Source organism: Listeria sp. MAN/IMW/UF464 (assembly GCF_058683955.1).
This window is the reverse complement of sequence record NZ_JBZWZP010000005.1, coordinates 1-109,608: the sequence shown is the minus strand read 5'-3', so window position 1 is coordinate 109,608 and position 109,608 is coordinate 1. Positions and strand designations below refer to the sequence as shown.

Annotated in this window: 101 protein-coding genes, 1 tRNA gene, 1 rRNA gene, 1 pseudogene and 1 other annotated feature; of the genes and pseudogenes, 22 read left to right on the top strand and 82 right to left on the bottom strand. The window is 37.0% G+C overall.

The features are described from left to right. Positions 1–388 precede the first annotated feature (388 nt). Positions 389–835, bottom strand: a complete 447-nt coding sequence (perR, locus tag AC4PG0_RS14220; RefSeq protein WP_010990957.1) for a peroxide-responsive transcriptional repressor PerR — start codon at positions 833–835, stop codon at positions 389–391. An 82-nt stretch (positions 836–917) separates the two neighbouring features. Further along, a complete protein-coding gene (locus tag AC4PG0_RS14215) occupies positions 918–1,859 on the bottom strand; it encodes an NAD(P)-dependent oxidoreductase (RefSeq protein ID WP_492167866.1) in 942 nt (313 codons plus the stop codon). Positions 1,860–2,001: 142 nt separating this feature from the next. Here AC4PG0_RS14215 and AC4PG0_RS14210 point away from each other — a divergent pair, with 142 nt between their 5' ends. Together AC4PG0_RS14210 and AC4PG0_RS14205 are read left to right on the top strand one after the other, a co-directional pair. Further along, complete coding sequence (locus AC4PG0_RS14210; RefSeq protein ID WP_492168009.1) at positions 2,002–3,300, top strand: glutamate-1-semialdehyde 2,1-aminomutase; 1,299 nt, start codon at positions 2,002–2,004, stop codon at positions 3,298–3,300. A 105-nt stretch (positions 3,301–3,405) separates the two neighbouring features. Beyond that, positions 3,406–4,494 carry an aromatic acid exporter family protein gene (locus AC4PG0_RS14205; RefSeq protein WP_003767254.1) on the top strand — a complete coding sequence of 363 codons (1,089 nt, stop codon included), beginning with the start codon at positions 3,406–3,408 and terminating at the stop codon, positions 4,492–4,494. A 40-nt stretch (positions 4,495–4,534) separates the two neighbouring features. On the opposite strand, the gene ntdP is transcribed toward AC4PG0_RS14205, so the two are convergent. From ntdP to mutY, 3 genes are all read right to left on the bottom strand, one after another. Next, positions 4,535–5,062, bottom strand: a complete 528-nt coding sequence (gene ntdP / locus AC4PG0_RS14200; RefSeq protein ID WP_003719986.1) for a nucleoside tri-diphosphate phosphatase — start codon at positions 5,060–5,062, stop codon at positions 4,535–4,537. A 154-nt stretch (positions 5,063–5,216) separates the two neighbouring features. Continuing rightward, on the bottom strand, positions 5,217–5,963 hold the full coding sequence (fabL, locus tag AC4PG0_RS14195) for an enoyl-[acyl-carrier-protein] reductase FabL (protein ID WP_045552632.1): 747 nt from the start codon (positions 5,961–5,963) through the stop codon (positions 5,217–5,219). Between the two features lie 3 nt (positions 5,964–5,966). After that, a complete protein-coding gene (gene mutY / locus AC4PG0_RS14190; RefSeq protein ID WP_003762607.1) occupies positions 5,967–7,064 on the bottom strand; it encodes an A/G-specific adenine glycosylase in 1,098 nt (365 codons plus the stop codon). A 200-nt stretch (positions 7,065–7,264) separates the two neighbouring features. Between mutY and AC4PG0_RS14185 the strand changes: the two genes are divergently transcribed. Further along, positions 7,265–8,245, top strand: coding sequence for a metal-dependent hydrolase (locus AC4PG0_RS14185; RefSeq protein WP_070023972.1), 981 nt, complete (start codon positions 7,265–7,267; stop codon positions 8,243–8,245). Between the two features lie 31 nt (positions 8,246–8,276). Here the strand turns inward: AC4PG0_RS14185 and AC4PG0_RS14180 are convergent, their stop codons facing one another. Genes AC4PG0_RS14180 through recX form a run of 3 tightly spaced genes read right to left on the bottom strand, consistent with a single transcriptional unit; the run spans position 8,277 to position 9,794 of the window. Beyond that, the gene (locus AC4PG0_RS14180) at positions 8,277–8,738 is read right to left on the bottom strand and encodes a dCTP deaminase/dUTPase family protein (RefSeq protein ID WP_010990960.1); all 462 of its coding nucleotides are present in this window, start codon (positions 8,736–8,738) and stop codon (positions 8,277–8,279) included. Positions 8,739–8,749: 11 nt separating this feature from the next. Beyond that, a complete protein-coding gene (locus tag AC4PG0_RS14175) occupies positions 8,750–8,983 on the bottom strand; it encodes a YfhJ family protein (protein ID WP_003730568.1) in 234 nt (77 codons plus the stop codon). Between the two features lies 1 nt (position 8,984). Then, the gene (recX, locus tag AC4PG0_RS14170; RefSeq protein WP_033533933.1) at positions 8,985–9,794 is read right to left on the bottom strand and encodes a recombination regulator RecX; all 810 of its coding nucleotides are present in this window, start codon (positions 9,792–9,794) and stop codon (positions 8,985–8,987) included. A 97-nt stretch (positions 9,795–9,891) separates the two neighbouring features. On the opposite strand from recX, the gene AC4PG0_RS14165 reads away from it, so the two are divergent. Continuing rightward, positions 9,892–10,794 (top strand): TIGR01777 family oxidoreductase, encoded by a 903-nt coding sequence (locus AC4PG0_RS14165; protein ID WP_033837568.1) that lies wholly within the window; start codon positions 9,892–9,894, stop codon positions 10,792–10,794. Between the two features lie 17 nt (positions 10,795–10,811). Here the strand turns inward: AC4PG0_RS14165 and mprF are convergent, their stop codons facing one another. Together mprF and AC4PG0_RS14155 are read right to left on the bottom strand one after the other, a co-directional pair. Beyond that, the gene (gene mprF / locus AC4PG0_RS14160; protein WP_045554454.1) at positions 10,812–13,409 is read right to left on the bottom strand and encodes a bifunctional lysylphosphatidylglycerol flippase/synthetase MprF; all 2,598 of its coding nucleotides are present in this window, start codon (positions 13,407–13,409) and stop codon (positions 10,812–10,814) included. A gap of 25 nt (positions 13,410–13,434) precedes the next feature. Next, on the bottom strand, positions 13,435–14,109 hold the full coding sequence (locus AC4PG0_RS14155) for a VanZ family protein (protein ID WP_003762618.1): 675 nt from the start codon (positions 14,107–14,109) through the stop codon (positions 13,435–13,437). 207 nt (positions 14,110–14,316) lie between these two features. Here AC4PG0_RS14155 and AC4PG0_RS14150 point away from each other — a divergent pair, with 207 nt between their 5' ends. After that, on the top strand, positions 14,317–15,282 hold the full coding sequence (locus tag AC4PG0_RS14150; protein WP_003762620.1) for a cation diffusion facilitator family transporter: 966 nt from the start codon (positions 14,317–14,319) through the stop codon (positions 15,280–15,282). A 44-nt stretch (positions 15,283–15,326) separates the two neighbouring features. Here AC4PG0_RS14150 and AC4PG0_RS14145 read toward each other — a convergent pair whose 3' ends face one another. Next, positions 15,327–15,869 (bottom strand): GNAT family N-acetyltransferase, encoded by a 543-nt coding sequence (locus AC4PG0_RS14145; protein ID WP_003768969.1) that lies wholly within the window; start codon positions 15,867–15,869, stop codon positions 15,327–15,329. 190 nt (positions 15,870–16,059) lie between these two features. On the opposite strand from AC4PG0_RS14145, the gene AC4PG0_RS14140 reads away from it, so the two are divergent. Further along, on the top strand, positions 16,060–16,962 hold the full coding sequence (locus tag AC4PG0_RS14140; protein ID WP_033837569.1) for a methyl-accepting chemotaxis protein: 903 nt from the start codon (positions 16,060–16,062) through the stop codon (positions 16,960–16,962). 27 nt (positions 16,963–16,989) lie between these two features. Continuing rightward, positions 16,990–17,196, top strand: a complete 207-nt coding sequence (locus AC4PG0_RS14135) for a hypothetical protein (RefSeq protein ID WP_003762628.1) — start codon at positions 16,990–16,992, stop codon at positions 17,194–17,196. Positions 17,197–17,230: 34 nt separating this feature from the next. Here AC4PG0_RS14135 and AC4PG0_RS14130 read toward each other — a convergent pair whose 3' ends face one another. The 7 genes from AC4PG0_RS14130 to AC4PG0_RS14100 all read right to left on the bottom strand — a co-directional run bounded on the left by AC4PG0_RS14130 (position 17,231) and on the right by AC4PG0_RS14100 (position 24,362). Then, on the bottom strand, positions 17,231–17,584 hold the full coding sequence (locus AC4PG0_RS14130) for a hypothetical protein (protein ID WP_045554455.1): 354 nt from the start codon (positions 17,582–17,584) through the stop codon (positions 17,231–17,233). A 20-nt stretch (positions 17,585–17,604) separates the two neighbouring features. Then, the gene (fosX, locus tag AC4PG0_RS14125) at positions 17,605–18,006 is read right to left on the bottom strand and encodes a fosfomycin resistance hydrolase FosX (protein ID WP_003762632.1); all 402 of its coding nucleotides are present in this window, start codon (positions 18,004–18,006) and stop codon (positions 17,605–17,607) included. A 70-nt stretch (positions 18,007–18,076) separates the two neighbouring features. Continuing rightward, a complete protein-coding gene (locus AC4PG0_RS14120; RefSeq protein ID WP_492167864.1) occupies positions 18,077–19,048 on the bottom strand; it encodes a serine hydrolase domain-containing protein in 972 nt (323 codons plus the stop codon). Further along, entirely contained in the window at positions 19,049–21,355 is a 2,307-nt protein-coding gene (locus AC4PG0_RS14115; protein WP_492167863.1) for an excinuclease ABC subunit UvrA, read from the bottom strand. 16 nt (positions 21,356–21,371) lie between these two features. Continuing rightward, on the bottom strand, positions 21,372–22,277 hold the full coding sequence (locus AC4PG0_RS14110; protein WP_492167862.1) for an AraC family transcriptional regulator: 906 nt from the start codon (positions 22,275–22,277) through the stop codon (positions 21,372–21,374). Positions 22,278–22,543: 266 nt separating this feature from the next. Next, positions 22,544–23,917 carry a 23S rRNA (uracil(1939)-C(5))-methyltransferase RlmD gene (gene rlmD / locus AC4PG0_RS14105; protein WP_185543868.1) on the bottom strand — a complete coding sequence of 458 codons (1,374 nt, stop codon included), beginning with the start codon at positions 23,915–23,917 and terminating at the stop codon, positions 22,544–22,546. 64 nt (positions 23,918–23,981) lie between these two features. Beyond that, positions 23,982–24,362, bottom strand: a complete 381-nt coding sequence (locus AC4PG0_RS14100) for an OsmC family protein (protein WP_045552641.1) — start codon at positions 24,360–24,362, stop codon at positions 23,982–23,984. A gap of 105 nt (positions 24,363–24,467) precedes the next feature. Between AC4PG0_RS14100 and AC4PG0_RS14095 the strand changes: the two genes are divergently transcribed. Continuing rightward, on the top strand, positions 24,468–25,112 hold the full coding sequence (locus tag AC4PG0_RS14095; RefSeq protein WP_003762732.1) for a deoxynucleoside kinase: 645 nt from the start codon (positions 24,468–24,470) through the stop codon (positions 25,110–25,112). Positions 25,113–25,139: 27 nt separating this feature from the next. On the opposite strand, the gene AC4PG0_RS14090 is transcribed toward AC4PG0_RS14095, so the two are convergent. Next, on the bottom strand, positions 25,140–26,009 hold the full coding sequence (locus AC4PG0_RS14090; protein WP_003762733.1) for a YihY/virulence factor BrkB family protein: 870 nt from the start codon (positions 26,007–26,009) through the stop codon (positions 25,140–25,142). 91 nt (positions 26,010–26,100) lie between these two features. Between AC4PG0_RS14090 and AC4PG0_RS14085 the strand changes: the two genes are divergently transcribed. Next, positions 26,101–26,322, top strand: coding sequence for a DUF1128 domain-containing protein (locus tag AC4PG0_RS14085; protein ID WP_003768985.1), 222 nt, complete (start codon positions 26,101–26,103; stop codon positions 26,320–26,322). 19 nt (positions 26,323–26,341) lie between these two features. Here the strand turns inward: AC4PG0_RS14085 and AC4PG0_RS14080 are convergent, their stop codons facing one another. After that, on the bottom strand, positions 26,342–27,148 hold the full coding sequence (locus tag AC4PG0_RS14080) for an AAC(3) family N-acetyltransferase (RefSeq protein ID WP_203574818.1): 807 nt from the start codon (positions 27,146–27,148) through the stop codon (positions 26,342–26,344). A 128-nt stretch (positions 27,149–27,276) separates the two neighbouring features. After that, positions 27,277–28,035 (bottom strand): type I methionyl aminopeptidase, encoded by a 759-nt coding sequence (gene map, locus AC4PG0_RS14075; RefSeq protein ID WP_003767285.1) that lies wholly within the window; start codon positions 28,033–28,035, stop codon positions 27,277–27,279. A 189-nt stretch (positions 28,036–28,224) separates the two neighbouring features. Between map and AC4PG0_RS14070 the strand changes: the two genes are divergently transcribed. The 5 genes from AC4PG0_RS14070 (at position 28,225) to AC4PG0_RS14050 (ending at position 32,797) form a co-directional block, all read left to right on the top strand. Beyond that, positions 28,225–28,671 (top strand): flavodoxin, encoded by a 447-nt coding sequence (locus AC4PG0_RS14070; RefSeq protein ID WP_003767289.1) that lies wholly within the window; start codon positions 28,225–28,227, stop codon positions 28,669–28,671. A 137-nt stretch (positions 28,672–28,808) separates the two neighbouring features. Continuing rightward, positions 28,809–30,041 (top strand): aminopeptidase, encoded by a 1,233-nt coding sequence (locus AC4PG0_RS14065; protein WP_003728252.1) that lies wholly within the window; start codon positions 28,809–28,811, stop codon positions 30,039–30,041. Positions 30,042–30,143: 102 nt separating this feature from the next. Continuing rightward, positions 30,144–31,403, top strand: a complete 1,260-nt coding sequence (locus tag AC4PG0_RS14060; RefSeq protein ID WP_492167860.1) for an MDR family MFS transporter — start codon at positions 30,144–30,146, stop codon at positions 31,401–31,403. Positions 31,404–31,622: 219 nt separating this feature from the next. Continuing rightward, the gene (gene mreBH, locus AC4PG0_RS14055) at positions 31,623–32,615 is read left to right on the top strand and encodes a rod-share determining protein MreBH (RefSeq protein WP_010990971.1); all 993 of its coding nucleotides are present in this window, start codon (positions 31,623–31,625) and stop codon (positions 32,613–32,615) included. A 108-nt stretch (positions 32,616–32,723) separates the two neighbouring features. Further along, positions 32,724–32,797 (top strand) — tRNA-Arg (locus tag AC4PG0_RS14050). Between the two features lie 292 nt (positions 32,798–33,089). Here AC4PG0_RS14050 and AC4PG0_RS14045 read toward each other — a convergent pair. Further along, positions 33,090–33,614, bottom strand: a complete 525-nt coding sequence (locus AC4PG0_RS14045) for an NAD(P)H-dependent oxidoreductase (protein WP_003767299.1) — start codon at positions 33,612–33,614, stop codon at positions 33,090–33,092. A gap of 121 nt (positions 33,615–33,735) precedes the next feature. Between AC4PG0_RS14045 and AC4PG0_RS14040 the strand changes: the two genes are divergently transcribed. Then, complete coding sequence (locus tag AC4PG0_RS14040; protein WP_031649410.1) at positions 33,736–34,068, top strand: winged helix-turn-helix transcriptional regulator; 333 nt, start codon at positions 33,736–33,738, stop codon at positions 34,066–34,068. A gap of 404 nt (positions 34,069–34,472) precedes the next feature. Here the strand turns inward: AC4PG0_RS14040 and AC4PG0_RS14035 are convergent, their stop codons facing one another. The 6 genes and pseudogenes from AC4PG0_RS14035 to AC4PG0_RS14010 form a co-directional block, all read right to left on the bottom strand. After that, entirely contained in the window at positions 34,473–35,030 is a 558-nt protein-coding gene (locus AC4PG0_RS14035) for an NAD(P)H-dependent oxidoreductase (RefSeq protein ID WP_003767303.1), read from the bottom strand. Between the two features lies 1 nt (position 35,031). Further along, positions 35,032–35,460 carry a MerR family transcriptional regulator gene (locus AC4PG0_RS14030; RefSeq protein WP_003767305.1) on the bottom strand — a complete coding sequence of 143 codons (429 nt, stop codon included), beginning with the start codon at positions 35,458–35,460 and terminating at the stop codon, positions 35,032–35,034. A 188-nt stretch (positions 35,461–35,648) separates the two neighbouring features. After that, complete coding sequence (locus AC4PG0_RS14025) at positions 35,649–37,904, bottom strand: ATP-binding cassette domain-containing protein (RefSeq protein WP_492167859.1); 2,256 nt, start codon at positions 37,902–37,904, stop codon at positions 35,649–35,651. Next, positions 37,897–38,328, bottom strand: a complete 432-nt coding sequence (locus tag AC4PG0_RS14020; protein ID WP_031649413.1) for a MarR family transcriptional regulator — start codon at positions 38,326–38,328, stop codon at positions 37,897–37,899. The genes AC4PG0_RS14025 and AC4PG0_RS14020 overlap by 8 nt, the downstream gene beginning before the upstream one ends. Positions 38,329–38,531: 203 nt before the next feature. Further along, positions 38,532–38,810, bottom strand: a pseudogene (locus AC4PG0_RS14015) (hypothetical protein); the annotation flags it as partial. 35 nt (positions 38,811–38,845) lie between these two features. After that, positions 38,846–39,514, bottom strand: a complete 669-nt coding sequence (locus tag AC4PG0_RS14010) for a class I SAM-dependent methyltransferase (RefSeq protein ID WP_492167867.1) — start codon at positions 39,512–39,514, stop codon at positions 38,846–38,848. A gap of 184 nt (positions 39,515–39,698) precedes the next feature. Between AC4PG0_RS14010 and AC4PG0_RS14005 the strand changes: the two genes are divergently transcribed. Next, the gene (locus tag AC4PG0_RS14005; protein WP_492167858.1) at positions 39,699–40,283 is read left to right on the top strand and encodes a TetR/AcrR family transcriptional regulator; all 585 of its coding nucleotides are present in this window, start codon (positions 39,699–39,701) and stop codon (positions 40,281–40,283) included. 91 nt (positions 40,284–40,374) lie between these two features. Here AC4PG0_RS14005 and AC4PG0_RS14000 read toward each other — a convergent pair whose 3' ends face one another. From AC4PG0_RS14000 to AC4PG0_RS13945, 12 genes are all read right to left on the bottom strand, one after another. Then, positions 40,375–41,463, bottom strand: coding sequence for a DUF871 domain-containing protein (locus AC4PG0_RS14000; protein ID WP_003768999.1), 1,089 nt, complete (start codon positions 41,461–41,463; stop codon positions 40,375–40,377). 21 nt (positions 41,464–41,484) lie between these two features. Then, entirely contained in the window at positions 41,485–41,787 is a 303-nt protein-coding gene (locus AC4PG0_RS13995) for a PTS sugar transporter subunit IIA (RefSeq protein WP_003722196.1), read from the bottom strand. Between the two features lie 68 nt (positions 41,788–41,855). Continuing rightward, positions 41,856–42,164, bottom strand: coding sequence for a PTS sugar transporter subunit IIB (locus AC4PG0_RS13990; RefSeq protein ID WP_003762761.1), 309 nt, complete (start codon positions 42,162–42,164; stop codon positions 41,856–41,858). Between the two features lie 157 nt (positions 42,165–42,321). Further along, positions 42,322–45,000 (bottom strand): sigma-54-dependent transcriptional regulator, encoded by a 2,679-nt coding sequence (locus AC4PG0_RS13985; RefSeq protein WP_185513307.1) that lies wholly within the window; start codon positions 44,998–45,000, stop codon positions 42,322–42,324. Positions 45,001–45,134: 134 nt separating this feature from the next. After that, a complete protein-coding gene (locus AC4PG0_RS13980) occupies positions 45,135–46,463 on the bottom strand; it encodes a DEAD/DEAH box helicase (protein ID WP_010990977.1) in 1,329 nt (442 codons plus the stop codon). A 42-nt stretch (positions 46,464–46,505) separates the two neighbouring features. Beyond that, entirely contained in the window at positions 46,506–47,279 is a 774-nt protein-coding gene (locus AC4PG0_RS13975; RefSeq protein ID WP_492167857.1) for a hypothetical protein, read from the bottom strand. Next, the gene (locus tag AC4PG0_RS13970) at positions 47,272–47,952 is read right to left on the bottom strand and encodes an ABC transporter ATP-binding protein (RefSeq protein WP_203576203.1); all 681 of its coding nucleotides are present in this window, start codon (positions 47,950–47,952) and stop codon (positions 47,272–47,274) included. Before AC4PG0_RS13970 ends, AC4PG0_RS13975 begins: the two co-directional genes overlap by 8 nt. After that, the gene (locus AC4PG0_RS13965) at positions 47,945–48,313 is read right to left on the bottom strand and encodes a GntR family transcriptional regulator (RefSeq protein ID WP_194317801.1); all 369 of its coding nucleotides are present in this window, start codon (positions 48,311–48,313) and stop codon (positions 47,945–47,947) included. Before AC4PG0_RS13965 ends, AC4PG0_RS13970 begins: the two co-directional genes overlap by 8 nt. A 120-nt stretch (positions 48,314–48,433) precedes the next feature. Continuing rightward, on the bottom strand, positions 48,434–49,417 hold the full coding sequence (locus tag AC4PG0_RS13960) for a Gfo/Idh/MocA family protein (protein ID WP_492167856.1): 984 nt from the start codon (positions 49,415–49,417) through the stop codon (positions 48,434–48,436). 59 nt (positions 49,418–49,476) lie between these two features. Next, complete coding sequence (locus tag AC4PG0_RS13955; RefSeq protein WP_003767321.1) at positions 49,477–50,442, bottom strand: LacI family DNA-binding transcriptional regulator; 966 nt, start codon at positions 50,440–50,442, stop codon at positions 49,477–49,479. Between the two features lie 47 nt (positions 50,443–50,489). Next, positions 50,490–53,750, bottom strand: a complete 3,261-nt coding sequence (locus AC4PG0_RS13950; RefSeq protein ID WP_492167855.1) for a 1,2-beta-oligoglucan phosphorylase — start codon at positions 53,748–53,750, stop codon at positions 50,490–50,492. Beyond that, complete coding sequence (locus AC4PG0_RS13945; RefSeq protein ID WP_492167854.1) at positions 53,747–55,918, bottom strand: glycoside hydrolase family 3 N-terminal domain-containing protein; 2,172 nt, start codon at positions 55,916–55,918, stop codon at positions 53,747–53,749. The genes AC4PG0_RS13950 and AC4PG0_RS13945 overlap by 4 nt, the downstream gene beginning before the upstream one ends. 428 nt (positions 55,919–56,346) lie before the next feature. Here AC4PG0_RS13945 and AC4PG0_RS13940 point away from each other — a divergent pair, with 428 nt between their 5' ends. Genes AC4PG0_RS13940 through AC4PG0_RS13930 form a run of 3 tightly spaced genes read left to right on the top strand, consistent with a single transcriptional unit; the run spans position 56,347 to position 59,393 of the window. After that, complete coding sequence (locus AC4PG0_RS13940; RefSeq protein ID WP_010990984.1) at positions 56,347–57,591, top strand: sugar ABC transporter substrate-binding protein; 1,245 nt, start codon at positions 56,347–56,349, stop codon at positions 57,589–57,591. Positions 57,592–57,651: 60 nt separating this feature from the next. Further along, positions 57,652–58,545 carry a carbohydrate ABC transporter permease gene (locus tag AC4PG0_RS13935; protein WP_003762776.1) on the top strand — a complete coding sequence of 298 codons (894 nt, stop codon included), beginning with the start codon at positions 57,652–57,654 and terminating at the stop codon, positions 58,543–58,545. Between the two features lie 17 nt (positions 58,546–58,562). Next, on the top strand, positions 58,563–59,393 hold the full coding sequence (locus tag AC4PG0_RS13930) for a carbohydrate ABC transporter permease (protein ID WP_003722209.1): 831 nt from the start codon (positions 58,563–58,565) through the stop codon (positions 59,391–59,393). Between the two features lie 45 nt (positions 59,394–59,438). On the opposite strand, the gene AC4PG0_RS13925 is transcribed toward AC4PG0_RS13930, so the two are convergent. Next, complete coding sequence (locus AC4PG0_RS13925) at positions 59,439–60,908, bottom strand: glutamate synthase subunit beta (RefSeq protein ID WP_003767332.1); 1,470 nt, start codon at positions 60,906–60,908, stop codon at positions 59,439–59,441. Positions 60,909–60,922: 14 nt separating this feature from the next. Further along, positions 60,923–65,515: a glutamate synthase large subunit gene (gene gltB, locus AC4PG0_RS13920; protein ID WP_492167853.1), complete on the bottom strand. Its 4,593-nt coding sequence runs from the start codon at positions 65,513–65,515 to the stop codon at positions 60,923–60,925. Between the two features lie 194 nt (positions 65,516–65,709). On the opposite strand from gltB, the gene gltC reads away from it, so the two are divergent. Further along, positions 65,710–66,597, top strand: a complete 888-nt coding sequence (gene gltC, locus AC4PG0_RS13915; protein WP_045554470.1) for a glutamate biosynthesis transcriptional regulator GltC — start codon at positions 65,710–65,712, stop codon at positions 66,595–66,597. Here the strand turns inward: gltC and AC4PG0_RS13910 are convergent. The 13 genes from AC4PG0_RS13910 to AC4PG0_RS13850 all read right to left on the bottom strand — a co-directional run bounded on the left by AC4PG0_RS13910 (position 66,594) and on the right by AC4PG0_RS13850 (position 79,191). After that, the gene (locus AC4PG0_RS13910) at positions 66,594–67,112 is read right to left on the bottom strand and encodes a GNAT family N-acetyltransferase (RefSeq protein WP_045552654.1); all 519 of its coding nucleotides are present in this window, start codon (positions 67,110–67,112) and stop codon (positions 66,594–66,596) included. The two genes, gltC and AC4PG0_RS13910, sit on opposite strands and share 4 nt — an antisense overlap. Positions 67,113–67,114: 2 nt before the next feature. Further along, positions 67,115–68,221, bottom strand: coding sequence for an iron-containing alcohol dehydrogenase family protein (locus AC4PG0_RS13905; protein WP_077916507.1), 1,107 nt, complete (start codon positions 68,219–68,221; stop codon positions 67,115–67,117). Positions 68,222–68,312: 91 nt separating this feature from the next. Then, entirely contained in the window at positions 68,313–69,128 is an 816-nt protein-coding gene (locus tag AC4PG0_RS13900) for an amino acid ABC transporter substrate-binding protein (RefSeq protein ID WP_010990988.1), read from the bottom strand. Between the two features lies 1 nt (position 69,129). Continuing rightward, the gene (locus AC4PG0_RS13895; RefSeq protein ID WP_010990989.1) at positions 69,130–69,777 is read right to left on the bottom strand and encodes an amino acid ABC transporter ATP-binding protein; all 648 of its coding nucleotides are present in this window, start codon (positions 69,775–69,777) and stop codon (positions 69,130–69,132) included. Between the two features lie 10 nt (positions 69,778–69,787). Continuing rightward, positions 69,788–70,429 (bottom strand): amino acid ABC transporter permease, encoded by a 642-nt coding sequence (locus tag AC4PG0_RS13890; RefSeq protein ID WP_003769032.1) that lies wholly within the window; start codon positions 70,427–70,429, stop codon positions 69,788–69,790. A 56-nt stretch (positions 70,430–70,485) separates the two neighbouring features. Continuing rightward, positions 70,486–70,726: a binding site (T-box leader), on the bottom strand. Positions 70,727–70,828: 102 nt separating this feature from the next. Further along, a complete protein-coding gene (locus AC4PG0_RS13885; protein WP_070751874.1) occupies positions 70,829–71,869 on the bottom strand; it encodes a sensor histidine kinase in 1,041 nt (346 codons plus the stop codon). 21 nt (positions 71,870–71,890) lie between these two features. Next, a complete protein-coding gene (gene ade / locus AC4PG0_RS13880) occupies positions 71,891–73,630 on the bottom strand; it encodes an adenine deaminase (RefSeq protein WP_492167852.1) in 1,740 nt (579 codons plus the stop codon). 20 nt (positions 73,631–73,650) lie between these two features. Continuing rightward, positions 73,651–74,109, bottom strand: a complete 459-nt coding sequence (locus tag AC4PG0_RS13875; RefSeq protein WP_003762800.1) for a hypothetical protein — start codon at positions 74,107–74,109, stop codon at positions 73,651–73,653. Positions 74,110–74,129: 20 nt separating this feature from the next. Continuing rightward, entirely contained in the window at positions 74,130–75,005 is an 876-nt protein-coding gene (locus AC4PG0_RS13870; RefSeq protein WP_492167851.1) for an SDR family oxidoreductase, read from the bottom strand. A 71-nt stretch (positions 75,006–75,076) separates the two neighbouring features. Beyond that, a complete protein-coding gene (gene virR / locus AC4PG0_RS13865; RefSeq protein WP_003762805.1) occupies positions 75,077–75,754 on the bottom strand; it encodes a two-component system response regulator VirR in 678 nt (225 codons plus the stop codon). A 61-nt stretch (positions 75,755–75,815) separates the two neighbouring features. Beyond that, entirely contained in the window at positions 75,816–77,795 is a 1,980-nt protein-coding gene (locus AC4PG0_RS13860) for an ABC transporter permease (protein WP_194317796.1), read from the bottom strand. Next, positions 77,785–78,552, bottom strand: coding sequence for an ABC transporter ATP-binding protein (locus AC4PG0_RS13855; RefSeq protein WP_003762808.1), 768 nt, complete (start codon positions 78,550–78,552; stop codon positions 77,785–77,787). The genes AC4PG0_RS13860 and AC4PG0_RS13855 overlap by 11 nt, the downstream gene beginning before the upstream one ends. A 129-nt stretch (positions 78,553–78,681) precedes the next feature. Beyond that, positions 78,682–79,191, bottom strand: a complete 510-nt coding sequence (locus AC4PG0_RS13850; RefSeq protein ID WP_033533905.1) for a hypothetical protein — start codon at positions 79,189–79,191, stop codon at positions 78,682–78,684. Between the two features lie 173 nt (positions 79,192–79,364). Between AC4PG0_RS13850 and AC4PG0_RS13845 the strand changes: the two genes are divergently transcribed. Beyond that, positions 79,365–79,886, top strand: coding sequence for a shikimate kinase (locus AC4PG0_RS13845; protein ID WP_112120426.1), 522 nt, complete (start codon positions 79,365–79,367; stop codon positions 79,884–79,886). Positions 79,887–79,918: 32 nt separating this feature from the next. On the opposite strand, the gene AC4PG0_RS13840 is transcribed toward AC4PG0_RS13845, so the two are convergent. From AC4PG0_RS13840 to pcrB, 11 genes are all read right to left on the bottom strand, one after another. Further along, the gene (locus AC4PG0_RS13840; protein ID WP_270908558.1) at positions 79,919–80,473 is read right to left on the bottom strand and encodes a molybdate metabolism regulator; all 555 of its coding nucleotides are present in this window, start codon (positions 80,471–80,473) and stop codon (positions 79,919–79,921) included. A 342-nt stretch (positions 80,474–80,815) separates the two neighbouring features. Beyond that, positions 80,816–82,177, bottom strand: a complete 1,362-nt coding sequence (gene rlmD / locus AC4PG0_RS13835; protein ID WP_194317795.1) for a 23S rRNA (uracil(1939)-C(5))-methyltransferase RlmD — start codon at positions 82,175–82,177, stop codon at positions 80,816–80,818. 23 nt (positions 82,178–82,200) lie between these two features. Beyond that, positions 82,201–82,956 carry a hypothetical protein gene (locus tag AC4PG0_RS13830; protein WP_492167850.1) on the bottom strand — a complete coding sequence of 252 codons (756 nt, stop codon included), beginning with the start codon at positions 82,954–82,956 and terminating at the stop codon, positions 82,201–82,203. 147 nt (positions 82,957–83,103) lie between these two features. Further along, positions 83,104–84,036, bottom strand: a complete 933-nt coding sequence (locus tag AC4PG0_RS13825) for a diacylglycerol kinase (protein ID WP_003762823.1) — start codon at positions 84,034–84,036, stop codon at positions 83,104–83,106. Positions 84,037–84,177: 141 nt separating this feature from the next. Further along, complete coding sequence (gene gatB / locus AC4PG0_RS13820; RefSeq protein WP_003762825.1) at positions 84,178–85,608, bottom strand: Asp-tRNA(Asn)/Glu-tRNA(Gln) amidotransferase subunit GatB; 1,431 nt, start codon at positions 85,606–85,608, stop codon at positions 84,178–84,180. An 11-nt stretch (positions 85,609–85,619) separates the two neighbouring features. Further along, positions 85,620–87,071: an Asp-tRNA(Asn)/Glu-tRNA(Gln) amidotransferase subunit GatA gene (gene gatA / locus AC4PG0_RS13815; protein WP_010990995.1), complete on the bottom strand. Its 1,452-nt coding sequence runs from the start codon at positions 87,069–87,071 to the stop codon at positions 85,620–85,622. 23 nt (positions 87,072–87,094) lie between these two features. After that, on the bottom strand, positions 87,095–87,388 hold the full coding sequence (gatC, locus tag AC4PG0_RS13810) for an Asp-tRNA(Asn)/Glu-tRNA(Gln) amidotransferase subunit GatC (RefSeq protein ID WP_003762830.1): 294 nt from the start codon (positions 87,386–87,388) through the stop codon (positions 87,095–87,097). Positions 87,389–87,511: 123 nt separating this feature from the next. Next, positions 87,512–88,627: a CamS family sex pheromone protein gene (locus AC4PG0_RS13805; RefSeq protein ID WP_003762831.1), complete on the bottom strand. Its 1,116-nt coding sequence runs from the start codon at positions 88,625–88,627 to the stop codon at positions 87,512–87,514. Continuing rightward, a complete protein-coding gene (gene ligA, locus AC4PG0_RS13800; RefSeq protein WP_033533936.1) occupies positions 88,624–90,639 on the bottom strand; it encodes an NAD-dependent DNA ligase LigA in 2,016 nt (671 codons plus the stop codon). Before ligA ends, AC4PG0_RS13805 begins: the two co-directional genes overlap by 4 nt. Positions 90,640–90,662: 23 nt before the next feature. Then, positions 90,663–92,858 (bottom strand): DNA helicase PcrA, encoded by a 2,196-nt coding sequence (pcrA, locus tag AC4PG0_RS13795; protein WP_010990997.1) that lies wholly within the window; start codon positions 92,856–92,858, stop codon positions 90,663–90,665. 64 nt (positions 92,859–92,922) lie between these two features. After that, entirely contained in the window at positions 92,923–93,600 is a 678-nt protein-coding gene (gene pcrB, locus AC4PG0_RS13790; protein ID WP_003762841.1) for a heptaprenylglyceryl phosphate synthase, read from the bottom strand. Positions 93,601–93,807: 207 nt separating this feature from the next. Between pcrB and AC4PG0_RS13785 the strand changes: the two genes are divergently transcribed. Beyond that, positions 93,808–95,163, top strand: a complete 1,356-nt coding sequence (locus AC4PG0_RS13785; protein ID WP_185485102.1) for a sodium-dependent transporter — start codon at positions 93,808–93,810, stop codon at positions 95,161–95,163. Between the two features lie 42 nt (positions 95,164–95,205). On the opposite strand, the gene AC4PG0_RS13780 is transcribed toward AC4PG0_RS13785, so the two are convergent. The 16 genes from AC4PG0_RS13780 to rrf all read right to left on the bottom strand — a co-directional run. Further along, positions 95,206–95,460, bottom strand: coding sequence for a hypothetical protein (locus AC4PG0_RS13780; protein ID WP_003722240.1), 255 nt, complete (start codon positions 95,458–95,460; stop codon positions 95,206–95,208). Positions 95,461–95,478: 18 nt separating this feature from the next. Beyond that, positions 95,479–95,775: a YerC/YecD family TrpR-related protein gene (locus tag AC4PG0_RS13775; RefSeq protein ID WP_003720075.1), complete on the bottom strand. Its 297-nt coding sequence runs from the start codon at positions 95,773–95,775 to the stop codon at positions 95,479–95,481. A 137-nt stretch (positions 95,776–95,912) separates the two neighbouring features. Beyond that, positions 95,913–97,175 (bottom strand): phosphoribosylamine--glycine ligase, encoded by a 1,263-nt coding sequence (gene purD, locus AC4PG0_RS13770; RefSeq protein ID WP_492167849.1) that lies wholly within the window; start codon positions 97,173–97,175, stop codon positions 95,913–95,915. A 26-nt stretch (positions 97,176–97,201) separates the two neighbouring features. Beyond that, positions 97,202–98,731 carry a bifunctional phosphoribosylaminoimidazolecarboxamide formyltransferase/IMP cyclohydrolase gene (gene purH / locus AC4PG0_RS13765; protein WP_492167848.1) on the bottom strand — a complete coding sequence of 510 codons (1,530 nt, stop codon included), beginning with the start codon at positions 98,729–98,731 and terminating at the stop codon, positions 97,202–97,204. 5 nt (positions 98,732–98,736) lie between these two features. Beyond that, positions 98,737–99,303, bottom strand: coding sequence for a phosphoribosylglycinamide formyltransferase (gene purN, locus AC4PG0_RS13760; RefSeq protein WP_003762851.1), 567 nt, complete (start codon positions 99,301–99,303; stop codon positions 98,737–98,739). Further along, entirely contained in the window at positions 99,300–100,346 is a 1,047-nt protein-coding gene (gene purM / locus AC4PG0_RS13755; protein WP_033533895.1) for a phosphoribosylformylglycinamidine cyclo-ligase, read from the bottom strand. The genes purN and purM overlap by 4 nt, the downstream gene beginning before the upstream one ends. 18 nt (positions 100,347–100,364) lie before the next feature. Continuing rightward, positions 100,365–101,792, bottom strand: coding sequence for an amidophosphoribosyltransferase (gene purF, locus AC4PG0_RS13750; protein WP_003762854.1), 1,428 nt, complete (start codon positions 101,790–101,792; stop codon positions 100,365–100,367). Next, positions 101,777–103,996, bottom strand: coding sequence for a phosphoribosylformylglycinamidine synthase subunit PurL (purL, locus tag AC4PG0_RS13745; protein ID WP_492167847.1), 2,220 nt, complete (start codon positions 103,994–103,996; stop codon positions 101,777–101,779). The genes purF and purL overlap by 16 nt, the downstream gene beginning before the upstream one ends. After that, positions 103,989–104,672 (bottom strand): phosphoribosylformylglycinamidine synthase subunit PurQ, encoded by a 684-nt coding sequence (gene purQ, locus AC4PG0_RS13740; RefSeq protein WP_185482703.1) that lies wholly within the window; start codon positions 104,670–104,672, stop codon positions 103,989–103,991. Before purQ ends, purL begins: the two co-directional genes overlap by 8 nt. Positions 104,673–104,675: 3 nt before the next feature. Then, positions 104,676–104,921 carry a phosphoribosylformylglycinamidine synthase subunit PurS gene (gene purS / locus AC4PG0_RS13735; protein ID WP_003722248.1) on the bottom strand — a complete coding sequence of 82 codons (246 nt, stop codon included), beginning with the start codon at positions 104,919–104,921 and terminating at the stop codon, positions 104,676–104,678. 11 nt (positions 104,922–104,932) lie between these two features. Next, complete coding sequence (gene purC, locus AC4PG0_RS13730; RefSeq protein ID WP_492167846.1) at positions 104,933–105,646, bottom strand: phosphoribosylaminoimidazolesuccinocarboxamide synthase; 714 nt, start codon at positions 105,644–105,646, stop codon at positions 104,933–104,935. A gap of 80 nt (positions 105,647–105,726) precedes the next feature. After that, positions 105,727–107,019 (bottom strand): adenylosuccinate lyase, encoded by a 1,293-nt coding sequence (purB, locus tag AC4PG0_RS13725; RefSeq protein WP_010991005.1) that lies wholly within the window; start codon positions 107,017–107,019, stop codon positions 105,727–105,729. Between the two features lie 18 nt (positions 107,020–107,037). Next, entirely contained in the window at positions 107,038–108,162 is a 1,125-nt protein-coding gene (gene purK, locus AC4PG0_RS13720; RefSeq protein ID WP_010991006.1) for a 5-(carboxyamino)imidazole ribonucleotide synthase, read from the bottom strand. Continuing rightward, positions 108,155–108,643, bottom strand: coding sequence for a 5-(carboxyamino)imidazole ribonucleotide mutase (gene purE, locus AC4PG0_RS13715; RefSeq protein WP_003762860.1), 489 nt, complete (start codon positions 108,641–108,643; stop codon positions 108,155–108,157). The genes purK and purE overlap by 8 nt, the downstream gene beginning before the upstream one ends. Before the next feature lie 212 nt (positions 108,644–108,855). After that, positions 108,856–109,380 (bottom strand): DUF2179 domain-containing protein, encoded by a 525-nt coding sequence (locus AC4PG0_RS13710; RefSeq protein WP_003762861.1) that lies wholly within the window; start codon positions 109,378–109,380, stop codon positions 108,856–108,858. A 139-nt stretch (positions 109,381–109,519) separates the two neighbouring features. Beyond that, positions 109,520–109,608: ribosomal RNA gene (gene rrf / locus AC4PG0_RS13705) — 5S ribosomal RNA — on the bottom strand; the annotation flags it as partial.

Sequence of the window (109,608 nt, the reverse complement as noted above, 5' to 3'; positions counted from 1 at the left end):
TAGCAATTAAATTACTAGTTTGTTTTTGTTGAAAACAGCTTTCTGTTTTCTGCCCTGCGATTACCAGTGAGACTTTACGTCTCATTGCTTTTCGTCTTCTTCTTTGTTCAGTTTTCAAAGGTCAGTTAGTCGCTTTCATCCTTGATGTGCGAATGTTTTCGTTTGTTTTTTGCGACTTTTAAATCATATCATTTAAGCAACTATCTGTCAACAACTTTTTAAATTTATTTTATGAATAAAATTCTTTTAAATCACTGCTATTGTAGCGCCGAAAACTAATATATCAAGTTTTGAGATATATGTCAACCGAATTATGCATAAAATTAAATAAAAATGAAAAAAAGTGCTAAAAACATAAAAAACACCTAGCTAGGCTAAGTGTTTTTGTTTAATTATTTGATTGTTTTTCTTTACATTCTGGACATGTTCCATATACTTCCAGCCTGTGATTATCAATTTCATAGCCAGTTACGTGGGCTGCGAAATGTTCTACTTCATCTAAGCCTGGATAATGAAAGTCTACTATTTTTCCACATACGTTACAAATTGCGTGGTAGTGGTTAGAAGTTGAGAAATCGAATCGACTAGATGCATCGCCATAGGATAATTCTTTAATTAGACCGGCATCTCGAAAAACGCGCAAATTATTATATACCGTTGCTACACTCATGTTTGGGAAGTTTCCTTCTAAAGACCGATAAATATCATCTGCGGTTGGGTGTGTATGTGAGTTAATTAAGAATTCAAGTATAGCATGACGCTGAGGAGTGATTCTTACTCCTGTTTTCTTTAAGACATCTACTGCCTCTTTTAGAGTTGCATTAGACACCGCCATGCACTCCCTTCCAAAAATAATTATTATATTCATAATACCGGAAATAACGCTTAACTGTCAATAGAATGGCATAATTTGTAGCTTAATAGCCTTTATTTAAATCAATTTCATTCCGCAATTTTGTATTTTCTTTCAAATGATTTATATTTTCAAACCAAATCTCAAAACTACGATCCAAATATTTATCAGAATGACCAGATACATGCGGGGTAATTGTTACATTGCTCGCTTGCCATAGATAGCTTTCTGCAGGCAGTGGTTCTTCTGGTAAAACATCTAGATAAAAATGAGCGATTTGTTCTTCTTTTGAAGCTAGTTCTAAAGTTTCTAATTCTACTGCGCTTCCTCTTCCAATATTAATAAATACGGCGTTAGTTTTCATTTTCTCAAAAAAGGATAACTGATAAATGCCTGAGGTTTCATCTGTTTGTGGCAAAACACTTACGAAAAAATCGGCTAAGGGAGCTACTTTTTCCAAGTCAGTCATGGCATAGGTTTTACTAAATGGTTTTACTGGATGGCCAGTAGTATTAATCCCTATAACTTCCATATCAAAAGCTTGAGCGAATTCTGCTACTTTTGCTCCGATTGCTCCAGTACCTGCCACCACTAATGTTTTTCCTGCTAATTCAGTTATAGGTTCTTCGCTTGCCCATTCTTCTTCTTTTTGCATTTGATAGAAGAAAGCTGCTTTTTTTACGTGAGATAACATAAATGATAAGGCATATTCTCCCATTGGTATTGCATGAATCCCTCTTACATTAGCAACTTTTATTTTTTGTTCTTGGATAATTTTTGTTGGTAGGCTATCTACTCCGGCAGAAAATACCATTATTAGTTTCAAATTAGTAGCTTTTTTTATTTTTTCTTCAGTAATGTTAGATCCGTATGTGATGATGACATCCACTTCGCCTAAATTGGTAAAATGATCAATACTTTCAAAATAGAAGGTATCGTCCGGAAATTTTTCCGCTTGTAGATTTTTAAGGCGTCCGGGTACATCTAGTGTAAACAAAACTTTCATTCTGCCTCACTTCCTCTCTTTAGCTATACTTTAATTTTATGCTTTTTTTCATTTATCAGCAATAATATTGTTTTTTCGATTGCGGCATCTCACTTTTTCGCATAGAATATAGAAGGTATTAAAATTTTGAGGAGATGACGAAATGGATCATTCAATGTCAAAAAAACTGCATGATGAAGCACTTTTACATATAGTTGGTGGGGTTAATAGCCCATCTAGGTCAAATAAAGGAGTTGGCGGTGGTATTCCTGTAACAATGGAACGAGCTAACGGAGCTTATTTTTATGATGTAGATGGTAATAAGTATATTGATTACTTAGCTGCATTTGGACCAATTATTACCGGACATGCGCATCCTCATATTACAGAAGCGATTACAAAAGCGGCGCAAAATGGCGTTTTGTACGGTACTCCTACGAAACACGAGATAACTTTTGCAAAAATGTTAAAAGAGGCCATTCCTTCTCTTGAAAAAGTTCGGTTTACAAACTCTGGAACGGAAGCGGTTATGACTACTATTCGTGTGGCTCGTGCTTATACTGGACGAGATAAAATTATTAAATTCGCCGGTTGTTATCACGGGCATTTTGATTTAGTGCTAGTGGAAGCTGGTTCTGGTCCTTCTACTCTCGGTATTCCAGATTCAGCTGGAGTAACAAGATCAACAGCCGAGGAAGTTATTACAGTTCCATTTAACGATTTGACGTCTTTCAAAGAAGCATTAGCTGTTTGGGGAGATCAAGTTGCGGCTGTTTTAGTAGAACCAATTGTTGGGAATTTTGGTATGGTGGCTCCCGCAGATGGCTTTTTAGAGGCCGTGAATGAACTTGCACATGAAAATGGCTCTTTAGTTATTTATGATGAAGTTATTACGGCGTTCCGTTTTATGTATGGTGGTGCTCAAAATTATTTAGGTGTTATTCCAGATTTGACTGCGATGGGTAAAATTATTGGTGGCGGTCTTCCGATTGGCGCTTACGGTGGTCGAGTGGATATTATGGAAAAAATCGCTCCACTTGGTCCGGCATATCAAGCTGGAACTCATGCAGGTAATCCGGCCTCTATTCTTTCTGGTATTGCTTGTTTAGAAGTTTTACAAGAAGAAGGCCTTTATGATCGTTTTGAAAAATATGGTTCGATGTTAAAAGAAGGCATTGAAAAAGCAGCCCTTAAACATGGTATTGCAGTTACTGTCAACCAAATTGTCGGAGCACTTACTGTTTACTTTACAGATGAGCCTGTGACTAATTATGCTGAAGCTGGGGCTACAAATGGAGATTTATTCGGTCGCTTCTTTAAGGGTATGTTAGAAGAAGGAATTAACTTAGCACCGTCAAAATATGAAGCTTGGTTCATTACTTCCGCGCATTCCGAGGCAGATATTTTAGAAACGATTCAAGCAGTTGATACTGTTTTTGGCAAATTGGTTCAAGGTAAATAGGTAATATTACTGTATAAACTTGAGAGAAACGTTATAATAGAAGAAGAATGAGCGGGAAAACTTAAAAATCCCGCTCAAATAGTCTATAGAAAGGAATAACCTTCCATGAAATTCGGAGCTAGAATTTTGAAAACAGGTATTGCAATCACATTGGCGCTTTTTATCGCCCAGCTTTGCAATTCACCATCTCCATCTCTGGCAGGCATTTCCGCCGTTTTTGCTATCCAGCCTTCTATTTATAGATCATATCGAACTATTTTAGAACGGGCACAAGGAAACGTTATTGGAGCCATCATTGCAATTATTTTCGGACTTTATATTGGTAATGATTTTATTTTAATTGGTGTTGCTTCGATAATCTGTGTGGCTTTATTAATGCAATTTCGTTTGGAGAATACGATTGGACTTGCTGTAGTTACCTTAATCATTGTCATGGACTCTCCTGGTAATGACTTTTTAGAAATTGCCCTCATTCGTTTTGGGACAATTATGTTAGGTTTACTTGCTGCATTTATCGTTAATCTGTTCTTTTTACCACCGAAATATGAAGTTTCTCTTTTCCAGTTGATTTACAATACTAATAGCGAGATTGTACGCTGGATTAAACTAAATCTTCGCCACGCCGCAGACTTCCCTCTTCTAAAGAAAGATATGGAATGGATGCAAAAACAGTTAAATCAAACGCGTAACTTATACGGATTATACCGAGAAGAGCGTACTTTCCTGAAGAAAAATGCTATTTCAAAAGGTCGGAAAATTGCTGTTTATAGGCAGATGTTGCTTTGCTCTCAAAAAGGTTTTGAACTGTTAAAAATCCAACACCGTTATGAAAATGATTATTTGCAACTACCGCCAGATAAACAAGAATTAATTAGACAACATATTGATTACTTAACAGATAAACATGAACAACTTTTACTAACCTATATTGACAAAGTTTCTATCGACCTTGAATATGTAGAGTCACATTTAGCACAAGATCCACAAGATTTAATGCAACTTTTCCTGCGTGAGATGGAAGAAACAGAAAAAGATGAATATGAAGACATGATGGATAAATATCATCTAATGCGTATTATCGCTTCTGTTTTTGCTTATCAAGAAACAATCGATTATTTAGAAAAATTAATTCACAGTTTTAAACTTCGACATACAGAAGAAAATCAAATCGATATTAACGTTAATGAAGAATAAACAAAAAACGAGCTTGGAGATAAACTCCAAGCTCGTTTTTTTAACGATATTCTTTATACTTTTCATACCAAATGTCAATGTAATCAGGAGAAAATGGACCTTTTTTGTCCAAAATCCAGTGGCTTAGCACATCTACATTAGTTTTTAGTATCCGGTCAATTGAGTCTGGATACTTCATTTGGCGACGGTGTTGTTCATATTCGCCCTCATCAAGCAAATGAAACCTTCCATCTGGGAAAACCTTAATATCGAGGTCATAGTCAATGTACTTCAGCGCTTGTTCATCTACCGCAAAAGGTGTACCTAAATTACAGTAATGATAAATGCCATCTTCTCTAATCATCGAAATTACATTAAACCAGTAATCACTATGAAAATAACAAATTGATGGTTCGCGCGTTACCCATTTACGTCCGTCTGCTTCCACAACTAATGTGTGGTCGTTTCCACCGATAATAATATTCTCCGTAGATTTAAGCACCACTGTCTTTTTCCAAGTACGATGAAGTTTACCGTTATGTTTGTAGCTCTTGATCTGTATTATTTCTTTCTCTTTGGGTAAGTACATCCTTTATCCTACTTTCCTCATGTACTATCAAAATCATTATTATTATAACATAAGGCAAGACTGCAAAAAAACAATATTGTGCTGAAACGGAATAATTTCCTCAAAAAAGAACAATTTTTACGAAAAATAACTAATTTTTATCCTTTTTACTTTACTATACTAAAAGTGTTCTACCACCATCTACTAAAATAGTTTGCCCGCGAATCATGTCTGCTTTTTCACTAGCAAGGAATAATACGGCATTGACTAAATCATTTGGTTCAATCATTCGACCTGCTGGAGTTTTACTTACGGCATCTTTTAATAACTCTTCACGGTTTGGAAAATGATTCAGTGCTTCCGTTTCGATTAAGCCACCTGAAACAGCATTTACGGCAATTCCAAAAGGCGCAAGTTCAACTGCTAAATAGCGAGTAAGTGACTCTACCGCTGCTTTTGATACGCCAACAGTTGTATAGTTTTCCAAATACCGAATCGAACCAATAGAGCTTAAACTAATGATTTTACCACTTTTTTGACGTTGCATTAATTTAGCTGCTTCTTGACCTGCAAATAATAACGCCTTCGCATTGATATTCATTGTCCAGTCCCAGTGTGATTCTTCTAGTTCCATAATTGGTCTAAGCACACCACTTGCTGCATTATTAATAAAAACATCTAATCGACCAAATTCTTCATCTACTGCTTTAAATAAGGCTCTCACTTTTTCTACATCGCCAACATTTGCTTTAAAAACAGTGCATTTTCTTCCTAATTGTTCAATTTCTTGTTGTACTTCTTCTGCTTTTTTTCGATTTCTTGAAAAGTTTACTGCAATATCATAACCTTCTTTTGCAAGCGCAATGGCTATTTCTCTCCCAAGTCCTCTACTACTTCCTGTTACTAATGCTACTTTGTTCATTTATTACTCCCCCTTAAATTCTTTCCAAGCTTGCCACATTTTTTGATATGGTACTGGAAAAGCAAGCCGTTTCATTTCTTCTTCTGTTGCGAAATGCCAGTTTTCATTTGGAACTGCTGACCGAAGTCTCGCCACACGAATGTCCATTTTCCAAACTAAATGAGAAAAGATGTGTTTGATATGCGCAATTGGCTCCTCTTCTAGTGAAACTTCTAAGCCATAATTATGTAAAAATTGTAGTTTTGCTACCTCATCATTTTCTTTTTTGGCGATTTCAATGGTTGGAAATTGCCACATATTCGCTAGTAAACCATTTTCTGGTCGTTTCTCTATCGCTATTTTTCCATCGTCTGAAATTACAATAATACTTAGTAATTCTTTGGTTTTCGTTTTTGTTTTTTTGATTTTCACTGGGTAATTGGTTTCGACACCATTTTTATGCGCCTCGCAAAAAGGTTGCAAGGGGCAAAGCAGACACATTGGTTTTGTAGGTGTACAAACGAGCGCGCCAATTTCCATTAATCCTTGGTTAAAGGCTGCCGGATTTTCTTGGTCGATTAGTTGATACAATACTTCTTCAAAAATTTTCCGTGTGGATGCTTTCATAATATCTTCGCTAATTTCCAAAACTCGTGCAATAACACGCATCACATTTCCATCGACAGCTGGTTCTGCTTGATTATATGCAATACTTAGAATAGCTCCTGCCGTATATGGTCCGACACCTTTAAGTGATAAAATAGTGGTTAAATCACTTGGTACTTCTCCAGAAAAATCAGTCATTACTTGTTTCATCGCGGTTTGAAGATTTCTAACACGCGAGTAATAACCTAATCCTTCCCATGCTTTTAATATGTCTGCCTCATCTGCATTAACAAAACTTTCCATTGTCGGAAATTGAGTCATAAAGCGATTAAAATAAGGAATCACAGTATCGACTTTTGTTTGTTGAAGCATGATTTCTGAGACCCAAATTCTATAAGGTTCAGTATTTTCGCGCCAAGGTAAAATGCGTTTATTCGCTTCATACCAGGAAACGAGTGCTTCTTGAAAAGCAGTTATTTTTGTTTCATCCCATGTTAGTCTCTTCATTTTTCTCATTTTCCCCTCGTAATTCTAATAGATTTCTAATGTGTGATACTCCGGATGTGTAGTATAATGTAAACAGGGAATAAAATAGTATACCCATTCTTAAGCCGTTTTCTATTATACCGAAAGCTGGCTTAATTGAATAGTGTTGTGCTTTCTCAGGCAGCACCACTTGTATTTTTAAAGACCGATTTTAGAGGAGGCAAAGTCATTTGGATACTGGCACACATGTAGTAATGGGAATTGCACTCGGAGCGTTAGCAACCGTAGACCCGGTAGTTGCCGGAAGTTCTCAAGCTGCCATTGGTATTATGACAGCAACAATTATTGGTTCACAGATTCCTGACATTGACACTGTATTAAAACTTAAAAATAACGCTGATTATATTAGAAATCATCGAGGAATCACGCATTCCTTGCCGATGCTTGCGATTTGGCCATTACTTATTTCATCTATTTTATATTTAATTTTCCCAGCAGCCACGTTTATTCATTTATTATTATGGACATTTATAGCGGTTGGGTTACACATTTTTGTGGATATTTTCAACGCATACGGGACGCAAGCTATTAGACCGTTTAAAGAGACATGGGTTGCTTTTGGATTTATCAATACTTTTGATTGGTTCATTTTCGGCTCTCATGTCGTTGCTATTGCGGTTTGGCTATTAGGTTCACCAGCAGTTCCTACGTTTGTCACGCTCTACATTATTTTGGCACTTTATTACGTGGCAAGATTTGTGACGCAGCGGATGATCAAACATGCGGTTCAAAACTTAATTCCCGATTCAGAAGAAATCATTATCGCGTCCACTATCCATTTCTTTCAGTGGCGTGTGGCGGTTACAACCAAAGATCATTACTACGTAGGTCGAGCTTTCAAACGAAATATCTCCATTTATGAAAAATTTGATCGGCTACCTGTTCCTGATAATGAAATCATTCGTTCTGCGAAAAAAGATAAAAACCTAGCTGCTTTCATCTCATTCTCCAAAGTGTACAATTGGCGCATTGAAGAAAAACTAGATGGCACCTATGTTACTTTTACTGATTTGCGTTATCGAAGTAATGGGCATTACCCATTCGTAGCAGTAGTTAAATTAGATGATGACTTAAATATCATTTCATCTTACACTGGTTGGATTTTCTCAACTGAAAAATTATACAAAAAACTAGCACCTGTTAGTATTTAAAAAAAGACCCGGGATTCCGGGTCTTTTTTATTTATCTACCAGTACTGCCTACCCCACCAACGCGGGATTCGTTTGCAACGATGTCAGTATCTGCTACTAAGTATTTTTGGAAAACCCCTTGTGCAACACGTTCACCGGATTCAATTTCTACTGGGTCTGAAGAGAAATTTTTAATTGCAATTCCGATATTCCCGTCATTACCTGGGTTACTATAATAAGAAGAATCGATTATTCCAGTACCGTTACATAGCAATAAACCTTTTTTAATGCCGATAGAAGAACGCACGTGGATATTTAAAACTTCATCTTCTTGCATATAACTTTTAATGTCTGTCCAAAAAATATGTTTTTCTCCTGGTGCAATAGTTTTTGTTTCATTGGAGAAGAAATCATAGCCAGCTGAACCTTTGTCGCCGCGTATTGGTAGCGATATGGTTTGTTCTGGAAATTTTCTACTTGCTTCATTAACTACTTCAAATCCTCTTACTTTCACTTTGTTCACTCCTATTTGTTTGGGTCTTTTCGTTCTACTTGATGTAAAAAGCTACCGTGACGCTCGATTTGTTGGCGAACATAATCCGCTGCGTACTCAGGGCCACGGTATGGGTAACCTGCTTTTGCATAGGAACTTTCGAAATCTGACCAAAGCATTTCAATCCACCACAAGGCTTGCTCTTTATCTAAATGCGGATTTTTAGCCATCAATTCCGCCGTTAGTTCATCTAAATACGTATACAATTCACTCTTCCTCCTCGAAACTGATTTCATTTTCAGTTAGGTATGATTGAATTGTATCATAAGAAAAACCTTTCTGCATTAGCGATGTGATCGTTTTTTGCTTGGCGATGCTTGGTTCATAGCGTTTATTTTTACGAATTGTTTTTTCAACTTGTTTTTGTAAAATGTCTGCTTCATCCGCCACATCTAACTCACTTGTAGCTTCAATTGCAGCCATTTTCGCTACTTCGCTAGAATAGCCTTTCTGAATTAAATCAGTGATAATTTTTTGTTGTAGCATTTTCTTTGCGCTTTTGTTGTTCCGTTTCATGATTTTCATCGCTTGTTTGGTGGCATTTTCGAGCTGAGTATCACTTGCATATTCTTCCATTACTTGACTAATAATTTCTCTTGTTAAACCTTTTTCAACTAACTCACGCTCAATTGTTCGCGGTCCTTTTAGCGTTGTTTTGATTTGTGTTTTTGTGTATAGTTCGGCAAATTCGACGTCGTTAATATAATCCATATCAGCTAATTTTTTTAAAATCTCATCTACTGCGAAAGGTTCCATTTCTTGTTTTCTTAAATAATCGCGAATTTCTTTTTCCGAACGAACACGGTGGGATAAGAAATTGATTGCTTTATTAAGACCTTTCCGGACCATATCTGCTTGTTTTATTTCTTCTATATCAGCCTCAGTTAACGTTTTTCCTTTCATTAGTTGGTAGCGGGCTAAAACTTCTTCATCCACACTAAAATTATATTTTTCATCAATAAAAATGTTATAGCGTTCTTTGTTTTTTTGTTGGACACTTATGGACGTGATTTTCATAATCCGCCTCCTTCTCTTATCTATCATACCGCAAAAATTGGTTTTAATACTACTAAAAAGGGAATAAACTAGTTAGGACTATAAAGAGGTGATAAAATTGCATATCTTACTTACAGGCGCAACAGGTTTTATTGGTGATCATTTAGTACATGAATTAGAAAAATCCGATCACGAGCTTTTCATCTTAACAAGACAAAAGCTAAAAAATCGCGCAAATGTACATTATATTGAATGGTTAAATGATGATAAGTTACCTAATTTAGAAGATTTACCAGTAGATGTTTGTATTAATTTGGCAGGTGCTGGTTTGATGGATGAAAAATGGACATATGATAGGAAGAAAGTGATTGTAAATAGCCGCATCGAAGCTACTTCAGCACTCTTATCGATTGTTTCAAAAATGAAATCCAAACCTAAATTGTGGATTAATGCAAGTGCAATTGGAGCTTATACTTCCTCCAAATCAACTATTTATCTAGACACGGAAGAAAATGCTTATGCAGATAACTTCTTAGGAAAAACAGTTTATGAATGGGAAAAGACAGCTAGTGCGGCAAGCGATTTAGGTATTCGAGTAGTTTTCGCTCGTTTTGGTCTTGTACTTGGGACTGGCGGCGGTTCATTTCCTGTTTTTGAAAAGTTATTCCAAACATATACAGGCGGGAAATTTGGCAGTGGTCGACAATGGTATTCTTGGATTCATGTCGATGATGTTGTAGCGGCAATGTTGTTTATTTTTAATCACGAACAAATTAGCGGGGTAGTTAATTTTACCGCACCTCATCCTGTTCAAGAAAAGAAATTTGCCGAGCGACTTGGTAAAACAATGCATAAACCTTATAAAACTCCAGTACCGAAGAAAATCATTAAATTCATTCTCGGTGAACGAGCAATGACCATTTTGGATAGTCAGAGGGCTTATCCAGAAAAATTAATGAGTAATCATTTTGAATTTCGATTCGAAACGTTGCAAGAAGCTTTAGATGACTTAATTGATTAGAAAAACCAGATTCTGATTTACTCAGAATCTGGTTTTTCTATTTCTTCATTTAGCGGAAAATCGAGCACTACTTGATTATTTGCAAGTGGTCGTTTTTTCCCTACGAGAATCATTAGCTGTAACATTGTAAACGCAATGGAGCTTCGTTTTCTAAATGCTACAAATTTTTGTTCCCATTCTGTTACATATTTGGATTTGAAATTTCGTAAACCTTTAAATCCATAGAAACCTTGACTATAACGGTATACAAGCCCGGCCAAGCGTTCACCAAGAAATGCATATTTACTTTCACCAACGTTTGCTAGTGGTGCCATGCCTGCATTGAATGTTTGGAATCCGTCTTCTTTCGCTTTTTCAAATAAATTGATGAAGAGAAAATCCATAATGCCTGACGGAGCTTCTTTTGAGTATCGCATTAAATCAATCGAAGTCATTTCATCCGTATACGACGGCATCATAGAAGCAAAGCCAACTACGCTTCCGTCTGCATTTTTGGCAAGAGCTATATCTGCTTGTTCTAAATAATACGTATCAAAGAAGCCAAGAGAAAAGCCTTTTTCTTCCCTGCCATCAAGCCATTCATCTGAAACAGCTCGCAAGGTCTTCCACATCTCATTGTTAAAAGGCGGCTGAATGATTTCAAACGTGTAACCTTCGCGATCTAATTTGTTCATTAGCGCTCGTTCGCCTTTTTTCTTCTTACCGCTCATAGTAAAGTTTTGAACATCGACAAAACCTTCTTCGCCAAGCTTAATGAAGTCAAAGCCGTGATCATGCAGATAAGGGATCATTGTGCCGCGGACTTCATAGAACACAGGACGATAACCAAATCGGTCTGCATTTGTCATGACTTCTTCAATAGCGTCTTCCATTTTTTCCATATTTCCAGTTGGTTCTCCCATAATTACCATCTTGTCAGCAATAATTCGGTAAGAGAAAAGTACTTCACCGTTTGCCGCCCAAAATAGTAGTTTATCGCGTAAGAACATGGTATGGCTGACTTCATTTCCGCCCCATTTCGCTAAATGTTCACGTACTTTGACCGCTTCAAATGGCGAGCCGAGTTTTTCTTTAGTAGTAGATAGGTAGATATAAATAATAACTAAACTAACAACCGCAATAAAGACACCGACAAATCCGACTAACCATAAATGTTCAGATGCAATGCGTAGATAGTCAGGAATTTCTTTGGAATGCTTGATGTTTGGTGAATTATAAATACCGATAACAATATAACCAGCTAAACATACGATAAAAATGATACTATCAATGATTACTTTACTCCAAGTATACACTAGTTTTTCCCGGTAAAATTCATTTCTAGCAAGGAATAAACATAGTAAAACGATTCCTAGGAAAATCGCTTGTTTCATCGAAAATACGCGAGCAAGCGTGTTGAAAATAGCGCAACCTAGTACGATGACTGTTATAATGTAAGCTTTCTTTGTCTTACATTCAATCCCCCTTGCAAGTCCGAGTAGTAAGAATCCAAAAGCAACAATTGTAATTTGCGATGTAAACAAGAAGTTAAACGGCATGATTTTGTATAAGAATGGTACATGGTAAATCGCATTTGGAACTGCGGAAGATAAAATCAGTAATAGCCCCGATCCATATACGAAAAACACTAAAAATCGATGTGCCACTTTTTGTAAAAATAGTAGTGGTAATCCTTCTAAAAAATCGTTTAGTCGTTTTCCTGCTTTTTGAACAAAGAAAAGTAGACCGACAATGAACGGGATAATATAGTAGAAAATCCGATAAAATAGCATCCAAGCAAGTGCCAATTCCTGAGAAACACCGAGTTGGCTAAGTCCAAGAATCATTACTACATCAAAAGTTCCTACGCCCCCTGGAACCATCGAAGCAATACCGATGACAGAAGCGATAACAAACAATGGAAATACCTTGAAAATATCAACTGGTTCTCCCATTAAAACACCAATAATTGCAAAACAGCCAAATGCAAAGCCCCACTCTAAAAGGGAAGCAACAATTAACGTTAATTCTCTCTTAATTGGCAAGTCCACGAATAACGATTTACTTTTCCATTTTGTAATCGTGAATAAAATCGGAAAGTAAAGACCGCCAGCTAGAAGCCATGGCCAGTAATTAACGAAATGATCAGCAAAACCTGGAATAAGTAATGTTGTTAATGATACTAAACAGTAAATCGATAATCCCGATACTAGGAATAAAGCAATTTTTGAGATTGCTAGTAAAATTTCTTTATGGGAGGCATTTTTTCCGTAGAAACTTGCTCTTAAACTTGCGCCTAATACCCCGCCAAATCCACCAATATTGGTGAATGTATTCGTAATCCAACCAGATGCAACCACATGAATTGGCGAAAACTTTCCTGGTAAAAGTTTTACAATAACATAATCATACAAAAGCATTGGTGTCACAGCAATTAAGCCGACAATGAACATAATAAATATCTGTTCTGGGCTTTGAGAAGTGATATTTGCCTTTAATGATGGGTAATCAATCCCTGTCGCAATATTGACAATCTCAAATATGACGAACCCCATTACAAAGGTAATAAAAACTATTTTTACGATCATACTATTTCTTTGGAACCAAGCATAGGCTTGCATTAACTTTTCTTTCATAACTAAGTCTCCTTAACGATTACATTCATCTTCTTTTATTTATACGTTTTCTAACTGGTGGGATTGCATATGCAAGTAAGACACCAATTAAACCGCTTAACGTATTTAAAATAATATCATCTACATCTGTAGAGCGGTTTGGTGGAAGTGAGATACTTTCAAATCCTGTAATCATCGTTGTTTGAGCAAATTGTAGCAATTCAATACCACAAGAAGTAAGGAAAATAACAAGTATAGTTTTTCCTGCTGTACTAGTGATTTTAAAGTAAAGTAGAAAGAAAGACAGCGGACATAATAATAAAACATTCCCGATTATTTGAATAATTGTTGGCATCGTTGGTAATGTTTGTTGGAATGTGTTTTCTATTGTTGTAAAAGGTATTAAATTAATCATTTCTTTTTGAATGTGGAAATTCCCTGTATACGTGCTGTTTACAAAGTCACCAATCGAAATATAGGCTACTAGATGTAAGAGCACAAATATATATAAAATAAATACACAAAACCAGATGAAATCAATCCAGTTTTTTAATTTAGCCAGTTTTGTTAAAATTAATGTTGTTAATAAAAGTATACAACTATTAGTAATCGTATTAATTAAATCAGCGTTATTCCCAAATTGTAGTGCAAGTGAAACCCCATATAAGAGATATAATACTGGCAGTAACAATACAAAAAAACGGCATTTTTGGACTTGCATTCTCGTATCCCAACGCCTTCCGTTTCAAAATCAGCTTTCAGACTCTCTGAATAAGCACCTAGTACCAGTTTAGCAGATATAAATTTGAAAAGAAAGCTTGTTTATACTTACATTTTTGCAAGCTTCTAGAAAGCTTCTTAGTTCCTATTTTCTTTTTGAGTGAAAAAATGCTACAATTTCTTAATGATATTCGTGGAGGAGACTAGGATGAAAGAATTATTAGGGTTATTAAAAGAAGGCAATAAATCAGCTTTAACAGCAGCTCTTGTTAATACGATTGTTTCAATTATAAAAGGTGTCACTTATTTTTTCACAGGGAACATTGCGATGTTTGCTGAAACGCTACATAGCCTTGGTGACGCAGCTAACCAGTTTTTCGTATTTATAGGTTCTGCTTTAAGTAAGAAACGGCCGACGAAACGTTTTCCGCATGGTTTTGGCCGGATGGTTAACTTAGTACTTCTTGGCGCGGTAATTGTTGTTGGTATTATGGCATTTGAGACAATTCGAGAAGGTTTCGCGCACATCATCGATCCGACAAGTTCAACCGGTTTTCTTATTAATCTCGTGGTACTTTTACTTTGTACTATTTTAGAGTTTTCCGTTCTTGTAAAAGCGATGCACGAAATTGCTCATGATGTTGGTTTAGAATCAAAAGGTCTTAGCTTATTTAAAGATAGTATTTTAAATCTTGGTAAGGCAAAAGCGGCGACTAAACTAGTATTCTTAGAGGATTCGGTTGCAACTGGCGGTGGCTTACTTGCAATGATTGCAGTCATTATTTCCCACTACACTCCATTTCATCAAGCGGAAGGTATTGCCTCGATGTTAATTGGGGTTATGATGTTTATTGTTGTCGGAAAAGTATTTTTAGATAATGCTGCTGGGGTGATTGGAGAATCGGATCAAAGCATGCATTTAACTGTTGGACAATTAGTAATGAGCGATCCAGATGTGCGTGATATACAAGTGCTTACCGTGTTAAAAGAAGGCGATGTGTTTCACGTTGATGTCGAGGTCGAACTTGATCCGATGCTTACACTTGCGGAAGTAGATGATATTAAAGACCGTTTAGAAGAAAATATTGGTAAACTTCGCGGAGTTGCTGATGTGTTAATTTCTTTTGATGAAGACGATGCTATTCGTAACTGGGAATACGGCGACGGACGTTAAAAGAAGAAAAAGCCAAGTGCGCAAATTGCGCCACTTGGCTTTTTTTAGTCTCCAGGATTTATAATGGCTAGTACTTGATGATCTTCCCACGTTCCATTAATGCGCACATTTTGAACCGCTAGTCCTTCTAAATGAAATCCAGCATTTAAAAGAACTTGCTTAGATCGCTCGTTTTTTGGCATAACACCCGCTTCAATACGATGAAGTCCAAGAATATCAAATCCAAAATCTACTATTAACTGTACTGCCTCGGTAGCATACCCATTTCCGTTATGAGCCTTATCCAAAAAGTAACCGATAAATGCGGATTGTAACGATTCACGCAAAATACTAAATAAATTAATTGTACCAATAAGTTCATCAGTATCTTTCAAGAAAATTCCATAATAATACTCTACATCACTTGCAGCAAAATCTTCTAATCGTAAAATAAGCGCTTGTTGCTCTTCTATTGTATAAAAGCGCTCATCCCGCTCCATCGAATAGCCTGCAAAAAAAGACTTATTCGCTAAATGAAAAGCTAGTTTTTGATTCGCATCGGTTATTTGAAAAGGTCTTAAGTAAATCCGTTTCCCCGTAATTCGCATCCCTATCCCTCCCGTATTTTTCTAAATTATAAGATTGTTCTAACAGGATTGCAAGTAACTCTACTAAGCTAAATTTTTCTATTATACCCATTTTATAAAAAAATAAACCTTCTAATACGAATATAAGTGTGTTATTATGTTGATGTTGGTTATTTTCATATTATTTTTCTAAAAAATGGAGGTTTTTTTAATGAATGTTAATGCGGAAACAGAAGACGCAACTCTCCTTCTCGATGGTTTACTTCAAAACGTAGCAATAATTCGTTTTGATACTAATAAAAAAGTAACTTACGCTAATGCACTTTTCGCGGAAGCTATGGGGTATACAGAAGAAGAAATGTTGCAATTATCGCACCCTGACTTATGCTTTCCAGACTTTGTACAAACTGCGAGCTACAAAGAAATGTGGACAAATCTACTAACTGGACAAAAATTTCAAAATAAAATTGAACGAAAAAACGCTCGTGGCGAACGTGTTTGGTTCGAAGCGACTTATATCCCTATTATTCGCGAAGAAACAGTAGTCGGAGTTGCAAAAATAGCAACTGATATTACGAGAAGAGAAGAAACTGTCCATGATTTTGCATCTGGTTTAAAAAGCATGGCAACAAATTTAAAAGAACATTCTAGTGTTGGAAAAACGCGCAGTGAAGCTCTCCTCGAACTCGTGAAATCAATCACGAAAGAATCAAATGAAAATACCGATACCCTTCACGATTTGCAAACAGAAGCACAAAATATTCACGGCATTATTAATACAATTAACGGAATTGCTTCTCAGACCAATTTACTTGCCTTAAATGCAGCAATTGAAGCAGCACGTGCTGGTGATGCTGGGCGTGGATTTAGTGTTGTAGCTGAAGAAGTTCGTAAACTTTCAAGTCGTGTAGAAGAAGCAATTAAAGAAGTCGAAAAAAGTGTCAACGGTATCACCCAAGAAATTAATACTATCTCAAGTGGTACAGAACGTGTCGAAGCAAAAGTCGAGGAAAGCCAAGAAGTCCTTATTTTATCTTTAGAAGATTTTAGCCAAATTGAATCTGCCTCTACTGCCTTGGATCAAAATGCCGGTGCTTTCACAAAAATGATTTAACCGACTGAAAAAAGGAGCGAAGAAGTCTTGAAACTAATTGGAAAACATCCTTCTGGTCGTGCCATTATTATTCGCTTGAACAATCAAGAGTACCACTACGAAACTGCAAATAGTTTTGGAAGCGCGACTTCATTAACACGAGCAAAAACAGAAGCAAGAGCTGATAGTTTTACATCAAATGAAATGGATCAAGGTTTACATATCGGTAATTGGCACTGGAAAGAACTTGGATGAAAGAGAATCCCACCTAACAATAGGTGGGATGTTTTTATTTATTCAAATCTTGTTCAAGTTGATTTTTAAAGTTGGTTGCTACGTCAAACACGGTAACAAATTGGAAATCGCTCATGTTGTAATGGACGACAAACTCGTTATCACGATGGCGGACCATTATGGATGAGCGGACTTTATCACCGATTGCATCGCCAGCTTGTGCTCCACTATAGAAAACCCAGTGCGCGGCTTCGATTGGATTTGCTGTTTTTTCGGCAAGATCGCTTTGAATTAGCTGTTTTATCGTGGTACTTAATTCAGGTTCAAACTCATTTTCGATATAACCGTACCAAATAGTTCGGTAGTACTTATTTTCAAATTCATTCGTTTCATCAAATAGTTTTTTCATAGTAATTCCTCCTGTGTTTGCTATTTATGATACCTTTTTAAGCGTTCTTCTAATGTCCCGGCGTGTAATTCAAACAGGTGATTATCATAGTCATAAAAATAAACGGATCGTCCTTCGCCTTTTACTCTAGAGCGCTCTGGTTTTATTTCCATGCCGAGTGATTTAATTCGCTCGATATATTCATCCATTTCCTCTGCTTGAATTTGAAAAGCAATATGGTTGTAAGTGCGTTCTTGTAAAGATTCACCTTCCATAATGCAGATCCACAGTCCCGCGATTAGAAAAAACTTTTCTTTGGAGAGCGAAAATGTGTCATCGCCACTAGAATAGATTTCTTCTGCATCAAAAATTTCTTCTAAGAATGTGGTTGTTTTATTCAAATCTTTCACAATTAAAGTGATATGGCTTAATCCTGAAATCATGTACTCACCAGTCCTTCTGTTTTCTTTGCAGTACTTTTCCTACCTATCGACCTATTTCTCCTTTCACTGGCTATAGTATTGATAGTATCTTATCAATTAATTCTTGTCTATCTGTGGGTTTCGAAATGATAGTTGAAGCAATTGCAATTACTATCCGTTTATTTTTATTTATATAAATAATATTTCCACCTGACCCCACTGCCATATATTCATCTTTATTATCTCTAACCCACCAGAGGTATCCATAATATCCGTAACTATTTTTTACTTGGCGGGTAGAATCTTCTAGCCATTCTTTACTAATAATTTGCTTTCCATTGAAATATCCTTCCTGGAGGCATAGTTGTCCAAGTTTTGACATTTCATTTAAAGTTAGTGTTAGCCCCCAACCACCCGCATTATTTCCTAAAGGGTCAGAAACCCAACCTTTCATTTTCCTCCCAAAGACATGATCTATATCAAATTTCATCGGGAAATTAGGAACTGTTTCAATCGATAATGGTTCAAAAAGGTGTTTATTTGCAAATTCGCGTGCACTCATTTTTGTTGCTTTTGTAAGAATTGCTGATAACAAATGGGCACCGCTTGTAGAATATTTAAATGTTCCAATTCTCCCGCCTGTCCCCATTATTTGAAGCGCATACTCCACCCAATCATTCTGCCGACATAGTCTTGTTAAAGGTTCTCGCATATTTGGAAAAGGAAATGGAGCCGTCATTGTTAAAAGGTTTTTAATAGTTATCTGATTCCTTAAAACATTGTTATCAGTGAATTTATATTCAGGAAAAAAATCTATCACTTTTTCGTTTACACTTCGAATATAACCTTTATCGATCGCAATTCCAATTAATAAGGATATGACGCTTTTAGTTATGGAAGCAACGTTAAATTTATCATTTTTAGTTTTACGACCATAATAGGTTTCTAGTACGTGATTTTCATTTTGAAAAATAGATAGTCCTTTAATATTTGAGTACTTCTTCTTTACTAATTCATCAATTATTAAAATTTTTTCTGGAGGCAACATAGGCGTGTTATTCACTTATAAATACCTCCCTGTAATAGATACATTATTTTCGCTTAAGTCGATTGGAGTTCCTTGTGCAATAACTTCTCCGCCCTTGTCTCCACTACCTTCGCCAAGCTCTATAATCCAGTCACAGCATTTTAATATATCGAGATCATGTTCAATAACAATTACTGAATTACCACTTGTAACTAACTCATTTAGTAAATAAAGCAATTTTGAAATGTCATATTGACTTAAGCCCGCTGACGGTTCATCTAACACATAAAGGGTATCTTTTTTTCTTGTTTTTCCAATTTCTTTTGCTAATTTGATTCTCTGAGCCTCACCACCACTAAGAGTTGAGGTAGGTTGACCTAATTTCACATAATCCATCCCTATTTTTTTTAAGATATTTAATACGGATAGGTCAATCGTTGAACTTTCCAAAAATGAGATAGCCTCATCTACGCTCATTTCTAGAACATCATTAATATTTTTTTGCTTGTACAAAACTTGCAGGGTTTTAGAATTAAATCGTGTCCCATTACATTCTGGACAAGTTTTACTAAATTGAATGTCGTAGCCAATCGAAATATCTTCAACCCCACTACCTTTACAAGATAGGCATGCGCCATTTGAGTTAAAAGAAAAATCGCCTGCTTTTAATCCTTCTTTAACTGCTTGAGGTTGTTTTGCAAATAATTCTCTTATCTTATCCCATAAACCTATATAAGTGACCGGGTTTGAATTTGCTTTGCGTCCAATTGGAGCTTGTGATATTTCAATTATCTTTTGTATTTTATCCATTCCTTTGATATTTGGATTACTGAAATCGCTGTTCTTTAATTGTTCTTTGCAGAGTGGTACTAATGTTTTAGATATTAAAGTACTTTTTCCACTCCCAGAAACTCCAGCAATTCCAACAAGTCTGTTAATCGGAATTTCAATTGAAATGTTTTTTAAATTGTTTCGATTTGCATTACTAATGCTTAGTGTATCTTTTGTTTCCTGCTTATTTTTTTTGAAACTTTTTGTCATATCATAATCTAGAAATTTTGAAGTAAGCGAATGGCGATTATTCAGAAACTCTGAATAGGATCCTTGATAAACTATTTCACCGCCTAAATCTCCAGCATTTGTTCCAACATCAATAATATGATCAGCAGCTTTTATTATTTTTTTATCATGAGAAACAATAAGTACAGTGTTTCCATGGGCTTTTATTGATTGAAGTGACTCGATAATCTCTTGTTTTTCTGATTCGTGTAGTCCGCTAGTAGGTTCGTCAAACACGTAGATGAGTGAATCTAGTTTTGATTCTAAGTGGTCATATAAAAAAATTCGTTGTAGTTCGCCTCCACTTAAGGTCGGAATCTCTCGATACATCGTTAAATGTCCTAGTTTAATATGGATGAGTGAATTTAAAGTTGTAATAAGCGAACGAGATAACTCTGTCCCAAAAGCTGACAATTTATTCATCTCTATATAATTATCAAGGAATTCTTTTACTTTTATTAACGACATGCTGGCAATTTCACCCAAGTGTAGATTAGCAATTTTCATCATTCTAGCTTCATCACAAATGCGGTAGCCATTACAGGATTCACAGATTTCTTGTGAATAAAATCTCTGAACATCTTCATTACGTAAATACCGATTGTGTAATACTCGTTCAACGCAATAACTTGTTTTCCCAGAATAATTATCTACTACACCATAAATTAATTCATTTTGAATCTCGATGGGACAATTCGAAAAAGCTTCATGAAAATAAGCAGTATATTTTCTCTGTAGTAAATTAAGGTAACCTTTTGTTGAACCAATTTGTTGAAATACTTGTTCGACGGTCATTGTTTTAGATGAAATAATATTTTCCATATGAATATGAAATTGTTTACCAGTTCCAGCGCAGTCAAAACACATTCCATTTGGCGAAAGATAGGAAAAAATATCAGGATTTATATCATCATTAGCTAACGAAAAACTTTCACTATCTTGGTAAGAACCTTCATTTGCGAATAATAGACTAAATTTGTTTAAAAGTCCTGTTTTAGATCCAACAGTAGAGCGCGGATTACTTTGTCTGATGAGGTTTTGCTTTACTGCTACAGTGGGACTTAACCCGGTAATGTTTGTATAATAGTCTGTTCCAAAATCTAAAGCCATTCCTATTGATTGAAGATACTTTTTTCTACCTTCTTCAAAAATCAAATCGAATGCTAGACTTGATTTTCCTGAACCACTGATTCCAGTAATTACAATAAATTTATTTTTAGGGATTTCTATACTTATATTTTTCAGGTTATTAATATATGCGTTTTCAATTTGAATATAGTCCATGCTTTCCCCCTACTAATTAGTTTATTGGTTCAATAGGAATATAGATATCCACAATATGTTTTTGAAGTGGGTCTTCCAGTGGATTGTTTAAATATACTTCAAATGGAAATGAGTTTGCTGGCAAATAACCACTAGAAGGAAGCCACTTTCCGTAAACAAAATCCCAAGCATCTGGATACTCTTTTTGACGTATTTCAAAATGAATGACGCCGTATAACCCAGAAGGTATCTCCATAAGCCCGATTTCCTCTCTGTCTAACTGCTTAACATTTTGTTTAATAATAATACAACTACTAGCTCTCTGATTATCAGCTGTTGTTATATCGGGATGGCTATGGTAAATCGTCAATGGAAAAGAGGAATCTTTATCAAGTAAATCATGCTCCATGCCATATTGAAAGAGTTCACTCAAAGGTTTGGTGAGTTCTAATTCCTTGTAAGAACCTACTATTCTCTTATAGATGACAGGTATATTCTGTAGCGTAGTAATGGTTACTTTGCCTGGAATATTATATTGTTTTTCATCTACAGGCTTATTATAGCGGGAAGTAAGAAAATTCTCTTTGCAATTGTTGCTATTTTGTTTTCTAATTTCTATAGGAGACACATCAAAATATTTCTTGAATGCCCTAGAAAAAACAGAAGAATCGCTGAAGCCAAGTTCATATGCTACATCTGTTATTGTTAAATCCTTTCGATTCATTAGTAAGCCAAGCGCCCATTCCATTTTTATTCTTGTTGTATATTGAAATATCGACTCATTTGTTAACGCTTTAAAAATTCTATGAAAGTGGTATTTGGATAATCCAGCAATTTTTGCTAATTGTTCGGATGTGAAATTCTCTGCTGGATGAGCTTCAATATAATCTTGTAAGGCGAAAATATGTTTCCAATATTCGTTTTCATATTTGCTCGTTGTCACAACATAACACTCCTTTTTATGAAGCCATAACTTCATTATAGGGTATTTTAAAAACATATGAAACAACAATTATTGAGGCTTTCTGTAGTTAGATTTAATGCTCGCTTTCTTTCATAAATTGGGTGTAAAAAAAAGACGCTCCTTTTACAGAAGCGTCTTTATCATGTAAATTAATAGTTACATTAATTGAGGTCACGGTCATTTTAAATTGAATTTTATTTTCAACGATTGTTAATTGGAGAAACTAAAAATTTAAGTTCCCAGCCTTAGCGTCGTTGTAGTAATGTTACTGTCTCGACATGAGCTGTTTGCGGGAACATATCAACGGGTTGCATATAGCGAATTTGATATTTCTTCGCTAGCAAGGCTAAATCGCGAGCAAGCGTAGACGGGTTACATGATACGTAAACAAGTTGTTTTGCTTCTACTTGTAACAGCGATTTAATTAAACCTTGGTCACAGCCGCTTCTTGGTGGGTCAACGATGACTGCATCTGGGCGGAAACCTTCATTTACCCATTTTGGCAATACATCTTCTGCTTTCCCTACTTCATAATAAACATTTTCGATACCATTTTTCTCCGCATTTCGTTTGGCATCTTCAATGGATTCTGGAATAATATCCATACCGCGAACTTCTTTTACTTTTCCGGCAAATGCTTGGCCGATTGTTCCAACACCGCAATAAGCATCTACTAGAGTTTCGCTGCCTGTTAGTACGAGTGCTTTCTCAACTTCTTGGTAGAGCCGCTCTGTTTGGAACGGGTTTAATTGGAAAAAGGCACGCGCTGATAAATCGAATTCGAGTTCCATTAATTTTTCTTCAATGCTTTCTTTTCCTGCTAAAAGGAACGTTTCGTCACCAAAAATAAGTGAGGATTTTGCTTGGTTGACGTTTTGCATAATCGAAGTGACTTCTGGAAGAGCTGCTTCGATTTCTGCTAGCATTTCGCGTTTTTTAGGTAACTTTTTACTATTTGTAATGAAGACGAGTTGTGTTTCACCGGTTTTCACGCCTGTACGGACGACGATTGTTCGGACGATGCCACTGCCTGCTTTTTCATCATAAATTGGCACGCCGTATTTTTCGAGTAAATCACGGACAAAATTCGTTACTTTGATGGTAACTGGTTGCTGGACGATACAGTCTTCAATCGGAACTAGTTGGTGCGAATTGGCTCCAAAAAGTCCTGTTTCAACTTGGCCACTACCTACCATTCTTGTTTGGAATTGGCTTTTATTACGGTAACGCCACGGGTCTTCCATTCCGATTGTTGGACGGATTTTTAATTTTGTTGGATCGATTTTTGTATGTTTTTCGATTGATTGAATAACAATATCTCTTTTTAATTCAAGTTGGGCGCTATAGGCCACATGTTGCAGCTGGCAACCACCACACGCCTCGTACACTGGACAAGGTGCGGTAACTCGGTTTGGAGATTTTTTACGGATTTTATTTAATTTTGCTTCGGTGAAACGATCGCGAACTTTGACCGCTTCGACAACTACTTCTTCACCGGTAATTGCGCCAGGTACAAATACAACTGCTTTTTTAAAGTAGCCGATTCCTTCCCCGTTGATTCCCATGCGTCTAATAGTTAGCGGGAACTTTTGGCCTTCTTCTACTGGATTTTGATTCATTATTTTCCTCCATCATTCCAAGTCTTCATTAATACTAACAAAAAAACTGCCACTTGTCAGTAGTTTATGGCATGATTTCAAGACTTTCATCGACAATAATACTTTTTTCGACAGAACGAACCATCGAACAGTATTTTGGGGTTAATTTTAGCGCTTTTTCAAGTGGATTAGGATCCAAATCAGCACCAGTTATTTTAAAATGAAGATGAATCGCGCTAATCCGATTTTCTTCTTCAGGAATACGTTCCATTGTTGCATCTACCCATAAATCAGTAAAATCCACTCGTTTTTTCCTTAAAATGTTACGAAAAACAATGGCGCTACAACTGGCAATAGACATCAACATCAAATCTGCTGGTGAATAATCGGTCATTTTATCATCAATTAAAAAACTTCCTGTGTCAAACCCATTTTCGGTATAAACTAGCTTTAATGGTTTTGTCATCATTATCCCTCATTTCTTCTCTTTTATCGTACAAAAAATCTCCTTATTAAGCAAATTAGTAGTATAATGAACAGATAGTCGACCAAAAAGGAGGCTACTCGTGTTATGGAAGGAGTAGGAAATAAAGTGATTGTTTTAGCAGGAATGATTGGCGCTGGGAAAAGTAGTTATACAGAGCTAATTGCAAATGAACTTGGAACAAAGGCATTTTATGAAAGCATTAAGGATAATCGCATCCTTGAAATGTTTTATGATGACCCAAAAAGATGGGCTTTTGCCTTACAAATATATTTTTTAAATACCCGTTTTCGCAGTATTAAAGCTGCATTAACGGATCAAAATAATGTGCTTGATCGAAGCATTTATGAGGATGCGCTTTTTACACAAATTAATTTTGAAGAAGGTAATATTTCGGAACCTGAGATGGATACATATCTTGATTTGCTTGATAATATGATGGAAGAACTTGCATATATGCCAAAAAAAGCGCCGGATTTATTGATTTATTTGCGCGGAAGTTTAGATACTGTTTTAAGTAGAATTTCCTTGCGTGGCCGTCCTTATGAGCAAACCTTTGATAATCCTGGCTTACTTGATTACTATAAGCATCTCCACAGTCGCTACGATAGCTGGTTTGAGTCTTATGATAAAAGTGATACACTCGTTATTAATATTGATGAAGTTGATATTAATAAACCAAGCGACGCGAAATACGTCATGCAACTCATTCATGAAAAATTAAAACGCTAAAACTGCTCACTGCAGTTTTAGCGTTTTTTAATTGATTTCGCCTAGTTCTTTTTTCTTTTTACGGATTGCAAGTGTTGCATTTAGCTCTCCGCCAATCATTAAAATAATACCAGTTAAGTAAAACCACAACATTAAAATAATAATCACACCGATACTACCATATGTTGCGGAATAATTGCCGAAGTTATTTACATAATACGCAAATCCAACTGAAGCTATTGTCCAGCCAATGGTTGAAAAAAGCGCTCCAGGGAGAACACTAATTAACGTACTACGTCTATTTGGCGCCACCCAATATAAAAAGGTAAAGACGACAAAAATAACGACGAGCGTAACAGTCCAACGAAGATTATTCCAAAAACTAAGAAAGTCTTCCGAGAAATTCAAATGGTTAATTAAAAACATTCCAATTTGTTGTCCAAATACGAGTAATAGCAAAGTTGCCCCCACCGTTGCAAGCATTGCTAAAGTGAAAAACATCGATAATAATCGTTGTACGACATAATTCCGTTTATTCGTAACTCCATATGCTTTATTGAGCGATTTCATTACGGCATTCATACCATTAGATGCCGACCATAAAGTCGCGATAATCCCGATAGAAAGTAATCCGCCATTTTTCTGCGTTAGTAAGGTATTTAAATTTTCTTCTAAAAAGTCCATAATCTGATCTGGTGCAAATTCTTTTATCATATTAAAAACCGAATCTTTATCAATATGAAGATAAGCGAGCAAAGTGGCCGCGATTAGAAGCATTGGGAAAATCGAAAACAGCATATAATAAGCTAACTGTGCTGCATTCCCAGAAACATCATTTCGCCCTACTCGTGCGCTTACTGTTTGGCCCACTTGGACAATTCCGTTATGTTTAATATATTTTACTACTTTTTTCCACACTGATAAGGCCCCCTTTTTTATAGTCATTCATCTGGAAGTTTTTCTTCTATTATGGTAAAATTTTGTCTATTAGCTTGAAAGGAGCAAAAAGATGAATCTTGAAACCCCTTCACAGGAAAACTTAGATTTTATGTTAGCAGAAATTACTACTAAACTAAAAATGGTGAATGTTGGCGTTTTTGAAAATCTCGAGCTTGACTCTGTTGATTATAACGCACTTACTGATATTTATCAGCTAATTAAACGTAAATCAAATTTCAGCCCCCGCGAAATGCAATTATTTGCAGAAGAGTTGCGTCGGATTAGAAAATAAAACAAATTCCAGCCACTATTTAGTGGTTTTTTGTTTGGAAATAATCGGTCCCAAAATCTACTAAATCACGCATATCATAGATTTTAGTTGGCGCTCCTATAATCGTCGTTGGGTGAAAATCACGTTCTTTCTCATATGTACGACCTAACGCGATAAACGCTTCACTGTTATAATCAATTTCCTGATACTTCTCCCAAACAATCTCACCTTGTTTCAAAAATGCAGCTTGATTTTCGATAAGCGGAAACACATTTGACCGTTCTTCTGCTAAATGAAGAGAAGTATTATTATTGTTATCCACTCCAAACAAAATGATTTTAGCCGAAAGTTGATATAACTTTCCGAGCGGTGAATCATCCCCTAAACTTTTCGCAAGAGGCTGGTGAGCAAGAATTTCTTCTTTGTCTTTCCCCCATGCACAAAACGAATGATATGGATGAAAACTGCGCGCCACATCCGGCATAGCTCGAAATGTTTCCGCAATGACGCCCATACTGCGAGTTGGTGTTACTAATGGATCAAAGGGTGGCGTTTCTGCTCGGATTATTTTCCACCAGCTTTCTGGAACAGGAGGATTTTCCCACTTTGCCGGATCGCTCAATTGTCCAGTTTGCGCTGGCATGACGATATTTCCATTAATGCCAACTGTCTCTTGAAGTGCATAAATCACCGCCACCGGTCCCCCGCAAATCCAGTGTGCTTTTGACATGGAGGCATGAAAAATAACCGTATCACCTTCTTTAATACCCGCTTTTTTCAGGTCTGACACGATTTTTTGTTTTGTTGCTGGTTTTTTCGTTCGCCAGATGGCCATTTTTTCTCCCAATTGCCCTGTCACCACCTCTAAAAAATAAAGCCAGATGCCTAGAAAAAAACGTCAAAGTAAAACAGTGTAATAACTACAAGTGTTTTTACTCGAATTCTGTTCTAAATGCATCTGGCTAACTAGTTTAATTAATCGTTTTCGCCTTGATACGTTAAAATTTCTGGGCCATCTTTTGTAATAGCAAAAGTGTGTTCATATTGAGCTGATAAAGATCCATCAACGGTTCTTGCAGTCCAGCCGTTATCGTCCATTTTTGCTTTCCAAGCGCCCATGTTTACCATTGGTTCGACGGTAATAACCATACCTTCTTTTAAGCGTAGTCCTTTTCCAGCTTTACCATAATGCGGAATATCTGGTTTTTCATGTAAAGTAGGTCCAACACCGTGGCCGATAAACTCACGTACAACAGCAAGATTTTCAGACTCTACGTATGTTTGGATAGCGTGACCAATGTCGCCTACTCGTGCTCCTACTTGTGCTTGTTCAATCCCAAGATAAAGTGCTTTATGCGTTACATCCATTAAATGCTTCACTTCATCAGAAACTTCACCTACTGCATAAGTCCAAGCTGAATCAGCAAGCGCACCGTGATAGTTCACGACCATATCTACTGTAATAATATCGCCTTGATTTAACTTCTGTTTGCGCGGAAAACCATGACAAATTTCATCATTGATACTTGCACAAATGGCATATTCGTAGCCTTCAAACCCTTTTTGTTCTGGAGTTGCGCCATTTTTACGTAAAAATTCATCTGTAAATACTTCTAAATCCCAGCTAGTAATACCAGGTTTAATGATTTTTTTTAGTTCTTTATGCGTATCGGCAAGGATTTTCCCCGCTGCTTTCATCTCATCAATTTCACGTCTTGATTTGAGTGTAATCATTCTTTTCATTCCCTTCTAAAATTTCCACTATTTACTATTATAGCTCGAAAACCGTTAGAAATAAAGTAATCCGGAAAAAAGGTTGCAGTTTTTCTGAAGACATTTATAATAGAATGTATCAGTTGAAAAAATGGTAGACTGGTTTGTGCCATTTTAAACAATAAAAAATTCAGAAAATGGGGATGCAAAATGACAAAAGTTATGATCGTTTATGCCAGCATGACTGGTAATACACAAGAAATTGCCGACATTTTAGGTGAAGAATTAGAAAAATACGATATTGAAGTTGAAATTGAAGAGTGTATTTCAGTTGATCCTGAAGATTTACTAGAATATGATGGCGCTCTAATCGGTGGCTACACTTATGATGATGGTCAACTACCTGATGAATTTGTTGATTTTTACGAAGATATGGCCGACGTTGATTTTAGCGGCAAAGTTTGCGCTTCTTTCGGTTCTGGCGATACTTTTTATGATGAATATTGCTTAACAGTTGATTTAGTTGAAACTCGTCTGAAAGAACAAGGCGCTACAGTTCCAGTTGCTGGGCTAAAAGTAGACCTTGATCCTGACGAAGAAGATGTTGTTCGCGCAGAAAGTTATGCAAAAACTTTCGTCGAGGCATTAAAAGGATAATTCTAAAGCAAGTCCTCTTTTTCGGACTTGCTTTTTTATTTATTTAAAAATAGCAAAAACAGTAGCCTCGTGGTTGCTTTACCTCATTAATTGAGATACAATTCTCGTATTGAATAAAAAGATTGGAGTGATTAATTATGACAGTATTTAGTGAAAAATTAGAAAAGTATGCAGAATTGATTGTAAAAGTTGGGGTAAACGTCCAACCTGAACAGAAAGTAGTAATTATGGCTCCAGTTGACGCGGCTCCACTAGTGCGCCTTATTTCCAAATATGCTTTTGAAGTAGGCGCAGAGGATGTCATTATGGATTGGCGCGATGAAGAATTAGGCGCATTACGTTACAAAAATGCTCCACTACGCGTTTTTGAAAGCGCTCCGGTTCACCGTGTTGCAGAAAAAACAGAACTTGCCAAAGAAGGCGCTTGTTTTATTTCAATCACATCTGAAGATCCAGATTTACTAAATGGCGTAGATAGCAACAAAATTGCCACTTTCCAGAAAACAATGGGTGGCGCAATGAGCGAGTTTCGTGAGTTAATGCAAGCAAATGTCGTAAGCTGGACAGTTGTTGCAGCAGCTTCACAAGGTTGGGCAGCAAAAGTATTCCCAGATCTAACACCAGCAGAACAAATGGAAACACTTTGGGAAGCTATTTTTGAAACAACTCGTATTAACACCGAAAACCCGGTAGAAACTTGGAAAAATCATGATCAAACACTTGCTGCCAAAGCAGAAAGTTTAAATGAAAAACAATTTACTTCTTTACATTATACGGCTCCTGGAACTGACCTTACAATTGGTCTTCCAAAAAACCATCTTTGGGTTGGCGCTGGTAGTAAGAACAAAAAAGGACATGAATTTATGGCCAATATGCCAACAGAAGAAGTTTTCTGTTGTGCGGATAAACTAAAAGTGGAAGGTTATGTTTCAAGCACGAAACCACTTAGTTATGCAGGAAATATTATTGATGACTTCAAAATCACTTTCGAAAAAGGTCGTATTGTTGGCGTTGAAGCTGCATCTGGCGAAGAAATTTTAAAAGATTTAATCGCAACGGATGAAGGTTCTCACTATTTAGGCGAAGTGGCTCTAGTTCCAGATCCATCCCCTATTTCCCAATCCGGCATTTTATTCTACAACACACTATTTGACGAAAATGCATCTAACCACTTAGCAATCGGTAGTGCGTATGCGTTTAATGTTAAAGGTGGCGAAGAAATGTCTCGCGAAGAATTAGAAGCTGCTGGTGTAAACAATAGTTTGACACACGTTGACTTCATGATTGGTTCTTCTGAAATGGACATTGATGGTGTAACCGAATCTGGTGAAGTTGTTCCTGTTTTCCGTAAAGGTGATTGGGCATTCTAATCCTTTTTTAAACCTTATACCTTTTGCGTAAAACCCTTGTAGCTCTTTGCTTTCAAGGGTTTTCGTTTGTTATTTTTCATAGAAGAGAGCGAGGTGCATTAGATGAAATTTAGAACTTGGGACATCAATTTAAAAGTAAGGCTTTTTGGGGAAGCACTACTCGATATTTCGTTTTGGATGGTCTTCCCCTTTTTAACAATTTATTTTTCTGAAAGTATTGGGCGTGAGCTTACAAGTTTACTACTGATTATTTCGCAAGTGTTAGCCGTTTTTACGGCATTACTTGGAGGTTACTTCGCTGATAACTTTGGTAGAAAACGGATGATGAGTATTTCTGTCATTGGTGAAGGCTTCGGTTTTCTTGTTTTTGCAATAGGTGCACTCCATGTAGTTGACTCTCCTTACTTAAGTTTTGCTGGGTTTGCCATTGCCAGTGTTTTCATGGCTTTTTATCAGCCTGCGAGTCAAGCGATGATTGCTGATGTCGTACCTCCTGAACACCGGACACATATTTATTCTGTTTTCTACATGATGATTAATATCGCAGTGGTTATCGGACCGATTCTGGGTTCTGTACTATTTTATAATTTTACGACTGAAACATTACTTGCGATTGTTTGCGCGGATTTATTATTACTCTTTTTACTACAAAAATTTGGTCATGAAACAGCACCACTTTTAGTTAATCCTGATTTGCAAAAAGAAGTTGTTCGGAAAAGTATTGGAGCTGTTTTATTGGAGCAACTTAAAAATTATAAAGTTATTTTTAAGGATAAGATTTTCTTCTTATATATTATTGCTGGCATTATTGTTTCTCAGTCGTTTATGCAACTGGATTTACTATTCCCGCTTTATATTAAAGAAGTTATCGGTGCATCTAACTTGTTCGCGTTTCATTTTACTGGGGAGCAGCTGTTTGGTGTAATTATTTCTATCAACGGGTTCTTTGTGGCAGCTTTAACAGTGGTTGTTACTCGCTGGATGAGCCATTTTAGAGAGAAATTTGTCTTTATGAATTCGTCTTTCCTTTATGCTGTTGCCATATTCTTGTTTGGTATTTCCACTGGTCCGTGGGGTGCGATTTGCGCAATTATTCTCTTTAGCTTTGCGGAATTGATGACTGTAGGTTTACAACAAACCTTTGTATCCCAATTAGCTCCGGAAGATAAGCGAGCAATGTATTTTTCGGCTGCTGGTCTCCGTTATACGCTTGGTAAAGTTATTGCCCCACTCGCGATTACGCTTTCTACTTTAATTGGCTATACTGGAACATTTACAATTATTGGTGTTTTAGCGCTCGTTAGTGGATTAATTTATTATTATATGTATTCGGAATTTGAAAAACAACGTAAAGTTTCCTAATGAAAACGACTATCTATGGATGGATAGTCGTTTTTTGATTGGATTACTTTTTTTACGATTTTTTTACGAAATGGCTAAAACACCAGCTTTATTGCGCGTTTAAATTACCTTTTGATGTCAAGCATGTTTAAATAATGCTTATAAGGTGAAAAGAGTCTATACTGTTATTTATACACCTAGAATTGACTCGTTATTTTTAATAGAAAGTTAGGTGTGAGAATGTTTGGAACAACAACTATTGGGATTGATTTAGGTACTGCGAATATTTTAGTTTACAGTAAAGAAAAAGGAATTATCTTGAATGAGCCTTCTGTGGTCGCGCTAAATACGAATGATGGTACGGTACTTGCGATTGGTCATGAAGCAAAAGAAATGATTGGTAAAACGCCAACTTCTATTTCCGCTGTGAGACCGATGAAAGATGGTGTAATTGCTGATTTTGATTTAACAAGCGGATTGTTACGCGAAATTATGCGAAGAATTTCAACTAGCGGCGTTAGAAAACCAAATGTCGTAGTTTGTACACCTACTGGAGCAACTTCTGTGGAACGTCGCGCTATTTCTGACGCGGTAAGATCCACTGGTGCTCGTTCAGTTGCTCTAATTGAAGAGCCTGTTGCTGCTGCTATCGGGGCTGATTTACCGGTTGCTGAGCCTGTTGCGAATGTTATTGTGGATATTGGCGGCGGTACGAGCGAAATTGCTATTATTTCTTATGGTGGTGTCGTTTCTAGTACTTCCGTTCGAACTGGTGGAGATCATATGGATGAAGAAATTATTCAATACATCCGCAAAAACTACAACCTTTTAATCGGCCAAGCAACTGCTGAACGGATTAAAATGGAATTAGGGTTTGCGCCAATTGAACATGTAGCTCAAACAGCAGATATTCGTGGGCGTGATTTACTCACTGGCTTACCAAAAACAATTCAAGTAAGTTCTACCGAAATACAAAGCGCTCTTGAAGAGACATTGCAACGTATTCTTGAAGCAATTCGAAATACCCTTGAAATGTGCCCTCCTGAGTTAAGTGGCGATATTGTTGATCGTGGTATTATTTTAAGTGGCGGCGGATCTCTTCTCCAAGGTTTTCGTGACTGGCTGGTGCAAGAAATTGATGTTCCTGTACATATGGCTCCAAGTCCGCTTGAATCTGTCGCAATTGGTACTGGCAGATCACTTGCTTTTGTAGATAAATTAGCTAAAATTTGATATTTTATAAGCATTTGAAAAGGCATTCTATACGCTTTTTCAAATGCTTATTTATCTTGCTCTTCATGTTTATTTCTGGTAAACTTATTTCTGTTGTTTGCATTTCGAGTCCCCGTAGCTCAGCAGGATAGAGCAATTGCCTCCTAAGCAATAGGTCGCACGTTCAAATCGTGTCGGGGACGTAAAAAACTATGCTGAAAACCCTTTCTAATAAGGGTTTTCAGCTTTTTATATATTTGCCTGATTTTCTTTTATTTTTCTCATTTTGCTCACAAATAATGTTAGAAAGACTTAGCATACCTTGAAGTGGTTGACGGTTTTATTTGTTAGACATAACTTACATGAAAGCTTTAAAGAAGTTGTTACAGTTAGATAAAATTTTCACTAAATTTTGTTCTTATTCGTAATTTGAATCGTAAAATTCTTCATATCTAGTCACTTTTATTTACTAATAACTCCTCCTATATAACAGGGCTACATATTTCGTAGGAACTTCAACATACCTGGGATACTATCATCTATTCTAATCGCTGTTGATTCATACTCCGCACTATAAAACGCATAGAAACCTTTGTAATCTGCTTCCATATATTTAAATGTAATCTCAAAAGGTAGGAGCACTTCTTCAAGAGTATGCTTATATCTACCATCTTTACTATAGCTACTCTCTTTGATTCCCGCCGTAACAATTAAACCAACTTTACGCTGTTTCATTTTATTATTTTTTCCATATGCCCATCCTTCTAAAAAGACTTCATCTAACCATTTTTTCATTAAAGGTGGAGCATTAAACCAGTATACAGGAAACTGAAGAATTAATTTATCATATTTTTCAATCAATTCTTGTTCTTTGGGAACATCAAAACTATCCGCATTATTGTTTTCGTAAAGATTATGAATATCAAATTCCTCTGGATATTTTTGCAACGCTTTAATCCAGCTTAAGTTCACTTTTGAATCTTTTAAATTAGGGTGTGCTACTACTATTAATGTTTTCATATTTTCCTCCGATATACTCTAAAATTTGTAGATATTTACTACTCTGTAATTATATGATATATTATCCATGTTGAGTAGTACGCAAATAAAAGTTAGATACTATACAAAAGGAGAGTGTTAAATGATTCAAGGATGCAGTCAAACTAATGAAAACATTGAAAATACAGGGTTTGGTTATACACTATCTGTGATTGGTGGCAAACATAAGATTATAATTTTGTTTTGGTTATTTGAAAAAAAAGTCCTACGCTATAATGAACTCAAGAGATATATAGGAAAAATCTCATTTAAATCACTTACTAATGCATTAAAAGAATTAGAATCCAATGAAATAATTATACGTAAGGAATATCCCCAAGTCCCACCTAAAGTTGAATACAGTTTATCAAAGAAAGGTGAGACTTTAATTCCCATTTTAGAGTGTATATGCGATTGGGGCGAAATAAATCGCTGATAGGATAAAAAAATTATAAAGAGTATTGGAAGCAGTATAATTTTTAAGGGAAACTTAAATAAAAAGTAGCAGAGTTCATTTAAAAGTCTTACAATTGAAATCCCTTTTGATAGTGACTCATGTATTGACCATTAGACATATACTTGTTACTATCCAAATAAAAAGCCGATAAACATGAAGTATTTTAAAACTTCATATTTGTCGGCTTTATTTCTTAGTATTAGACTCTTTTATGATTGGGATTTCTCCACTTTTATAAAACTTTCTTTTTGCTTTTTGGATTATAAAAAGTAAAAATTTGAAGCAAACTTTCCACTCTAGTTCTATTTCATATGTTACTCTTAAAAACGAGATATAGTATCTATTTAGTTGCATTCATATTTTCTAAGAGCACAAATACCGGATTAAACGAGCTTTGTTTCTACATAATCAAGAAATTTAATCCTTTTATCTTGTGTAGTTTTTGTAATGTTCCCTTGATGAATCCACCTAACCTTTTTTAATCCAATATCTTTGAATACGCGCTTACTCAAAACTCTCATGGGGTTCCCAGCAAAATATTTAATATACCATTTAGGTGCTTCTGAAGTTGTTATAATCAGTGTTTCTTTTATGTTTGTCAACTCTCCAATTAAACGACCTTTCTCTTCCTTGTAGGCAAATCCTTTTAACATGACTTTATCCAAAAATCCTTTATATAAAGCAGGGAGCCCATACCACCAAATAGGAGTTATTATTATAAGCTTTTCCGTCATTTTTAAAATATCCTGATATTTTTCCACGAGAGGATCTGCATATTGTCCTCTAGAAAATCCTGCTAAATCATCCGATAACATTGCAGGATTAAAATTATCCTCTACCAAATTTATTATAGTTGCATTTGTTTTGTTTTTAACTTTTTCTAAAATTGCATAATTAAAACTTTTAGGATATGGGTGTCCAATAATAATTGTAGTTTTCATTTCACTTCTCCTTAATTGTATTATTGTAAATTTTACTAACTTGTTCTTCTAGCTCAAGTTTACTTTCTACTGTAGTTTTTGCAGTAGCTATTGGTTTCATCAAATCTAGTAACTCTACAACTTTTTTATAATTCTCGATTTTTGCTAGCATTTCACTTTTTTTCTTCAAAATCATCTGATTGGTTTGGTCAACACAATCATCTTCTAATACTAACTCATTATTTAATGATAGTAACTCTTTGATTTCCTTAATAGAAAACCCAGAATATTTCATCACGAGAATAAGTTTTATTTTTTCCTCATCATCTTCTCCATATTCACGATAACTATTCTCACTTCTTTTAACATCAAGTAAGCCGTTTTTTTCGTAATATCTGATAGTTGAAATAGGTATTTCCAACTTATCTGCAACTGTTTTAATTGTAACCATGAGTACTATTCACCTCCTGAATATAGATTAACATTGAACCATAGTTTAATGTCAACACTTGATTTATTTCATAAAAAAACTATATGAAAAAATTTTAAAAAAAGAAGATGTAAAGAAAAGAGGCATTTTCCTTACACCTTACATTAAAATCCCATACTCAAAAAAACTATTAAGACATAAGAGTCAATTTATTTATTATCTTTTATATAACTTTGTAAATGTTTTGCTGTTAATGAATCTTTTATTTTTAATAAATCGATTGGATACCCTTCAAATATTACTTTTCCTCCTAAATTTCCTCCACGTAGTCCCATATCAATAATCCACTGAGCATTACTAATAATTTTAAGATTGTGTTCTAAAACAATCAATGTTTTATTTTTTTTCAAAAGTTTATTAAACAAAAGAAGTAACTTATCAATATCAATTTCATGTAGCCCTGTTGATGGTTCATCTAATATTAATAAATTAGAACTATCTTGGTGAATTACCTTAGCTATCTTTAATCGTTGAAGTTCTCCTCCAGAATACGTATCCAAAGACTGACCGAGTTTGATATAACCCAAATTAACATCAATGAGATCCTGCATAGCTTTCTTTAATAAGTTATCTTCAAATAGAGTTATTGCTTTATTAACTGGCAATTGTAGAACATCGTAAATCGTCAAGCCATACTTTTGAACAGAAAGAGCCTCACTATTAAATCTTTTTCCATGACATTCCTCACAAATTTGTTCCACATCTCCCATATAGGCTAAGTCGAGTTTGATATACCCTTTCCCTTTGCAGCTAGGGCATGCACCTTTGCCATTATAGCTAAACAGGGATATGCTTTTACCTGAATGATGAGCAAATATACTTCGAACTCTATCAAATACATTAAGATAGGTAAGGGCGTTAGAACGAATACTGCCTCTTATCTGACTCTGATCTAAGATACTTGCTTCAGGATATTTACTTTTAAAAAGGTACCGAATCAAAGTACTCTTACCAGAACCTGCTACTCCGGTTACAACGGTTAATGATTGCTTCGGTATCCTTACCGAGGCCTTAGTGACATTGTGTAAACTGACATTCTCTAGCAAATAATGACTAGAGAATTTTTTCCTTTCTGTATTGATATTTACCTTGTCGGATAACACCCTCCCAGTAACTGTATTTGATTTCAATAATTCTTCATAAGTTCCTTCAAAGGTGATATTTCCACCTCGATCACCCGCACCTTGACCTATCTCAATTACGCGGTCTGCAATTTTTATGATATCTGGATCATGATCAACTAGCACTACCGTGTTTCCCTTGTTTTTTAGTCCCTTAATTATTTTTGAGATTCCATGAATATCTTCTGGATGGAGCCCAATGCTAGGTTCATCAAAAATATATAGAACATCACTAAGGGCACTATTCAGATGTTTGGTCATTTTTATTCTCTGAGATTCTCCTCCAGAAAGTGTTGAAGTCGGTCGATTGAGAGATAAATAGCCTAAGCCAACATCCTCCAAACTTTTTAGTTTTTTAATTAAATCCTCCAAAATTATCTGAACGATAGGAGATTGAATTTTTTTAATGAATACTATTAATTCAGAAACAGGCATCGTTACACAATCTGCTATAGATTTTTCATTAATCTTTGCAGAACGAACTATTTTATTCACTCTAGTTCCTTGACAACTTGGACATTCATTAACTTCTAAAATTTGATTTAATTGCGTACTATATTTATCATTATCTTTTTCAACGAAGTTTTTTGTGATTCTTGAAATAACTCCAATATAAGTTGCAGTCTTTGGCCATTTTTCTGTAGGAGTAATTGGGGGGCTTCCATGATTGTTTAATAGAAGATCCAATTCTGGTTTACTGTAGTCTTTAATTTTTTTATCATTATCAAAATTACCTGATTCTGTATACCTAGTCAGTCGCCAACCACCTGGTTGAAAAGTAGGAAAATCAATTGCTCCATCATTTAAAGACTTATCAAAATCAATCAGTTTGGATATATCAATCTGTTTAATCTCACCTAATCCCTTGCATGTCTCACACATTCCTTGAGGATTATTAAACGAGTATGTCATAGAATATCCAATAAAAGGGGTGGCAATTCTTGAAAACAAGAGTCTTAAGCTTGAATAAATATCTGTTACAGTACCTACTGTTGAGCGAGCGTTCCCACCTATTTTTTTTTGGTTAATTACAATAGAAACTGGTAAATTTTCTATTTTATCGACGATTGGTTGAGGATAATGTGGGAGTAGCTGTTGAATATAGCTGGAATATGTTTCATTTAATAACCTTTGAGATTCAGCAGCTAGAGTATCAAAAACTAAGGAAGACTTACCTGAACCTGAAACACCAGTTACGACACTGATTTGATATTTAGGAAGTTTAAGAGAAATATTTTTTAAATTATTTGTTTTGGCTCCTTCTATTGAAATAAACCTATTCATAATCTCTCAACCTCTCTAATTTAAGCGCATTCAAATATTTTTCCGCTAGGGATTTAAATTGCTCTTTTTCCTCCGTTTCAAAAACTGTATTTGCAACTTGTAAAAGATGAGCGTGTCCACTATCAATTTGAGCTAGTAATTGGTGTCCGTCTTTTGCTAGAAAAGTTAGTAACTCCCGACCATCTTTATCATTTGGCTTCTGTTTAATATAGTTCATTATTTTTAATTCTTTTAATGCCTTTGATAGTTTTGTTCTGCTAGTTCCAAGTAAAATACTGATTTTAGAGGGAAGCATCTCGGACTCTGAATTAAGAAGATTTAAGATATCGTATTGAAGCCAACTAATGGTTTTCGGATTATTTCTAGTCCTTTCTGCGACCAATTCACACTGTAAATCTCTTAGTACATTTTCTAACTGGATCATTTATTTGTCCTCCTCGATATAGTTTCTATATAGAAACTATATCAAAAAAGCAATTAAATACCAAGCGTTAATAGTTAAACAGATATAACTTGTCCATCCTAGGGATTAGTTCGTAGTTTGATTCCTTATATCTGTATCCCCAAAAGCCAAAATCCTTGATTTAACAAGTATTTTGGCTTTTTTACAATCATTATTTTGAAACTTTACTCATCATAAAAATCTAAATCATTTTTCTTTGCTGAAAATTTTAAAGCATATTCAGCATCATCCAAAAATGGTCTGGAAGCAATTTTTACTCTAGTATAATCACAACTATTATTTCTTAGAGCTGATTTAATTACTTTGATACCTATTTCTTCAACAACAACGACACAAAATATATTTAAAGCAAATTGCTTGTTGGGATTCGCAGTTTGTCCTATGTCAAAACCATCTACAATTCCTAAACCTTTCCAACCCAAATCGTCATTTAAAACATCTGTATAAAATAAATTTCAAAAGATATTATAACTCGCAATTATTTTCTGATTGTATACAAAACCCATTTTCCCTTTTCTTTCTCCACTACTTCTCTAAAGCCAATTTCTTTCAAGAGTAATGTTAGTGTGGCAGTTGTTTTATATTCGTCCATATGATAATCAATTTTGTCTTTTTCGGACGATACTATTAAAACACCGTCTTGTGACATTACCCGATAGATTTCTTCAAATCCTTTTTGGGGATTATCCCAGTACATATGCGTTTGGATGGCATAAACTATATTAAAAAAATCCGCCGGGTAATTCATCAACGCGACATCTTGTATTGATAGTTTTACTTTTCCATTATTTATTGCTTTTTTATTCAAATTTGTAGCTGTTTTATAAGATTCTTCAGAAATATCCACTCCGTAAATAGTCCAATTTTTATTTAGTTCAGCTAGGTTTTTAACATTGGAGCCCCCGCCATAACCAATATCTAATACATGAGTAACATCGCTTAGTTCAGTATTACTAATTGTCCACTTACTCAAATCTTCAAAATAGGATGACCATATTTTCGTAGTGATTTCACCAATTATCCCACGCGGATTCGCCGCTTGTTCACTTAAATAATTAATTAAAGGTTTATATAAAATAAAACTCAAACCGATGACACCTCCCAAAATGATTAGGGTTATTTTCTTTCTTTTTGTTATTTTTATCATAATTAAAGTCCTTTCACGGCTCTTTTGTTTTGAAATAATTGCAATCATATTTCAAAACCATTGTATAATAATCCCACCTTACAAGTCAATAACTTTTGAAATTTACTGTTTCATATTTCAAATTAAACGCTTTTATGTTATATTATTACTAATGATAAGATTAGCTTAGGGAAGTGTTTAGGACATGAATAATTATGAAAAAAGAACACTAAAAAAGAAGACTGCAATTATTCAGGCAGCCCTTTCTTTATTTGGAAAACAAGGTTTTTCTGATGTAAGTATTAAAGATATTGCAAGTCTCGCAGATGTTTCGCAAGTGTCTATTTATAATTACTTTGGAAGTAAAGAAGCGCTTGTTGGTGAATGTGCTCGCATTATTATGCAAGATACCATTACTTTAGCGGAAGAGATTTTAGCATCAGAAGGGACATTTACGCAAAAATTAGAGCGGGCTCTCCAGCTCTGTAATGCAGAAATAAATCTGTCTTTAAGTAAATTTATATCGCAAGAAGCGAGTAAAGACGCGCAATTTATCACGCTGTTAGTGAATAATATTAATGCACTTAAAAATGAGATTTATATGAAATATATCGCTATCGGCAAGCAAGAAAAAATTATTGATAGCCGTCTTTCGGATCAATCTATTCAACTTTTTATTGAAGCAATTAATGGTTTAGGTTTCACAGTCCCAGAGGAAGAACTTGAGGAGAAACAAGCGGAGATAGTGCAGTTGTTTTTGTATGGGTTGATTGGGAAATGTAACGAATAAATCAAGCAACGTATTAATTTTCGACAAAATAAAACGTCTGCAATCCATTTTTCAATGTTGATTGCAGACGTTTTTTAACTTATAATTTTTATTATTTCTTCTTCTCAACCAATCTAAAATGTTGCCATGGTAGAATGGTATCAAGTAAATAACGCTCTTCTGGAACAATTCGAGCAACGATATTGGTGTTGCCGGAGTTTTCCATTTCTTGAAGTGCTACTTGCATTTCGCCTTTGTAGCGTTCGTAGCCGTCGTTGTCGATTGTTACATCGCCTTTTGCAATGGTATTTGTGTCATGTGCTGGGAAATCGTATTGTTTGAAATTAACACGCGTCATTGTCGAGCGTAAAACGTACTCGGAAGCATCGCCACGGTTGAAATGTTTTTGTGTTAAGACAATTTCTTTTTCGACATCTGTTGCACCATCTAAAAATTCAACAGCGAGTTGTAATTCATTGCGGTTTAATTCGCTTAAAGCGCGTAATTCGTCTTCTGAAGCAAACATATTACCTACAATGACATCATCAATCAAACCAGTGTTCCAAAGATCTTTTGCTTGAACAGTAATGTCTACTCCGCGATGTTCTTCCATTGTTGGAAGTCCGCCGTCCACAACAAACCAAGGACCAAATTCGCCACTGTTAGAAGAAACAAAAGCAGCTGTACGTAGGTTTAAGTCTTTGAATTGTTTACTTGTACGTAAGAAATGTTCTCTGGAAAGACCAGTATATTTTCTTGGGTAGAAGTTGTGACACCCAATGATATTTCCTACGTTTGCTTGGTAAGATAAAATATTTTCAACGTAACGAGTACCATTACTAATGTTTAATTCAATTTTCAAGTCAGTATCATCAAACGACATTGCGGCTTCTTCTGAACCGGAGAATCCTAAATCAAGACGAAGGCCAGCTAGTCCAAGCTCTTTGAAACGATCTAATTCTTTGTAAGTGATATTTAACGATTCAAATACAGTCGGATCAACATCAGCAATAACATCAAATCCTAGTTCTTTAGCGCGTTTGCAAATTGTTTCTAATTTAGCAAACTCCGCTTCGTCATTAGCAGAAATTAAACATGTGAAAATACGGCTAAAACCATATTTTGCAGCTGTTTCAATATATTCTAATGATTCTTCAAGCGCTACGTGTTGCGGAAATACGGATATTCCTAATTTTCTCATTTAAATCATCCCTTCAAAAGCTTATTTAGAACGGTATAAATCAACAATTTCTTTTGCTAAATCTTTAAAAGTAATAGCATTCATTAAGTGGTCTTGTGCGTGTACTAACAGTAAAGAAACTTCAGCTTTTTCGCCGCGCGCTTCTCCTTGAATTAATGAAGTTTGTGAATGATGCGCTTCAAGTAGTGCCGCTTCTGCATTTTTGATTTGCTCATCTGCAACGTCAAAATCCCCTTTTTTTGCCGCTTCGATAGCTAACATTGCGTCACTCTTGGCGTTACCCCCGTGTACGATTAATTGCATAATTGTTTGTTCTAATTCCATTGTTTACACATCCTTTTCATTTATCAAAACTGTGTCTTTTTCCTCTTCAAGCAGTATCGAACTCGAGGTTATTTATTAATCATTGCTAGTGCATCATTTAGCACTTTTTCGCCGTCCATTGTTCCGTAGTCAATACCATTAATGATTGAAACTGGAATACCCAGCGGATCCAGTACCCGCTTCAAATTCTTCTCTAAAAAACGAACTTGTGGAGCAAGTAAAACTACATCTACATTGCCCTTATACTTATCAAAATCAGCTTCTGCAACTGCAATTACAGTGGCATCTACATGATTATTTTCGATAGCTTCTGTCATTTTTTTTACGAGAAGACTTGTGGACATACCGGCCGAACAAACTAACATGATGTTTTTCATTTAATAAACCTCCTAGTTTGAAAAGCTGCACGTATATATAATATGCAAGATATGTGCCAACTTTTCTTCTTATAAGTTGCTACTGTACGAACTTTCCACTTACACAAGTAAAAAAGCCAAGTGTGTAAGACAATACACACTTGGCAGGTTGTTTTTTCTAGTTAACTTCCACCTGATTAGAGAGCATCATCTGAGTTAAATAAGCAATTTCTGATTGCGGGATGACGATATCATACTCAATTTCAACGTTTTCCATCATTTGTTGCGTAATCTGCATTTCAACCATATGATTTTTAGCAAATTCATTTAAATCCGGGAACTCTCTATCCACCGCGCCCAGTTTGACACGCTCGATAAGGAATGCCAAGTGGAGAATCATGCCGATGTCTACACCAGATTCAAGAATCACATTAAGTTGCAGCTGTAGTTCTGAAATCACTTTTCTTAGGAAATAAACAAGTTGCTCAGCAGAACTCACGGCTTGTAAATTTCCTTCTAATGAGGCGATTAATTTTTCATAAGGTACTTCATCGTTTAAAATTCTGGAAACAATTCCTAAACCGCCTTCTGATAGTACTTCAAGCGCGCTAAAGAATGGAATGTCGCGATATTCAAAAGCAACTGAACCCATAATTGCTAAAATATTATACTCTTCCATCAGTTGATCGATCCGCTCTCTGAAAGCTTCTTTATGCAAGAATTGTAACACGATAATTTCGATTTTCGTTTCGTCGATAATTGGTGCTACGACTTTGCGCAGTTGTTCGGCTACCCCTTCACCAGTAAAACAAGTAAAGATTACAGCATTTTTGACTGGCTTAGCTCGTAAAACATGGGCCTTATATTTATTTTCAAATAATTGCTCACAACTTTGGTAAATATCTTCTAAACCACGACCTAAAGATGCTTTTCGCATTGCTTCAAGTACAACAGGTGTACTGACCATCGTTACTGTTTTCGTGCGGATGCCGAGCTCTTCTGTAAGCATATTTCCAAATGAAGTGAGTGAACCCATATCAGAAAGTATCAACACACCTTTGACAGGATTTAATTTAACGACGGTTTGTTTTAGTTTTTCATACATCGCTTTCACTTCAACTGTTAGAGGCATATCGAGGGCAATTCCGCTTTCAATGCTTAGTAACTCTTGCACGGTTTCAACCATACTTGTTGCAGTGGACCTGCCATGCATCATGACTATTACTTCGACTTGATTTTCCTGAGAAAGTGCTGTATCTACTACTTCCTCTGTCAAAAACATTGTTAAAAATCCGATTTCATCAAAAGGAATTTCAATGCTAAGTTCTTGTTCAATTAAAGCGGATAGGTCAATTGCGACTTGGAATTCTTTTGGATATTTTTTACGAATATTATTTAAATCCGGGTGAATAATATGTTTTTGTTCACGAACACGCTCAATGGTGCTTTGTAAATGTAAGGAAAAAGCGAATTTCATTTTTTCATTATATTTACGATTTAATTTTTCTTCTGCCATTGCGTACACTTTTTCTGTTAATTCCCAAACTGCTGGCGCGATAATTTCTTTGGCTGTTTGGTGGGTTGGTAATTGGACCATATAGTCGTGGAAATATTGATCCACATCGACATAAAGTGCTTCTTCCAACTCACTTTGGTCTTTACCTTCTTTCATTAACTGGTCTGCTTTTTCTTGGATGGCATGGTAAACATCGTGCACATCTTCCACTTCCGCAGAGGCATCGCTCGTATCAACAAATTTAAAAATCGCTTTATTAACATCAATTAAGCGGTTTAATTTCTCTGGTTCATCTTTTAAATGTAGTAGTCCTTTTTGGACATGAATAGGTAAATCATCTTGTTCGATTAGAATATAATTAGCTGTTTTTGTTTTATAATGTAAAAAGGCTTTGGCACACGCTAGTTTTAAATCTCTTTGCAATTGACCAACGTTGGCACTTGCATGATAAAGTAAAAAGGCAATGAGTGCTTTTCGGTGCACGCGAATGGATTGATGTAGCCTGATTGCTTCTTGGTTTAAGAAAAACTCGACTAATTGATAACGTTCTTCTAAGTTTCTTTCAGCAAGTGATGGCAAGGTGATTGTCATCGGAATACGTCTAGTGAACGTTTCTAGTAAAAAGTTATCTGGTGATTCTGTTGTTGCACCAATGATTTGCACTTGCGCATGATGAACGTTAGCGCTTTCCCCAAGTGGTCGAAATTCGCCTTTATCAATGAAAGTGAAGAGCATTTCTTGTCCTTCTGGGGGTAAACGGTGAATTTCATCTAGAAATAAAATCCCGCCATCTGCTTTTTTTAGTAAACCTTCACGAGTTTCTTCTGCTCCCGTGTATGCTCCTTTTATAACACCAAAAATATGACCGAATAAAAGTTGCGGGTTTTGCGCATAATCGGCACAGTTAAAGGATATAAATGGCGCATCAGCTGGAATAGTTTGAGATTCTTTCGCAAATTGGTACATACATTCCGCAAAAAGGGATTTCCCTGTCCCAGTCCGACCTAAAATCAAACTATGAAGTCCATTTGGTGGATAAAGTATTGCTGCTTTTGCTTGTTGTATACTTACTTTCAAACTATCTTCCGACCCAATTAATCTTCCAAATGCGGACTCTTGGAAGCTCCCTGCTACTTCTTCTATTTTAGAAGCAGTTTTTAAAGCCTGATAAAATACTGGTTTCCCAGGAAGTTTGTCTATTCTTTTTTCTTTAAAAAGATCATTTAGATAACGACTAGCGTTTGCTCGGTCCATTTGAAGCAATTCTGCGACATCTGCAGCAGATACTTTTTCTTCTTTTCCATTTAGAAGTTGGAGGACTTCTTCTTTTCTACTAGACATCTACTCTACTCCTTTTTAAAACTCTATGTTTCCATTATACCTTTTTAAATAGCATACTCGCAACGATAAAAATTAAGTAAAAAAAAGTGCGAATGCTTTTCAATCTATCAAGAGAGAAAAACATTCGCGACAGCTTATGATTTTTTAAAATTATTTGGTTTTTTATTAAATTTATTTGGTTTGTTATTCCGTGTTGTTTTAGAGGAGTTAGTAGGTTTTTCTTTACGACTTCCCGCTCCTCCACTTGGTTTTTCGCTTCGGAAAGGTTTTTTCGTTTCATCTTTTTTGCCTTTTTGAACTTGTTTTGGAGGTCTGCTTGCTTTTTTAGCAATTTTATTTTCTGGAACCGCTCCGTCGAGAAGTTTTCCTTGATAAAAACGAACTTGTTTCCCTTTTAGATGATGGATAGTTAAATATTGTTTTAACGTTCTGATTTCACGAGGATTGGCAAAAGTAATTACTGTACCAGTTTTCCCCATCCGTCCTGTACGACCAGAGCGGTGTGTATACTCTTTTTCGCTTGCTGCTAAGTCATAATGGATGACATATGGTAAGTCTTCTATATCTAGCCCACGCGCCGCTACATCTGTCACGATTAAATAAGTTAACGTACCTTTTTTAAAGTCGTCCAAATATTTTTTGCGTTTTTCTTTACGAATTTCACCGTGAATTCCGGCTGCTTTTACTTTATCATAATGTAGTTTTTCTAATAAAATTTCCATACGTGGTTTATCTTTCACAAAAACCAAGCCGCGCATGTCTTTAATATGAGAAATTCGGCGTAAAAGAGTTGCTTTGTCGCGTGACTCCACATCCATGTATAAATGCTCTACGTTTGTTAATTCTTCTGGTTTCGCTGTTACTTCAAGCATCACTGGCGTTTTTTCTGTTTGTAAGAAAAAGGCTTCAGGATTTTCGAGTTTTGTTGCAGATACTAATGTCAATTGACGATCGCGCACAGCACTTTCAACTATTTCTAGAGTACTTTTGAAGTTCTCTTGGCGAAGTAATTGGTCACACTCATCTAAAGTAATCGTTTTAATTTCGTGCATTTTTATTTTCTTTTGTTTGATTAGTTCAAGTGCACGACCTGGAGAGGCTACAATAATTTGTGGTTTTTTCTTTAATTTTTCGATTTGCCGTTTTACATTGGCTCCTCCGATTAAAGAGATTACTGTCAGTTCATCACTTGGTAACCACGAACGGATTACTTCCGTGATTTGCATAACTAATTCATGAGATGGCGCTAAAACAAGCCATTGTGTTTTTGGAATTGCTTCTATTTTTTCAAGGGTTGGCAGTGCATAAGCGACTGTTTTCCCCGTTCCAGTTGGTGATACTGCGAGTACATCCGCGCCGTCTTTGATTGGTTGGTACATCGCACTTTGAATCTCAGTTGGCGTTTCATAACCATGTTCTTTCCATTTTTCCGCCCAAAAGCTTGGGATATTTGATTCTGTCATGACCCGACTCCTTTATTAGTTCTTCTCTGTATCATACCATGCTTACTGCAAGTCTGCACTTTTATTTAGAATTTTTGTTGCTAGAAAAATGTAAATAAGAGCCATCAAAAGATTAAAACCCATCTGGATAAAATTAAAATGAACACTTGAAAAAAGAGAATAATAAAAATGGATTTCTGAGCTACTTTTAGGTAAAAAATCTGTGCCGATAGATATTTGAATTGCATTAATCAGGACAAAGTAGATTAACGTGCCAATAAAACCAACGCGGAAACCATTGACTGGCACCATACTCAAAGCTGTTGCTAAAAAAAGGGTACAGACGAAAGAAAAAGTATTAAGTCCTATCGCTAAAAAAGTCTCAAAAATGATATTTAGTATTACTGAAAAAGACATCTCCGCGCCGCCAATTATCGCCAAGCTAATTATAATCACAATAACCCCCGCCGTTAGAATAGCTGTTTCTATTAAGACGATGATTAATTTGTTCAATAGTATTTTCCAAATAGGTGTTTCTGTTTGAAAAAACAAATAACGGTTTTCATCGTAAATTCCAGATCGAGCTGCTGCCAAAAATAAAAGTAACCAAATGAGTAACCAACTAGCACCAACAATGCCTATTAAAGCTATGAAAACACCATCGCCGGACCCAAATACAGCTCCATCTATATCTGACTCCATTACAAGCGGCTCTGATAAGCCATTTCCTAATTTAGAAAAAAGACCAATAAGTAAACAAATCAGCCAACCAACAAAAGTAGCAAAAAATATGTAACGATGCGCATTCCATTCTAATTTCCAGTGTGCTTTAAGCATGTCCAAATACCTCCCGATAGTAATCCACCACTGATTTCCCGTTTTCTTCCCGAAGTGTTTCTGTGTCTATTTGCTCGATTATTTTGCCTCGTTTCAAGAAGATAATTTCATCAAACATCATTTCCATATCTTGAATTAAGTGTGTTGTGACAACAAGTGTGGCATCTTCTTTAAGAAACGTCGCGATGCTTTTAATTAGGTCATCACGTGAAATCAAATCAATTTCTGAAAATGGCTCATCCAGCAAATAAAGGTCTACATCTCGGCATAAAATAAGTGCCAGCATTACTTTTGCAGCATTACCTTTGGATAAGTATTTGGTATTTTCTTTTACGTTGATTCCAAATGAATGAATCATTTGTTTTGCTTTTTCTTGGTCAAAATCCGGAAAAAAACTGCGATAAATTTGAAAATAATCGCGGATAACCATATTGGGTAGAAAATCTTCACTTGGCAGATAGGCGATTCTGCTGTGTTCAGCTAGGTTTATTGTCCCAGATGTTGGTTTAAGTAGACCTGACATTGCATTTAACAAAGTAGTTTTTCCCGCGCCATTAGGTCCAAGAAGGCCGATGATTTTCCCTTTTTGAAGAGAAAGGTTAATATCATTTAATGGTTTTCTTTTTCGATATTTTTTCGTTAATCCCGTAATTGTAATCAGGTTTTCATTCATGGTTGCGGCTCCTTTTTATTAGTAATTCTATTGCTGCTTGGTCATCTAAACCGATGCTCCTCGCTTCTTCCAAAAACCGTTCTGTAATTGCATCTGCTAACTCTTTTTTTAATTGGTCGAAAAGTACTTTGTCGGAAGTGACGAATGATCCCATCCCTCGTTTTGCATAAATATAGCCCGCTCGTTCTAATTCTTGATAGGCGCGACTAACGGTATTAGGATTTACTGCAAGCTTTACGCCCATTTCCCGAACAGAAGGCAACTTATCTTCACCCTTCCATTCACCTGTAATCATTTGTTTTTTCATCCAGTCAGAGATTTGACTATAGATTGGTTTATCTGCATGAAAAGTCGGATTCATTGTTACCTCCTTTTTAAACGGAACTAGTGTATTAAGTAAATAGTACACTTGAATTTCATTTATTGTCAAGCACAAAAAAACTAGGAATCAGCATGGTAGCTTTTTCCTAGTTCTTCAAAATTATTTTTCTGCGTCAAACCAAATATCGTTTTGGTGCCGTAGTTCGTTTGAAACACGTAATACTTTTAAGCTTAAATCGGCTAAGTATTCGTATGTATCTCGGTCACCTTGTTTGATAATTCTTGCAAACTCTGCTGCTTCAAATTGCATATCATTAGCAACAACTGGGCCAGCCAGCTTTGTTTCTTCTTTTGTCGCATTATCATAAAAAGTAATTTTTTCAATTCCTGTCAGCGGATCGACAATTAGTGTTCCTTTTTGACCGTAGATTTCACTTGGTAAGAAGGATTGTGAATTTTTTCCTTGAATGATAGTGATATTGAAGGATGGATATTCAAGAATGATTGGTCCAAGTCCGTCTACACCAGTTGGTAATTTCGTTGCAAAATAAGTTGCTTTAATGGGTTCACCGAATAGTGTAATCGCTGAATATAATGGATAGACACCTAAGTCAACGATTGATCCGCCAGAGAATTTCAACGAGAAAATATTTGGTTCTTCTCCGTTTAAAACTTGATCGTATCTGGAAGAATATTTCATATAAGCAAGTGTTGCGCCGTGAATTGTGCCAACTTTTTCGATATTTTCTTGTAATCGTTTGAAGTTTGGTTCTTGAATGTGGCGTGCTGCTTCAAATAAAAAGACATTATTTTCACGAGCAATTTGGTGCGCATGCTCTAATTCTGCTACGGTAGAAAAAATCGGTTTTTCTACAATAACATGCTTTTTATTTTTCAGTAAGCTCACTGCATGCTGATAATGAAGCGCATTGGGAGAAGCAATGTAGACAGCATCAAGCGCATCTGATTTCCCCATTTCTTCAATATCTGTGAAATAAGTCAACTCGCCGTATTTTTCTCCAAATGCGCGTGCTTTTTCTTCTGTTCTTGAATAAACAGCAGTTAAATTCCATTCGCCTGAATTAATCGCGCCTTCAATAAAAGAATCAGTAATCCAGTTCGTTCCCATAATTCCTAGTTTCATTAGCCAACAGCTCCTTTAATTTTATCTTAAGTATACCTTAAAATAAGGAAAAAAGCGTACTAACTGTTTGAAACAGATGGACCACTGATTCTAGTTGTATAGATTATTTCATTTTCAGCTTTTTCACCCTCGAGAAGTTCGACAAGTTTATCCGCAGCCACTGCTCCCCATTTGTACTTCGAGTATTCGATAGTAGCTAGGCGCGGCACTAAATATTCGCTAATATCCGTATTATCAAAGCCAATAATTCGGACGTCTTTGCCAATTTCTAAATCCGTCCCCGCAAAATAACGATACATCCCAATTGCCATATTATCATTTAAAGCAAAGACGGAAACAGGTGCTTTCCAGTTTTCGGCAATAATTGCGGCTGCTTTTTCGCCACTCTCTTCGGAAAAATCGCCTTCAATAATATGCACTTTTTTATCATTCGAACGAGCCAGTTCTTGCTTTGCTGTTTCTAGGCGAACCCTTGCATCATAAGAATCTTCTGGACCTGTAATTACATAAAAGTCTCCTTTGAAATTAGTAGATAAATAATCAATCGCAAGTGTTGCACCACCCTTATTATCTAGCAAGACTTGGCACACATTCTCATGAGTAAGTTCGCGGTCAAGCACAACTAATTTATGACCACGATTTGCATAATTAATGATTTCACTCGACGGGAAATTCGCATCTAAAATAATAGCGCCATCAATCATTTTCTCGGGTAAAAATCGGTGTGTTTTCGTACCACTGCAAGCAATTAGTTCATATCCATGTTTGTATAGCGTTTTCGTTAAACCTTCAAGTAAAGTCCCGTAAAAAATCCCGCCGTAATTCGTTAAATAGACGCCGATAATTTTTGTTTCTCTTGTTTTTAACGTTCGTGCTGCCATATTGGGAATATAATTCAATTCATTTGCGATGGTCATAATTCGTTTTCGCGTTTTTTCTGTTACTTTCGGGCTGCCATTAAGCGCGTAGGATACTGTTGAAATGGAAACCCCTGCCTTTTTCGCGATATCTTTAATTCCTACCACGTGAATCGCATCCTTTTCTGTTTTCTTTTATTATACACAAAACAACCTTAGAGACGGTTATTTTTTTGAAATTTAATCGTGATTTGTGAACATTTTGTCGTTAAATTCTTTTTCGGTAAAATGAGTGCGCCAGTTCGGTACAAATTCGCTCCATTTTCAACTGGTTGTTTTTCACCATTCACGACAATAGAACCCTCATCCGCACTTTCGAAAGTAAGATCAAGCGGATAATTATCTAGTTCAATATGACATTCTAATCCATCTAATTCTTCAGGCAAAATCGGATCAAAAATAAGCGCATCTTCCGTTTGACGAATACCAAGAACAGAACTTATTAATTGATGCAAATAGATTCCTGGGCCGCTAGAATAAATCCGCCAACCGCCTTTCACCGGAATACTGCCTTCTTTCACACGACTAAACTCATTTTGCGCCTGATAGCGATCTAAAAATGCTGCATCAGAACTACTGAAATAAGTATTACTTTGACGAAGTGCCGCATTTGGGACAACTTCTTTAATATTGATTGGATTAATAACATCAAGCATATGCCAAGCGGATTTATCACCAATTTTTGCTAAAGCTTCAATATAACGAATATGCGCATGCACGTATTGCAAACCAACTTCTCGGCCAAAATTGGCTGCTTGCTCTGCCCGTTTAAAATGAGTACTTACACCACCAGCATAATGCGCTGGCTCGCTCATTAATCTTACGCCATCTGGATGAAGTAAATGCTCACCAATAATTTCAAAATTACGACTGGCTTGCTTTTTATCGACTAATTCAGAAATTACACTTCTCGTCAGTGGTATTAAGCGATATTTAATATTCGTTTCTTTGTCTTCTGGGTGAATCATCCATACAGGTGCTTTTCCTTCTTCTAAATATAGGAAACCTGGAATAACATCGGTATCATTTGTCATATATTTCGCAAAGTCCGCTTGAACATTTTTTGCTAATGTTTCGTATTTCTCACCTACTGGTAAAAATGCGGCTAAACGTTTAAATGTTTGATAAGTAAGCGCGACCGTCCAGCTGGATACCATGTTTTTCTTAAGCTGGGCATTAGCTGGTTGAAGTGTGTCATCCCAGTCACCATCGCCGTAATTAGAAAGAGCCGTTCCTTTCATAAAGCGTGCTTCGATCGTTTTCACTGCGAGTTCAATGTGTTCAAGAAGAGTTCCTTGCTCTTTCGTAAAGGTTTTCGATTCGCGGTCAACAAAAGGAATAGCTTCTTCTAAAATCCCTGTATCCCCGCTCATTTCCAAGTAATCACCAATAATTTTCAGTGGCCAAACAATAACATCGCCGTGGCTTTCTTCTTGCTGAATCGATGTATATTTATCAAACATAAACCACTGTGGCCAATCACCAGTATCTTGATATTGATGAGAAAAAATGGTCAACACTAGCTTACGTAAAACAGCCTTATTGCCCGTTGCAAGGAAAAATTCAAATGGACCTTGACTCACATCACGCGTACCCCAAGCCGCTCCGCTGTACTGCTCTAACCCATGAGGTGAAGCATAGTGGACCAACATTTGATGCGCATACCAATAAACCGTTAAATTCAGTTTCTCCGCTGTTGTACTTTGATGATTTAAATGGAACTGAGCAGTTAATTCGTCATAGCTAGCGCGAATTACTTTGTTGTTTGCTTCTAAATCCTCCGTTGGTTTCGAAAATTCATCGCTGAGTTTTGCTTGAACATGGAAAGTAGCTTTATCACTTGGTTCAAAAACAAACACATCCAAACCTGCTGTTCCCACGTAATCTTTCGCAAAATAACGTTCGTCAGTCAGTTCATTATAAGTTCCATCTACGCGGAATTGAAGTGCCGGATAGGTTTCTAAAATCGGCGAGTCTTCTGCTGGGAAATAAGTGACGATTCCGTCTTTAATTTCTTTTTTCACGGTAGTATCATATTCATTTGTTCCCATAGTTACTTGATTTGTTAAGACTAATTTATATGAATGACCTTTTTCCGAATGAACGGTGACGAATGCCTCTTTACTATCAGCAGTTAAGGTGGTTTGTACCGTGATTAGGTCGCCGTTCCACTGATAATACCAAGTTGAGTAATTCGTACTAGTTTCCCAGACAGACGGTACTCCGAGTAGTCGAAGTTCGGAATCTAATTCGATATAAATTCTTAATCCGCTTGTTTGAAGAATATTGAGCGGATTACGCGCGTGGCTATTCCATTTGTTCATATTCGTATTTCCAGCAACTAATTGTGATAAAAATGCCCCGTACATGTACGTTGTTGCTGAAAGAGTCGCTTCTGGATTTAACACATCGACTTTATCAAGCAAAATACTGCCATGAGGGCGTTCTAATTCTGCTTCTTTTTCGCGCATCACAACATGTGCATAGTTTGGTGTGAAAAAGGAAAGCAGTGCGCCGTTTTGTTGCTCTTCTTGAATCCGGTCTGGGAATTTCTCTTGAAGCCAGCTGTCAGAAATTGTTTCGCCGGTAATTGGTGTTCCTATATGTTTGTTTAATATGGCTTTAGTACTTGGTTGATAAGGTTGCTCTGAAATATTACTTTTTAGTTCCGCTAAATTTTCGATTGGTGCTCCAGATGCTTTTGGTTGATTTTCTGTTGCGTACCCGTAAAAGATTGTTTCACCGTGATTAGTAAATAGCTCTGTTTGTAAGGAGATTTGAGCGAATTCATATTGGTAGACTCGGCTTGGCAATGATTTTTCCTTAAGGTTAGCTAGTTCGCTAGTCAGTTTATAATTAGTCCCATAAATATCAAAACCATCTGTTGCATACCCTACAATTTTCGTTAATGCTCCAATTTGAACTGCTGGAAAACGCTCATTTTGTGGTTGATTTTGGTGGGCTTGAACCGTAAAACCAGTCGCGCCTTCTGTCACATGATAATCAATATATTGCGACATATAAGCTTCATTTGTTCTCACTGCCGCTTGTTCTGCAAGCCCCAAGTCTTGTAAGTAAACAAGATCAAACTCAAGATCACCATCCACTGTGACATCATAAAACCAACCGCGCGTATGAAAATGCATTTGCACGCTATAACGAAATGGTCCAACTACACCGCGATACTCCACGCCGTTTTCATTAAAACCAACTTCAGCATCTCTGCTAAGTAGTGGATAAATTTCTATTTTATCTCCTACATGCGCGCGTACATATATTTGCGATAAGCGATTTTCTAATGGATTTTGAATCACTTGATTTAGCATAATATCTTTTAATTTTAGCCAAGCAAGCTCCCCGCTCGGATAAAATGCGGCTGATAAATCCGCTTTTTTAATTTCTTTTAACATTGTCACACATATCCACCCACTTCCACTTCAAAAACGTCTACATCTTCACTACTAGTCCCAACAAAAACACGATGAAGTCCCGGTTCTTGCACTTTTTCAAGTTGATGGTTATAGAATGAAAATGCCTCGCTTGTTAATTCAAATGTAACTGTTTTTTCTTCGCCAGCTTGAAGCGCCACTTTTTCAAAAGCTTTTAATTCTTTGACAGGCCGTGAAATGCTCGCTGTCACATCTTGTAAATACACTTGGATTACTTCTTTCCCAGCAATATCACTAATATTTTTAATGGTTACTTCTACATGTAGTGATTCTCCTAGATTTAGTTCTTTCGGAAGACTGCTTGTTTTTAACTCGAATTCGCTATAACTTTTTCCGTAACCAAATGGATAAAATGGTTCATTTGGAATATCAAGATAATGCGACACATAGCGTTCGCCTTTATTTTCCGGTGTTTGTGGTCGTCCAGTGCGTAAATGATTGTAATAAACCGGAATTTGACCAGTTGTTTGCGGGAATGACATGGATAATTTCCCGGAAGGATTACTTGCACCACTTAATAAATCTGCAGTGACACGGCCAGCTTCTGTTCCTGGGAACCATAATTCAAGAAGAGCATCACTAGATTCTGCTAACTCTTTCACTTCAAGCGGTCTACCATTAAATAATGTAATAACAACTGGTTTTCCTAGTGTTTGAACGAATTTCGCTAATTGATATTGTGCTTCTGGTAAACGAATAGTAGCAAGACTTCCTGCTTCCCCGCCCCATTCATTTTTTTCACCTAGCGCAAGTACGACAACATCCATATTCTCTACTGCCGCTTTCACTGCCACTTTGTCTTCTTCCGACAATTCAGTGTACTCCGTTGAAACAACCTCGACTGTTTCAAATACTTCACGTAAACCTGTTTCAACATTGATGCCATCTTTTTCTTCGCCGTATACATTCCAACCACCGAGAATATCAGGTGATGTTGCAAGCGGACCAACTAAGGCAATTTTTGCTTCTTTAGCCAGTGGAAGTAATTGGTTTTTGTTTTCTAATAACACAGCGGATTCAACGCCTGCTGCCCGAGCTTTCCCACGACTTTCAACGGTTAAAATGTCTTTTGTGCGGTCGTTATTTTTTAATCCGCGATATGGATCTTCAAATAGTCCTAAATCATTTTTTAAATTTAACATCCGAAGTACTGCTTCATCTAAAAGGTTCTCGGATAATTTGCCTTCTTCAATTAAACCTTTTAATTCATGGATATAACAAGTCGTCATCATTTCTAAATCAACGCCTGCTTCCATCGAAAACTGTGCAGCTTCTTTAGGATTTCTTGCTGTTCCGTGATTAATTACTTCGGCAACAGCGCCCCAGTCAGAAATAAGTACACCGTCAAACTCCATTTCGCCTCGTAGCACATCTCGGTTCAGCCATTTGTTCATTGTTGCTGGAATCCCGTCCACTACGTTAAAAGCAGTCATGACTAATTTAGCTCCAGCTTGTATCGCCGCATTGTAAGCAGGTAAATAATTTTGATATAATTCGCGCGTAGACATATTAACTGTGTTGTATTCCAACCCAGCCTCCGCAGCCCCGTATGCAGCAAAATGTTTGACACATGCCGCCATCTGCTCCAAGTTTTCATTTAGTTTACTCGCATCACCTTGGTAACCATCTACCATTGCTTTCCCAAGTTCACTATTTAAAAATGGATCCTCACCAGTTGATTCCATCACACGTCCCCACCGAGGGTCACGTACTAAATCAAGCATTGGTGAAAAAGTGACATGATGCCCATCTGCAGTTGCTTCGAGCGCCGAAACTTCTGCCATCACTCGAACTGTCTCCCGGTCAAAAGAACAACCAAGTGCAAGTGGAATAGGAAAAACCGTTTTATAACCATGTATGACATCCGCCATAAAAACAAGCGGAATTCCTAAGCGATTCGTTTTTAAATAAGATTCTTGAATACCAATCATATCAAGCGCCGAACTTGATCCAAGCACCGAACCCGCATTTTCAGTATGCGCATCCGTTAATTTCATTTCTTGAAGAAGTGGCCCTGTTAGTTCTGCATTTTTGTTTGTACCTTTAAAAAGAAAAGGCGAAAGTTGAAGACATTGAGCGATTTTTTCATCTAAGGTCATTTGACTAACTAATTCTTGTACTTTTTCTTGTTTCATAGGAACCTCCTGCACACATTTTTCGAAACGTTTCTATTCAAATATAACAACAGTATAAGCGCTTTCTTTTCTTTAGTCAACCAAAAACGACATTCACATGGTGAAACGGTCCTATTTTTCAGTTCTTTCTATAGTATCTCGTTTTTTAGAATTTTAATCTTTTAAATTTTTCCAATAGCAAAAGCATTGATATACAACGCTCTAGATAGATAAACTAAAAATAAAATAGCAATTCACTTGAAACCGATTACATAATATACTATAATAACCTTGTCGAAACGTTTCTATGAAATATTGTGTATGTGAATTGATTTTCACAATTTGCTTCATCCCGTACGGCGCGTAAGTTCTGTACAACAGTTTTTATTCTTTAACAGCTTTTAGTTAGTCAAGTTGCTTTGAAAAAAACAAAAAATGGAGGAAAAATCATGAAGAAAAAGATGTTTGTCGTTTTAGCTTTAGTGTTGTCGCTTAGTTTAGTATTAATGGCGTGTGGTGGGTCAAAGGATGATGCAAATTCCAGCGATTCTAAAGTATTAAATGTTTGGGCTATGGGCGATGAAGCCAAGTCATTAAAAGAACTCGCACAAAAATTCACGAAAGATACTGGCATCGAAGTTAAAGTTCAAGTTATTCCTTGGGCAAATGCACATGATAAATTACTTACAGCCGTTGCTTCAAAATCTGGCCCCGATGTAGTCCAAATGGGAACTACTTGGATGCCTGAATTTGTCGAAGCTGGCGCACTACTTGATATTACAAAAGATGTCGAAAAAAGTAAAAATATGAATTCTGATCTATTTTTCCCAGGTTCAGTAAAAACTACTCAATTTGATGGCAAAACTTACGGTGTTCCGTGGTATGCAGAAACTCGCGTATTATTCTACCGTACCGATTTACTGAAAAAAGTTGGTTATAATGAAGCTCCAAAAACATGGGATGAACTATCTGACGCTGCACTTAAACTTTCTAAACGCGGCAAAGATATGTACGGCTTTGCAATTGATCCAAACGAACAAACTACTGGTTTCATTTTCGGACGTCAAAATGGCTCCCCTCTTTTCGATAAAGACGGTACTCCAGTATTCAATAAAAAACCTTTCGTAGACACTGTTACTTATTTAGATAGTTTCATTAAAAATGGTTCCGCACCAGACACTGATCTTGGTTTAGATGCGTCTCAAAGCTTTGGTGGCGACGGAATTGTACCAATGTTCATGAGTGGCCCTTGGATGGTTAATACACTGAAAGACACTGCCCCTGACATTGACGGAAAATGGGCAACTGCTGTACTACCTAAAAAAGAAAATAACGAATCAAGCTTAGGTGGCGCTAACCTTTCCATTTTCAAATATAGTAATAAAAAAGATGATGCGCTTAAATTCATGGACTATATGAGTCAACCTGACGTGCAATTATCTTGGTTAAAAGATACAAACTCGATGCCAGCACGTATGGATGCTTGGGAAGACGATATGCTGAAAAACGACCCTTACTACAAAGTCTTTGGCGAACAAATGAAAACTGCAGAACCAATGCCACTTATCCCACAATTTGAAGAAATTGCTCAATTATACGGAAAATCTTGGGAACAAATTTACCGTGGCGGGGCAGATGTACAAACACAAATGGATACTTTCAACGATCAAGTAGAAGCACTTCTTAAAAAATAACGAATAAAAAGGGCAAATGATTTATTCTGCCATTTGCCCTTTTAGAATGGACTGGATGTTATGAAACAATTTTTAAATAAAAACACACCCTATTTGTTTATATCGCCAGCACTGTTTTTACTTCTTCTGTTTTCCCTACTTCCGATTTTGCTTGCTTTTGTCATTAGTTTTACGGACATTGATTTAGTCGGGCTTGCCGATTACTCTAAAATTAACTTTGTTGGTGTGGACAATTACGTCAATATTATGCAAGACCCGGTATTTTTAAAATCTATTTTTAACACGCTTTTCTATGTAGTTATTGGCGTTCCACTGGTTATCGTTTGCTCGCTTGGTATTGCGCTTATGATTAACTTTTCGCAAGCAAAGATTTTCCAATTTTTCCGGTTAATTTTCTATACTCCTTCAATTACAAACGTTGTCGCTGTAGCCGTTGTTTGGAGTTACTTATATAATCCGCGCTTTGGTTTACTTAACTATTTGCTTTCGTTTTTAGACTTAGGACCAGTTCCATGGTTACAAGACCCTACTATTGCGAAACTATCACTGATTATCCTAGCTGTTTGGCGAGCAATCGGTGTAAATATGATTATTTTCTTAGCCGCACTTCAAGGCATTCCACGTGAATATTACGAAGCAGCCTCACTTGACGGAGCAAATAGCCGCCAACAACTATTTAAAATTACTGTTCCAATGCTTCGTTTCGCGATTTTCTTTGTAACAGTTACAACGATGATTGGTTGGTTACAATTCTTCGAGGAGCCGTTTGTTATGACAGAAGGTGGACCACTTGATAGTACGAACTCTGTTGCCCTCTTTATATATCAAAACGGTTTCCAATTAAGTAAATTTGGTTATGCCGCTGCTGGATCGTTTATCTTGTTTATCGCGATTATTATTATCACGATTATTCAATTCCGAATTCAGCGCAAAAATAATGACGGGGATATTTAAGAGAGGAGTGTTTATAAATGAATCAATATAGACAAAAGTCGCGCGGCGCTCAAATTGCCGTAATTACAATTTTAACAGTTGGCGGATTCTTTATGATTTTACCGTTCATTTGGATGGTTCTCTCCTCTTTGAAAACGGATGCTGAAATTTTAAAAATCCCACCTACTATTTGGCCAGAAACTTTTACACTAGATAATTTCACCAAACTATTTACTGAAATGGACTTTGCTATTTACTTAAAAAATACGTTAATCATTGTATTCTTCTCGTTTTTCGGTTTATTTTTAAATGCGATGGCGGGTTACGGCTTTGCTAAATTTAAATTTAAAGGGAAAAACAAGTTATTTTATCTTGTTCTTGCTACGATGATGATTCCAGGACAAGTAACAATGATTCCGGTTTACTTGCTGCTTAATGCGGCTGGATTAACGAATACGATGACAGGTATTGTGCTTCCAGGGCTTGTTGGCGCATTCGGGATTTTCTTATTCCGTCAATTTATGTCCACCATATCCGATGATTTACTCGAAGCAGCAAGACTTGATGGTGCTAGTGAATTTTATATTTTCTGGCGGATAGTTATTCCGATTTCCCGCCCTGTGCTTGCGGTACAAGGTATTCTTACATTCATCGCCGGTTGGAACTCCTTCTTATGGCCGTTAATCATTGCCAACGACGAAAAATTCTATACCCTATCAGTCGGTCTTCAATTATTAAAAGGACAATATGGCAGCAACTATGCTTTACAAATGGCCGGAGCAACTTTCATGGTCATTCCAATCATCTTGATTTTCATGACATTCCAAAAGTACATTTTAAAAGGATTCAATGTTTCAGGAATGAAATAATTGGTCCAAAAAGAGCTTACCCTGTTTAGGATAAGCTCTTTTTTATTATGGTAAAAATGTTTCTCCCATCAAGTAAAAGTCTACTTCACGCGCTGCTTCTCTTCCTTCTGCAATCGCGGTTACAACTAAACTTTGACCGTGACGTGCATCCCCGCAAGCGAACACGCCCTCTTCACTAGTGCGGTAAAATCCTTTAGCAGCGTCAATTGTATGGCGCTCTGTTTTTCCTACACCGAAATTAGTAAATATATCTTCTGTCGTACCAGCAAAACCAATAGCAATTAAAACCATATCTACTTCAAAATATTTCTCGCTACCTTCTACTGGTGTATATTGTCTCGTCTCTTTATCTTCTGTAACTTCTACCGTGTGAAGCCCAACAAGATTTCCTGCTGCATCTTTTTCGAAAGAAGTAGTATTGATGAGATACTCACGTGGATCTCTGCCGTACACTGCTTCTGCTTCTTCATGCGCATAATCCATTTTGAAAACACGTGGATATTGCGGCCATGGATTTTCACCATTTCTTAATTCGGGTAATTTATCTTGAATACCGAATTGATAAATACTTTTAGCGCCTTGTCTAAGCGCAGTTGCCACACAGTCAGCCCCTGTATCCCCGCCACCAATAATAACAACATTTTTATCTTTAGCAGAAAGTGTTTGAACTCCGCCATTATCTAAATTATCGCGCGTGCTTTGTGTCAAATACGGAACGGCGAAGTGAATCCCAGCCGCATCACGTCCAGCAAGCGGTATATCTCGTGCATTACCAGCCCCAGTCGCAAGAACAATCGAATCATATTCAGCGCGCAGTTCAGCAAAAGTAACATCTGTACCTGCTGCAACACCTGTTACAAATTCAATTCCTTCTTCCGCCATCAAGTTCACTCGGCGTGTCACTTGTTCTTTTTCTAGTTTCATAGTTGGAATACCATACATCAATAAGCCACCAATTCGATCACTTTTCTCGATGACTGTCACACTATGACCAGCTTTATTTAATTGATCTGCACAAGCAAGTCCAGCTGGTCCAGAGCCAATCACAGCAATACGTTTGCCGGTACGTTTCTTAGGAGGTTGAGGTTTAATCCAACCTTCCTCAAAACCGCGATCAATAATTGCTTTTTCAATTGATTTAATGCCGACAGCAGGTTCAGAAATAGCTACCGTACAACCACCCTCACACGGGGCCGGACAAATTCGACCAGTAAACTCTGGAAAATTATTTGTTTTTAGAAGCAGTTGTAACGCTTCATACCAGTCACCCCGATAAACGGCATCGTTCCACTCGGGAATTAAATTATGCAACGGACAGCCTGACACACCATTTTTAATTTCCATTCCTACACTACAAAATGGCACACCACAATCCATACAGCGAGCGGCTTGTAAAGTTAAATCTGCTACCGGCATCGGTAAACTATATTCATTCCAGTCACGCGTCCGACTTTTCGGATCACGTCCTGGCGAAGGAATTCGGTCATATTCCATAAATCCAGTTGCTTTTCCCATGCTTTCACTCCTCTCTATTTCGCCACTCCGGCAATTAATTTTCCGTCTTTATGTTCATAAAAAGCTTGTAATTCTGCTTCATCATGTGTTTTTCCAGTTTGTTCTAGTGAAGTTATTCTTGTTAACATCATTTCATATTCATTCGGGATAACGAAAATAAAATTCGCTTTTTCATCTTCCCAGTTGCTAAGAATTTCTTGTGCAAACTCGCTTCGAGTAAGGTTAGCATGTTGCTCGATTAACTGTTTTAGTTTAGCTAATTCTGGTGCAGATAACGTAGACCTACTGTTAACAAGTTCATGGTTGATTTTTGTAGTTGTTTCTTGGCTGTTTTTCGTGTAAATGTATGCAACTCCACCAGACATCCCAGCTGCAAAGTTCTCGCCGATTTCTCCGAGAATAACTACCGTCCCGCCAGTCATATATTCACAACCATTATCGCCAATGCCTTCCACTACAGCTGTTGCACCACTATTACGAACGGCAAACCGTGCACCTGCTTTTCCGTGCATATACGCATGCCCTCCCGTTGCCCCGTATAGCGTTACATTTCCAACAATTGCGGAGTCATGAGCTTTAATTGGTGTTCTATGATCTGGACTTACAATTAATTTACCGCCAGAAAGTCCTTTTCCGAAGTAGTCATTAGCGTCACCATGAATTCGAAGCGTCATGCCAAGTGGAGTATAAGCGCCAAAGCTTTGACCTGCTGATCCGACAAAATCAAGTGAAATGGTATCTTCAGGTAACCCTACCGCACCATATTTTTTACTTATAAAGGAGCCAGCAATCGTACCAATTGCGCGGTCAACGTTTCGTACTGCGAAAGTTCCAGTTACCTTTTCACCGTTTTCGAGTGCCGGTTTAATTAATGGAACAATTTCTCGCATATCTAGCGTTTGATCGATTTTGTGGTCTTGCTGTTTCGTACAGTATTGGACTTGATTTTTATAAAAGTCATCGCTGTAAAGCATATTCGAAAAGTCGATATATTTCGCTTTCCAGTGCGCTTCTTTTTTCTCATGGGTTGTTAAAAACTCTTTATGACCAATAATTTCTGTTAGACTTCTAAATCCAAGCTCAGCCATCATTTCGCGCATTTCTGCAACAATAAAATGGAAAAAGTTAACCACATAATCTGCTGAACCATTGAATTTTTTACGAAGCTCAGGATTTTGCGTTGCTACCCCAACTGGACATGTATCTAAATGACAAACACGCATCATAACACAGCCTAGCGTTACAAGTGGCGCAGTTGCGAATCCAAATTCTTCTGCACCAAGCATAGCAGCAACTAAAACGTCTTTCCCGGTCATTAGTTTTCCGTCTGTTTCAACGACAACTTTATTTCTCAAACCGTTCAGCAGTAATGTTTGGTGAGTTTCAGCTAAACCGATTTCCCACGGCACACCTGCATGACGGATACTTGTTCTTGCCGCTGCCCCGGTCCCGCCTTCATAGCCACTTACTAAGATGACATCGGCATTTCCTTTAGCAACCCCAGCAGCAATCGTTCCAATTCCCGTTTTCGAAACTAATTTTACGTTTACGCGCGCATTTTGGTTAGCGTTTTTTAAGTCGAAAATTAGTTGCGATAAATCTTCAATTGAATAAATATCATGATGCGGTGGTGGTGAAATGAGGCCAACTCCTGTTGTTGAACCACGTGTTTTGGAAATCCATGGATAAACTTTTTTCCCAGGTAAATGTCCGCCTTCACCAGGTTTTGCCCCTTGAGCCATCTTGATTTGGAGTTCCTCTGCATTGACCAAATAATGACTTGTTACGCCAAAACGTCCAGAAGCGATTTGTTTTATAGCACTTCTACGCCAATCTCCATTTTCATCTGGCGTAAAGCGGTTCGGGTTTTCGCCGCCTTCTCCACTATTACTTTTGCCGCCAATACGGTTCATCGCGATAGCAAGTGCCTCATGAGCTTCTTGACTAATCGAACCATAAGACATCGCGCCAGACTTAAATCGCTTGAAAATCGACTCCGCAGGCTCTACCTCATCTAAAGGAATCGGCTTGCGGTCGCTTGTAAATGTTAATAACCCTCTTAAAAAGGCATTACTTTGATTTTGCATTAAATCCGAATATAAATTATATGTTTCTCGGTCATTTTCACGTGTAGCTTGTTGTAAAGAATGGATTGCAAGTGGATTATATACGTGATATTCTCCATTTGAACGCCACTGATACTCTCCGCCTGTATTAAGCGTGAAACTTTGGTAGCCAATATCATGATAGGCTTCACGGTGGCGCAACCAAGCTTCTTGAGCGATAACTTCTAGTGGAATCCCACCAATTTGTGAGGCGGTACCTGGAAAATAATTATTAATTACTTCGTCGCCAATTCCGATTGCTTCAAAAATCTGTGCCCCACGATAACTTTGAACGGTAGAAATCCCCATTTTCGACATGATTTTTAAAATTCCATCGGTAATTGCTTCAATATAACGACTTTCCGCCTCATCTAGCGTGAAGCCTTTAATGCGCCCTTCTTTAATTAAGCCATCAAAAGTATCAATTGCTAAACTTGGGAATACAGCATCCGCCCCGTAACCAATTAACAGTGCACATTGATGAACGTCTCTTGCTTCTGCTGTTTTTACGATAATACTTACTTTCGTCCGCGTTCCTGCTTTTACTAAATGATGATGCAAACCACTAACAGCTAATAATGCTGGAATACCAATCCACTCTGCATTCACGCCATCATCTGATAAAACTAGCAATTCTGCCCCGTTCGCGATTTTTTTATCAGCTGCTTCAAATAATTCTTCCAAACATGCTTCTAATCCATCCCGCTCTTCCGCCTTAAATAAAATCGGTAAAGTAACAGTTGGTTTAGCAAATTTTGTTTGTAAGGTGAGAGCAGCAAATTCTTTTCGAGATAAAATAGGCGTTTTCAAGCGAATTCGATTAGCATTTTTCGCCGTGGGATTTAAAATATTCCCCTCATCACCAAGTAGCGTCATCGCCGAGGTAACAGTTTCTTCGCGTATACCATCAATTGGCGGATTCGTTACTTGCGCAAACAGTTGTTTAAAGTAATTAAACAATACTTGGGGGCGCTGACTCAATACTGCAAGCGGTGCATCATACCCCATTGCGCCCATCGGATCTTTTTTCTCTGTGACCATAGGAATCAAAATTTTATTTAATTCATCTTGCGTATATCCAAATGCACGTTGTTTTTTGAAACGCTCTGACTTATCCATCGACTCATAACGTAAATCTGCTGTTACTAAGTCAGCAATCTCTGTCATCTCTAAATCTAGCCATTCACGATACGGTTTTTCAGTTGTTAGTTCATCTTTAAGTTCAGAATCAGTGACAATTCGTCCCGCTTCTAAATCAATCAGCAACATCGTTCCCGCGCCAACCGTTTCTTTACGAATTACCTCACTCGGATCTACTGGCACGACACCTGTTTCCGATGAGTAAATAATCGTATGGTCTTTTGTTTCATAATAACGTGCCGGGCGTAACCCATTTCTATCCAAAATAGTGCCGATAACACGACCATTTGTAAATGAAATCGATGTTGGGCCATCCCAAGGTTCCATTAAAGTACTATGGTATTCATAAAATGCGCGTTTTGGATCTGTCATATGTGGATTTTTATCCCACGGTTCTGGAATTAGCATCATTGCCGCATGAGGTAGCGAACGACCAGCCTGCACTAAAAATTCTAAAGCATTGTCTAACGTTGCCGAGTCACTTCCACTTTCGTCAATAACTGGTAATACTTTAGCTAAATCTTTTCCAAGTAAAGCTGATTCCGCTCTTTTTTCCCGTGCTTTCATCCAGTTTACATTACCACGTTGCGTATTAATTTCACCGTTATGAATTAAATAGCGGTATGGATGCGCCCGTTCCCAGCTAGGAAAAGTATTTGTTGAAAAACGCGAATGCACCAAAGCAAAAGCCGATACATAAGCTGGATCTGCTAAGTCTAAGTAATATTGATTAATTTGCTCTGGTAACAGCATTCCTTTAAAAATAACTGTTCGTGTCGATAAACTTGGAACGTAAAAAGTTTCGGTAATTAGTTCAGAAGTAGCTGCAAATTTTTCGACTTGTTTTCTAATTAAATAAAGCGCTCGTTCAAAACCGGCTTCGTCCAATTCGGCATTTTTCTGAATAAATAATTGATACATTGCAGGCTCTGTTTTTCTAGCTCCGGCACCGACTTTTGTAACATCAGTTGGAAGTTTACGCCAACCTAAAAATGTTTGGCCTTCGCTTGCAATTAGTTTTTCTGTTTCTGACATTAAACATTCGCGCTGAGCTTTATTTTGAGGGAAATTAAACATCCCAACAGCATAATGATATTTTTCTGGTAGCGTAATGCCAAGCTTGCTACATTCACGTCGAAAGAAAGAGTCAGAAATTTCAAGCAAAATACCAGCCCCGTCACCTGTATCTCCTCCAACTTCCCCGCCGCGGTGTTTAAGCTGGCAAAGCATATGAATTCCTTGTTCGACAATCTTATGAGAAGAAATCTTTTTAATATTAGCTACAAACCCAATACCACAAGCATCATGCTCATTCTCTGGATTATACAGGCCATGTTTTTTTGGCAAATTTGTTTGTTTCATCCTAGCTCCTCCTCTTCAAAAACTGAATCATCCGGATGGTTCACATCGGAATTATTCAAATTAACTGATAATTAATTGGCGATTCAGCTTACCTTACATTTCTTGTAGTATCTATTTTATTCCTTTTCATTTATCGAAACAATATATATAATAGAATAAAACAATCTCATTTCGAGAACAATTGGAGGTAAGTAATGGAACTTAGACAATTAAAGTATTTCATGGAAGTAGCCCGCGTCGAGCATATGACTAAAGCTAGCGAGAATTTGCACGTAGCCCAATCTGCCGTTAGTAGACAGATAACGAAACTAGAAGAAGAACTTGGTGTGCCTTTATTTGATCGCGTTGGTCGTAATATGCAACTCACGAGTGTCGGTCAAGACTTCCTGAGTCAAGCTACAATCGCATTAAATGAACTGCAAAAAGCCGAAGCCCTCGTAACTGAATACACCGATCCCACTAAAGGAACAGTTAGAGTCGGCCTGCCCAATTCGCTATCTACCAAAGTCTTGCCATCTGTTATTTCCACTTTCCGAGAAAAATATCCAGAAATCACCTACCAATTTATGGAAGGAACGAATGAAGAACTTACCGAAATGTTAGTAAATGGCGTTTTAGACATGACGTTCTTATCTCCAGTCCCCGAATCTAGTGAACAAATTGAAGCCCTCCGTTTTTTTGATGAAAAATTGAAATTAATCGTCCCAACAAGTCATCATCTTGCAGAAAATTTCACTGTTTCACTCAAGGAACTCGCTTCTGAAAAATTCGTACTTTATCCTGAAGACTTCGATTTATATAAAATCGTTACGAAAGCGGCGAATAAAAAAGGGTTCGAACCGCAAATAGCTTTTCAAAGCCGAGATTTTTATACAATTCAAGGATTGGTTGGCGCTGGTCTTGGCATTAGTATTTTACCGGAAATGATTTTAGATGGTGCGATTTTTAAAGAAACGAAGAGTATTGCACTCCGAGATAAAGAGTTACGTCGATCTGTCGGGATTATTACGACAAAAAAACGGAACCTATCCCCTTCTGAGAATTTGTTCCGTTCATTTATTATTTCATTCTTTTCCAATTAATTATCTTGAGAAAATGCAGCTGGATAATGAATTGTCCCTGCTAGATTTTCTAAACTTCCATCATACAGTTCAAGTAGCATAAAGTATTCAGATGGCACATCAAATGGTGCTGGAATCGCAAATTGATTGGAAGGAATAAATCCAAAACGCGGATAGTAATCAGCATGTCCTAGCACAGCAATAGCAGGATATGCTTTTTCGCGTGATAAGCGGATCCCTTCCTCCATTAAGCTTGAACCAACCCGTTTCCCCTGGTATTCTGGCAAAACGGCAAGCGGGGCAAGACCTAAAATAAATCTGCTGCGCCCAGCTGTCTCCAGTGAAATTTCACTAAACATAATATAGCCTACAATAAGCCCATCTTCCGTTTCTGCTACAAGTGACAAACCTGGCTGATAATAATCGGATTTCCGGATATTTTGAATTAAGTCTGCTTCCACAGTACCTTTAAAAGCTTCCTCATTCACACGACGAATGGCCTCGTAATCTTGTGGTTGTTCTTTCCGAATAATCATTTTTACTTAGCCACACGCTTCATTGCCATGCTATCTTCCAGCTGTTTTATCGCATTTAATACTACTTCAGCTGTCATTTCACCTGGCATCATATGGATTGTCTCATGTGGCTCAGTTGCTCGTTTAGATACAGCAACGATTGTTTCTTCAGTAAGTGTCGCCAGTCCCATATCATATAAACTCGTTGGAAGACCCAGTTTGGCATAAAACGGTAGTAATTGGTCAATTTCATTCCATCGATTTTCAATAACTAGTTGAACTAAAATTCCGTACGCCACTTTATTACCATGTAACAAATGATGCGTTTCTGGCACCATAGTTAATGCATCATGAATCGAATGCGCTCCCGCACAACGTCCATAATCATCACCAAAACCGCCAACCATTCCGCCAACTAAAATATTTGTTTCGATAATTTTCACGAATGCTTCATTTAATTCTTGCTTATCCATTGCGTTAAGTGCTTCTTCGCTAAATTGCAGTAAATTGTCTCGGCACATTTTAGCAGCAATATGAGCAATTTCGATTTCGACGGATTTAGTTGGTAATGATTTAATAATCACATCTGCTTCATACCATTTAGCGAGCGTATCGCCAATGCCTGCAACGAGCAATTCTTTTGGTGAATCTAAAATCATTTCCGGATCAATTAATAATAAGGCGTTGCTGCTAGCGAATACGTCGTAACGAATCATTGCGCCATAAACGTCATACATCACACTAAGCGGTGTATAAGCCGCACAAGTGGAAGCAAGTGTTGGTAAAATAATCACTGGTAATCGTAAAACTGCTGCCGCTGCTTTACATACATCAGCAATTTTCCCACCACCGACTGCTATAATCGCATCCATATTATTTGTTTTCATTATCGCTACCAGACGATCGCGTTCCTCATACGTTGAACCGCCATTATATACTTCAAAAGTAGATGTAACATTAGATAATACCGGGAATTTCTTTTTAGCGACTTCCCAAGAAGCATTTCCACGAACTACTAAAACATTTTTCAAACCGCGGCGTTCTAAGTGGGTGGGTAAAGTATCCCATGCGCCTACTTGGCAAAAATACTCTTGTGGAGCTCCGCGTACAATCAATTCTTTATTCAACAAAAATCATCCCTTCTGTCTGGCACGGTCGGATATTCGGCTGCGACATTTATAATTCAAATTGTATCGAAACTTAAACCTACTGTCAATCTAGCTACTGCTTAGCGATTTCGTCATCACCAAACCATTTTTTACTAATTTCCTGCATTTTTCCTTCTTTGTATAATTTTTCAAACGCTTCATTGATTTTTGATTGCAGTTCTTTATCACTTTTACGCATACCTACAGCAAAATCGGTCGGATCAAAGCCACCAGTTATAATAGTATAGTCATCTTTATTTTTTTGTTTATCAATATAATAACGCGCGTATACTTCATCAATAATCAACCCGTCAATGCGTTTATTATTCAAATCAATAAATGCTGTATCGAACGTATCATACAATTCTGGTTCGTTGTTTTTGATAATATCTGTGAGCACTTCTGGTTTTTTAGCCATGTCATCAATCGAACTTGCGCCGTTTTGAGCCCCTAGCGTTTTATCTTTCATATCACTAAATTTATTAATATTGCTTGATTTCAAGGTTACTAATACTTGTTCGTTTTTCATGTAAGGTTTGCTAAATGCAACTTGTTTTTTTCTTGCGTCAGTTACCGTATAGCCATTCCAAATCAAATCTATCGAACCATTTTTCAGCTCAGACTCTTTCATCGTCCAGTCAATTGGCGTAAATTTCGCTTTAATACCATATTCTTCAAAAACAGCTTTTGCAAGGTCAATATCAAATCCGACTAAATTATCATCTTTATCACGAAATCCCATTGGTACAAAACTATCATCTAAACCAATGACGACTTCCTTATCTTTTTTAATTCTACTCCACTGGTCTTCCTTAGATTCACCACTTGAACATGCCCCTAGCGCTAACATTACAATTGCCATTACCGTTATTAATAATCCTTTTTTCATATTAAATTGCCTCCTTTTTTAGTGGTTCGACTTCCATCATTTGATCTGCAACTTTTTTGGCAAAATCATGATCATGGGTCACAATAATCTGCGTAATACCAACATTTTTCAAACTCAAAATTAACGACGCCACATGATCTCGTAAGTCAGGATCTAAAGCCGATGTCGGTTCATCAAATAGTAGTACTTTTGGGTTCATCGCCAGTGCCCGAGCAATAGCCACACGTTGCTTTTGTCCTCCAGATAATTGGTAAGGCATATTGTCCGCTTTATCTGCTAAATCAAGTAAGCCAAGTAACCTTTCAGCTTCTTTAATAGCTTCTTCTTTTTTAGTTTTCCTAGCAAGCGTCGGTGCCAAAATCAAATTATCTAACACACTTAAATGCGGAAACAAGTGAAATTCTTGAAAAACTACGCCAATCGTATTTTCCACATCTTTTCTCGACATCGGATCAATTTTTTCACCGTCAATAAAAATTTCTCCGGCATCCATTTTTTCAAGACCACTAATACAACGAAGCAAAGTGGTTTTCCCGCCACCGGATGGCCCGACGATAGAAAGAATTTCCCCGTCTTGAAGCGCAATATTCACATTATCTAAAATCGTTTTTTGATCAAATTTTTTCGATAAATTTTTAATTTCCAACATTTTCTTCACCTCATTTATAATAACTAAAACGTTTTTCTAATTGTTTAAATAGTAGCGTTAGGATAGCCGTTAACGCTAAGTATATTGCAGCCACTAATACGAGCGGTATTAAAGTAACATCTCTACTCATAGCAATTTTTCCTGCTCTTAGTAAATCACCAATGCCCAGGATGTAAACTAACGAAGAGTCTTTTACTAAATTGATAACTTCATTTCCAATCGCCGGCAAAACACGTTTGACAACTTGCGGTAAAACAATTTTTCGAAGCGTTTGACCGTAAGTTAGACCAAGAACTTTAGCACTTTCATATTGTCCGTTTTCGATTGATAAAAAGCCACCCCGGAAAATCTCTGCGAAATAAGCAGCATAATTTAAAATAAAAGCAATAAACACCGCGTCCATCCGGTCAAACACAACTCCGATAATCGGCAAACCATAATAGATAAAAATTAATTGTAAAAGTAATGGTGTACCTCGCATAATCCAAATATAAATGTTTAAAATAAATTTCAGCGGGGCTATTTTACTAATGTTTCCTACTGCCACTATAGCTCCTAGGGGGATAGAACAAACTAGCGTGACGACAAAAACAAGTAAGGTTGTTTTCGCCCCGTCAAGTAATGCTGGTAAAATTTCCATGATATAATCCATATTGTTTCGCTCCTTTTTTACATAAAAAAATCTCGTCGCACTTGGCACAAAATTGCCAAGAGGACGAGAATACTATTCACGTGGTTCCACCTCAATTTACTGATACTTCACAGCACCAGCCTCAGTTAGTTCGAGACTAACAAGCTATAACGGGCTTTTCCCGAGTTCACCTACTCACTTATGCTTCAGTAAACCAGCTCCGAGATGTGTTCGATAACGCTATCTTTATCCTTTCACACCAACCAAGGACTCTCTTAAAAAGAATGACGCTCTACTTGTTCTGTTCATCGCTTTTACTTCTTCTTGCTAATACTCTACCACGATAAAGCGATAGAGTCAACCATTTTTAATTGAACAAAAAAAGACAAGCAAACAGTTAGTAGTTTGCTTGTCTTTTTATTAATCTTTCGCTATTAGTAAGTAGTCGTCTTTTTGTTCGAAGTAAATGCGTACTTCTGTCCCTACTTCACTTTTAGACTCGATACAAATTTCATGACCTAATTTCTTCGCCATTTGCTTAGCGAGATATAGCCCCATTCCAGTTGCTTTCTTTTCTTGGCGACCGATTGTGCCGGTAAAGCCTTGTTCAAAGACGCGAGGTAAATCTTCTTCTTTAATACCTCGACCGTTGTCTTTAATGTGAAGCACTTTTTTTCCGGTTACTTCTGTATCGCACCAAATTTGAATATCGCCACCATCAGCAGTATATTTTAATGCGTTAGATAACACTTGATCGATAATAAAGCCCAGCCATTTACTATCAGTTCGCACATCAATATCTACATTTTGTAAATCAAGTTTCATTTTTTTACCAATGAAAAGCTTGGAGTGACGCTTAACTGATTCACGCATAACAGCGCCAAGATTTTGTTCTTGGATGAAATAGTCTTTAGAAAACGTATCAAGCCTTGAAAAATAGAGTGCTTGCATTACTAATTTATCAATTGTCTCTAATTCTTCATCAATCTGTTTAAAAATGGTTTTGGTATCATTTAAATCTGGGTTATTAATTAACATTTTGCTTGCTACAACAGGAGTTTTCACTTCATGCACCCAGTATAAAATGAAATCATGATATTCTTGCTGCTTGTCTTGAAGTTTACTAATGGTTCGTAATTCTTCTTTATGTTTTTTTGCCATTAGCTGATTAAAAAAAGCTTGCTCGCGTGTTCGCGGTTTTGGTAATAATTCAATGATATTTTCTTCAATTTCGCCACTTACTAGGTCTTCCATTTCACGCCAATAATTGTATTTAAAGAAGTAGCCTAACACTAAGTAAGAAAGCAGGAAGACAAAAACAAAGACATATAAGTAAATGAAATTCCCGAGAGTTAATTTACTGTTAGGATCAATTGAAATTAATACCCCGACGAAAAACATAATACTGCAAAAGAACAATAAGAAAAATCGTTTATCTTTTATATAGCTCCACCAGTTCATATCGCACCTCCCTCATTCGAGTTAATTTACTTCATTTGGAATAATTTGGAATGTCGCAAAATCAAACAATCCTTGATCTGTTAATTTTAATTCAGGAATTACTGGTAAAGTCAGAAACGACAATGTCAAAAATGGGTCAAACCCTTTAGCTTTACTAATCTGATTAAATGCTTTTAAAAGGCCTGCCAAATCATTTTCTACTTCTTCATATGGTTTATCACTAAGAAGTCCCGCCACTTGGAGCGCTAAATCATGCAATACATTACCTGCTGCGTCCACTACAGCAATGCCACCGCCTGTTTTTGTCACATGGTTGATTGCTTTTTCCATGGCCTCATCGCTCACACCAACTGCGACAATATTATGGGAATCATGCGCGACGGTCGTAGCAATCGCACCTTCTGTTAAGCCGAAACCTTTAACAATCCCAACACCGACGCAACCAGTGTTATGATGCCGTTCCACAACAGCCATTTTTAGCAAATCTTTTTCGATTGACGGAACAAATTTACCATTTTTAATTGTGACTTGTTCTATTAGTTTTTCTGTAAAAAGGTTATTTTGTTGCATCCCAATGACATAGCAAGTTTCATTTGTTAATGGAAGTTCTAAATCTTTGATGCTTAAATGATGATTAATTTTTGGAGAAATGAATTTCGCTTTGTTTTTCTTTTTAAAGGCTGCTTCTTTACGAGTTCCGTTTTCAACGACAACTTGTCCATTTTTTAAAACTTTGCTAATTTCAATTGTTTTTAAGTCTTTTAGAAAAACAATATCCGCTTGATAGCCTGCTGCAACAGCACCAAGATAAGGCAAGTTATGGCAATTAGCTGCATTAATTGTCGCCATTTGGATGGCTGTGATTGGCTCAATACCGTTTTCAATTGCGAGTCGGATATTATAATTAATCGAGCCTTCTGTAAGTAAATCATTAATTAGTTTATCATCCGTACAAAAACAAAAACGATGGCTATTTTTCTCCGTTACTGCTGAAATAGTTTGCTTTAAATCACGACCGACTGTACCTTCGCGCAACATAACAAACATTCCCGCACGTAAGCGATCAAGTGCTTCTTTGGCACTCGTACTCTCATGATCAGTTCGAATTCCAACAGCAAGATAATTATTTAAATCCGCGCTAGTTAAACCTGCCCCGTGGCCATCAATTCTGCCACCTTCTTGTTTTGCATCAATAATTTTTGTTAAAATATCTGCGCTCCCTTTTGCAACAGATGGGAAGTCCATTACTTCTGCGAGACCGATTACTTTTTCGTGTTTATAAAGTGGATGGAGATGTTTTGCATGAAGTGTTTCGCCGTTATGTTCACCTTCTGTTGCTGGTACGGATGATGGTAGCATGACGAACATATCGAGTGGGGCGCCTTTTGCATCTTCAAGCATAAATTCTATACCTTTTTCTCCAGCAACATTGGCGATTTCATGCGGATCTGTAATAATTGTAGTTACGCCATTTGGAAGTAGCACCCGGGCAAACTCAGAGGGGGTTACCATCGCGCTTTCAACATGGACGTGCGCATCAATAAAGCCCGGCACGATAAATTCTCCAGCGGCATCAATTATTTGATCTGCATCTGGAAAATGACCAATCCCAGCAATATAACCGTTTTTAATCGCAATATCGCCTTCCATAATTTCACCTGAAAATACATTAACTATTCGTCCATTTTTTATAACTAAATCTGCTTTTGCACGGCCATCACTTACTGCGACCCGTTCTTGCAGTTGCTTTAAATTCTCCACCGATTTTTCGCCTCCGTTAATTATGCTTCAAAAAAACCTTCATCAAGTAAATAACCTTCTGCAGCTTCTAAAGTTGGGAAAACCGCTTCTAGATTTTCTCCTGTATAAATAACCCACATTTTATTTTCATAGACTAAAGAAAGCTTTTCGCCTTCATTATCTTGGTATATTTTTGTAAAACCTTCTTTAAACCCATCCTCATCTTTATCCATAAACTCTTTCGCTTCAAGTAGCAACACGCGAATTTCATTTTGAGAGTAGTCTTTTACATTAACGTAACCTTGCTTATCTAGCGGTTCTACTTCTAAAAACGGCGCATAAACAAATGCGTTACCATTAGGATGAAGATGTTTGACGATGATTTTTTTATCCCTTTTACTCGCTGGATAATGTACGTTCACGCGCCCCATAGAAATTTCATGCAGTTCAAAACCATCGATTGATTCTATTAGCGCTTTTTTCTCTTCAAAATTTAACATAATATATTTTTGCCTCCAAATTAATTTTCTTTTAAAATATCCGTCACAAGCGCCGGCAACCAGACTTTTATATCTTCAAAAGTAAAGCCAGCTTCTGTTGCTTTTGCATTATCCATGTAATAAGTTTTATTGATGCTAAACGGCGAATCATCCACATCATCTGTTACTTCTTCAACGAGTGCCACTTCACCTGTTTTCTCTTCAAGCATTTTGATAAAAGCATTTAACGAATATGTACCGTTAGAGCTAGCATTAATTGGTCCAGTAAGGTCTGAATCCACCCCTACCCATTCTAAAAAATGAGCTGCTTCATCTGAAGTAATAAAACTTATTTCCGCCTGCGCATTACTAATACCAATTTCTTCATGGTTTTTAATATGCTCCAAATGAAAATGTAGACGTTTCGTATAATCATCGAGTCCAAGGACAATCGGAAAACGAACTGCTACCACTGGAAAAGAGGCTTTTTGAAAAAACACTGCTTCAGCAAGGCGTTTTCCTTCCCCGTAATCAAAATCATCTTTGTCACCAATAACAATTTCATAATGTTTTGGATTAAAATCATCTTCCACCAACGCGCGACCTTTTTGACTATAAACGGACAGAGAAGATGTATATATGTATCGTTTTACTTTGCCTTTAAATGCATCTACTGCATAAAGAGCTTCTCGCGGTGAGAAACAAATATTATCATAAATAACGTCCCATTCTTCTTTTGCTAATTGGAATAAGGCGTCTCTAGATTCGCGGTCTAGTACAACATGTTTTACAGAATCGCCAAAATCATCTTTTGTTTTTCCTCTAGTGCCAATTGTGACATCATGCCCAGCGGAAACAAGTCGTTCTACTAATTTCTTTCCAAAAAAACGCGTACCACCAAATACTAAAATTTTCATTTTGACTCCTCCTTAATTTACGAAAAACAGGAAGTTCGCGTTTTTTGGCGCTATCTTCCTGTTTTCTTACTTCATTCAATCATATAACCTTGGCCTTTTTTCGTCTTAATAAATTCATCTAAGCCGATTTCTGCTAGTTTTTTACGAATTCGTACAACGTTGACTGTAAGTGTATTATCATCGACAAAACTTTCATCTTCCCAAAGTGCACGCATAATTTCGTCACGACTTACAATACTACCTTTTTGTTTCATTAATTCATATAAAATCAAAAATTCGTTTTTCGTTAATTCAATTTTATCTTCTAAATGGGTAAGTGTATTAGTATCAATGTGTAAAAACACATTATTATGTTCCATTACGTTCGCTTCTTCTAAATCCGCATACGAATATGTCCGTCTTAAAAGTGCATTGATCCGAGCCATTAAAACATCCAAATCTACTGGCTTTTCAATATAATAATCTGCTCCCATGTTCATTCCCATGATTTGATCCATTCGCGAGTTACGTGATGATAAGAAAATAATAGGTACATTCGAAACTTCGCGAATTTGATTACACCAGTAGAACCCATCAAAAAATGGAAGATTCACATCTAAAATAACCAATTGGGGCTCAAATGATAAAAACTCTTGCAAAATATTATTGAAATCATCAACAACCCCTATTTCAAATCCCCATTTACTTAAATGTTTTCTAATAGTATCACGAATTACCTCATCATCTTCTACGATATATACCTTAACCATTTCTTGTACCTCCTCGGCAGAACTCTCTTTTCATTTTAGCTGAATTAAACACAAAAGCCAATTACTTTTTATCTGCCATAACGATTTTAATAAAAGAATTAATACATAAAAAGTAATAAGCAGCATAACAAATAATGTAAATACCTGTTCCAATTAAAACAGGATATTTGATATTATCCATTAAATTAATCGAAATTCCCCACAAAGCTGCCATTGAATGGGCGATTCCAAAAAACAACGGAATGGCAAAAATTGGCCAAACTTGTTTGGAAATAATCCTTCGTACTTCTTTTTCGGTAACACCTAATTTAAATAATATATCAAACTTAGACTTCTCAGAAACAGCATCTGTTACAAGTTTAAAATAAATAATGCTTCCTGTTGCTAAGAAAAATACAATACCGATGAAAATCCCAATAAATAATAGCGAACCTACTAGCGTGGAAATCAAATGATAATTCGTATAATAGGACGAAACATTTTCAGAAAAAAGAGAAGGTTCCCCGTCCACGATAGTCTGTACTTTCTTATCTAATTCTTCACTGTGATTGGGATTCGTAATATCAAACATTGCCACTCTTTCTGGCGGGAATAGCCTTTCCAAATCATCATAATATTCATCTGATACAACGAGCGTCTCATAAGAAATACCCGTATTGAAAATCGAATTCTCTCGAAAATCAACTACTTTCATTGGTGGCATTTTTTTCGCTAAAGACTCATTCGACTGGACTACCATTTTTCTTGATAGCCACTTATCTTGAATCTCTTGTCTTGCATAATACGTATTTTTTCCAAGTAAGATGGCGTCTCCATAAGAAAGCTTTTTCGGCTTCTCAAAATCACTTTGCTGTTTGGCGCCAATACGGTTATATTCGGATTCTGCTACGACCGTATGAATCATGTTATCCATCCGCGTTTTATATTTAGGAATATCTTTATATTCTAGCGTAGCACTAACCATTTCCGCTTGCATCAAACTTTTTAATTTGTGATCTTGGTCATTTTGTATCGTTTGAATAATTTCTCGTTCATCTTTAGCCGAAATATCAAGCACTTGGTAACTAGAAGGATTTTCTGCTGAAATGTCATTAATCGTTCGAACATAAAAACTACTCATTGATCCAATAATCGTTAATGTCGTCGCGCTTAATACTGCAATCATCGCAATCGTTCCTGCATTTTTCTTTAACCTAAAGCGAAGGGAAGTCACACCAATCATGTTTGTTCCGTTATAAAAGAAACGTTTATTACTATATAACTTCCGAATCACATACGGCGTGCCAAACCTTACCATAAGCCATGTCCCTAAAATAACAGAACATATAATAACTAAGATTACATCAAAAAAATCATATGTTAGCCAAATTGGTGATACTTCAATATTACTTGTTGCCAAATAATAACCAAAAATAATAAGAGCAAGTCCAATTAACATAAGAAAAATAGAACCCTTAGCCAATTTCTCTTCTTTTTGATCATTTTTAAACAATTGGCTTAAATTATATCTTAATACAATATAAACAGCATAAAAAGAAGTGAACAGCATGATACAAAAAAAGACAAGCCCAGTATCAAGAACTGCTTTAAATGAAATAATAAATTCAGCATCAATCGCGAGTCCAACAATCCAAAACAAAATCATCGCGAAAAACTTTGAAGAAAATATGCCAATTAAAATACCAAATAAGGTCGCAAGCATGTATAACAAAGCATTTTCATAAAATAAAACTAAAACTACTTGCGACTTACGTAAACCAAGTAATGAATAAAGTCCGATTTCTCGTTTTCTTCTTTTAAGAAAGAAGCTATTAGAATAAAATATGAAAAAGAAAATAAATAATATCAACATTAAACTTGCCGATGAAAACATTGCTGGACCAAATAATTCCCATCGTTTAAACACCTTGTCAATGAGTGGGTTATAAGAAAGTGAGACAAAAGTAAAAAATACTAATACACATACAATAAGCGAAACAAAATAGACGATATATTGATTAAAATTCTTTCGCATATTGGTCAGCGCGATTTTAAATAACATTATTTTCGCCACCTCCAAGAAGTGCCAACACATCTAACACCTTTTGGAAAAATTGTTTTCTTGAACTTGTTCCTCGGTATATTTCTGTAAAAATTTCGCCGTCTTTAATGAACATAATCCGTTCGCAGTAACTCGCCGCAAAAGCATCATGAGTTACCATCAAAATGGTAGAATCTCGAACACTTTTAGCTTGAGAGAGACCTTCTAACAAGTTAGTTGCCGCTTTAGAATCAAGAGCTCCAGTTGGTTCATCAGCAAAGATTAATGTTGGTTCGGTAATCATTGCGCGGCAAACCGCCGTTCTTTGTTTTTGCCCACCTGAAATATCTGTCGGGTATTTATTCCGTAAATCGTAAATGCCAAACTGACGTGCAATAATTTCAAAACGTTCATCAATTTCTGTTTGCTTTACTCGAGCTAAGGCCAGAGGTAGCACAATATTATCTTTAACTGTCATTGTATCTAATAAATTATAATCTTGAAAAATAAATCCTAGTTGATCTCTACGAAACACTGCTAAATCTTTCCCTTTCATTTTAGACAGCTGTTTCCCGCCAATTTCTATTTCCCCAGAAGTTGGCTTATCTATAGAAGATAAAACATTAAGTAATGTAGATTTCCCTGCACCTGATGGACCCATAATACCTACAAATGAGCCTCTTTGTATTTCTAAACTAATACTTCCTAACGCAGAAAACAAATTTCCTTTTGAACCATATACTTTTCTGACTTTAAGCGCCTTTAGCACTGTATCCATTGTTTTCCTCCCGTTACACGATTATTTGCTTATTTTACCCTATAATGAAGCAAGATACCATGGTCTATAGATGTATTTATCAAAAAATCATCTCCCTATTTTAAGAAAACAGAAAAATGATTCTTGTTATTATTTCTTTTCAATGAATATTTCTTCCCCAACTGTATTATCATCTGTATACGTTTCTTGCATGGACTGGATAATTGCACTTAATTCTTCTAAACTAACAGACACATCTGCCGCAACAATATCCCAAGCAACTTCTTCCCGTCCGTTAATCGATGTCATAATCTTTAATCTTCCCTGAGAAAAAAGAATTACTGCTGGCTTAATTAGTTCTGTCCCTTTAATTTCATTCCACGGCTTAAAATCGCCACGATAAGCAAGCCCACGTTCTGTTAACTCTACAGTGGGTGCAATATTGATTAAACGCAGTAATGGCCGTAAAACACAAAGACCAATAAACACAAGTAAAATCACTTCTTCTGTACCTGTAACGCCTTTTATATGACTAAAAATTACATATAACAATAATCCGGCAGCAATCCAAAGTAAACAACTTGAAAAAATAAGGCGTCGGTTTACGCCAAATTCGATTTTTTCTGTTTTATTCGCTTGATTTAGCTCATTTTCTATCATTTTCTTCCTCCAGTTTACTTCTCTCTTATTTCTATTGTACTAAAAATATACTACAATGGAAAGAAAGCATTCTATCGTTTAAAAACTGCTGACGAAATGGATTATTTACAGTTGACGTTTTTTACATTTGTGATATAATTTCTTTAATGCTTTTAAGTAGTAAAATGTAAGAAATAATAAAGGAGGAGAACATCATCGATCAAGTTATCTTAATTGGCTTCATGGGAGCTGGAAAAACAACAGTCGGCAATATACTCGCGAAATTAGCTGATTTGCCTTATATTGATATTGACGAAGTAATTATTCGCGAACAAGGAATGAGTGTATCTGAAATTTTTGCAAAGTATGGTGAACAAGAATTCCGCCGACTAGAACACGAAAAATTAAAAGAACTAGCTAATACCAAAGCCGTTATTGCAACAGGCGGTGGCATTGTTCTAAATCCTGAAAATAGAAAAGTCTTAAAAAATACATATCCAGTTATTTATTTAGAAACCGATCCGGAAGTATTTATGAACCGCTTAAAAGGTGATACAACACGCCCGCTAGTTCAACAAAAGACACCTGAAGAAATCCGAGCTATTTTCGAACCGAGAATTGCCCATTATCAAGATTCCGCAGACTTCATTGTCAATACGGACAACCGTAATCAACACGAAGTCGCTAAAGCCATTTTAACCATGCTAGATAAGTAAAAAAGAGCGCTAATAATATTAGCGCTCTTTTTTTATTCCGTGCAGTGTCGACACCACATATTGGGTAAAACAGAAGTATAATCTTTTGTAAATGTTAATAAGTCATAAAACATACTATCTGCGTAACCTGCATCGATATTTTCGATTTTATTTAATTCTATTTCGCGATGGAGTGCTTCGAGTGCGGCATCACGAAGAGCGGGCAATACATAGCCAGTTATCTTAATTTGCGCTAACGCAGCCGATACAGTTATCCGGTCCGACTCTCTAAGAGCGCTACCATATTCCGCTAAAAGTTGTTGTAAACGGTCTACCCCGTCGTCTTTGGCTGGTATATAAGTGGAATGTTTGACTGTTTCCATCATGTATTTCGGAAAAGCTGCTAAATTAAGTCCTTGGTCACTTTTATCACTAAAATATTCTTCTAAACGATGAAGTACCTCCATTCCATCGGCATATCCAAAAGGACTATAAGCATCGTTTTTGTCTAAATAGTAACTTGCTTTAAAATGTTCTTTAAAATGGGGATGGGTTGTCTCTAAGTCAAGAGCAGCATCTGGGCGGTCAATATACATTGTAATAGCCATTTTATAAGTTCCTCCATTCATGTGAAATCTGTTACATACATCTTACCAAATTCGCGCGGTTATGGAAAGCAAAAAAATATTATGACAATTTAGCGACAATTTCTTGTGCCCTCAGCCCTTAATTCGTGTTTTATTTAACTTTTTAGTGCTAAAACAGTAAAATTTATCGATTCTAATATTTGGAAAGTTAAAAATAACACCTTTGACCATATTTTTATTTCGTGGTTAAATAATAATTGGACTTGATTTTCGTAAATCACGTCTGTTAATTTGACTTAGTCAACCACACACACTCGAAAAGCAAAAACCGCCATTTATCCCATTTTGGCGGTTTTTGTATGTTTATTTTAAGGTTAAAACGGTCACAGCTTCAATATGTGTCGTCATCGGAAACATATCTACTGGTTGCACTTTCTTCGCTTCATAACCGCCTTCTGTTAATATCTTCATATCTCGAGCAAGCGTCCCTGGATTACAAGAAACATATACTACTTTCTTTGGTTTCATTGCAAGAATTGTTTCAAGTAGTGTTTCATCACAACCTTTTCTCGGTGGGTCTACTACTAAAACATCCGCTACAATCCCGTTCTTATACCACTGTGGAATAACTTCTTCAGCTTTACCTGTTTCAAAGGTTGTATTCGTTAGGTTGTTTAATTCAGCGTTTGCACGGGCATCTTGAATAGCTTGGTCAACAATTTCAACACCGTAAACATGTTTAGCTTTTTTCGCAAGACAAAGTGAGATCGAGCCAATCCCGCAATATGCATCAATTACTGTTTCTTCTCCCGTTAACTCGGCGGAATCAATAGCTTGTTGATATAAAACCTCTGTTTGCAAAGGATTTACTTGATAAAAAGAACGTGCCGAAATAGCAAATCTAATACCATGAATCGTATCTTCAATAATATCATTTCCCCAAAGTGTTTTCGTACGATCACCGAAAATCACATTTGTTTTTTGTGGGTTAATATTTTGAACGATAGACGTTACTTCTAATTGATTCGTTAAGTCTTGAATAATTTCCGCTTTAAAAGGAAGGCGCTCTTTCGTTGTTACAAGGACAATCATTAATTGACCTGTAGTGTGCGCAAACCTAGTCATAATATGGCGAATATCACCTTTACCTGTTTTTTCATCGTAAGGTTCTGTCCCATATTTTGCCAAGATTTCTCTTGTTTTTTGAACGGCAACATCCCCTTTTTCATTGTGAATTAGACATGTCGACATATCAATAATATCATGGCTTCTTTTTTGATAAAAACCGGCTGTTAATTTTCCGTTCACAAAGCCAACTGGTACTTGTGATTTATTACGATAGCGCCACGGGTTTTCCATACCAAGCGTGTCTGGTACTTCTAAATTTAACTTACCAATGCGTTTCATTGTTTCTTCTACTTGGTTTCGTTTAAAAGCTAGTTGTCCATCGTAGCTCAAATGTTGTAAGCTACAGCCACCACATTTTGAATAAACGGCACAAGGTGGTTCAACACGTTCAGCACTAACAACTTCAATATTTTCCATCCGCGCAAAACCGTAATTTTTATTTAATTTAGTAATTTTTGCAGTTATCTTTTCTCCTGGTAATGCATTTGGAATGAAAAGCGGATAGCCATCAATCTTACCTACACCACTGCCGTCATGTGTTAAATCTTCAATAGTTAGTTCTACGGATTGGTTCTTTTTTAAAAGGGATGCTTCCAAAGTCCCTTGCCCCTCTCTTTGCTTTACTTAATAATGTATTCGATGCCGATTGGTTCTGTGATAGTTGCTTCTTTTTGGTCTTTAAATATAAGCATCGTATTTTTTTGTAAAGTAAAATCATAAACAAATGATTTTGGATAAATCGTTACGTTTTTTTGAGTACTTAAATTTTTTGTATTGTCATTTATAGTTATTTCATCGGGAATTTTATTGCTAAAAATAGCCGCAGCAACTTCTGCATCCTTACTTGAATAAGTCGTTTCAAGTGTTAATTTAATATCGCTTTTTTTAGTTGATTCTGCTTTTATAGCTTTTTGACCTGTTTCGATTGTTCGTTCGCCGCTTTTAATTTCGTAATTAGCAAGCTTTTTTTGGACGGTCGTTGTTGGATAACGATATTTTGTATTAGTAATATATTCCGAAACTTTTTTCGCTTCAATGCGAAGACGATATGCCTTCATTCCGTCATAACGACTATTAGAAGCTGCTAATTTATTTAAAATTTCTGGATTAGTTGTTGCTATGATTAAATCGCCGTTTTTAGCGATTGTTGCTTCAGTACTTGGAGATGGGATAGGTAGAAATACATTATCCTCTAAGGGAATTTGCATTTGGTCGTTTATCCACACTTTATTACTTTCAATTAATTCTGATTTACTGACTGTCGGCGCTTGTTCTTCGGCATCAACCTGCCAAAAGAAAAATATAGCCGCTGCGATAGCAATGATAAGGATAACAATTACCATAATGAATTTTTTTAATACATATCCACTCGTCATATCGCATTCACCTCATTTCTTGTCAAGATACCTATTATACTTGTTTTGCGCAAATAAGACAAATATCTAACAATAATTACATCCTTTTTACTATGTTGCAGTTAGGACATTTAGGCTAAAGAAAAAAACTACCAAGCTGGGCAGTTTTTAGCTATTTTCTTTTATAAATAAATCGGTTGCTGGAATATCATCTACACTCGCAAAAAATTCAATATGCTGTTTTAAATTGCGGAATTCCATCGGGGTTTCGCCACCAAGTTCTCCGTCAAGGTTAATAAGCATCTTGTCTTCAGAGTGTACGCTTACTTTTTCTGATTTTACATAAATAACGTTTGGTTCTTTAATATGATCTCCTCTAAGCGCCAAAGTAACTAAGCGAATAAATTCTGCTAAATTCACTTTTTTGACGATGATGAGCGAAAACTTACCATCATCTAACTTGGCATCAGGAGCAATTTTTTCAAAGCCTCCAATAGAATTGGTTAAACCTAAAAGAAAAAACATTACTTCCCCTTCAAAGACACCTTGATCATATTCTACTTTTACTTTGGTAGCTTTTAAGGAAGGGAGCATTTCAATTCCTTTTAAGTAATAAGCTAATTGTCCAAGCATTGTTTTTAATCTGCTTGGGACATCATACGTGAGCTCTGTTAGCCTACCCCCACCACCAATATTAATAAAATAAGTATCATTTGCTTTACCTATATCCATTGCTACACTTTGACCAGCTGCTATAATCTTCGTTGCTTTTATCACGTCTCTAGGAACATGTAAGGCTCTTGCAAAATCATTGGTTGTCCCGGTTGGAATAATCCCTACTTTTGGTCGATAAGGTTGTTCTGCAATCCCATTAATAACTTCATTAATGGTACCATCTCCGCCTGCTGCAACGACTAAATCATATCGATCTCTTACAGCTTCTTCTGCTGCGTGCTTGGCGTCACCTGGCTCTGCAGTTGTGGCATGTGCAGATGTTACATAACCTGCTTGCTCTAATATCGAAAGGACATCTGCGAGATTTTTCTTGATAATCTCTCTTCCAGATGTGGGATTATAAATAACTCGAGCGTGTTTTTGCATTATGTTCGTCCTCTCCTTCACTCAAACAGCGTTGTTCAAAAGAAAAGCGCGTTTTGACACATGATAGTAACATTATAGCAAATTTCGCTATAAATTCCTAATAAATAAAGCAGTGAAGCGAAATGCCTCACTGCCTAAAAATTAACGTTTGTTCATTTCTTCTAGTAAAATTTTATTAACCATTGGTGGGTTTGCTTGGCCTTTTGTTGCTTTCATAACTTGGCCTACAAGGAAACCAACTGCACGATCTTTCCCATTTTTGTAATCGATAATAGATTGTTCGTTGTTATCTAAAATTTCTCCAATGATAGTACGTAAAGCTCCTTCATCGGAAATTTGAACAAGTCCTTTATCTTTTACAACTTGCTCTGCATCGCCACCGTTTTGTGCTAATTCACGGAAAACTTTTTTGGCGATTTTAGAGGAAATAGTTCCAGCTTCGATTAATTTAATCATTCCTGCTAGATTTTCCGGTGTTAATCCTGTGTCGTGAAGTTCTTTTTGTTCTGCATTTAAGTAAGCAGAAACTTCACCCATCAGCCAGTTAGATGCTTGTTTAGCGTCTGCTCCAGCTGCAAGAGTTGCTTCAAAGAAATCAGACATTTCTTTTGTAAGCGTAAGAACCATCGCATCGTATGCTGGTAAACCAAGATCATTGATATAACGGATTTGACGTTTATCTGGAAGTTCTGGAATTTCAGCGCGAATACGTTCTTTCCAAGCATCATCAATAAATAGATCTACTAAGTCTGGCTCTGGGAAATAACGATAATCATCCGAACCTTCTTTGATACGCATCAAGGAAGTTTTACCCGTTGCTTCTTCAAAACGACGAGTTTCTTGTTCGATAATGCCGCCGGACTTAAGCACTTCTGCTTGGCGTTTTTCTTCATATTCGATACCTTTACGTACGTTGTTAAAGGAGTTTAGGTTTTTAAGTTCTGTTTTTACGCCAAATTCTTCTTGCCCGATTGGACGGATAGAAATGTTGGCGTCACAGCGCATCGAACCTTCTTCCATTTTCACATCGGATACGCCAGTGTATTGAATGATAGATTTTAATTTTTCTAAGTACGCATAAGCTTCTTCTGCAGAACGAATATCTGGTTCTGAAACGATTTCGATGAGTGGTGTTCCTTGACGGTTAATATCCACTAAAGAATAACCGTGCGATGTATGCGTATTTTTCCCTGCATCTTCTTCCAAATGAAGACGAGTGATGCCGATTTTTTTCTTTTTACCCCCAACTTCGATTTCAATCCAGCCATGTTCGCCAATTGGTTTATCGAATTGAGAAATTTGGTATGCTTTCGGGTTATCAGGATAAAAATAGTTTTTACGGTCAAATTTTGTATGTTCAGCAATTTCGCAGTTAATCGCCATTGCAGCTTTCATACCATATTCGACAGCACGTTTATTTAAAACTGGTAAAACACCTGGCATTCCTAAGTCTACCACGGTTGTATTTGTATTTGGTTCTGCTCCAAAATGAGCTGGCGCAGAAGAAAATATTTTTGAATTGGTTTTTAACTCTACGTGAACCTCAAGTCCAATAACTGTTTCAAAATTCATTGCTACGCCTCCTATAAGTTTGGTTTTTCTTTATGGAATGTTGTTTCTTGTTCAAATGCGTGCGCTACTTTGTATAATAATGATTCTTCAAAGTAGTTACCGATAATTTGTAATCCTACCGGTAATCCTTCTGAAAATCCACAAGGAACAGAAATAGCTGGTACGCCTGCTAAGTTAATTGGAACAGTCAAAATATCATTGGAATACATTGTAATTGGATCATTAATCATTCCATCAATTTTAAATGCTGTTGTCGGGGAACTAGGTCCGATAATAACATCATAGTTTTTAAACACGTCAACAAAATCTTGTTTAATTAACGTACGTGCTTGTTGTGCTTTTTTGTAGTAAGCATCGTAATAACCAGAACTTAATGCGTATGTTCCAAGCATAATACGACGTTTTACTTCATCACCAAAGCCTTCAGAACGTGTTTTTGTATAAAGTTCTTCTAAAGTAGTCGCGTTTGGAGAACGGTATCCGTAACGAACGCCGTCAAAACGAGAAAGGTTAGAAGAAGCTTCACTGGATGCTAAAATGTAATAACTTGCTACACCGTATTCAGAATGAGGTAAAGAAACTTCATCCCAAGTAGCGCCAAGTTTTTCGAGTGTTTTAAGTGCATCTAACACAGCTTGTTTGACACCAGGATCCACGCCTTCACCAAGGTATTCTTTTGGAACACCGATGCGTAAGCCTTTAATATCACCTGTTAAGCTATCTGAGAAACGTTCTACTGGTTGGTTAATCGATGTAGAATCATTTGCATCTAAACCAGAAATCGCTTCTAATAAATAAGCATTATCTTCTACATTTTTTGTAATTGGGCCGATTTGGTCTAAAGAAGACGCAAAGGCAATTAAACCAAAACGAGATACACGGCCATATGTAGGTTTCATTCCGACTACCCCACAAAAAGCTGCTGGTTGGCGAATCGATCCACCAGTGTCACTACCAAGCGAGAATAATACTTCGCCTGCTGCAACTGCGGATGCGCTACCACCTGAAGATCCACCAGGAACTCTTGATAAATCCCATGGGTTATGTGTTTTATGGAAGTAAGATGTTTCTGTAGAAGAACCCATCGCGAATTCATCCATATTTAATTTTCCGATATTAATCGTTTGCGCGTTTTTTAATTTAGAAACTACCGTCGCATCATAAATTGGATCGAAGTTTTCTAAAATTTTGCTTGCTGCTGTTGTACGTAAGTTTTTAGTTACGATATTATCTTTAATACCGATAGGAAGACCAGCCAGCATATTGTTCGGATCAATACCTGCATCACCAAGCTCTTCTGCTACACCAAGAGCTGTTTCTTTGTTTAAAGTAATAAATGAACCGACTTTATCCTCTACTGCTTCAATACGGTTAAATGATTCTGTTACTAAATCAAAAGGTGTGATTTCTTTTTTTACTAATTTATCATGTAATTCTTTTACTGAAAAATCAAATAAGCCCAAAATATTTTCCCTCCTTAGCGTGTTTATTGTTCCATTATTGTTGGTACTTTGAACATGCCGTCTTGTTGATCCGGCGCATTTTTCAGTACTTCTTTACGATCAAGGCCTTTCGTTGCTACGTCTTCACGTAACACATTCGATACATCGATTGCATGGCTTGTTGGCTCTACATTGTTTGTATCTAGTGTATTTAATTGCTCCACTAGCTCAATAATTTTACCAAGCTGACCAGCAAAAGCAGTTGCTTCTGTTTCTGATACTTCTAGTTTGGCAAGATTTGCTACTTTTTCTACTGTTTCTTTGGATATATTTGACAAAATGCCATCCTCCTTTTTAGTGGTACTTTCTATGCGGTAGTGCTTCCCGCCTTGCTAAATGGGAAGAACTGTCCTCTCCTGCATAATTATACAACAGGAAAGAACAATTCGCATTGTTTTTTATTAATCATAAATGTGAGCAGTAGCTGCGTCTTCATTTGCTTTTCTAGTAATTAATGCAGCTGGACCGTCTGATGTAGAAATATTGACTTGTAAATCAGCTGTTTTAGGAATATGTTGTCCTACTAAATCTGTTACATATTGCGTAAAGCCAATAATTTCCGCTTGCCCATAAAATTGCAATGGAATATCAATACTAAGTTCTGCTAATTGCCCGTCTTCATATCTAGCGCGACCAACTACACCTGTAAAGTTCGGGTAGTAATCTTCAATAGCTTTTTTGAAGTTAAGGAAATTATCATTGTCAGTTTTGTGATCTTTTGCAGATTCAGTGGAAGGTAAAACGTAATTTTTTTCTTCTACGTCTTTCCAACTGGATAAGCTGTCACCGTTTGCTGTTGCATAAGTAAGAAAATTACCTGGAGCTACAGCATCACGTGGCCCTTGTTTATAAATAGCAATCGTAACTGGAACATTTTCTAACCCTTTTGTTTGGCGAATTCGGTTCAATACAGTACCAGACATTTCTTTACCTTGTGCTAGTAAATCGCTGTCACTGATTTCTTGTTCAAAAGTGTCGCCGTATTGTTCTTTTTGATAGTAATCAACTGAATTCATTGCCAGCGCGATTGAAATCCCACCAAGCGCTACAGTATCTTTATCTGTTTGTTTTAAATAATCTTGTTCTAAAATGTGAGCTAAATAAATTGGCTTACGATCTTTTCCGTCGCCATTACTTTCTGGATTTAAACCATTAGGATTTTTTTCACTTTTCCGGTCTAACCATTTTTCTAGTGTTTCCTTGTCCAAATACTGCCCCTCTTGGAAAAGATAATTGTCTGGCGAATATTTATTTTGGGAAACTCGCATTAAACCAGATTCTAACTCGTTAATATCATATCTTGAGTAAATATTCGATACTACAAGTCCACGAGATTTACTTGCTTTGTACGGTAATACCGTTTTGTAATAATTGGATGAAATTTGATTTTTTGTCATGATGCCCGTTTCTGCTTTTTTATCATCTTTTTGTACCACTTTATCGTTTGAGTCGAGTTTTGGGGCACAGCCAGAGAGAATAAGCGTTAAACCGAGCGCTGCAATTATGAGTTTTTTCATTCGTTTAATCCACCTTCGTCTGGTAAGTACTCTATTAAGTCTTCTTCGGACCAAATAGGAATTGCTAGTTCTTCAGCTTTGGCTAGTTTAGAACCAGCATCACTGCCAGCTACAACAACATCCGTTTTCTTACTGACGCTTCCAGAAACATTTCCACCGAGTGATTCGATTAATGCTTTTGCATCGTTTCGTGTTAATTTTTCCAGTTTTCCAGTTAAAACAACTGTTTTCCCTGCAAAAACAAGCTCCTCTTCGGACATGTTTTCTAGTTTTGGCCCTGTATAGGTCATATTGACGCCAGCCCTTTTTAGTTCTTCCAGTAAATCATGTACTTCTTCATTCGCAAAATAAGTCACAATGCTATCTGCCATTTTTTCCCCAATGTCATTAATACTTGTAAGTGTTTCTTTGTCAGCTATTTTCAAATTATCCATTGTTTCAAAATGAACTGCAAGCGATTTGGCTGCTTTAGCACCAACATGGCGGATTCCCAAGCCAAAAAGTAATTTTTCAAGCGAATTTTGTTTACTTGCTTCGATGGATGCCAGTAAATTGGTTACTGATTTCTCACCCATTCTTTCTAATTCTAACAGTTTCTCTTTCGAAAGGAAAAACAAATCTGCAACATCTTTAATTAAATGCATTGAAAATAGCTGAATAATAACTTTTTCTCCAAGGCCATCGATATTCATCGCATTTCTTGAAACAAAATGGATAAGCCCCTCTTTAATTTGAGCTGGACACTTAGGATTAATACATCTTAGTGCTACTTCTTCTTCTAAGCGGACAAGTTCACTATCACAGGTTGGACAGTTTTTTGGCATATGGAAAGGTTTTTCACTACCGTTACGTTCTTCGGTAATGCTCTTAATCACTTCAGGAATAATATCGCCTGCTTTTTTAATTAAAACGGTATCGCCAATGCGAATATCTTTTTCTGTAATTAAGTCTTCGTTATGAAGTGACGCACGGCTAACTGTAGTTCCTGCAACTCTTACTGGTTCTAACACCGCTGTGGGAGTTATTACGCCAGTTCTGCCAACGTTTAATTCAATATCCAGCAGTTTAGTTGGTACTTCTTCTGCAGGAAATTTATAAGCAATTGACCATCGTGGTGATTTAACTGTTGTCCCCATTTGGCGTTGTTGTTCTAAATTGTTTAATTTTAAAACGATACCATCAATATCGTAAGCTAAACCAGCTCGTTTTTCCGTCCACTCGTCAATGTAAGCATATACTTCCTCTAAATTACTGCAAAGTCTACGCTCTTTATTGACTTTAAGGCCTAGTGTTTCAAGCATATCTAAGCCCGCGCTATGTGTTTCAACACCCATTTCACCAAAATCAGCTACTGCATAAAGGAAAATATCAAGGTTTCTAGATGCAGCAATTTTTGTATCTAATTGACGAAGTGAGCCAGCCGCTGCATTTCGCGGATTTGCAAATAACATCTGGCCTTCTTCTTCGCGTATTTCATTTAATTTTTGGAAGGAACGTTTTGGCATAAAAGCTTCACCGCGGACTTCAATGGAATAAGCTTTTTTCAGTTTCATTGGGATAGAACGAATCGTGCGTAAATTAGCAGTGATGTCTTCACCAACTGTTCCATCACCTCGCGTAGCACCTTGTTTATACTTACCATTTTCGTATTGAAGTGATACGGCTAGTCCGTCAATTTTCAGTTCGCACATATAACTAATGTCATCACCGACTTTATCGCGGATACGGCGGTCAAAATCAGCCAAATCATCGCGATTAAACGCATTGGCCAAGCTTAACATTGGTGTGTCATGTTCTACTTTTTTAAAACCTTCTAAAACTTCTCCGCCTACTCGTTTCGACGGTGATTCAGGTGTAACCCATTCTGGATGCGCTTCTTCTATTTTAAGTAGTTCTTGCATCTTTTGATCGTATTCGGCATCTTCTACTGTTGGATTATCAATTACATAATAATCATAGCTGTATTGATCAAGTATGTTTATTAGTTCTTCATACCGTTTTTTATCAGCCATTTCTTCACCTGCTTTTTCCAAATTTATACTTTTTCAATTGGCGCAAATTCTGCGAGCAATCGTTTGACTCCAGTTGGGCTTGGGAATGCAATATCAAGTTCCATTCCGCTACCTTCTCCTTTGACACTTACGACTGTTCCTACGCCCCATTTCTTATGACTAGCTTTATCGCCGACTGTCCAACCGAGTGTTTCCGCTCCAGAAGATTTATAGGCAGTAGTTGCTTTTTGCGGCATGCGCGGTTTGGCATACGGTTTATCAGCTGTTAATTTATTTTCGTTGCCTAATTCTAGTAAGTCACGAGGAATTTCCCCAATAAAGCGAGATTCTTGGTTGGATGATGGACGACCATAAAGCATCCGGGAATACGCGCTCGTTAGGAAAAGTTCTTCTTCTGCACGAGTGATACCAACGTAAGCAAGGCGGCGTTCTTCTTCCATTTCTTCTTCTTCATAAATGGCTCTAGAATGTGGGAAAATTCCTTCTTCCATCCCAACTAAAAAGACAACTGGGAATTCTAGCCCTTTGGCAGAGTGAAGCGTCATCAGCGTCACCGCACCGTTTTGTTCTTCATTATCTTCTTCTAACTTATCGACGTCAGCAACCAGTGCTAAATCCGTTAAAAATGCGAGTAATGTTTTATCGTCATTTTCTTTTTCAAAGTTTTGTGTAACAGATAAAAACTCATCGATATTTTCTAAGCGAGTTTGAGCTTCAATAGTTCGTTCGTTTTTCAGCATTGCTCGGTAACCTGTTTTTTCGAGAATTTCTTCTACAAGTTCAGTTACAGATAGGAAATCTTGCATTTGGGTGAATCCGCGAACCAAATCATGGAAAGCAACTAAATCTTTGCTTATTTTAGCAGAAATCCCGGCTAATTCAATGCGATTAAGTACTTCAAACAAACTTAAATCGTAAGCTGCGGCAACATTGTTTAGTTTTTCTAATGTGCCTGGTCCAACTCCGCGTTTTGGTACGTTGATGATACGTGTCAGACTAATATCATCTTCATTATTACTAATAAGTCGTAAATAAGCCAAAATGTCTTTAATTTCTTTTCTATCATAGAATTTCGTACCGCCGACCATTGTGTAAGCCATATTTGACTTCATGAAATATTCTTCCATTACACGGGACTGGGCATTGGTTCTATAAAGAATCGCAAAATCAGAAAGAGGACGACTCGAATTATTTACTTCTTCTTGAATTTTCATAACGACGTAAGCCGCTTCTTCTTTCTCAGTTAGCGCCTTGTGGTAAAAAATCTTCTTCCCTTCCGCATTACTAGTCCAAAGATTTTTTGGTTTACGATTGCCGTTATTTTCGATTACACGGTTCGCCGCTTCTAAAATACGTTTGGTCGAACGGTAATTCTCTTCTAGCAAAATGGTTTTGGCGCTCGGGTAATCTTTTTCGAAAGACATAATATTACTAATATCTGCCCCGCGCCAGCCGTAGATTGATTGGTCAGAGTCACCAACGACACATAAATTCTTAAATCTAGAGGCAAGTAGTTTTACAAGTAAGTACTGCGCGTGGTTGGTATCTTGGTACTCATCCACGTGAATGTATTGAAACTTGCGCTGATAATATTCTAAAACATCTGGAACACGTTCAAATAATTGAATCGTCACCATAATTAAATCATCAAAATCGAGCGCTTGATTTTTCTTCAGTTTCTTTTCATATTTTTCATAGACTTCGCCGACCATTTTATCGTAGAAACCACTTGCTTCTTTTATATATTCGCTTGCAGTTATAAGTTCGTTTTTTGCATTGCTAATAGAAGCCAAAATACCTCGTGGCTCAAACTTCTTAGGGTCGACATTTTTTTCTTTTAAAATGCCTTTAATAACCGATAATTGGTCACTGCCATCCAAAATAGTAAAATTGCGTTCGTAGCCAATCCGGTCTATATCACGACGTAAAATTCTTACGCACATGGAGTGAAAAGTGGAAATCCAAATTGATTCCGCTTCTCCGCCCATTAAATTACCAATCCGTGATTTCATTTCACGCGCTGCTTTATTGGTAAACGTAATCGCTAAAATATTATAAGGATTCACGCCACGTTCTCTTACTAAATAAGCGATGCGATGGGTTAAAACACGTGTTTTACCACTCCCTGCACCAGCCATAATTAATAAAGGTCCTTCTGTACTTTCTACTGCTTTTCGTTGTTCTGGGTTTAATCCGTCAACTAATTCTTTTGCATTCAATTGCATTCTCCTATACACCACCATACAAACATTTGTTCTTATTTTATCATACTACACTTTATAATCAAACCGTTTTCTTCCTAAAAATAGTTGCGGTTTCTAGTGCTTTTTCTAAATCCTCATAAATAATATTGCCCACAATAATCGTATCCGCGTACTTCGCCATTTCAGCAGCTTGTTCTTTGGAACGGATTCCGCCACCATACCAAAACTCAGTGTCGCTTAAAACTTCACTTACTTTTCTTACTGCTTCTGGATCGCCGTACATCCCGCTATATTCGACATAAAAAATTGGCAGACGAAATATATTCTCTGCTAATCGCGCATAAGCAATAATATCTTCATCCGTTAAGTCTGTTTTCGCTTCTGTTAACTGGGCAACTTTTGCGTCTTTATTTAAAATAACATAACCTTCTGATGTGATTCGCTTCCAAGGAATAAAATCCCCTAGTTCCTTGATTAACTCTTTGTGTAAACCGTGCGTCCATTTACTATTTTCCGTATTTAATACAACAGGAATTAAAAAATGTTCTGCTTCCGGTAAAATCATGGATTCATCGCTTACTTCAAGGAAAATCGGCAAATCTGTTTCAGCTAATAATTCATACAGATTTTCGACTGCTTCTATTTCTAAATTATCTGTCCCACCAATGATAAATCCATCGGTTCCAGAATGAATGAGCTTTGTGACACTATTACGAGGTAAATTCTTTGCTGGGTCTAACTTGAATAAATGCTTCATATGCTCCTCCAATTCTCTATAATGGGATATCTTATTATAGCATTAGTTACATTTCATCGCACCCTTACAATAGGAAATTTTAACTTTTTTTAAGCTTTTTTTACGACTTCTTGTTGGGATAGCTTTTATTTTATGGTATGATGAGGAAAATTTGATTTTATTATGACTTCTAGAGTATTGACATAGAAAAAAGGAAATGGGGATATTATGCAAGAAAACAGAGAAGAATGGGGCTCAAAAGTCGGATTTATTTTAGCATCCGCTGGGTCCGCAATAGGAATTGGTGCGATTTGGAAACTGCCTTATGTGGCCGCAACTGCAGGAGGTGGCGCATTTTTCTTATTGTTTTTAGTTTTAACCTTACTTGTAGTCATGCCACTTTTGATTGCTGAGTTTGTTATTGGACGAGGTTCTGGTGGGGATGCGGTTCAAGCTTATAAAACGCTCGCACCTGGAACGAAATGGAACTTAATTGGAAAATTAGGCGTAGTTGGCGCAAGTATTTTATTTTCATTTTATAGTGTCGTTGGCGGTTGGATTATTACTTATTTAATTAAAACGCTCGCTGGTGGAATTGCCGGTGAAAACCAAGCGACTTTACTCCATGATTTTCAAGTGACGACAGCCAACCCATGGATTTCGGTTGGTGCGACAATTTTCTTTATTTTACTCAATGTGATCGTTATTAGCCGCGGAGTTGTTAGCGGAATTGAAAAAATGAGCAAGTTTATGATGCCCGCGCTTTTTATTTTATTTATAGTGTTAATTATCAGGTCCTTGACATTACCAGGCGCAATGGAAGGTGTCGCATTTTTCTTACGACCAGATTTTAGTCATTTTACTGCTCAAACAGTCCTTATTACACTCGGTCAGGCGTTCTTTTCACTCAGTGTGGGGATTTCGGTGATGGTTACGTATAGTTCTTATTTGAACCGTTCGACTAGTTTACCTCAGTCGGCGATTTCGGTTTCGCTTATGAATGTGTTTGTTTCGTTACTTGCTGGGTTAGCTATTTTTCCAGCGGCATTTTCGTTTAACATTACGCCAGATGCAGGTCCGGGGTTATTGTTTGTTATTTTGCCCTCGATATTTAATCAAATGCCGTTTGGGATGTTGTTCTTTATTATTTTCTTAATTTTATTCTTATTCGCCGCATTAACGTCTAGTTTCTCGATGCTTGAAGCAACTGTTGCTCCGCTGATGAATGCTGGCGTTAATCGTAAAAAGGCGAGTCTCTGGATGGGGCTTGTGATTGTGTTAATGGCAATTCCAAGTGCGCTTAGTTTTGGTGTTTGGAGCGATGTTCAGATTTTTGGACTAAGTATTTTTGATGCTGCCGATTATCTTGTGTCGAATATTATCTTGCCAGTTGGTGCTTTATTTATCGCTATTTTTGTTGGTTACCGATTACCTCGTGAATTACTTTTAAAAGAATTTACATCAAGCAGCCATTTTGGCAAAAAGGTTTTTATTATTTGGCTCTTTCTCATTAAATATATTGCACCAATTGCGATTATTTTTGTCTTTCTCTCAGCGACCGGTTTAATTGATTTTCTGTTTTAACAAAAAAAGCAATCCGCTAATTTCTTAGCGAGATTGCTTTTATTATATTGCCATCAGTACGATACTTGTCACACAAATCAGGATTCCACTTAGGCCAATCGCCGTTCCAATTGCTCGTTTTTCTCTAACATTAGCAAGCGTCGTGAAAATAAAACAAATAATAAAGACCCAGTGCCACAGTAAAGAAAAATCAAGCCCAGTTCCAGTGGAAATCATATTAATCACAAAATAAATAACTGCAAGAGCAAGAATAGAGATGATTACAATCTGATAGGTTTTACTATTAAACTTTTTCAATATTAATCCCTACCAATCTTATTCTGGCTTTGTCATTCTTGAAAATACGACATCGTACATATCATTGCCATAATGAAGTGAACGTTTTACACGTGAAATTGTTGCTGTACTTGCACCTGTCTCAGATTCAATCACATTATACGTTTTTCCATCATGAAGCATTTTTGCTACTTGGAAACGTTGAGCCATGGATTGTATTTCGTTCACAGTACAAACATCATCAAAAAAAGCATAACATTCTTCTAAATTCTCGAGCGTTAAAATCCCTTGGAAGAATTCATCCAATCCTTGTCCACGCAACTTCTCTATTTGCATATCTTTACCTCCAAATAATCTCATATATCCTACTTTCATATTTTAACGTACCAACGCGTAAAACACAAACGTTTCTCTTTACGAAATAAACAAAAAAAGTACTATCCAAGCAATTTGCTTAAAGATAGTACTTTTTATTATTCTGCCTTTGTTCCAATATCCATTCGATAAAAGAAATTTGGATTATCTAATTTTTGCATTTCTGGATACAGTAAAGTCCGTGCATCACTCATGGTTTCAGCTTCTTTTGCTAGTAATAAAACGCGACCGCCATTTGAGACAAATTCCCCGTTTTCGTTTTGTTTTGTTCCCGCATGATAAATGGCGACATCCTCTCTAATATCATTTAAGCCAGTGAGTTTATTTCCTTTTTCATAATGTTCTGGGTAACCTGCACTTGCTAAAACGACACCGAGCGTAATTCCTTCTTTTTTAAAGCGAACTTCTGGTTTTTCGTTGTTGAGTAAAGCTGCTATAAGTGCTGCAAAATCACTTTCTAAACGAGGCAATACGACTTGTGTTTCCGGATCACCAAATCGCGCGTTAAATTCAATTACTTTTGGCCCATCTGTCGTTAAAATAAGACCTGCATAAAGAATTCCGCGGAAGTAGCGATCTTCTTGCACCATTCCTTTTGCAGCGGGGCGAAGGATTTTTTCAATAGCTTCATTCACTACATCTTCTGAAATATGTGGTACTGGTGAATAAGCGCCCATTCCACCAGTATTAGGTCCTTTATCGCCTTCATAAGCACGTTTATGATCTTGTGCAATCGCCATTGGATACACTTCTTCCCCGTTTACAAAAGCCATCAAGGAAAACTCTTCGCCAGCTAAGAAGTCCTCAATAACGACTTTGAGAGATGCGTCACCGAATTTTTCTTCTAACATCATATCTTTTAACGCAAGGACAGCTTCTTCCATCTCTAAAGCTACTGTGACACCTTTTCCAGCGGCTAATCCGTCTGCTTTAATAACGATTGGTACACCGCGTTCATCCAAATATGCTTTAGCCTCCGCATAATCAGTGAAAGTTCTTGAGGCAGCAGTGGGAATGGCATATTTCTCCATAAATTGCTTGGCGAAGTCTTTACTACCTTCAATTAAAGCTGCATTTGCTTTTGGTCCGAAAGCTTTGATTCCCACTTCTTCAAATGCATCTACCACCCCTTCTAAAAGAGGTACTTCAGGTCCAACGATGACAAAGGAAACGTCTGCTTTCTTGGCAAAATCAATCAAACCAACTTTATCTGTTTCGGAAATAGCAACTAATTGAATATCATCTAAACGCATTCCGTCATTTCCGGGAGCGCAATATACTTTTTCGACATTGTTTGATTCTAGTAATTTTTTACTAATAGCATGTTCTCGACCGCCGCTACCAACTACTAATAAATTCATTTAATGACACGTCCTTTTTATGAGGATTAATGTTTGAAATGGCGTACATGAGTTAGAACCATGGAAATTCCATATTTATCAGCCATTGCAATTGATTCTTTATCTTTGATCGATCCACCAGGTTGAATAATCGCCGTAATACCTGCTTTTGCCGCAGCCTCAACTGTATCATCCATCGGGAAAAAGGCATCGGAGGCAAGTACAGCGCCTTTTGCTTTTTCACCAGCTTGTTCTAGCGCAATCAATGCTGAGCCGATTCGATTCATTTGACCAGCGCCAATTCCAAGCGTTTGTTTATCTGAGCCAATAACAATCGCGTTTGACTTGACATGTTTGACAATTTTCCACTGAGCAAGTAAAGCTTTCATTTCTGAGTTGGTTGGTTGTTTTTCTGTCACTACTTCATAACTTGTTGTATCTTCTACAAAAGCGTCATTCGCTTGGATAAGAAGTCCACCGTTAACAGAAGTTTTCTCAAAACCTTCCACGTTACCCGCAAATGGAACAGTTAACAGACGAATATTTTTCTTTTTCGCTAAAATCGCAAAAGCTTCTTCGGAAAAACTTGGTGCAATAATGATTTCTAAGAAAATTTTACTCATATGTTCTGCTGTTTTCGCATCAACTTCTTTATTTAAAGCAACAATTCCACCAAAAATAGATATTTCATCTGCTTCGTAGGCTTTTAAATAAGCTTCTTCAATAGTTTCACCAACGCCAACTCCGCATGGATTCATGTGTTTTACTGCAACTGCCACTGGTTCTTTGAATTCACTAGCAATTTTAAGTGCCGCATCTGCATCGCGAATGTTGTTATAAGATAACTCTTTACCGTGCAACTGTTTCGCAGCACTAATCGAGTTTTCAACCGCACGTGGTTCTGTATAAAAAGCTGCATCTTGGTGAGGATTTTCACCGTAACGCAAAACTTGTTTTCGATTGTAAGTTAATGTTACTTTTTCTGGGAAAGTTTCACCGGTAACATCCGTTAAGTACTCTGCAATTAAAGCATCATAAGCTGCTGTGTGTCGAAATACTTTAGCAGCAAGACGTTGGCGCGTTTCAAAAGTAGTTGCACCGTGTTCTTGTAGTTCTGTAAGTACTGTATCGTAGTCCGCTGTATCAACTACAACAGTTACCGCCGCATAATTTTTCGCAGCAGAGCGTAACATTGAAGGTCCGCCAATATCAATATTTTCAATCGCTTCTTCTAAAGTAACACCAGGTTTTTGAATCGTTTCTTGGAAAGGATACAAATTAACAATGACTAAATCAATTGGCTTAATATCATGTGCAGCAATTGCTTCCATATGTTCCGCCGTATCACGTCTTGCAAGCAAACCACCATGAATAGCTGGATGAAGCGTTTTTACTCGGCCATCAAGCATTTCTGGAAATTCGGTAACTGCTTCAATTCCCGTAACCGGTACGCCAGCTTGTTCAAATGCTGCTTTTGTCCCACCAGTTGAAATAATTTCTACACCAAGTTCTACTAATTTTTCTGCAAATGGCACGATGCCGTTTTTATCTGATACACTTATAAGCGCTCTTTTCATGATAATTAATCGTTCCCTCCATTTTGAATTAATCCTCGAATCACTTTTGGATAAAAAATATGTTCTACTTGATGAATTTTTTCAGCTAAACTATCTGCTGTTTCTGTTTTAGCTACCACAACTTTGACCTGGTCAATCATTGGTCCTGTATCCATCCCGGCATCCACAAAATGAGCTGTAACACCGGTTTCTGATACTTTCGCTTCGATAGCTTGACCAATCGCATCTTTCCCTTTGAATGCAGGTAATAACGACGGATGCAAGTTAACAATTTGCTCAGGGAATTCCGCAAGTAACGTAGGCCCTATCAAGCGCATATAACCCGCAAGCACTAATAAATCAATTTCCAAACCGCGCAGTTCTAATAAAATTTCGGTTTCAAAAGCCTCTTTATCCGGATAATTTTTCACATCAAACAGGAAAACCGGAATATTTTGCTTGTTTGCGCGTTCTACAACATAGGCGTTTGGTTTATCACAGACAAGTAGCTTCACATGAGGCTTAATAAGCTCATCATCTACTAAAGCTTGAAAATTCGAGCCATTACCAGAAGCAAAAATAGCTATATTCATCCTTTTGCGCCTCCGAAAATAACGGCATCATCAGAACGCGTTGTTACTTCTCCAATAACATAGGCCGCTTCCCCGTTTTGAACGAGTACTTCTAATGTTTTTTCGACATCCTCTTTCGCAACTGCCAAAACCATTCCGATACCCATATTGAAAATCTCATACATTTCAAGTTCGCTCAATTGACCGTATTTTTTCATTAAGTCAAAAATTGGAAGAACCGGCCACGAACCAAGCTCCACTTTAACAGCTAAATCATTTGTTAACATCCGTGGTAAATTCTCTACAAATCCGCCACCTGTCACATGAGTAATACCGTGAACATCCACTGCTTTTAAAACTTCTAAAACTGGCTTCACATAAATGCGTGTCGGCTTAAGTAACTCTTCCACAAGTGGCACATCTAGTTCCGTGAACGCTTCATTTAACTTAAAGTCATTGTCTTTAAAGAAAATTTTTCGGACTAGTGAGTAACCATTACTATGGATTCCGCTCGACGGGATACCAATGAGAGTATCTCCGGCTTTGACTGCACCTTCTGTAATCAGTTTCTTTTTCTCGACAGCTCCGACAGTAAAACCTGCTAAATCATAATCATCTGCCCCGTACATATCGGGCATTTCAGCAGTTTCCCCGCCAATTAAAGCCGCCCCAGCTTGTTCACAACCATCAGCTACCCCTTTAACAATTTGTTCCATTTTAACAGGATCTGTCTTCCCTGTTGCGATATAATCTAAGAAAAATAATGGCTCGGCACCTTGAGCTAAAATGTCATTCACGCACATTGCCACGCAGTCAATCCCAATCGTATCATGCTTATCTGCTTCAATAGCCAAAAGCAATTTTGTTCCAACACCATCTGTACCAGAAACCAGAACGGGTTCTTTTAAATCCAAACCACTTAAGTCAAACATTCCGCCAAAAGAACCAAGGGCACCCATTGCGCCCATCCGCTCTGTTCTAGCTACATGCTTTTTGATGCGCTCGACTACTTGATAGCCAGCATCTACGTCCACGCCTGCTTTACTATATGCATTCTCTGCCATTCGATTTGTCACTCCTCATTATTTTTCTGCTTCTAAGCTCGCTAAATATTCTGCTTCATAATCGTATAAAGGGGTCGGATAATCCCCGTTAAAATAAGCCATACAAAGTCCCCCATAAGGTTCGTTCGGATAAGGTCTGCCAATGGAATCTACTAAACCTTCTTCACTCAAATATTCTAAAGAATCAGCGCCAATAATACGGCAAATTTCATCAACAGAATAATTAGAAGCAATCAATTCATTTCGTGTTTGAATATCAATTCCATAAAAACAAGGATAAGCAAGTGGTGGAGAAGCGATTCTCACATGAACTTCCGCCGCGCCCGCTTCACGTAAAAGCTGGACAATGCGTTTACTTGTCGTCCCACGAACGATGGAATCATCAATCATGACAACTCGTTTACCTTCCACAACTCCTCGCACCGCAGAAAGCTTCATTCTAACCCCTTGTTCCCTAAGTTCTTGAGATGGCTGAATAAAAGTTCTTGCCACATATCTATTTTTGATGAGACCAAGTTCGTACGGCAGTCCAGCTTCTTCTGCATAGCCAATCGCCGCAGAAATACTTGAATCCGGCACACCTGTCACTACATCTGCATCAATAAATGCTTCTTTTGCAAGTCTTTTCCCAGAACGCTTTCTAGCTGAGTGAACATTAATTCCAGCTATATTAGAGTCCGGACGAGCAAAATAAATATATTCCATACTACAAATCGAATGCGTCACATTTTCCGTAAATTTTTCAATCCGCAGTCCGTCATTATTAATAATAATCAGTTCACCTGGCTCCACATCACGGACAAATTCAGCGCCAACCGTTTCAAAAGCACAAGTTTCAGAAGCAACTACATAAGAATCGCCAATTCGACCAATCGAAAGTGGTCTAAAGCCATTTGGGTCAAGCGCGGCGTACATTGTATCTTCTGTAAGCAGCATATATGCAAAGCCACCTTTGACCTTGTTTAAAGCTACTTTTAAATCTTCTACAAAATCACCAGTATGGCTGCGTTTAATTAAATGCGCTAATACTTCCGTGTCCGAACTTGTTTGAAAGATAGCTCCTTCTTCTTCTAATTCGCGGCGTAAAGTCTTCGCATTCACTAAATTCCCATTATGCGCAAGTGCAAGTGAAGAACTGTGAAAATGAAATAAAAATGGTTGTACATTTCCTAAGTTTTTTTGACCAGCTGTCGCATAGCGAACGTGGCCAATTGCTGCCTTACCTTTTAAATCGTCTAGTTCACCGTGCTTAAATACATCTGCTAAAAGCCCAAGATTCCGATGCCCTTTTAACGTTTCTCCGTCTGTTGAAACAATTCCGGCACCTTCTTGACCGCGATGTTGTAAACTATGCAACCCATAGTAAGTGATTTCCGCTGCATTAGGATGATCCCAAATACCAAAAATACCACATTCTTCATTAAGTCCTTTTACTTCAGCAAGCATGGAATAGCCCCTTCCCAAATAAATCGTAAATCAGATGTACTCGCAGTTACTAGCTCTTCTTTATGTTTCACGCGAATCGTTTCATCTGCCGTTACTACACCAAGTCGATATACTTTTTCCAGTTCCATTAATTTAGCAAAAGCTGCTTCATTTTCTGGTTTTACAGATACTAAGAAACGTGATTGTGATTCACTGAATAGTTGATTCAACTCAAATGGTACTTCTACATCCGCACCAAGCCCTGCTTTAAATGTCGCTTCCGCAAGAGCAACACCAAACCCGCCTTCTGCTAAATCATGACTGGAAGCAACTAATCCTTCCTGAATCGCGGTTAGAAGTAATTGTTGGTATTTTTTCTCTGTCGCTAAATCTAATTCTGGCGCGCGTCCGCTAATTTTCCCTTGTTGTAATTTCTGTAATTCCGAGCCACTATATTCAGCTTTTGTTTCACCAATTAAGAAAATCACATCGCCACTATTTTTAAAATCTTGTGTCGTAATGTGTGCCAAATCCTCTACTAAACCAACCATCCCAATCACCGGCGTTGGATAAATTCCTGTACCATCTGTTTCATTATAAAGCGAAACATTTCCCGAAATGACTGGTGTATCAAGCTCTAGACAAGCTGCACTAATACCATCAGCTGCTTTTTCAATTTCCCAAAAAATTTCAGGTTTTTCAGGATTACCAAAATTAAGTCCATCTGTAATCGCGAGTGGTTTTCCGCCAGAACAAACGATATTGCGCGCCGCTTCCGCAACCGCTATCGCTCCGCCTACTTCTGGGTCAAGATACAAATAGCGCGAGTTACAGTCAGTTGTCATCGCAATCGCCTTCTCGGTTCCACGCACACGAACAATTGCCGCATCTGATCCGGGCACAACTGCTGTGTCTGTGCGCACTTGATAATCATATTGTTCATAAATATGTCGCTTACTAGCAATCGTTGGCTGAGCAAGTAACTCTTTCCACACACCAACCACATCATCAATCACCGGCACAAATGCATCCTCTTCTTGGAAAGCTTGATAACGAGCTGGTTCTTTCGAAGGTTTATGATAAACTGGCGCATCTTCTGCAAGCGCATCTACAGGAACGTTCGCAACCACTTCACCGTGATGAATAATTTTATACATTTTATCGTCCGTTACTTTTCCAATCACAACTGCTTCTAAACCATATCGTTCAAATAAAGCTTGGATTTCTTCTACATGACCTTTTTTCACACATAGAAGCATCCGTTCTTGAGATTCAGAAAGTAACATTTCGTATGGCGTCATATGTAGTTCACGTTGCGGCACATCATCCATAATTAATTCTAGCCCAGCACCCGCTTTTGAAGCCATTTCAGAACTTGAGCTAACAAGCCCAGCAGCTCCCATATCTTGAATCCCAACTAAAATATCCGAATGATCACGAATCACATCTAAACAAGCCTCAAGCAACAATTTCTCCATAAAAGGATCGCCCACTTGTACAGCAGAACGTTGTTGTTCGCCTTCTTCACTAAACTCTACAGATGCAAAAGTGGCACCGTGAATCCCGTCACGACCAGTTTTAGCGCCAACATACATCACCGGGTTGCCAATTCCTTTTGCTTGCCCTTTTTGAATATCTTTTGCTTCAATTAATCCAACACACATCGCATTTACTAATGGATTTTTTGTGTAACAAGGATCAAATTGGATTTCGCCGCCAACAGTTGGAATCCCAATCGAATTACCATATCCAGCAATCCCAGCAACAACTTCACTAACTAAGTACTTCGCATGTGGAGTATCTAGCTCACCAAAACGAAGCGAGTTCAGCATTGCAATCGGTCTAGCTCCCATCGAGAAAACATCACGAATAATTCCGCCGACACCAGTTGCAGCTCCTTGGTACGGCTCCACGTATGATGGATGATTATGACTTTCGACTTTAAAAGCAACACCTAAACCATCGCCAATATCAACAATCCCAGCACCTTCACCCGGTCCTTGCAAAACTTGTTTTCCTTCTGTAGGAAATTTCCGAAGTACTGGTTTAGAATTTTTATAGCTACAATGTTCCGACCACATAACAGAGAAAAGACCTGTTTCAGTATAATTAGGCTCGCGTCCAAGAATGGAACAAACAAGCTCATATTCACTATCCGTTAAACCCATTTCTTGATAAATCTTTTGTTCTTTAATTTCTTTTGTCGTTGGCTCCATGTTAGGCATTTACTTGTTCCTCCTTCCAAGCTTTTACAACGGACTCGAAAAGTCTTAAACCATCAGTGCCGCCAATAATATCTTCCACCGCGCGTTCAGGATGTGGCATCATTCCAAGCACATTCCCGCGTTCATTAACGATACCAGCAATATCTGCACGACTTCCATTTGGGTTCACGCTATCATATGTAAACACAATTTGATTATTGTCTTTTAATTTTAAAAGTGTTTCATCATCACAGTAGTAATTACCTTCCCCGTGAGCAACTGGAACTTGAATAATTTCGTCTTCTTCATAAAGTCCAGTAAACATTGTATCGGCATTCGCCACACGAAGCGGCACCGTCTTACAAATAAAATGCAAATTATTGTTTCTAATTAAAGCTCCTGGTAGTAAACCAATTTCTGTTAAAATTTGAAATCCGTTACACACACCAAGCACTGGTTTTCCCATTTCAGCAAAGCGTAAAACTTCTGGCATAATACTTGAAAATTTCGCAATCGCACCAGTTCGCAAGTAATCTCCATAAGAAAATCCACCTGGAAGTAATACCGCATCAAAACCTGCAAGACTTGTTTCCGCATGCCAAACATATTCCGCCTCCTCACCAAGAGAATCGCGAATCGCATGTAGCATATCAAGGTCACAATTTGAACCTGGGAACTGAATGACAGCAAATTTCATCGTTTAAGCCTCCTCAATTTCATATCGGTAATCTTCCATCACCGGATTTGTTAACAGTTTGTCGCACATTTCATTCAACACTTCATGAATATCTCTATCTGACTTCGCTACTTTAAGTTCCATAAATTTACCAATACGGACATCTTCTACTTCTTCGTAACCCATGCTTTTCGCTGCGTCTTTTACTGCAACCCCTTGTGGATCTAATACGCTTTTCTTTAAAGTGACATAAACTTTGACATTATACATTTTGTGGCCTCCTAGTTTTGAACTTGCTTTAATCTATTCAATACTTCTGTATACACATCTGTTAAATTGCCAATATTCCGACGAAAGACATCCTTATCGAGCTTTTGATTTGTTTCCTTATCCCATAGTCTGCATGTATCTGGTGAAATTTCATCCGCCAGCAAAATATTTCCCGCTGCATCACGACCAAATTCTAATTTAAAATCAATGAGAGTAATATTCATTTGATTGAATAATTCTTGTAGCACCTTATTAATCGAACGAGCAGCCTGACGAATCGCGTCCATTTCATTTGTTGTCGCAATGTCTAAATAAAGCACATGATCATCATTAATAAACGGATCATCTAAGGCATCATCTTTATAATAAAATTCCACAATCGCATTTGGAATTTCCTCGCCTTCTTCTTTACCAAGACGTTTCGCAAGACTACCAGCCGTCACATTACGAACAACAACTTCAAGTGGAATAATCGAAACTTCTTTAACAAGTTGTTCCGTTTCTGAAATCGCCCGAATAAAGTGACTCGAAATCCCTTCTTTTGCTAAATAAGAAAAAATAAGTGATGTAATCTGATTATTAAGTTCGCCTTTACCAGTAAAAGATTCTTTTCGAACACCATTTAGAGCAGTCGCATCATCCTTATATGCAACACGCAAGACCCCAGCCTCATCTGTTTTAAAAAGTCGTTTTGCTTTTCCTTCATACAACAGTTCATTAGTCACGATAATTTATCTCCTTATAAATTACTTAACCTCTTTGAAAAAACATATATCAAAGAGGTTAGGTTGTATTCTGTCCGTAATTATAATCCTAAGCGATCAAAAATTAAGTCGACATTCTTCAGGTGATAGTTGTAATCAAAGCAGTCTGCAATTTCTTCTGCAGATAGATTTTCAGTAATAGTTGCATCTTGTTCTACTAATTCACGGAATGGTACTTGTTTTTCCCAAGCTTCCATTGCTCTTGGTTGTACGACATCATAGGCTGCTTCTCGAGCTAAGCCTTTATCAATCAGCGCAAGTAGAACACGTTGCGAATAAATTAATCCTAGAGTTCTATCCATATTACGTTTCATATTTTCTGGGAATACCGTCAAGTTTTTCACAATATTACCAAAACGATTTAAAATATAATCTAATAAAATAGTAGAATCTGGTAAAATAATTCGTTCCGCTGAACTATGAGAAATATCACGTTCATGCCAAAGTGGTACATTTTCATAAGCAGTAACCATATGTCCACGAATAACGCGAGCTAGCCCAGTTACATTTTCAGAACCAATTGGATTACGTTTATGCGGCATTGCGGATGAACCTTTTTGCCCTTTTGCAAAGAATTCTTCTACTTCGCGTACTTCACTTTTTTGTAAAGCACGTACTTCAACAGCAAATTTTTCGACAGAAGTGGCAATTAAAGCAAGCGTTGCAAGATATTCTGCATGACGATCACGTTGCAATGTTTGCGTTGAAATCGGCGCTGGAGTAGTTCCTAATTTTTCACAAACATATGCTTCCACAAAAGGATCAATGTTAGCATAAGTCCCAACAGCTCCAGAAATCTTTCCGAACTCTACACCATCAGCAGCAAAGTTAAAACGTTCTAAATTACGTTTCATTTCCTCGTACCATAGAGCAAGTTTTAAACCAAAAGTTGTTGGCTCCGCGTGAACACCGTGCGTACGACCCATCGTTACTGTATATTTATGTTCTTTCGCTTTTTCGCCAATAATCGCAATGAAATTCTCCAAGTCTTTTCTTAAAATTTCATTTGCTTGTTTTAGTAAGTAAGAATTCGCTGTATCTACTACATCTGTTGAAGTTAAGCCATAATGCACCCATTTACGTTCCTCACCAAGAGACTCAGATACCGAACGAGTAAATGCTACTACATCATGTCTAGTTTCTAATTCGATTTCATGAATACGGTCGACATCAAACTTAGCATTCGCACGAATTTTCTTTACATCTTCTTTTGGAATATCACCAAGCTCTGCCCACGCTTCACAAGCCAAAATTTCTACTTCTAACCAAGCTTGATAACGATTTTGTTCTGTCCAAATATTGCCCATTTCTTTACGAGTATAACGTTCTAACATCCTTTTTAATTCCTCCAGTTACTTCCAAATTTGCGTTTCTTCTATATCACTCAATACCGCTTTTGGTTCATCAGTCAAGATAGTTATATGACCCATTTTGCGATTGATTTTAGCTTCTTTTTTACCATAATAATGCACAAACCAATGTGGGTAATCTATCATTTGTTCATTCACTGCATCCACATGTTGTCCTAAAATATTGACCATTAACGCTGGTTTCAATAGCTCAGGTTTTACTAGCGGCAAGCCAACTATCGCACGAATATGCTGTGTGAACTGAGAAATCGAACAAGCCTCTATCGTAAAATGTCCTGAATTATGAGGTCTTGGAGCAAGTTCATTTACATAAATCGCCCCAGAACTAGTCACAAACATTTCTACAGCTAAAACACCACATAATTGAAGTACATCGGCTAATTTTTTGGCAATTTCTTCCGCTTCTTCATAGACATCCGCTGCCACTTTGGCCGGCGCAATAGTCGTATGCAAAATATTGTTTACATGAACATTCTCAGCTACTGGGAATGTTTCCACTTGTCCATTTAAGTTACGAGCAACAATGACAGAAATCTCTTTTTCAAAAGGAATCCAGGCTTCTAACACACAAGAACCGTAACGCAACAATTGTGCTGCATCCTCAATATCACTTGCACTGTGAATAACAACTTGTCCCTTTCCATCATATCCGCCTTGCGCTGTTTTTAAGACAGCCGGATAACCAATACTTCTTATCTCACTTTCGATTTCTTCTTTATCAACAATTACAGCATATGGCGCAATATTAATGTTAGCAGATTCTAAATACGCCTTTTCTAAAATTCTGTCTTGCGTAATCGAAAGTAATTCCGATCCTTGTGGGACAGATACTAAGTTTTGTGTCATTTTAAGCGCATCGTAGTCAATGTTTTCAAATTCATATGTCACAACATCTGCTTTTTCCGAAAGTTCACGTAAAGCTACTTTGTCATCATAATCAGCTACGATTTGTTCATCGCTTACTTGAGCAGCTGGACAATCTGCTGTAGGATCTAAAACAATAATTCGGTAACCCATTGCTTTTGCAGCTATCGCTAGCATACGTCCTAATTGTCCACCACCGATGATACCAATTGTACTATTTGTCAGTAAAAATTTTTTATCCAAGAGAATCACTACTTTCTAGAACTGTTTCTTCTAGTGTAGCACGTCTTTTTTGTAATCTGTTAGTAATTGCATCGTTTGTAATAGATAAAATTTGCGCTGCTAAAAGACCCGCATTGACTGCTCCGCTTTCACCGATTGCAACAGTAGCAACAGGAACACCACCAGGCATTTGTACAATGGATAATAGAGAATCCATTCCGCTTAACGCTTTTGACTTAATTGGCACACCAATAACAGGCAAAGTTGTTTTAGCAGCAACCATACCTGGCAAATGCGCCGCTCCTCCAGCGCCCGCAATAATAATTTTCAAACCACGTTCCCGCGCTTGTTCTGCATATTGAAACATTAAATCTGGTGTACGATGAGCAGAAACGACTTTTTTTTCATAAGCAATTTCAAGTTCATCCAATACATCACATGCTTTTTTCATTGTATCCCAATCTGAGGTACTCCCCATAATGACACCAATTTCCGCAGGCATTACGTGATCAACTCCTTCTTAATTTCATAATCTCTTTCGACTCCTTCATTCTAACAATAGCTATCACAAAAGTCAACGAAAAATCGAACATTTAATTGTTACGTTTTATTAACGTTCGTGTTTTACTGTTTTTTATTACTATTAGCGGTATTATGTAGCTCATTTCACTAAATAAATAAAAAAAGAAGCTACCATGCTTGGTAAGCTTCTTCCTATTTTCTAACTTGTTTTATCCAAAAACCGCCATGAATTTGTTTTGGCTCAGATGAAACAATAAATGCTCCATTATCAATTTCAATAATTTGTTTATATAGTTTTCGTTCATTCTTTCTTTGAGTCAAAATTTCAAGCATCATACGCTCTCCATCACGCCCACTCGCAAGCCAGCTAGTTACCCCGTAGCCTAAATCACGAATTTGATTCGGCAAATCTAAATTATATTCTTTCGTAATAACATTTACAGTGATATAACCTAAAGCAATTCGCTCTTCAATTTTCATTCCAACAATAATACCCACACCAAAACCTACTGCATAAGCTAAAACATTCGCTATGTTATTTAAATTATCTAATACCAAACTTAGTGCAACAACATAAATAATCATCTCAAATACACTCGAAAGTGCAGCTAAATAACGATATCCTTTCATCGTAAGTAGCAACCTTACCGTATAAATGGTCACATACAAAATATTTACAACAAAGATTGTAGCTACTATAAATATACCATTATCCACTAAAAAACACCCCTCCACCTAAAAAACTCCATTAAAAATTCTATTTAAGGGTCTTTTACTAATATAACATCCAATAAGATAGCTGACAAAGGAAACACTTCAACAAAAAAAGCCCTAAATAATTAGGACTTTTACTATTGCCCGGCAGCGACCTACTCTCGCAGGGGGAAGCCCCCAACTACCATTGGCGCAGAGAAGCTTAACTACCGTGTTCGGGATGGGAACGGG

Coding starts and splice junctions, on each gene's coding strand:
- AC4PG0_RS13875 (WP_003762800.1), bottom strand. CDS start 74,109: ATGTTAAATTTTGAAGAGAAAAAAGCGCTAATAGAATCAATCGATGGT.
- AC4PG0_RS13855 (WP_003762808.1), bottom strand. CDS start 78,552: ATGGATACAGTGCTAAAGGCGCTTAAAGTCAGAAAAGTATATGGTTCA.
- gatB (WP_003762825.1), bottom strand. CDS start 85,608: ATGAATTTTGAAACAGTTATTGGACTTGAGGTTCACGTAGAGTTAAAA.
- purS (WP_003722248.1), bottom strand. CDS start 104,921: ATGTATAATGTCAAAGTTTATGTCACTTTAAAGAAAAGCGTATTAGAT.
- AC4PG0_RS13945 (WP_492167854.1), bottom strand. CDS start 55,918: ATGAAACAAGAAAAAGTACAAGAATTAGTTAGTCAAATGACCTTAGAT.
- AC4PG0_RS13840 (WP_270908558.1), bottom strand. CDS start 80,473: ATGGCTATTACAATGTATATTGACCGCCCAGATGCTGCTCTTGACTTA.
- AC4PG0_RS13870 (WP_492167851.1), bottom strand. CDS start 75,005: ATGAAAATTTTAGTATTTGGTGGTACGCGTTTTTTTGGAAAGAAATTA.
- AC4PG0_RS14085 (WP_003768985.1), top strand. CDS start 26,101: ATGAATCTTGAAACCCCTTCACAGGAAAACTTAGATTTTATGTTAGCA.
- AC4PG0_RS14040 (WP_031649410.1), top strand. CDS start 33,736: ATGATTCAAGGATGCAGTCAAACTAATGAAAACATTGAAAATACAGGG.
- AC4PG0_RS14070 (WP_003767289.1), top strand. CDS start 28,225: ATGACAAAAGTTATGATCGTTTATGCCAGCATGACTGGTAATACACAA.
- AC4PG0_RS14065 (WP_003728252.1), top strand. CDS start 28,809: ATGACAGTATTTAGTGAAAAATTAGAAAAGTATGCAGAATTGATTGTA.
- AC4PG0_RS14130 (WP_045554455.1), bottom strand. CDS start 17,584: ATGAAAAAACTATTTGATGAAACGAATGAATTTGAAAATAAGTACTAC.
- AC4PG0_RS14035 (WP_003767303.1), bottom strand. CDS start 35,030: ATGAAAACTACAATTATTATTGGACACCCATATCCTAAAAGTTTTAAT.
- AC4PG0_RS14210 (WP_492168009.1), top strand. CDS start 2,002: ATGGATCATTCAATGTCAAAAAAACTGCATGATGAAGCACTTTTACAT.
- ntdP (WP_003719986.1), bottom strand. CDS start 5,062: ATGTACTTACCCAAAGAGAAAGAAATAATACAGATCAAGAGCTACAAA.
- AC4PG0_RS14145 (WP_003768969.1), bottom strand. CDS start 15,869: ATGCGAATTACGGGGAAACGGATTTACTTAAGACCTTTTCAAATAACC.
- AC4PG0_RS14155 (WP_003762618.1), bottom strand. CDS start 14,109: ATGCAAGTCCAAAAATGCCGTTTTTTTGTATTGTTACTGCCAGTATTA.
- purD (WP_492167849.1), bottom strand. CDS start 97,175: ATGAATTTATTAGTAGTTGGTAGCGGCGGTCGAGAACATGCTATTAGT.
- recX (WP_033533933.1), bottom strand. CDS start 9,794: ATGAAAATCACGTCCATAAGTGTCCAACAAAAAAACAAAGAACGCTAT.
- AC4PG0_RS14060 (WP_492167860.1), top strand. CDS start 30,144: ATGAAATTTAGAACTTGGGACATCAATTTAAAAGTAAGGCTTTTTGGG.
- pcrB (WP_003762841.1), bottom strand. CDS start 93,600: ATGAAGCATTTATTCAAGTTAGACCCAGCAAAGAATTTACCTCGTAAT.
- AC4PG0_RS13930 (WP_003722209.1), top strand. CDS start 58,563: ATGAATCAATATAGACAAAAGTCGCGCGGCGCTCAAATTGCCGTAATT.
- mprF (WP_045554454.1), bottom strand. CDS start 13,409: ATGAAAGAAAAGTTAATGCAAGCCTATGCTTGGTTCCAAAGAAATAGT.
- AC4PG0_RS13935 (WP_003762776.1), top strand. CDS start 57,652: ATGAAACAATTTTTAAATAAAAACACACCCTATTTGTTTATATCGCCA.
- AC4PG0_RS14215 (WP_492167866.1), bottom strand. CDS start 1,859: ATGAAAGTTTTGTTTACACTAGATGTACCCGGACGCCTTAAAAATCTA.
- purQ (WP_185482703.1), bottom strand. CDS start 104,672: ATGAAATTTGCTGTCATTCAGTTCCCAGGTTCAAATTGTGACCTTGAT.
- AC4PG0_RS13970 (WP_203576203.1), bottom strand. CDS start 47,952: ATGAATGAAAACCTGATTACAATTACGGGATTAACGAAAAAATATCGA.
- fosX (WP_003762632.1), bottom strand. CDS start 18,006: ATGATTTCAGGATTAAGCCATATCACTTTAATTGTGAAAGATTTGAAT.
- AC4PG0_RS13885 (WP_070751874.1), bottom strand. CDS start 71,869: ATGAACTGGTGGAGCTATATAAAAGATAAACGATTTTTCTTATTGTTC.
- AC4PG0_RS13990 (WP_003762761.1), bottom strand. CDS start 42,164: ATGAAAAACATCATGTTAGTTTGTTCGGCCGGTATGTCCACAAGTCTT.
- purH (WP_492167848.1), bottom strand. CDS start 98,731: ATGAAAAGAGCGCTTATAAGTGTATCAGATAAAAACGGCATCGTGCCA.
- mutY (WP_003762607.1), bottom strand. CDS start 7,064: ATGAGAAAAATGAAGAGACTAACATGGGATGAAACAAAAATAACTGCT.
- AC4PG0_RS13830 (WP_492167850.1), bottom strand. CDS start 82,956: ATGACGAGTGGATATGTATTAAAAAAATTCATTATGGTAATTGTTATC.
- purF (WP_003762854.1), bottom strand. CDS start 101,792: ATGCTTGCTGAAGTAAAAGGACTTAATGAAGAATGTGGTATTTTTGGT.
- AC4PG0_RS13910 (WP_045552654.1), bottom strand. CDS start 67,112: ATGATTATTCGGAAAGAACAACCACAAGATTACGAGGCCATTCGTCGT.
- mreBH (WP_010990971.1), top strand. CDS start 31,623: ATGTTTGGAACAACAACTATTGGGATTGATTTAGGTACTGCGAATATT.
- AC4PG0_RS14140 (WP_033837569.1), top strand. CDS start 16,060: ATGAATGTTAATGCGGAAACAGAAGACGCAACTCTCCTTCTCGATGGT.
- gltB (WP_492167853.1), bottom strand. CDS start 65,515: ATGAAACAAACAAATTTGCCAAAAAAACATGGCCTGTATAATCCAGAG.
- purB (WP_010991005.1), bottom strand. CDS start 107,019: ATGTTAGAACGTTATACTCGTAAAGAAATGGGCAATATTTGGACAGAA.
- AC4PG0_RS13850 (WP_033533905.1), bottom strand. CDS start 79,191: ATGATAGAAAATGAGCTAAATCAAGCGAATAAAACAGAAAAAATCGAA.
- AC4PG0_RS14030 (WP_003767305.1), bottom strand. CDS start 35,460: ATGGTTACAATTAAAACAGTTGCAGATAAGTTGGAAATACCTATTTCA.
- purL (WP_492167847.1), bottom strand. CDS start 103,996: ATGCCTAACATGGAGCCAACGACAAAAGAAATTAAAGAACAAAAGATT.
- map (WP_003767285.1), bottom strand. CDS start 28,035: ATGATTACACTCAAATCAAGACGTGAAATTGATGAGATGAAAGCAGCG.
- AC4PG0_RS13895 (WP_010990989.1), bottom strand. CDS start 69,777: ATGTTGGAAATTAAAAATTTATCGAAAAAATTTGATCAAAAAACGATT.
- AC4PG0_RS13985 (WP_185513307.1), bottom strand. CDS start 45,000: ATGTCTAGTAGAAAAGAAGAAGTCCTCCAACTTCTAAATGGAAAAGAA.
- AC4PG0_RS13965 (WP_194317801.1), bottom strand. CDS start 48,313: ATGAATCCGACTTTTCATGCAGATAAACCAATCTATAGTCAAATCTCT.
- virR (WP_003762805.1), bottom strand. CDS start 75,754: ATGGTTAAGGTATATATCGTAGAAGATGATGAGGTAATTCGTGATACT.
- AC4PG0_RS13960 (WP_492167856.1), bottom strand. CDS start 49,417: ATGAAACTAGGAATTATGGGAACGAACTGGATTACTGATTCTTTTATT.
- fabL (WP_045552632.1), bottom strand. CDS start 5,963: ATGAACAAAGTAGCATTAGTAACAGGAAGTAGTAGAGGACTTGGGAGA.
- ligA (WP_033533936.1), bottom strand. CDS start 90,639: ATGGCTGATAAAAAACGGTATGAAGAACTAATAAACATACTTGATCAA.
- AC4PG0_RS14000 (WP_003768999.1), bottom strand. CDS start 41,463: ATGAGAAAATTAGGAATATCCGTATTTCCGCAACACGTAGCGCTTGAA.
- gltC (WP_045554470.1), top strand. CDS start 65,710: ATGGAACTTAGACAATTAAAGTATTTCATGGAAGTAGCCCGCGTCGAG.
- AC4PG0_RS13860 (WP_194317796.1), bottom strand. CDS start 77,795: ATGTTATTTAAAATCGCGCTGACCAATATGCGAAAGAATTTTAATCAA.
- perR (WP_010990957.1), bottom strand. CDS start 835: ATGGCGGTGTCTAATGCAACTCTAAAAGAGGCAGTAGATGTCTTAAAG.
- AC4PG0_RS13825 (WP_003762823.1), bottom strand. CDS start 84,036: ATGCAAAAACACGCTCGAGTTATTTATAATCCCACATCTGGAAGAGAG.
- AC4PG0_RS13925 (WP_003767332.1), bottom strand. CDS start 60,908: ATGGGAAAAGCAACTGGATTTATGGAATATGACCGAATTCCTTCGCCA.
- purE (WP_003762860.1), bottom strand. CDS start 108,643: ATGCCTGCGGAAATTGGTGTCATTATGGGGAGTACCTCAGATTGGGAT.
- AC4PG0_RS13980 (WP_010990977.1), bottom strand. CDS start 46,463: ATGACAGAATCAAATATCCCAAGCTTTTGGGCGGAAAAATGGAAAGAA.
- AC4PG0_RS14100 (WP_045552641.1), bottom strand. CDS start 24,362: ATGACAAAACCATTAAAGCTAGTTTATACCGAAAATGGGTTTGACACA.
- AC4PG0_RS13900 (WP_010990988.1), bottom strand. CDS start 69,128: ATGAAAAAAGGATTATTAATAACGGTAATGGCAATTGTAATGTTAGCG.
- AC4PG0_RS13975 (WP_492167857.1), bottom strand. CDS start 47,279: ATGCTTAAAGCACACTGGAAATTAGAATGGAATGCGCATCGTTACATA.
- rlmD (WP_185543868.1), bottom strand. CDS start 23,917: ATGAATCAAAATCCAGTAGAAGAAGGCCAAAAGTTCCCGCTAACTATT.
- AC4PG0_RS13805 (WP_003762831.1), bottom strand. CDS start 88,627: ATGAAAAAACTCATAATTGCAGCGCTCGGTTTAACGCTTATTCTCTCT.
- AC4PG0_RS13890 (WP_003769032.1), bottom strand. CDS start 70,429: ATGGATTATATCATGGAAATTTTACCAGCATTACTTGACGGGGCGAAA.
- AC4PG0_RS14095 (WP_003762732.1), top strand. CDS start 24,468: ATGGAAGGAGTAGGAAATAAAGTGATTGTTTTAGCAGGAATGATTGGC.
- AC4PG0_RS13995 (WP_003722196.1), bottom strand. CDS start 41,787: ATGGAATTAGAACAAACAATTATGCAATTAATCGTACACGGGGGTAAC.
- AC4PG0_RS14045 (WP_003767299.1), bottom strand. CDS start 33,614: ATGAAAACATTAATAGTAGTAGCACACCCTAATTTAAAAGATTCAAAA.
- AC4PG0_RS14020 (WP_031649413.1), bottom strand. CDS start 38,328: ATGATCCAGTTAGAAAATGTACTAAGAGATTTACAGTGTGAATTGGTC.
- AC4PG0_RS14150 (WP_003762620.1), top strand. CDS start 14,317: ATGAAAGAATTATTAGGGTTATTAAAAGAAGGCAATAAATCAGCTTTA.
- AC4PG0_RS14010 (WP_492167867.1), bottom strand. CDS start 39,514: ATGATAAAAATAACAAAAAGAAAGAAAATAACCCTAATCATTTTGGGA.
- purN (WP_003762851.1), bottom strand. CDS start 99,303: ATGAATATAGCTATTTTTGCTTCTGGTAATGGCTCGAATTTTCAAGCT.
- AC4PG0_RS14025 (WP_492167859.1), bottom strand. CDS start 37,904: ATGAATAGGTTTATTTCAATAGAAGGAGCCAAAACAAATAATTTAAAA.
- AC4PG0_RS14005 (WP_492167858.1), top strand. CDS start 39,699: ATGAATAATTATGAAAAAAGAACACTAAAAAAGAAGACTGCAATTATT.
- AC4PG0_RS14115 (WP_492167863.1), bottom strand. CDS start 21,355: ATGGACTATATTCAAATTGAAAACGCATATATTAATAACCTGAAAAAT.
- AC4PG0_RS14205 (WP_003767254.1), top strand. CDS start 3,406: ATGAAATTCGGAGCTAGAATTTTGAAAACAGGTATTGCAATCACATTG.
- purM (WP_033533895.1), bottom strand. CDS start 100,346: ATGGCAGAGAATGCATATAGTAAAGCAGGCGTGGACGTAGATGCTGGC.
- AC4PG0_RS13785 (WP_185485102.1), top strand. CDS start 93,808: ATGCAAGAAAACAGAGAAGAATGGGGCTCAAAAGTCGGATTTATTTTA.
- AC4PG0_RS13940 (WP_010990984.1), top strand. CDS start 56,347: ATGAAGAAAAAGATGTTTGTCGTTTTAGCTTTAGTGTTGTCGCTTAGT.
- AC4PG0_RS13775 (WP_003720075.1), bottom strand. CDS start 95,775: ATGCAAATAGAGAAGTTGCGTGGACAAGGATTGGATGAATTCTTCCAA.